The organism is Acinetobacter modestus (assembly GCF_014636095.1).
Lineage (GTDB): Bacteria > Pseudomonadota > Gammaproteobacteria > Pseudomonadales > Moraxellaceae > Acinetobacter > Acinetobacter modestus.
The window spans coordinates 115,343-230,685 of sequence record NZ_BMDV01000005.1 but is presented as its reverse complement, the minus strand read 5'-3'; the positions used below and the strand labels follow the sequence as shown (position 1 = coordinate 230,685).

Annotated in this window: 116 protein-coding genes, 2 tRNA genes and 1 riboswitch (2 of these 119 running past the window's edge); of the genes, 49 read left to right on the top strand and 69 right to left on the bottom strand. The window is 38.5% G+C overall.

All coding sequences use genetic code 11. From position 1 onward, the window contains the following. From acnA to IEV17_RS17240, 7 genes are all read right to left on the bottom strand, one after another. A protein-coding gene (acnA, locus tag IEV17_RS12790; protein WP_004658983.1) for an aconitate hydratase AcnA crosses the window boundary here: on the bottom strand, positions 1-118 show its start. 2,639 nt of this gene lie to the left of the window's left edge; 118 of the gene's 2,757 nt are visible here — the first part of the coding sequence; it begins with the start codon at positions 116-118; its stop codon lies beyond the left edge, outside the window. Positions 119-244: 126 nt separating this feature from the next. Next, positions 245-1,060 carry a TatD family hydrolase gene (locus tag IEV17_RS12785; RefSeq protein WP_004658985.1) on the bottom strand — a complete coding sequence of 272 codons (816 nt, stop codon included), beginning with the start codon at positions 1,058-1,060 and terminating at the stop codon, positions 245-247. Then, complete coding sequence (locus IEV17_RS12780) at positions 1,060-1,974, bottom strand: RsiV family protein (RefSeq protein WP_004658987.1); 915 nt, start codon at positions 1,972-1,974, stop codon at positions 1,060-1,062. The genes IEV17_RS12785 and IEV17_RS12780 overlap by 1 nt, the downstream gene beginning before the upstream one ends. A gap of 108 nt (positions 1,975-2,082) precedes the next feature. Beyond that, positions 2,083-2,910: a hypothetical protein gene (locus tag IEV17_RS12775; protein WP_004658989.1), complete on the bottom strand. Its 828-nt coding sequence runs from the start codon at positions 2,908-2,910 to the stop codon at positions 2,083-2,085. A gap of 67 nt (positions 2,911-2,977) precedes the next feature. Continuing rightward, positions 2,978-4,570: a peptide chain release factor 3 gene (locus IEV17_RS12770; protein ID WP_004658991.1), complete on the bottom strand. Its 1,593-nt coding sequence runs from the start codon at positions 4,568-4,570 to the stop codon at positions 2,978-2,980. 341 nt (positions 4,571-4,911) lie between these two features. Continuing rightward, entirely contained in the window at positions 4,912-5,295 is a 384-nt protein-coding gene (locus tag IEV17_RS17245; RefSeq protein WP_004658993.1) for a helix-turn-helix domain-containing protein, read from the bottom strand. Between the two features lie 17 nt (positions 5,296-5,312). Then, positions 5,313-5,948 carry an AraC family transcriptional regulator ligand-binding domain-containing protein gene (locus tag IEV17_RS17240; RefSeq protein WP_004658995.1) on the bottom strand — a complete coding sequence of 212 codons (636 nt, stop codon included), beginning with the start codon at positions 5,946-5,948 and terminating at the stop codon, positions 5,313-5,315. A gap of 1,111 nt (positions 5,949-7,059) precedes the next feature. On the opposite strand from IEV17_RS17240, the gene IEV17_RS12760 reads away from it, so the two are divergent. The 4 genes from IEV17_RS12760 to IEV17_RS12745 all read left to right on the top strand — a co-directional run bounded on the left by IEV17_RS12760 (position 7,060) and on the right by IEV17_RS12745 (position 9,304). After that, the gene (locus IEV17_RS12760) at positions 7,060-7,419 is read left to right on the top strand and encodes a hypothetical protein (RefSeq protein WP_004658999.1); all 360 of its coding nucleotides are present in this window, start codon (positions 7,060-7,062) and stop codon (positions 7,417-7,419) included. Positions 7,420-7,494: 75 nt separating this feature from the next. Next, positions 7,495-7,854, top strand: a complete 360-nt coding sequence (locus tag IEV17_RS17235; RefSeq protein WP_004659002.1) for a hypothetical protein — start codon at positions 7,495-7,497, stop codon at positions 7,852-7,854. A 597-nt stretch (positions 7,855-8,451) separates the two neighbouring features. Continuing rightward, positions 8,452-8,838, top strand: a complete 387-nt coding sequence (locus IEV17_RS12750) for a hypothetical protein (protein WP_188363586.1) — start codon at positions 8,452-8,454, stop codon at positions 8,836-8,838. 43 nt (positions 8,839-8,881) lie between these two features. Then, a complete protein-coding gene (locus tag IEV17_RS12745; RefSeq protein WP_004659009.1) occupies positions 8,882-9,304 on the top strand; it encodes a roadblock/LC7 domain-containing protein in 423 nt (140 codons plus the stop codon). Positions 9,305-9,415: 111 nt separating this feature from the next. Here the strand turns inward: IEV17_RS12745 and IEV17_RS12740 are convergent, their stop codons facing one another. Continuing rightward, positions 9,416-9,985 (bottom strand): TetR/AcrR family transcriptional regulator, encoded by a 570-nt coding sequence (locus IEV17_RS12740; protein WP_004659010.1) that lies wholly within the window; start codon positions 9,983-9,985, stop codon positions 9,416-9,418. A gap of 614 nt (positions 9,986-10,599) precedes the next feature. Between IEV17_RS12740 and IEV17_RS12735 the strand changes: the two genes are divergently transcribed. Continuing rightward, positions 10,600-12,891, top strand: a complete 2,292-nt coding sequence (locus tag IEV17_RS12735) for a TonB-dependent receptor (RefSeq protein WP_004659012.1) — start codon at positions 10,600-10,602, stop codon at positions 12,889-12,891. 95 nt (positions 12,892-12,986) lie between these two features. Here IEV17_RS12735 and arsH read toward each other — a convergent pair whose 3' ends face one another. The 5 genes from arsH to arsC are packed head-to-tail and all read right to left on the bottom strand — an operon-like array spanning position 12,987 to position 16,038. Beyond that, positions 12,987-13,691: an arsenical resistance protein ArsH gene (gene arsH, locus IEV17_RS12730; RefSeq protein ID WP_004659014.1), complete on the bottom strand. Its 705-nt coding sequence runs from the start codon at positions 13,689-13,691 to the stop codon at positions 12,987-12,989. Between the two features lie 5 nt (positions 13,692-13,696). Further along, positions 13,697-14,737 carry an ACR3 family arsenite efflux transporter gene (gene arsB / locus IEV17_RS12725; RefSeq protein ID WP_004659015.1) on the bottom strand — a complete coding sequence of 347 codons (1,041 nt, stop codon included), beginning with the start codon at positions 14,735-14,737 and terminating at the stop codon, positions 13,697-13,699. A 7-nt stretch (positions 14,738-14,744) separates the two neighbouring features. Continuing rightward, the gene (locus tag IEV17_RS12720) at positions 14,745-15,218 is read right to left on the bottom strand and encodes an arsenate reductase ArsC (RefSeq protein ID WP_004659016.1); all 474 of its coding nucleotides are present in this window, start codon (positions 15,216-15,218) and stop codon (positions 14,745-14,747) included. A gap of 6 nt (positions 15,219-15,224) precedes the next feature. Further along, positions 15,225-15,545 (bottom strand): metalloregulator ArsR/SmtB family transcription factor, encoded by a 321-nt coding sequence (locus IEV17_RS12715; RefSeq protein ID WP_004659017.1) that lies wholly within the window; start codon positions 15,543-15,545, stop codon positions 15,225-15,227. A gap of 58 nt (positions 15,546-15,603) precedes the next feature. Then, entirely contained in the window at positions 15,604-16,038 is a 435-nt protein-coding gene (arsC, locus tag IEV17_RS12710; RefSeq protein ID WP_004659018.1) for an arsenate reductase (glutaredoxin), read from the bottom strand. A gap of 259 nt (positions 16,039-16,297) precedes the next feature. On the opposite strand from arsC, the gene IEV17_RS12705 reads away from it, so the two are divergent. After that, positions 16,298-17,446 carry an alpha/beta fold hydrolase gene (locus IEV17_RS12705; protein ID WP_004659019.1) on the top strand — a complete coding sequence of 383 codons (1,149 nt, stop codon included), beginning with the start codon at positions 16,298-16,300 and terminating at the stop codon, positions 17,444-17,446. A 109-nt stretch (positions 17,447-17,555) separates the two neighbouring features. Here IEV17_RS12705 and IEV17_RS12700 read toward each other — a convergent pair whose 3' ends face one another. From IEV17_RS12700 to IEV17_RS12685, 4 genes are all read right to left on the bottom strand, one after another. Further along, positions 17,556-19,616: a bifunctional diguanylate cyclase/phosphodiesterase gene (locus IEV17_RS12700; protein WP_004659021.1), complete on the bottom strand. Its 2,061-nt coding sequence runs from the start codon at positions 19,614-19,616 to the stop codon at positions 17,556-17,558. Between the two features lie 694 nt (positions 19,617-20,310). Then, positions 20,311-21,327: a ketol-acid reductoisomerase gene (gene ilvC, locus IEV17_RS12695; RefSeq protein ID WP_004659026.1), complete on the bottom strand. Its 1,017-nt coding sequence runs from the start codon at positions 21,325-21,327 to the stop codon at positions 20,311-20,313. Between the two features lie 104 nt (positions 21,328-21,431). After that, positions 21,432-21,923 (bottom strand): acetolactate synthase small subunit, encoded by a 492-nt coding sequence (gene ilvN / locus IEV17_RS12690; RefSeq protein WP_004659027.1) that lies wholly within the window; start codon positions 21,921-21,923, stop codon positions 21,432-21,434. Next, positions 21,923-23,647 carry an acetolactate synthase 3 large subunit gene (locus IEV17_RS12685; RefSeq protein WP_004659029.1) on the bottom strand — a complete coding sequence of 575 codons (1,725 nt, stop codon included), beginning with the start codon at positions 23,645-23,647 and terminating at the stop codon, positions 21,923-21,925. Before IEV17_RS12685 ends, ilvN begins: the two co-directional genes overlap by 1 nt. 506 nt (positions 23,648-24,153) lie before the next feature. Here IEV17_RS12685 and IEV17_RS12680 point away from each other — a divergent pair. The 5 genes from IEV17_RS12680 to holA all read left to right on the top strand — a co-directional run bounded on the left by IEV17_RS12680 (position 24,154) and on the right by holA (position 29,425). After that, positions 24,154-24,525, top strand: a complete 372-nt coding sequence (locus tag IEV17_RS12680; protein ID WP_004659031.1) for a DUF4124 domain-containing protein — start codon at positions 24,154-24,156, stop codon at positions 24,523-24,525. Positions 24,526-24,601: 76 nt separating this feature from the next. Further along, positions 24,602-25,054 (top strand): DUF4124 domain-containing protein, encoded by a 453-nt coding sequence (locus IEV17_RS17335; protein WP_004659032.1) that lies wholly within the window; start codon positions 24,602-24,604, stop codon positions 25,052-25,054. A gap of 134 nt (positions 25,055-25,188) precedes the next feature. Then, on the top strand, positions 25,189-27,828 hold the full coding sequence (leuS, locus tag IEV17_RS12670) for a leucine--tRNA ligase (RefSeq protein WP_004659033.1): 2,640 nt from the start codon (positions 25,189-25,191) through the stop codon (positions 27,826-27,828). 88 nt (positions 27,829-27,916) lie between these two features. Beyond that, positions 27,917-28,426: an LPS-assembly lipoprotein LptE gene (locus IEV17_RS12665; protein WP_004659034.1), complete on the top strand. Its 510-nt coding sequence runs from the start codon at positions 27,917-27,919 to the stop codon at positions 28,424-28,426. A gap of 9 nt (positions 28,427-28,435) precedes the next feature. Continuing rightward, positions 28,436-29,425: a DNA polymerase III subunit delta gene (gene holA, locus IEV17_RS12660; protein WP_004659035.1), complete on the top strand. Its 990-nt coding sequence runs from the start codon at positions 28,436-28,438 to the stop codon at positions 29,423-29,425. Here the strand turns inward: holA and IEV17_RS12655 are convergent. Genes IEV17_RS12655 through IEV17_RS12640 form a run of 4 tightly spaced genes read right to left on the bottom strand, consistent with a single transcriptional unit; the run spans position 29,422 to position 31,541 of the window. Beyond that, positions 29,422-29,826, bottom strand: coding sequence for a hypothetical protein (locus IEV17_RS12655; protein ID WP_004659037.1), 405 nt, complete (start codon positions 29,824-29,826; stop codon positions 29,422-29,424). The genes holA and IEV17_RS12655 overlap by 4 nt on opposite strands. Before the next feature lie 24 nt (positions 29,827-29,850). Beyond that, positions 29,851-30,636: a hypothetical protein gene (locus IEV17_RS12650; RefSeq protein ID WP_004659039.1), complete on the bottom strand. Its 786-nt coding sequence runs from the start codon at positions 30,634-30,636 to the stop codon at positions 29,851-29,853. Between the two features lie 11 nt (positions 30,637-30,647). Further along, complete coding sequence (locus tag IEV17_RS12645; protein ID WP_004659041.1) at positions 30,648-31,103, bottom strand: hypothetical protein; 456 nt, start codon at positions 31,101-31,103, stop codon at positions 30,648-30,650. Positions 31,104-31,154: 51 nt separating this feature from the next. Beyond that, the gene (locus tag IEV17_RS12640; RefSeq protein ID WP_004659044.1) at positions 31,155-31,541 is read right to left on the bottom strand and encodes a hypothetical protein; all 387 of its coding nucleotides are present in this window, start codon (positions 31,539-31,541) and stop codon (positions 31,155-31,157) included. 342 nt (positions 31,542-31,883) lie between these two features. Here IEV17_RS12640 and IEV17_RS12635 point away from each other — a divergent pair, with 342 nt between their 5' ends. Next, on the top strand, positions 31,884-32,435 hold the full coding sequence (locus IEV17_RS12635) for a hypothetical protein (protein WP_004659047.1): 552 nt from the start codon (positions 31,884-31,886) through the stop codon (positions 32,433-32,435). 206 nt (positions 32,436-32,641) lie between these two features. Here the strand turns inward: IEV17_RS12635 and IEV17_RS12630 are convergent, their stop codons facing one another. Beyond that, positions 32,642-33,091 (bottom strand): bacteriohemerythrin, encoded by a 450-nt coding sequence (locus IEV17_RS12630; RefSeq protein WP_004659048.1) that lies wholly within the window; start codon positions 33,089-33,091, stop codon positions 32,642-32,644. 496 nt (positions 33,092-33,587) lie between these two features. On the opposite strand from IEV17_RS12630, the gene IEV17_RS12625 reads away from it, so the two are divergent. From IEV17_RS12625 to IEV17_RS12605, 5 genes are all read left to right on the top strand, one after another. Next, on the top strand, positions 33,588-34,415 hold the full coding sequence (locus IEV17_RS12625; RefSeq protein ID WP_004659050.1) for an SIR2 family NAD-dependent protein deacylase: 828 nt from the start codon (positions 33,588-33,590) through the stop codon (positions 34,413-34,415). A 107-nt stretch (positions 34,416-34,522) separates the two neighbouring features. After that, positions 34,523-35,857 carry a MacA family efflux pump subunit gene (locus IEV17_RS12620; RefSeq protein WP_004659051.1) on the top strand — a complete coding sequence of 445 codons (1,335 nt, stop codon included), beginning with the start codon at positions 34,523-34,525 and terminating at the stop codon, positions 35,855-35,857. A gap of 1 nt (position 35,858) precedes the next feature. Next, entirely contained in the window at positions 35,859-37,850 is a 1,992-nt protein-coding gene (locus IEV17_RS12615; RefSeq protein WP_004659054.1) for a MacB family efflux pump subunit, read from the top strand. A gap of 11 nt (positions 37,851-37,861) precedes the next feature. Continuing rightward, a complete protein-coding gene (locus tag IEV17_RS12610; RefSeq protein WP_004659056.1) occupies positions 37,862-39,262 on the top strand; it encodes an efflux transporter outer membrane subunit in 1,401 nt (466 codons plus the stop codon). A 214-nt stretch (positions 39,263-39,476) separates the two neighbouring features. Continuing rightward, the gene (locus tag IEV17_RS12605; RefSeq protein WP_004659058.1) at positions 39,477-40,280 is read left to right on the top strand and encodes a hypothetical protein; all 804 of its coding nucleotides are present in this window, start codon (positions 39,477-39,479) and stop codon (positions 40,278-40,280) included. Between the two features lie 88 nt (positions 40,281-40,368). On the opposite strand, the gene IEV17_RS12600 is transcribed toward IEV17_RS12605, so the two are convergent. The 13 genes from IEV17_RS12600 to IEV17_RS12540 all read right to left on the bottom strand — a co-directional run bounded on the left by IEV17_RS12600 (position 40,369) and on the right by IEV17_RS12540 (position 52,084). Continuing rightward, positions 40,369-41,172, bottom strand: a complete 804-nt coding sequence (locus IEV17_RS12600) for an enoyl-ACP reductase FabI (RefSeq protein WP_004659060.1) — start codon at positions 41,170-41,172, stop codon at positions 40,369-40,371. A gap of 141 nt (positions 41,173-41,313) precedes the next feature. Next, positions 41,314-42,048 carry a Bax inhibitor-1/YccA family protein gene (locus tag IEV17_RS12595; RefSeq protein ID WP_004659062.1) on the bottom strand — a complete coding sequence of 245 codons (735 nt, stop codon included), beginning with the start codon at positions 42,046-42,048 and terminating at the stop codon, positions 41,314-41,316. A gap of 363 nt (positions 42,049-42,411) precedes the next feature. Next, positions 42,412-42,690, bottom strand: coding sequence for a hypothetical protein (locus tag IEV17_RS12590; RefSeq protein WP_004659064.1), 279 nt, complete (start codon positions 42,688-42,690; stop codon positions 42,412-42,414). A gap of 112 nt (positions 42,691-42,802) precedes the next feature. Next, on the bottom strand, positions 42,803-43,306 hold the full coding sequence (locus IEV17_RS12585) for a DUF6586 family protein (protein ID WP_004659066.1): 504 nt from the start codon (positions 43,304-43,306) through the stop codon (positions 42,803-42,805). A gap of 102 nt (positions 43,307-43,408) precedes the next feature. Then, on the bottom strand, positions 43,409-43,738 hold the full coding sequence (locus IEV17_RS12580; protein ID WP_004659068.1) for an ASCH domain-containing protein: 330 nt from the start codon (positions 43,736-43,738) through the stop codon (positions 43,409-43,411). Positions 43,739-43,744: 6 nt separating this feature from the next. Continuing rightward, positions 43,745-43,990, bottom strand: a complete 246-nt coding sequence (locus IEV17_RS12575) for an RNA recognition motif domain-containing protein (RefSeq protein ID WP_004659070.1) — start codon at positions 43,988-43,990, stop codon at positions 43,745-43,747. Positions 43,991-44,055: 65 nt separating this feature from the next. Continuing rightward, positions 44,056-46,035, bottom strand: coding sequence for an ATP-dependent helicase (locus tag IEV17_RS12570; RefSeq protein ID WP_004659072.1), 1,980 nt, complete (start codon positions 46,033-46,035; stop codon positions 44,056-44,058). Between the two features lie 123 nt (positions 46,036-46,158). Beyond that, the gene (locus tag IEV17_RS12565) at positions 46,159-46,731 is read right to left on the bottom strand and encodes an HdeD family acid-resistance protein (protein ID WP_004659074.1); all 573 of its coding nucleotides are present in this window, start codon (positions 46,729-46,731) and stop codon (positions 46,159-46,161) included. A 168-nt stretch (positions 46,732-46,899) separates the two neighbouring features. Next, positions 46,900-47,658 (bottom strand): hypothetical protein, encoded by a 759-nt coding sequence (locus IEV17_RS12560; protein WP_004659076.1) that lies wholly within the window; start codon positions 47,656-47,658, stop codon positions 46,900-46,902. Between the two features lie 7 nt (positions 47,659-47,665). Beyond that, a complete protein-coding gene (locus IEV17_RS12555; protein WP_004659077.1) occupies positions 47,666-48,511 on the bottom strand; it encodes an NYN domain-containing protein in 846 nt (281 codons plus the stop codon). Next, positions 48,512-51,151 (bottom strand): type I DNA topoisomerase, encoded by a 2,640-nt coding sequence (gene topA / locus IEV17_RS12550; RefSeq protein WP_004659079.1) that lies wholly within the window; start codon positions 51,149-51,151, stop codon positions 48,512-48,514. Between the two features lie 34 nt (positions 51,152-51,185). After that, positions 51,186-51,635: a hypothetical protein gene (locus IEV17_RS12545; protein WP_004659081.1), complete on the bottom strand. Its 450-nt coding sequence runs from the start codon at positions 51,633-51,635 to the stop codon at positions 51,186-51,188. Positions 51,636-51,838: 203 nt separating this feature from the next. Then, entirely contained in the window at positions 51,839-52,084 is a 246-nt protein-coding gene (locus tag IEV17_RS12540; protein ID WP_004659082.1) for a SlyX family protein, read from the bottom strand. Between the two features lie 32 nt (positions 52,085-52,116). Between IEV17_RS12540 and IEV17_RS12535 the strand changes: the two genes are divergently transcribed. Continuing rightward, positions 52,117-54,024, top strand: a complete 1,908-nt coding sequence (locus IEV17_RS12535; RefSeq protein ID WP_004659084.1) for an ATP-binding cassette domain-containing protein — start codon at positions 52,117-52,119, stop codon at positions 54,022-54,024. A gap of 59 nt (positions 54,025-54,083) precedes the next feature. Here IEV17_RS12535 and IEV17_RS12530 read toward each other — a convergent pair whose 3' ends face one another. Beyond that, positions 54,084-54,614, bottom strand: a complete 531-nt coding sequence (locus IEV17_RS12530; RefSeq protein ID WP_004659086.1) for an O-acetyl-ADP-ribose deacetylase — start codon at positions 54,612-54,614, stop codon at positions 54,084-54,086. A 129-nt stretch (positions 54,615-54,743) separates the two neighbouring features. On the opposite strand from IEV17_RS12530, the gene IEV17_RS12525 reads away from it, so the two are divergent. Further along, a complete protein-coding gene (locus tag IEV17_RS12525; RefSeq protein ID WP_004659087.1) occupies positions 54,744-55,679 on the top strand; it encodes an LpxL/LpxP family acyltransferase in 936 nt (311 codons plus the stop codon). Between the two features lie 48 nt (positions 55,680-55,727). On the opposite strand, the gene IEV17_RS12520 is transcribed toward IEV17_RS12525, so the two are convergent. After that, a complete protein-coding gene (locus IEV17_RS12520; protein WP_004659089.1) occupies positions 55,728-57,419 on the bottom strand; it encodes a PT dipeptide repeat lipoprotein in 1,692 nt (563 codons plus the stop codon). 134 nt (positions 57,420-57,553) lie between these two features. Between IEV17_RS12520 and IEV17_RS12515 the strand changes: the two genes are divergently transcribed. The 3 genes from IEV17_RS12515 to IEV17_RS12505 are packed head-to-tail and all read left to right on the top strand — an operon-like array spanning position 57,554 to position 60,433. Further along, positions 57,554-58,798 (top strand): cupin-like domain-containing protein, encoded by a 1,245-nt coding sequence (locus IEV17_RS12515; protein ID WP_004659090.1) that lies wholly within the window; start codon positions 57,554-57,556, stop codon positions 58,796-58,798. Positions 58,799-58,838: 40 nt separating this feature from the next. Continuing rightward, positions 58,839-59,723 carry a DUF6502 family protein gene (locus IEV17_RS12510; protein WP_004659091.1) on the top strand — a complete coding sequence of 295 codons (885 nt, stop codon included), beginning with the start codon at positions 58,839-58,841 and terminating at the stop codon, positions 59,721-59,723. Positions 59,724-59,725: 2 nt separating this feature from the next. Then, positions 59,726-60,433: a hypothetical protein gene (locus IEV17_RS12505; protein ID WP_004659094.1), complete on the top strand. Its 708-nt coding sequence runs from the start codon at positions 59,726-59,728 to the stop codon at positions 60,431-60,433. A gap of 331 nt (positions 60,434-60,764) precedes the next feature. On the opposite strand, the gene IEV17_RS12500 is transcribed toward IEV17_RS12505, so the two are convergent. After that, positions 60,765-61,874: an endonuclease/exonuclease/phosphatase family protein gene (locus tag IEV17_RS12500; RefSeq protein ID WP_004659095.1), complete on the bottom strand. Its 1,110-nt coding sequence runs from the start codon at positions 61,872-61,874 to the stop codon at positions 60,765-60,767. A 190-nt stretch (positions 61,875-62,064) separates the two neighbouring features. On the opposite strand from IEV17_RS12500, the gene asd reads away from it, so the two are divergent. The 5 genes from asd (at position 62,065) to truA (ending at position 67,906) form a co-directional block, all read left to right on the top strand. Further along, the gene (gene asd / locus IEV17_RS12495) at positions 62,065-63,183 is read left to right on the top strand and encodes an aspartate-semialdehyde dehydrogenase (RefSeq protein WP_004659097.1); all 1,119 of its coding nucleotides are present in this window, start codon (positions 62,065-62,067) and stop codon (positions 63,181-63,183) included. Positions 63,184-63,324: 141 nt separating this feature from the next. After that, a complete protein-coding gene (locus tag IEV17_RS12490) occupies positions 63,325-64,827 on the top strand; it encodes a FimV/HubP-related protein (RefSeq protein WP_004659098.1) in 1,503 nt (500 codons plus the stop codon). 61 nt (positions 64,828-64,888) lie between these two features. After that, positions 64,889-66,079, top strand: coding sequence for a T4P machinery localization factor FimV (gene fimV / locus IEV17_RS12485; protein WP_004659100.1), 1,191 nt, complete (start codon positions 64,889-64,891; stop codon positions 66,077-66,079). Positions 66,080-66,123: 44 nt separating this feature from the next. Then, the gene (locus IEV17_RS12480) at positions 66,124-67,092 is read left to right on the top strand and encodes an asparaginase domain-containing protein (protein WP_004659101.1); all 969 of its coding nucleotides are present in this window, start codon (positions 66,124-66,126) and stop codon (positions 67,090-67,092) included. 16 nt (positions 67,093-67,108) lie between these two features. Continuing rightward, entirely contained in the window at positions 67,109-67,906 is a 798-nt protein-coding gene (gene truA / locus IEV17_RS12475) for a tRNA pseudouridine(38-40) synthase TruA (protein ID WP_004659103.1), read from the top strand. A gap of 40 nt (positions 67,907-67,946) precedes the next feature. Here truA and IEV17_RS12470 read toward each other — a convergent pair whose 3' ends face one another. Continuing rightward, the gene (locus IEV17_RS12470) at positions 67,947-68,954 is read right to left on the bottom strand and encodes an AraC family transcriptional regulator (protein ID WP_004659105.1); all 1,008 of its coding nucleotides are present in this window, start codon (positions 68,952-68,954) and stop codon (positions 67,947-67,949) included. A 229-nt stretch (positions 68,955-69,183) separates the two neighbouring features. Here IEV17_RS12470 and infA point away from each other — a divergent pair, with 229 nt between their 5' ends. Then, a complete protein-coding gene (infA, locus tag IEV17_RS12465) occupies positions 69,184-69,405 on the top strand; it encodes a translation initiation factor IF-1 (RefSeq protein ID WP_001284370.1) in 222 nt (73 codons plus the stop codon). Positions 69,406-69,466: 61 nt separating this feature from the next. Here the strand turns inward: infA and IEV17_RS12460 are convergent, their stop codons facing one another. Further along, a complete protein-coding gene (locus IEV17_RS12460) occupies positions 69,467-69,838 on the bottom strand; it encodes a lysozyme inhibitor LprI family protein (RefSeq protein ID WP_004659107.1) in 372 nt (123 codons plus the stop codon). Between the two features lie 194 nt (positions 69,839-70,032). On the opposite strand from IEV17_RS12460, the gene IEV17_RS17230 reads away from it, so the two are divergent. Continuing rightward, a complete protein-coding gene (locus IEV17_RS17230; RefSeq protein ID WP_081399775.1) occupies positions 70,033-70,386 on the top strand; it encodes a hypothetical protein in 354 nt (117 codons plus the stop codon). A gap of 66 nt (positions 70,387-70,452) precedes the next feature. Here IEV17_RS17230 and leuB read toward each other — a convergent pair whose 3' ends face one another. The 4 genes from leuB to leuC form a co-directional block, all read right to left on the bottom strand. After that, entirely contained in the window at positions 70,453-71,532 is a 1,080-nt protein-coding gene (gene leuB / locus IEV17_RS12455; RefSeq protein ID WP_004659109.1) for a 3-isopropylmalate dehydrogenase, read from the bottom strand. A gap of 45 nt (positions 71,533-71,577) precedes the next feature. Then, the gene (locus IEV17_RS12450; RefSeq protein ID WP_004659113.1) at positions 71,578-72,153 is read right to left on the bottom strand and encodes a hypothetical protein; all 576 of its coding nucleotides are present in this window, start codon (positions 72,151-72,153) and stop codon (positions 71,578-71,580) included. A 147-nt stretch (positions 72,154-72,300) separates the two neighbouring features. Continuing rightward, positions 72,301-72,951, bottom strand: coding sequence for a 3-isopropylmalate dehydratase small subunit (gene leuD / locus IEV17_RS12445; protein WP_004659114.1), 651 nt, complete (start codon positions 72,949-72,951; stop codon positions 72,301-72,303). 12 nt (positions 72,952-72,963) lie between these two features. Further along, positions 72,964-74,382, bottom strand: coding sequence for a 3-isopropylmalate dehydratase large subunit (gene leuC, locus IEV17_RS12440; protein WP_004659116.1), 1,419 nt, complete (start codon positions 74,380-74,382; stop codon positions 72,964-72,966). A 270-nt stretch (positions 74,383-74,652) separates the two neighbouring features. Here leuC and IEV17_RS12435 point away from each other — a divergent pair, with 270 nt between their 5' ends. After that, positions 74,653-74,859 (top strand): DUF2061 domain-containing protein, encoded by a 207-nt coding sequence (locus IEV17_RS12435; RefSeq protein WP_004674543.1) that lies wholly within the window; start codon positions 74,653-74,655, stop codon positions 74,857-74,859. 53 nt (positions 74,860-74,912) lie between these two features. Next, positions 74,913-75,770, top strand: coding sequence for a LysR family transcriptional regulator (locus IEV17_RS12430; RefSeq protein WP_004659119.1), 858 nt, complete (start codon positions 74,913-74,915; stop codon positions 75,768-75,770). An 11-nt stretch (positions 75,771-75,781) separates the two neighbouring features. Here IEV17_RS12430 and IEV17_RS12425 read toward each other — a convergent pair whose 3' ends face one another. The 3 genes from IEV17_RS12425 to IEV17_RS12415 all read right to left on the bottom strand — a co-directional run bounded on the left by IEV17_RS12425 (position 75,782) and on the right by IEV17_RS12415 (position 78,845). Next, positions 75,782-76,537: a UCP032817 domain-containing protein gene (locus IEV17_RS12425; RefSeq protein WP_034600680.1), complete on the bottom strand. Its 756-nt coding sequence runs from the start codon at positions 76,535-76,537 to the stop codon at positions 75,782-75,784. A gap of 73 nt (positions 76,538-76,610) precedes the next feature. Continuing rightward, entirely contained in the window at positions 76,611-77,357 is a 747-nt protein-coding gene (locus tag IEV17_RS12420) for a sporulation protein (protein ID WP_004659123.1), read from the bottom strand. Between the two features lie 51 nt (positions 77,358-77,408). Further along, positions 77,409-78,845 (bottom strand): DUF2252 domain-containing protein, encoded by a 1,437-nt coding sequence (locus IEV17_RS12415; protein ID WP_004659126.1) that lies wholly within the window; start codon positions 78,843-78,845, stop codon positions 77,409-77,411. Between the two features lie 131 nt (positions 78,846-78,976). Here IEV17_RS12415 and IEV17_RS12410 point away from each other — a divergent pair, with 131 nt between their 5' ends. Further along, positions 78,977-79,435: a macro domain-containing protein gene (locus tag IEV17_RS12410; protein ID WP_004659127.1), complete on the top strand. Its 459-nt coding sequence runs from the start codon at positions 78,977-78,979 to the stop codon at positions 79,433-79,435. Between the two features lie 2 nt (positions 79,436-79,437). On the opposite strand, the gene IEV17_RS12405 is transcribed toward IEV17_RS12410, so the two are convergent. Then, the gene (locus IEV17_RS12405; protein WP_004659129.1) at positions 79,438-80,088 is read right to left on the bottom strand and encodes an HAD family hydrolase; all 651 of its coding nucleotides are present in this window, start codon (positions 80,086-80,088) and stop codon (positions 79,438-79,440) included. A gap of 183 nt (positions 80,089-80,271) precedes the next feature. Between IEV17_RS12405 and IEV17_RS12400 the strand changes: the two genes are divergently transcribed. Both IEV17_RS12400 and ptsP read left to right on the top strand, forming a co-directional pair. Next, positions 80,272-80,748, top strand: a complete 477-nt coding sequence (locus tag IEV17_RS12400) for an RNA pyrophosphohydrolase (RefSeq protein WP_004659132.1) — start codon at positions 80,272-80,274, stop codon at positions 80,746-80,748. A 92-nt stretch (positions 80,749-80,840) separates the two neighbouring features. Further along, positions 80,841-83,132, top strand: a complete 2,292-nt coding sequence (gene ptsP / locus IEV17_RS12395) for a phosphoenolpyruvate--protein phosphotransferase (RefSeq protein WP_004659134.1) — start codon at positions 80,841-80,843, stop codon at positions 83,130-83,132. Between the two features lie 65 nt (positions 83,133-83,197). On the opposite strand, the gene IEV17_RS12390 is transcribed toward ptsP, so the two are convergent. After that, a complete protein-coding gene (locus IEV17_RS12390; protein WP_004659135.1) occupies positions 83,198-83,656 on the bottom strand; it encodes a hypothetical protein in 459 nt (152 codons plus the stop codon). 617 nt (positions 83,657-84,273) lie between these two features. Here IEV17_RS12390 and IEV17_RS12385 point away from each other — a divergent pair. The 3 genes from IEV17_RS12385 to IEV17_RS12375 all read left to right on the top strand — a co-directional run bounded on the left by IEV17_RS12385 (position 84,274) and on the right by IEV17_RS12375 (position 86,731). Next, entirely contained in the window at positions 84,274-85,794 is a 1,521-nt protein-coding gene (locus tag IEV17_RS12385) for a catalase (RefSeq protein WP_004659136.1), read from the top strand. A 92-nt stretch (positions 85,795-85,886) separates the two neighbouring features. Further along, positions 85,887-86,327 carry a thiol-disulfide oxidoreductase DCC family protein gene (locus IEV17_RS12380; RefSeq protein WP_004659138.1) on the top strand — a complete coding sequence of 147 codons (441 nt, stop codon included), beginning with the start codon at positions 85,887-85,889 and terminating at the stop codon, positions 86,325-86,327. After that, positions 86,324-86,731, top strand: a complete 408-nt coding sequence (locus tag IEV17_RS12375; protein WP_004659140.1) for a DoxX-like family protein — start codon at positions 86,324-86,326, stop codon at positions 86,729-86,731. Before IEV17_RS12380 ends, IEV17_RS12375 begins: the two co-directional genes overlap by 4 nt. On the opposite strand, the gene IEV17_RS12370 is transcribed toward IEV17_RS12375, so the two are convergent. Beyond that, the gene (locus IEV17_RS12370; RefSeq protein WP_004659142.1) at positions 86,718-87,770 is read right to left on the bottom strand and encodes an MBL fold metallo-hydrolase; all 1,053 of its coding nucleotides are present in this window, start codon (positions 87,768-87,770) and stop codon (positions 86,718-86,720) included. The two genes, IEV17_RS12375 and IEV17_RS12370, sit on opposite strands and share 14 nt — an antisense overlap. 383 nt (positions 87,771-88,153) lie before the next feature. On the opposite strand from IEV17_RS12370, the gene IEV17_RS12365 reads away from it, so the two are divergent. Then, on the top strand, positions 88,154-89,062 hold the full coding sequence (locus tag IEV17_RS12365) for a LysR substrate-binding domain-containing protein (RefSeq protein ID WP_004659144.1): 909 nt from the start codon (positions 88,154-88,156) through the stop codon (positions 89,060-89,062). A 38-nt stretch (positions 89,063-89,100) separates the two neighbouring features. On the opposite strand, the gene IEV17_RS12360 is transcribed toward IEV17_RS12365, so the two are convergent. From IEV17_RS12360 to IEV17_RS12340, 5 genes are all read right to left on the bottom strand, one after another. After that, positions 89,101-89,712 carry a glutathione S-transferase family protein gene (locus tag IEV17_RS12360; RefSeq protein ID WP_004659147.1) on the bottom strand — a complete coding sequence of 204 codons (612 nt, stop codon included), beginning with the start codon at positions 89,710-89,712 and terminating at the stop codon, positions 89,101-89,103. Positions 89,713-89,764: 52 nt separating this feature from the next. Then, entirely contained in the window at positions 89,765-90,463 is a 699-nt protein-coding gene (locus tag IEV17_RS12355; protein ID WP_004659149.1) for a helix-turn-helix transcriptional regulator, read from the bottom strand. A 77-nt stretch (positions 90,464-90,540) separates the two neighbouring features. After that, complete coding sequence (locus IEV17_RS12350) at positions 90,541-91,215, bottom strand: HAD-IA family hydrolase (RefSeq protein WP_004659151.1); 675 nt, start codon at positions 91,213-91,215, stop codon at positions 90,541-90,543. Further along, positions 91,212-92,144 (bottom strand): RluA family pseudouridine synthase, encoded by a 933-nt coding sequence (locus IEV17_RS12345; RefSeq protein ID WP_004659152.1) that lies wholly within the window; start codon positions 92,142-92,144, stop codon positions 91,212-91,214. Before IEV17_RS12345 ends, IEV17_RS12350 begins: the two co-directional genes overlap by 4 nt. A gap of 62 nt (positions 92,145-92,206) precedes the next feature. Then, positions 92,207-92,554, bottom strand: a complete 348-nt coding sequence (locus tag IEV17_RS12340) for a hypothetical protein (RefSeq protein WP_004659153.1) — start codon at positions 92,552-92,554, stop codon at positions 92,207-92,209. 380 nt (positions 92,555-92,934) lie between these two features. Here IEV17_RS12340 and IEV17_RS12335 point away from each other — a divergent pair, with 380 nt between their 5' ends. From IEV17_RS12335 to IEV17_RS12320, 4 genes are all read left to right on the top strand, one after another. Continuing rightward, on the top strand, positions 92,935-96,297 hold the full coding sequence (locus IEV17_RS12335; RefSeq protein ID WP_004659154.1) for an Rne/Rng family ribonuclease: 3,363 nt from the start codon (positions 92,935-92,937) through the stop codon (positions 96,295-96,297). Between the two features lie 189 nt (positions 96,298-96,486). Further along, positions 96,487-98,328, top strand: coding sequence for a long-chain-acyl-CoA synthetase (locus IEV17_RS12330; protein ID WP_004659155.1), 1,842 nt, complete (start codon positions 96,487-96,489; stop codon positions 98,326-98,328). Between the two features lie 120 nt (positions 98,329-98,448). Next, positions 98,449-98,524, top strand: a tRNA-Lys gene (locus IEV17_RS12325). A 21-nt stretch (positions 98,525-98,545) separates the two neighbouring features. Continuing rightward, a tRNA-Lys gene (locus IEV17_RS12320) sits at positions 98,546-98,621 on the top strand. Between the two features lie 124 nt (positions 98,622-98,745). Here the strand turns inward: IEV17_RS12320 and hemW are convergent. Continuing rightward, positions 98,746-99,900: a radical SAM family heme chaperone HemW gene (gene hemW / locus IEV17_RS12315; RefSeq protein ID WP_004659156.1), complete on the bottom strand. Its 1,155-nt coding sequence runs from the start codon at positions 99,898-99,900 to the stop codon at positions 98,746-98,748. A 116-nt stretch (positions 99,901-100,016) separates the two neighbouring features. Between hemW and IEV17_RS12310 the strand changes: the two genes are divergently transcribed. Both IEV17_RS12310 and IEV17_RS12305 read left to right on the top strand, forming a co-directional pair. Beyond that, the gene (locus IEV17_RS12310) at positions 100,017-100,478 is read left to right on the top strand and encodes a DMT family transporter (protein ID WP_004659157.1); all 462 of its coding nucleotides are present in this window, start codon (positions 100,017-100,019) and stop codon (positions 100,476-100,478) included. Between the two features lie 30 nt (positions 100,479-100,508). Beyond that, positions 100,509-101,870, top strand: coding sequence for an MATE family efflux transporter (locus tag IEV17_RS12305; RefSeq protein WP_004659158.1), 1,362 nt, complete (start codon positions 100,509-100,511; stop codon positions 101,868-101,870). Positions 101,871-101,966: 96 nt separating this feature from the next. Here the strand turns inward: IEV17_RS12305 and IEV17_RS12300 are convergent, their stop codons facing one another. Then, positions 101,967-102,320 carry a hypothetical protein gene (locus IEV17_RS12300; RefSeq protein ID WP_004659159.1) on the bottom strand — a complete coding sequence of 118 codons (354 nt, stop codon included), beginning with the start codon at positions 102,318-102,320 and terminating at the stop codon, positions 101,967-101,969. Between the two features lie 138 nt (positions 102,321-102,458). Here IEV17_RS12300 and IEV17_RS12295 point away from each other — a divergent pair, with 138 nt between their 5' ends. Then, the gene (locus IEV17_RS12295) at positions 102,459-103,754 is read left to right on the top strand and encodes an ABC1 kinase family protein (protein WP_004659160.1); all 1,296 of its coding nucleotides are present in this window, start codon (positions 102,459-102,461) and stop codon (positions 103,752-103,754) included. A gap of 137 nt (positions 103,755-103,891) precedes the next feature. Then, positions 103,892-104,179: a type B 50S ribosomal protein L31 gene (locus tag IEV17_RS12290; protein ID WP_004659161.1), complete on the top strand. Its 288-nt coding sequence runs from the start codon at positions 103,892-103,894 to the stop codon at positions 104,177-104,179. 67 nt (positions 104,180-104,246) lie between these two features. Here IEV17_RS12290 and IEV17_RS12285 read toward each other — a convergent pair whose 3' ends face one another. The 3 genes from IEV17_RS12285 to IEV17_RS12275 all read right to left on the bottom strand — a co-directional run bounded on the left by IEV17_RS12285 (position 104,247) and on the right by IEV17_RS12275 (position 106,085). Then, positions 104,247-104,573: a DUF190 domain-containing protein gene (locus tag IEV17_RS12285; RefSeq protein WP_004659162.1), complete on the bottom strand. Its 327-nt coding sequence runs from the start codon at positions 104,571-104,573 to the stop codon at positions 104,247-104,249. 15 nt (positions 104,574-104,588) lie between these two features. Further along, complete coding sequence (gene crcB, locus IEV17_RS12280) at positions 104,589-104,969, bottom strand: fluoride efflux transporter CrcB (RefSeq protein ID WP_004659163.1); 381 nt, start codon at positions 104,967-104,969, stop codon at positions 104,589-104,591. 132 nt (positions 104,970-105,101) lie between these two features. Then, positions 105,102-105,168: riboswitch (Fluoride riboswitch) on the bottom strand. A gap of 59 nt (positions 105,169-105,227) precedes the next feature. After that, positions 105,228-106,085 (bottom strand): DUF2071 domain-containing protein, encoded by an 858-nt coding sequence (locus IEV17_RS12275; protein WP_004659165.1) that lies wholly within the window; start codon positions 106,083-106,085, stop codon positions 105,228-105,230. A gap of 127 nt (positions 106,086-106,212) precedes the next feature. Here IEV17_RS12275 and IEV17_RS12270 point away from each other — a divergent pair, with 127 nt between their 5' ends. Beyond that, positions 106,213-106,545 (top strand): HopJ type III effector protein, encoded by a 333-nt coding sequence (locus tag IEV17_RS12270; RefSeq protein WP_004659167.1) that lies wholly within the window; start codon positions 106,213-106,215, stop codon positions 106,543-106,545. Positions 106,546-106,559: 14 nt separating this feature from the next. On the opposite strand, the gene IEV17_RS12265 is transcribed toward IEV17_RS12270, so the two are convergent. From IEV17_RS12265 to IEV17_RS12250, 4 genes are all read right to left on the bottom strand, one after another. After that, on the bottom strand, positions 106,560-107,198 hold the full coding sequence (locus tag IEV17_RS12265) for a flavin reductase family protein (protein WP_004659169.1): 639 nt from the start codon (positions 107,196-107,198) through the stop codon (positions 106,560-106,562). Between the two features lie 18 nt (positions 107,199-107,216). Next, positions 107,217-107,627, bottom strand: coding sequence for a GFA family protein (locus IEV17_RS12260; RefSeq protein ID WP_004659171.1), 411 nt, complete (start codon positions 107,625-107,627; stop codon positions 107,217-107,219). A gap of 78 nt (positions 107,628-107,705) precedes the next feature. After that, complete coding sequence (locus tag IEV17_RS12255) at positions 107,706-108,896, bottom strand: TIGR03862 family flavoprotein (protein ID WP_004659174.1); 1,191 nt, start codon at positions 108,894-108,896, stop codon at positions 107,706-107,708. Then, positions 108,889-109,533, bottom strand: a complete 645-nt coding sequence (locus IEV17_RS12250) for a class I SAM-dependent methyltransferase (RefSeq protein ID WP_004659176.1) — start codon at positions 109,531-109,533, stop codon at positions 108,889-108,891. The genes IEV17_RS12255 and IEV17_RS12250 overlap by 8 nt, the downstream gene beginning before the upstream one ends. Positions 109,534-109,624: 91 nt before the next feature. Here IEV17_RS12250 and IEV17_RS12245 point away from each other — a divergent pair, with 91 nt between their 5' ends. After that, positions 109,625-109,816, top strand: coding sequence for a DNA gyrase inhibitor YacG (locus tag IEV17_RS12245; RefSeq protein ID WP_004659178.1), 192 nt, complete (start codon positions 109,625-109,627; stop codon positions 109,814-109,816). Positions 109,817-109,843: 27 nt separating this feature from the next. Here the strand turns inward: IEV17_RS12245 and IEV17_RS12240 are convergent, their stop codons facing one another. From IEV17_RS12240 to IEV17_RS12220, 5 genes are all read right to left on the bottom strand, one after another. Continuing rightward, positions 109,844-110,488 (bottom strand): MBL fold metallo-hydrolase, encoded by a 645-nt coding sequence (locus IEV17_RS12240; RefSeq protein WP_004659179.1) that lies wholly within the window; start codon positions 110,486-110,488, stop codon positions 109,844-109,846. Between the two features lie 29 nt (positions 110,489-110,517). After that, positions 110,518-111,534: a ferrochelatase gene (gene hemH, locus IEV17_RS12235; protein ID WP_004659181.1), complete on the bottom strand. Its 1,017-nt coding sequence runs from the start codon at positions 111,532-111,534 to the stop codon at positions 110,518-110,520. Positions 111,535-111,603: 69 nt separating this feature from the next. After that, positions 111,604-112,632: a DUF4062 domain-containing protein gene (locus tag IEV17_RS12230; RefSeq protein ID WP_004659183.1), complete on the bottom strand. Its 1,029-nt coding sequence runs from the start codon at positions 112,630-112,632 to the stop codon at positions 111,604-111,606. A 104-nt stretch (positions 112,633-112,736) separates the two neighbouring features. Next, the gene (murI, locus tag IEV17_RS12225) at positions 112,737-113,615 is read right to left on the bottom strand and encodes a glutamate racemase (protein ID WP_004659185.1); all 879 of its coding nucleotides are present in this window, start codon (positions 113,613-113,615) and stop codon (positions 112,737-112,739) included. Positions 113,616-113,658: 43 nt separating this feature from the next. Then, positions 113,659-114,282, bottom strand: a complete 624-nt coding sequence (locus IEV17_RS12220) for a DUF1285 domain-containing protein (RefSeq protein WP_004659187.1) — start codon at positions 114,280-114,282, stop codon at positions 113,659-113,661. A gap of 187 nt (positions 114,283-114,469) precedes the next feature. Here IEV17_RS12220 and IEV17_RS12215 point away from each other — a divergent pair, with 187 nt between their 5' ends. Then, positions 114,470-115,343 carry the 5' portion of an electron transfer flavoprotein-ubiquinone oxidoreductase gene (locus IEV17_RS12215; RefSeq protein ID WP_004659191.1) on the top strand. The gene runs 839 nt beyond the window's last position, so only the first 874 of its 1,713 coding nucleotides appear in the window; its start codon is at positions 114,470-114,472; its stop codon lies off the right edge, out of view.

Sequence of the window (115,343 nt, the reverse complement as noted above, 5' to 3'; positions counted from 1 at the left end):
GATCAATATTACCGAGGGTTTGAGCTGCTCGCGCTAAACTATAGATTTGATAGGATGTTGAACCGACGGTGAGTGTTTGTAATGCATTGAAACTATTGATTTTGCTATATCTGGCCATAAGGTTACCCTCCCAGTATTGGCTGATGTGTTTATTATCAAATTGTTCTTTTAATGTACCCCTGTTTAGAAAAGCATGTGTTCCCTTTTAGTATCTTATTTTTAACGAGATTATTTGCTTATTCTCTTAAAATTTAAGTCGCAACGCAGTCAATGAGTTTTGCCAGAGTTGTGCAGCCAGTTGCAATTCAGGCTGGTCAAGGGTCTGAGCCAAACTCTCCAGAACATAAGGTAGGTTGACTGGGGTATTACGGGTGCGATGCTCGGTCGAAGTTTGGCAGCACAACGGCGTCATATCGGGACAATCGGTTTCGATCACCAAGTTTTCACTGCCTATCGCTTGTACCACTTGATGCAGTTTCTTGGCATTCGGATTGGTGATTTGTCCTGTCACCCCGATTTTAAAGCCCAGTTTAACCAAGGCTTTGGCTTCTTCGACTCCACCACTAAACGCGTGAGCAATGCCACCCAATTTAAATTTTTGTGCTTTTAAAATCGCAATCGTTTCTGCATGTGCTTTACGGATATGTAATAACACGGGCTTTTGATACTGTGTTGCCAATACCAATTGTTCAATAAAATAATGCTGCTGTTTGGCAAACAGTTCGGGCTGTTTATGTTGTTTTAAAAAAGTATCTAAACCAATTTCACCCACCGCCACACAGTCATGCTGCTGTAACACGTGCTCAAGTTGCTGTAAATGTTCAGTTTGATGTTGCTCAATATAAAAAGGATGTAAACCAGGGGCCAGATAAGAAGTCGGCACCTTGTCCCACGCGTGCAATTGTTTATGGGTGTGGATCAGTTCATCGAATCGTGATTCAACAAAACCGATTAATACCAAAGCATCGACCCCAACCTGTTTTGCTTGTTCAGCCAGATGTTGCCGATCATGATCAAAATCGGCAACATCAAAATGGGTATGGGTATCGAACAGTTGCATTAACTTTGACTTGGCGTACTTGCAGCAGGCGTAGATGCTGCGGGCGTATCAATTTTTGGTAAATATTCAGGTTTTAAAACACCCTGCAATTCACTAAATGGAATCACTAACCGCGGTAAACCGACGACATAAGGTCCAATCTCATATTCGCCATATTGTAGAATTAAACCCTGTTCACCCAATAAGAAATTATCGGTGACTTGGAATGGCCAAGCCTGTTCATATTCTTTCGGATCAGTTGCAAGTTTGGCATCAACAATCCACACTTTAAAGGCTTCATGCGCCAATTTGTCTAGAGTTGCTTTTTGCTTCGGTAATAATAGGTCATGCAATTGAATCTGTTTTTGGTTCGCTAAATCAAAGTTATAGTAACGTTGTGAGGTTGAACCATGCGCTCCACCCAAATAACTGCTGCTATTTAACACTACAGTTGCCAGCTTGCCTTTCGGTTGCAAAATTTTAGGCTTAATCATCAGACTGATCTGATGACTACTACTGAGCGCTTTCAACTCTTCATCAATTTTTACAAAAGCATTAGCATAGGCTTGTGCTTGAGTATCTAAACCTGTTTTTTGTTCAGCCGTTTTGGGTGCGGATGCTGCTGCGGTATCAGCATCAACTACATCGAGCATTTTACTCAGTTGATTGAGAATCTGTTGATCCAGTAACTGATCAATAAATGGGAAATTACTTTGTAATCGTTCAACTGTGAAATCTGGACAGGTATTGCCCTTACATTCAGGTAAATTTACCTGCAATTTCACGGTTTCACCACGCAGAATTGGCTCAGCAGTTTGCTGTACCACTGGCGGATCTGTCGGTTTATCCTGTGATTCTTTCGGCTCTGATTTCGGCTGGCAAGCAGCAAGCAAAATCGCACCTGCAAGAATGCTATATTTATAAAATGCTTTCATTTAAAACCTATCAGTATTGTTATTACACAAGATTTTTAAATGCTATCGAAGTTAAAGCAAAACCGCTATAAGCGCATGCAATTTCTATACGAAACTCAAGCAAGTAGATTAAAACATTTGCTGATAAATTTCAGGTTGTAGCATCTGTTTGCTTTGTTCAGTGGTTAAATAAATATCCAACTGTGGTGCATCTTTACTGATTTCATTGGCACGATAATGCAAGCCGATTCCTTCCCCATCGAAGAACCAATCTGCCTGCCCCCAATACAGTTTTTTAGGAACTTGTTTCTTCACTTCTGTACTTTGTTTTTCAATCCATTTTTGATAATGTGCTTGAATAATATTATTTAATTCATTTTGCTGATTTTTCTGTATCACATCGAGTACGGTTAGATTTTTCTGTAACTTACGATCAGCAACGAAAAAGTAAAATCTATCTTTAACCGCAATATCTTCTTGCTGCGTATCAACGCCAATTTGCAACAACACATACTGGTTACGCTGTGAAGCAATACGTGTTGTTAAGCGCAGCTCATACGCTTTATTCTTAGAATATTTATCTTGCCATTCATCTGACTTTTTCACATAAGCATTCACGGCTTGCTGTAAGGTTAAATTCTTGTTCTGCTCAATTTGTTGTTGAATCACATTGGCCTGATTTTTTGCAATCCATGTGTTAAGCCACGCATCTTGGGTTTTGATAGTTTGAATATCGACATCAATACAGTTCTTCTTTTCACAGAACGGCAAGGCATAATCCGCTTTGGCTTCTTGCATATTGAGGTATGGCAGGACTTCAGCTTTTTCAGTATGCGTTGATACTTGATTTTTGTTTTGAGCTGTATCAGTCTCATTTTTTTTAGGATGATCACATGCCGTTAAAGCCATCATTCCAATCATTATACTGACAGCAAAAAGTGGTTTTAAAGTATTCATCTCATCCTCCTTTTTTAGATCCTTCAATTAAAAACAGCCTCTAATTTAGAAGCTGTTTTTGTGCATTTTAGTGTTCTCGCGTGTTACGGAACTGAATATCTGGCCAGCGTTCTTGCATTAACTGCAAGTTTACACGGCTTGGTGCAAGATAAGTCAGATGACCGCCGCCATCTACCGATAACTGATCATGCGCTTTTTTCTTGAACTCATTGAGAATTTTTTCATCATCACAATGGACCCAACGTACCGTATGAACACTGACAGGCTCATAAATACAGTCAACTTTATATTCTTCTTTCAAACGATAAGCGACCACATCAAACTGTAACACACCGACTGCACCGACAATCAAATCATTACTAATTTGAGGCATAAATACCTGTGTTGCACCCTCTTCAGATAACTCTTTCAAACCTTTTTGCAATTGCTTAGATTTAAGAGGATCACGTAAACGAACTCGGCGGAACATTTCAGGTGCAAAGTGTGGGATACCTGTGAAGTGTAATTTTTCACCACTGGTAAATGTATCACCGATCTGAATCGTACCATGGTTATGCAAACCGATAATATCACCAGGCCAAGCTTCTTCAAGATGCTCGCGCTCACCTGCAAGGAAGGTTAATGCATCACTAATACGTACATCTTTACCTATACGCACATGATTCATTTTTAAACCTTTTTCATATTTACCTGAACAAATACGCATAAAGGCAATACGGTCACGATGTTTCGGATCCATATTGGCTTGGATCTTAAATACAAAGCCTGTAAATCCTTCTTCGTTGGCATCTACAGTTCGCTCTTGAGTTGGATGCGCTTTAGGTTCTGGTGCCCAATTGATAAATGCATCAAGCACATGATCAACAGCAAAGTTACCTAATGCCGTACCAAAAAGTACTGGCGTTTGTTTACCTTGTAAGAATAATTCACGATCAAGTGGTTCATTTGCCATTTGAACTAACTCAAGTGATTCTTCAAAAGAAGCCCAAGCTAATTCACCCACTTTTTCACGAATATCGGCATGATCATAACCATCACGTACCTCAATGTCCGTAATCGTCGAGCCAAAACCAGCTTTATAAACATATAACTTGTTTTCAAGTAGGTTATAAACCCCTGCAAAGTCACGTCCCATACCTAAAGGCCATGTAATTGGGACACAGCGAATATTTAAAACGTTTTCAATTTCGTCAAGCAACTCTAGAGGCTCGCGAATTTCACGGTCCATTTTGTTGACGAAGGAAATGATCGGTGTGTCACGCATACGACACACTTCCATCAATTTAATGGTACGTTCTTCAACACCTTTTGCGCCATCAATCACCATTAATGCAGAGTCAACAGCAGTCAAAGTACGATAGGTATCTTCAGAAAAGTCTTCGTGACCTGGTGTATCGAGTAAGTTGATAGTGTGACTTTTAAAAGGGAATTGCATGACAGAAGTGGTAATCGAAATTCCACGCTCTTTTTCCATTTCCATCCAGTCAGATGTCGCAGCACGATCAGACTTACGACTTTTAACCATTCCTGCAACCTGAATAGCTTTGCCCCATAACAGAAGCTTTTCGGTCATCGTGGTTTTACCCGCATCGGGGTGGGAAATGATCGCAAAGGTACGTCGTTGGGCAACTTGTACCGCTAATTCGTCTTTAAAACTCATGAGAAAAATCTTCAATATGTACACAGTTACGTACACATGACTCGATATGTACCATAACTGAAAAGTGAGAATTCGAAATTGGCGCAATTGTAGCAGATTTAGTGAACTTGTTTATTGATTGTTGATAAGTACCAAGTTATCCACAAGAAGCTTTACTTGCTAAAAATCAAATTGAAACGGAGCTAAAAAGATGTTCAAGTTAAGTGTAAGTTTTAGATAAAAGCGAAGACCCTTATTCATATAGATAAACACGAAGACAACTAGCTACACAAGGTAATCGTTGTTTAAAATATTATTACGAAACAGGATGTTGCTATCTAAAGACAGAAATAAAAAATGAACTAACTCTTTTTTAATATATCTTTTCTGAATTGTAATGGTGTTTTTTTAGTCCAGTTTTTAAAAGCACGCTGAAAAACACTTTGCTCCGCATATCCTAATAAATCAGAAATTTCATTCATATTAAAATTTTTATCACTTAAATACTCCTTTGCTAAATTTTCCCTCACTTGATTGACTGCTTTATTAAAATTAATATTTGCCGTAAACAAGTCTTTTTTTAGTTTTTGCCTTGAAACTCCCATATGTTTTGCCACCTCATCAATATTGATATTCTTATTTTTAATACAACACTTAATACCCATATAAAGTCGATGCTCTATATCATCATATACTTCTAATTTATCAATTAAGTTATCGGCTTGCTTCTTTAATATCTTATACAATATAGGGTCAGCTCGATCTAGATAAATAGTCTCAATTTCTGAAAAAGAAAAAACGATTGATGTGATGTGATGTGAGCATCAAAAAAAACTGGGCAATCGAAATAATCTTCATATACTTTTACATTTTTCGGTTGCTGGTAAATAAAGTTAAGTTTTTTTATTGAAAATTTTAGTGGATTTATCGCTTTTATAATAATATTCAAAAATAATGCAATTGCTGTTTCATCAACCAACAAGCCTGGACGCCCTCTTGAATCTCCCCAACTTAATTCAATTGAATCATTTTGACTACAAAAATTTATAAGATTAAAATCATATACTAAACGATTATAAGTCACAAAATCTAAGAATGCTTCGAATAAATTAGCCCCAGAAAATGCCAGATAAGATAAAATTCCAGCATGAGCTAATTGAATATGTTTAGCAATATCCAAACCTAATCCTTCGATTGGATGCTGCAAACTAATTTTATGTAAAATATTATGCCAAATTTGAAATGGTACACGTTCATCAATATCTTTTGGTTGTAATGTATTAACATCCAAATAATAAAGACACTCTTCAGGTAGATTAATTTTATTGAATAAGCAAAAATCAACTATTGTCATTAATAATGGTGTAGCAACAGACCCCAAAAAAACAGACTTATTCATTTAAAAAAGTATTCCATTACTTATAACTTTTTATAAAAAGTCATTTTAAAATCATAACTTCTGCGATCATTCTAATTAATAGAATTTGATAAAAAATTTAATCTCCAACTATAAATTTAAAAAAATCTATCGTTAAATATTAATTTTAAATTTATTTTTTATCCCACTATTTCAAATAGAAATTGGCATAACTATGGCTTATAGAAAAAAATTTTCTTGTTCGCTAAAACGATAAAATTGACATTAACCAACAAGATTGTGACATGTGTCACATTATTAATTTTAGCAAAGATTGTTAAAAATACATTGACAATAAAATAATCAAAAATTGACATTAATGAATTCAGCTCAATAAGCCCTCAAGAAAGCTAAACAAGCAATGGACGATGTGACCGCTTCGATAAGCTCGAATGAAGTGTTTAGTAATATCTAAAAAAGTAATATTATTTAAAAACTTAGGCGATTCATTTATTGAATAGGATAGTTCATGAGTACTGGTTGTAATTTAGATTGAGAAAAACTATATACAATATAGAGGGGAAAAATTTGTTCTATTGCGAAATCCACTGATAGAATTTTTCTACGCTGTTTAGAGTTGTACTTACTGAAGATTTCAACTTTCTGCGACAATTAGCATGTGCCATCAATGACAAAATCATGATGATTTGTTGAAGATCCTCATTACTGATCACATAGAAAGATAAAAAATTGATCCTGCTTAAAAATAATCTGGTGTTGTTTATTTAAATTAATAGATATTTTCAAGATCACGTGAACAAAAGAACAATTATTTTAAAGTAAAAATTCAATTGAAAATAACAACATATAATCAAAAAACAAGCCTGAATTTGCAGAACTTAGTTATTGGCTAAATCCTTTTTTCAATAATTCATACACATAATCCATTTATCAAAAAGCTAAGAGATGTCAATTTTCACTATGATTGGTGTCAATACAATTTTTCAAATTTTCTATAATTTTAACTAGGAATATTAATTACATAAAATTTCTTAATAAAAATATGTGTGAAATATTCTCGTTCTTAAAATTAAGTTATTCAGCAAAGATCTTCTTTATGAATATTAAATCTAAATAAAAAGTTGAGATAAAAATGGCTAAAATTTCTTTAGAAAGTTTGACAGGCATCGATGGTTTTGTGGCAGCAGCATTGGTTGATGCTGAAAGCGGTTTAGCGCTATCAACTCAACAAAAAGGAACTCTTGATTTAGAGTTGGCAGCCGCTGGTAATACAGAAGTAGTTCGCGCAAAACGTCGTGTAGCGAGTTCATTAAAACTAAATGATGATATCGAAGATATTCTTATTACGCTTGGTAAAGCCTACCACTTGATAAGACCATTAGAAAGCAATGGAAACTTATTTTTATATCTTGTATTAGATCGTGCTAAATCTAATTTAGCTATGGCACGACATGAATTAAAAACTTTCGAAAAAGAATTAGACTTTTCTTAAATAAATCAAACCCCTTATACAAATTTATCTTGCATAAGGGGTACTAATAAATAAACTTTAAAATAAAGTGATACCATGAGTGATATTTATATCAATATTATAATTCTAGGTTTAGACATCAAAGCAACTTTAGAGTTAAAAAGTGAATTACGAAGAATAATTCCAAGACAAATACATCTTAATTGGATTTATACATTAGATGAAAATATAGACCTCATCATAGTAGGTGATTCAATTTTCGATACACATACAATCCAACGTTTCATAAAACAGAAAAAAATTAAATATTTAAAAATATCAGAAAAACAAAATATTACTACTATTGAAAATAGTGACATATCTATCTCAATACACCAATCTGCAATATTAAAAAACTGGATACAGTATTATGTTATCAATAATTTATCACACCAAATACCAATAACAGTTCGCTAGAAAAAAATCTATAGATTTAAAATACTTAAATGATATTTTTAAATTTAAGAACACTAAACTTCACCTATCAGATGATAATGGTAGTTTAGCGATTATTGATACTGGCAGAAGATTAGCTTTTTTTGATCCTCAACAATTATCTAGAAAAACAAATCAAAGTTTTAATTATGAAATAGCAACCAATTCAGATTCATTAAAAAACAATTTTACGTCTGAAGCTAATTTAGAAGATTGGATTTGGAATTTATTCTGGAGATCACCTGAATTTAGTAAATTAACATTAAAATAAAATGAATATTATAAGATTTTTTATTGGCCACAATCTAATCAAAATAAGGACCAAAAGATCATATTACAACTTTCAGCATGTTTTATCCAAGGTGCTCAGCTTTCTAAAGTCGCAAATGAACTAAACATTCCAATTGAAACAGTCCAACAGTTTATATCTGCATGTCTAATATCAATGAATGGAAAAAAATATTAGAATTAGAAAGCAATTATAAGAAAAATGAAATACTCAAAGAAAATAGCAACAGAAGCTTCTTAACAAATTTTTTCAATAAAATTAGAAATCACCTAAAAATATAAGGTTTTTTTATGTACAACCACAAAATAATAATTTTTAAAATCAAAAAAAATATTTTCATTAATTTAATTAAGGATTCAATATCTGCACATCATTACACGTTAAAGAACAATCAAATTCTTTCTTTTGAAGAAGAAGAAGAAGAAGAAGAAGAAGAAGAAGAAGAAGAAGAAGAAGAAGAAGAAGAAGAAGAAGAAGAAGAAGAAGAAGAAGAAGAAGAAGAAGAAGAAGAATTAATTTATCAATTCCAAAAAAACGAATTAAAATTTATAACAGACACAATAATTAAAAAGTTAAAACTATTTAATTTTTATTTATTCACCTCCACTAATTTTGGAATATTTATATTTTTCAATCTAAATTTTAAAAATGTATTTCAATATTGGTTGAATCTTTAAATTCAATAAATTTCAGAACTATAATTTACATGAGATTAATTTGATGTTTAAAATTCCAGACACTCAACAGCGTACAGCGCCAAAAGAATTAATTCAATTAGCAAAAAACCATGCTAATGATATTTTAACCAGTATTAGAGGTATTAATTATGTCATGTTATGCTCGACAGATGGCCTTGAACTAGCAGCTGTCCATAAAAAAAGTAATTATAATAGTACCAAACTTGCAGCTGTTAGTAGCTCTATTCTTGCAATGATCAGTGCTTTTTTAAATGAAATTAATCTTACGGGCTGTCAAAGCATCACCTTCGATGCTGAAAATGGAAAAGCTATTTTGACGCCCATCCCCGCACCTCACCACCCAATGATATTGGTTACATTGAGTAATAAAGATGTACTTTTAGGACAATTACTTTATAGCTTGAAGCAAGTCAGTAATGCACTTATTCATGCAGACTCAACTTAAGATTTTATCGTTTTCCAAAAGTAGAAAGCTAAGACAAGCTTTAACAGAAGCCTTGTCTTAGTAGAACTAAAAATAAAGAATATAGGCTATAGGACTGAATATACAGATGTATTAAACATTTAACATTCGGCTCGCTAATATTAATTTTTTGATGTAACTCCAAGATTGTTTACTTTTACACATATCACTATAGTTTCTAACATTAATCATTAGACCATCTATAACATTTAAGAATATATCAGTTAAAATTTTTGGTTGATCGACGTGCAGACCTATCAATAACTCTTCAATTAATTTTCGCAACCAACTTTTATGTTCTGTAATTGTTTTAGCTAAAGCAGGATATTTATTTAATATTTCAATAGTCGCCTTCTGAAATAAGCAACCATTGTAATTATTTGAATATATCCAACGGATATGCCAATCATATATTATTTTTATTTTCCCTAAGTAATCAAATTCGTCTTTTAAGTTTACTTCATACAATATTGCATCTCTTATTTCAGAAACTTTTATAAGCAAGCATGATGCAATTAATTTTTCTTTTGATGGAAAATGCTTATAAAAAGTCATTTTTGCAACACCAGAATCATGAACAATCTGATCCACACCAATAGAACTAAAAGAGTTAGTATTAAATAACTTGATAGCTGTTACAATAATATCTTGTTTCTTGTTCACTTCATTCTCTTTTATTTCAATAAATCAAATAATTTAATAGACATCAATTCTTAAAATAAGACTAAAAATAATTGAAAATTTAATAAAAATTTATTTTTAGTTCTTAAAGCTAATTTTCTCTTTAAAAATACTATAAAAATTAAAAAAAATATTGACACCAATTATTTAAAAATTGACACTCTAATAAAATTTTATAAAGTTATATTTCTAAGTATTCAAATTTATTTATCATTAATCCATTTTTCATTTATGAACCAGCTAGTTTTGAAAATAGAGTAACTCTTGATCGCCTAACTTACTTATATTTTTATCAGTGATTACTAAACACCTATTTGAAATTCAAGAGTTCATCACTATTTGATTAGGTGACAGAATACACTTCAATCTAGTTTCAACTCTTTCAATAATAGAATTCCCTTTTCATCATCTTTCTTAGATAGATATCTGCACAGGAAATTCTCTATGTACGACGACAACTTATTTGTACATAAAGCCTAGACCTAAGTTCACTCTTCTTTTACCGCCTATCCGACAAATAGTTCAGTTATAAATTGAAATTATGATTAAGAATCATTATTATTCTCAAAATTTTTCTCATATCTGTGTGAACGATTATGTCTTTTATCAAATCACGTAAGAAATTAGTATCTTCCGCAATCGCATCTTCACTCTCCGTGATTGCAGTACCAGCCATCGCTCAAGATCAGCCAGTACAATTACCAACAATTCATACCCAAGCAGAACAAGAACAAGGTCTTAAAGTAGACCAATCTTCAAATAGCAAATTTGTCGTTCCTCTTTTAGATACACCAAAATCTGTTTCTGTTATTTCAAAGCAGCTTATTGCAGATACTCAAGTTACAAGCCTTTCTGATGCTTTACGTACAATTCCTGGTATTACTTTAGGTGCTGGTGAAGGTGGTAATCCAAACGGCGACCGCCCTTTCATTCGTGGCTATAACTCAGAAAGCTCAATGTATGTAGACGGCATTCGTAACTCAACATCACAAAACCGTGAGATGTTTGCAGTTGAACAAGTTGAAGTTACAAAGGGTTCTGCCTCTGCTTTAGGTGGTGCAGGTACTTCTGGCGGTAGCATTAACATGATTTCTAAAGTTGCTAAAAAAGGCGATGCTTTAGAGGGTTCTGTTTCAAGTGGTACAGATAATTATGCACGTATTTCCTTAGACGGAAACAAAGATTTTAATAATGGTGTCGCAGCTCGTGTGGTGGTCATGGGCCATCAAAATGAAAAAGCGGGACAACATGATGGTGCTGAATATAAACGTGCAGGTATTGCACCAAGTATTACCTTTGGTTTAGATACAGCAACTCGCGGTACCTTGAGTTATTACTACCTCAAAACTAATGATGAGCCAGATTCTGGCATTCCATATCAATACGATACAATAAAGAAAGTTACTGCTGGTAAGCCAGTAGATGTCAAACAAGGCACTTACTATGGTTGGAAAGATCGTGATTTCCAAAAACAAGAAAACCAGATAGGTACTTTTAAATTAGAACATGATTTAACTGATAACCTAGTGCTAAGTAATACTGCGGTCTACAGTAAGTCTAAAAACGATTATTTATGGACTCAACCTGATGATAGCCAAGGTAATATTGTAAATGGTCAAGTTTGGCGCCGAGTCAATACAAACTTAACTAATACTGATAGCTTTACAGATCAACTCACTTTAACAGGTAAATTTAATACGGGTTCACTAAAACACAGTTTCAATACTGGTGCAGAATACGCTAAACAGGAATCAGATAGAGGAACAAATCTTGTAACGGATCCGAACACCTCAAAAATTGGTGGTAGTGGCACAACCAATGCTTGTTCATTAATAAATTCAAACGGATGGTGTACTAGCTTAGATAATCCTAATTCAGGAGATGCATGGCTAGGAAATATAAAAGCAAATCCTAATGTGACAAAAATCACATCGAAAACCCAATCAGTTTATGTTCTAGATAACATTACGATTACACCACAATGGTTACTTGATCTTGGTGTTCGTTGGGACAAATTTGAAACTGATGTGCAATATAATAAAGATTCAGGATCAGGTGCAACTCTAATCAAGGCGGGAACAAAATACAGCTCTAGCAATGATTTCTTTAATTATCAAGCTGGGCTTACATTTAAACCAGTTGAAAATGGGGCAATTTACATTAGCTATGCAACATCAGCAAACCCTGTAGGCGTTGATGCTGGTGATGGTTCAGAAGGGATTAGTGTACCTGGCCGAAATACGACTGATGAACAATCTCGCGCTATCAACAATTTGAAACCTGAAGAAGTTAAGACATATGAATTAGGAACAAAATGGGATGTTCTTAATGAAAAATTAAACCTCACAGCTGCAATTTTCCGTACTGAAAAAGAAAATACACGTGCATTAGATACCGATGGTTTCACAAGAAATATTGGAAAAACACGTGTTGATGGTATTGAGCTTGGTGTAAACGGCAACATTACTGAAAAATGGGCAGTGTCGGCTGGTTATACCTATTTAGATAGTGAAATCGTAGATGCAGGTTTTGTTAAGGATACAAGCGGTAAATACGTACCAAGTCCAACGAATGGTAACCAAATTCAAAATGTAGCAAAAAATAGTGCTACGCTTTGGACGACATATCAAGTTTTACCTGTTTTGACTTTAGGTGCTGGTGCTGTTGCAATGGATAAGGTCTATGGTGATGCAGCAAATACCAAGTGGGTTCCAGGTTATGTTCGTTATGATGCAATGGCGCGTTATAATGTAAATAAAAATGTTGATTTACAGCTTAATGTAAACAACTTATCTGATAAACGTTATTTCACTAAAGCTTATACATCACACTACGCAACTGAAGCGGAAGGTCGCAGCGCAGTATTATCTGTAAACTTCAAATACTAAAACCTGAAAATCCATCGTTAAACGATGGATTTTCATAAAAAAACAGCCTCGTCAGGAGGCTGTTTTTTTATTATCTTAACGAAAAGCAATAAACATTATAGATTACGTTGATTGACACGCTTTGACAGCTCTTCAGCGGACTCTTTCCGTTCAGAATAACGGTCTGTTAAATACTTGCTCTGCCCTCTCGTCAACAACGTGAATTTATACAACTCCTCCATTACATCTACGATACGATCATAGTAAGACGATGCTTTCATACGACCATCTTCTTCAAATTCTAAAAATGCTTTTGGAATTGAAGACTGATTTGGGATGGTAATCATGCGCATCCAACGTCCTAAAATACGCATTTGATTGACACTATTAAAAGACTGCGAGCCACCACTAACTTGCATCAATGCCAAAGTTTTACCTTGGGTTGCACGAATTGCACCACCTGCCAGTGGAATCCAATCGATTTGCGATTTAAAGATGGAACTCATCGAACCATGACGTTCAGGTGAACACCACACCATGCCCTCTGACCACGCCAACAATTCATGTAGCTCTTTGGCTTTTGGGTGTTCCATATCCGCATCTTCAGGTAGGGGCAAACCTTTAGGATGAAAGATTTTTACTTCAGCACCAAAGTGCTCCAAGATGCGCCCTGCTTCCATCACGGCTAAACGACTATAGGAACGTTCACGATTCGAACCGTACAACAATAAAATACGTGGTGCATGATCCAAGGCTTGCGCTTGCACTTTTTCTAAAGTGGGTTGATCAAGTAAATTCATATCTATATTTGGAAGAGTCATCACATTTACACCGATTTAAAATACTTTTTTCTAAGCCATAAAGACACACTGACTAAAGCAATCAGCACAGGCACTTCAACCAGTGGACCAATCACTGTGGTAAATGCCACGGGTGAAGCTAGACCAAACGTTGCGATCGCAACCGCTAATGCCAATTCAAAGTTATTCCCAGCAGCAGTAAAGGAAATTGCAGTGGTTTTCGGATAGTCATTGCCCATCCACTTGCTCATAAAAAAGCTCATGAAGAACATCACAACAAAGTAAATTGTTAATGGAATCGCTATACGAATCACATCGAAAGGCAAGCTTACGACATCAGCACCTTTTAGGCTAAACATCGCAACGATCGTGAACAGCAATGCAAGCAGGCTTAAAGGACTGATCTTCGGCAAAAAGACATTTTGATACCATGCTAGACCTTTGGCTTTCACTAAAATCATTCGCGTCATGAAACCAAGAAAAAATGGAATCCCTAAGTAAACCAACACCGCATGGGTAATCGTCCAAAAATCTACATGAATGACTTGCCCTGCAATACCAAAATAAGGCGGCAAGAAAGTCAGGAATAACCAAGCATAACTGCTGAAGAATAGAATTTGGAAGATACTATTAAATGCCACCAATGCTGCAACATATTGATTATCACCACAAGCTAAACCATTCCAGACCAAGACCATTGCAATACAGCGTGCTAAACCAATCAAAATTAAGCCCGTCATATATTCTGGATAGCTTTGTAGAAAAATAATGGCTAATCCGAACATCAAGACAGGTGCAATCAACCAGTTTTGTACTAAAGATAAAGTCAGCGTTTTTTTATCTTTAAATACTTCAGGCAATGCTGCGTAATCAACCTTTGCTAAGGGAGGATACATCATCAAAATCAGACCAATCGCAATTGGGATATTGACAGAATCCACACTCATTTTATCTAAAGCAACAGAAGCTTGAGGTAAAAATACACCGATCGCAATTCCTAATCCCATGGCAATAAAAATCCATAGGGTTAAGTTACGATCTAGAAATGACAATCTTTGCTGAGCCATGATGTTCTCATTCAATATCTGAGATGTGATTGATTGCAGCAATCAATTCAGGACGAGACATATTTGCGCTGTCCAATGCAAATAAAGCATCTAAACGGCGGTTGATATGATCTACAGTCACTTGGAATGCCTGTAATTTTTCTGGTTTAGGTAAATCTAAATGTGAAGGGTCAGCCAAGCCCCAATGTGCTTTGATTGCACCGCCTAAATAAAGTGGACAAGCTTCCTGAGCCGCAGAGTCACAAACTGTAATCACCACATCTGCCTGATATTGTTCACAGTCATCAATGGTTTTACTCCACAAACCATCGGTTGAAAGGCTTAAGTTTTCAAGCGTTTCAATCGTCAGTGGATGAACCTGTCCAGAAGGCTTACTACCTGCACTATATGCTTTCCAATTTTCAGGTGCACGACTGTTAAAAAGTACTTCGGACAAAATGCTGCGACAACTATTTCCAGTACATAGGAAAATAAATTTCATGCGGTATTACTCACAATAACTTTTAATTTGGAGAGACTGAGATTGGTTACTTGCGGAAGTTTGTTCACGTACCAAGAGATTGAGTAATTCATGACACCAAGCAGGCAACTCTGCATGAATGCTGTAATACACCCACTGGCTTTGTCGTCTGTCTTGCAATAAACCTGATGAACGTAATAACGCTAAATGTCTAGAGATCTTTGGTTGACTGAGTTGTAATTTTTCAGTCAAGTCACACACACATAATTCTTTATGCTCAGCAACTAAAGTGACAATATTGAGACGTGTTTCATCTGCTAAGCATTTAAAAAAATTCACTTGATCCATCTTCACTTCCTATTTGCTTATATGAATATGTAAATTTCCATATATAAAAGCCAAATTTTTAATTTACTCGTTGCCCATTTTCATCAATCACCTGCTCACCATCTTCTTTAGTAAAAGCGCCCTTCTGTGGTAGTGACAAAATATCTAACACAAGTTCAGATGGACGACACAAACGTGTTCCTCGTTCCGTCACCACAAATGGCCGATTGATCAAAATAGGGTACTCCAGCATAAAACTGATCAGTTGCTCATCAGTCCAATCTTCACGATCTAATGCTAGATCGTGATAAGGATCAACATTCTTACGAATCGCTTCTCTAACCATCAACTTTGCATCTTGAATAAGCTGAATTAACTCGCTACAAGTCGGAGGAGCATTCAAATATTCAATAACATTTGGCTCAATTCCTGTATTACGAATCAAAGCTAATGTGTTACGTGAAGTTCCACATGCTGGATTGTGATATATCGTCACATCTAATGAAATTGCCATCGCATTAAAACCTGATTAATTTTAAGTTCTTTATATATGAATTTTCATATATATGCAAATTCATATATAGCACACCACAATTAAATCAGTTTACCTGCTGTCTCTTTTTCCAAAACTTTAAAACTCAATCGTGCAAATCAAAGAATATTGTCTCAAGTTGATCATTTTGGAATACAAGTTAAGCAAATGAGTCACTGAGCTTAGAGACTTTTTCTTCTAATATGCGGCTACACAGTTGTAACCATAGAGTTCTTACACGATGACTCAATTGCCTAAAGTTAAAGATACCTTTGTTAATGCTAAAACAGCCCAATCAATCTTAAAAACGCGTGCGGGTAAGCAAGCTGCACAAGTATTTTCAAATGCGGCAGATCGTTTCTTGAGGGGACATCAACTGGCATTGTCAGGAAAGACACCTTTTGAAGTCGTTTATGAACGTGAAATTATTAGCTTACGGTTTTACAAGGCAGACGTAGAATCAGGTGAAAATAAACACCGTGTACCACTCGTTATTATTCCCCCATTAGCAGCGAATACCTTAGTGTTCGATTTGTTTCCTGATCGTAGTCTCATTCGTTACTTTCAAAGTCAAGGTTTTGATGTGTATATGATTGACTGGGGCACACCAAGCCGTAAACAAGCTAGATATAATTTCGGTACATATATCAAAATCTTTATGCCCGACTTTATCAGCAAAATTCGTGAACATAGCGGACAACAACAACTATCACTGTATGGCTGGAGTCTCGGTGGAGCTATCTCACTTTGCTACACCTCATTATTTAAAGATAAAAATATTAAGAATTTAATGATTTTGGCATCACCAATTAACACTCATCAATCAGGTTATATTGGCAAGCTTTATCAAAAGTTAAATACACCAGCACAATGGGTGCGGACCAATACTAATTTCCGAATCCGTCAAATTCCGAGCCGCTATTTCCATATTCATGGTTGGCAAAATACGCTCGGATTTAAGCTCACAGATCCAGTGGGTAATTTTAAAAATTATTGGCAATTACTGAAAAATTTGAACGATCGGCAGTTTGTAATTAATCACGCAACATCAAGTTCGTTTGTTGACAATATGCTCGCCTATCCTGGCGGTGTAATGCGCGATATTATTTTACGCTTCTGGATTGATAACGAACTTTCGACAGGTCTCGTTAAATTTGGAGATCAAACTGCTAATTTTAAAGATATTGAATGTTCAGTACTTGCGATTGGTGGGGATACTGACATTATTGTGACTGCAGAAGCTGTACGACCATTAATGGATTTGATCAGTAGCCAAGATAAAACCTTTGAAATCGTTCCTGGTGGTCATATGGGTTTGGTTTCAGGTAGCCAAGCACCAGAAGCAGTTTGGCCTGTAGTTCGCGCATGGTTACAACAGCGCTCAAATTAAGTGCTTATAATTGCTAAAATAATCAAGGCTGTGAATCTCTTTTACTTGAAAAGATATGAGCAGCCTTTTTCATAAATAGATGATATAGATATCGTTAAATCAAAATAAATTAAGCAAAGTTGTGACGATTCAACACTAAATTTTCAACATTTACAGGTATACCCAATAAATAACCTTGTAATTGATTGCATCCTAAATTAGTTAAAATATCAGCTTGTTGCTGTGTTTCTACACCTTCAGCTGTGACGATTAAGCCTAACTTAGCAGCAAGATGAATGATACTTTCTAGAATTGCTTCTTCTTTCGAGTTTGGTTGTAAGTCTATAAGAAAACCGCGATCAATTTTAAGTTCATCAACAGGCAGATCTTTTAAATATAAAAAGCTTGAGTAACCAGTTCCAAAATCATCAATGGCGATCCGAATACCCAACTTACGCAAACGTTCTAAAGTACGAATACTTGAATCAATATGATGCATTGCTGTTGATTCAGTGATTTCTAAAATAAGATTGTGGGGCTGAATTTGATATTGTTCTAAGAGCTGTTCTAATACACTAAAAAGTTTTTTATTTTCAAATTGTAATGCAGATAAGTTGACGGCAATCGGGTAGAACGGACTATTACTTCGTTCCCATTTTTGAATCTGCTGACAGGCTTGCTCCAGTGCCCAATATCCCATCGGAATAATCAAACCTGTTTTTTCTGCTCCCTCAATAAACATTTGAGGAGTCAACAAACCTAGACTTGGATGCTTCCAACGGATGAGCGCTTCAACACCACAAACTTGATAATTCGCAGTAAATTTAGGCTGATAAAATAAAACAAATTGCTGCTCATCTACCGCTTTATATAAATCATTAATTAATTTGGATTGGCTACGGACATCTTGCTGATCTGTTGCGGAGTGGAAAACAGTAAACGTATTTCTACCCTGTTCTTTAGATGCCAACATTGCTACATCTGCATTAATTAATAAATCCTGAACATTCGTACCATGCTCAGGATACATTGCGATTCCCAAACTTGCAGAAATATTAATTTCTTTTGTCGCGATCAGATATGCTTCTTGAATAAAATGCAGAACTTCTTCTGCTAGTAACATCGCTTGATTAACATCAGTATTTTCAGAGATCAATACAAACTCGTCACCACCAATACGAAATAGCTTATGGCTTGAACTTAATTTTTCATGTAACCGATTGGCCATTTGAATTAAAAGTTGATCACCAATATGGTGTCCAAAAGCATCATTTACTGATTTAAAGCGATCTAAATCTACATATAAAAATGCTGCTTTTTCTTCTCGTAAGCGATGATGGCTGAAGATCACTTCCGCATAATCTGTCAAATATAATCGATTCGGCAACTTTGTTAATGAATCATGTAGTGACTGAGTTGCTAATTCTTTGTTTATTCTAACTAATTGTTGATTACGATCTTCTAGTCGGGCTTCTAAAACTGCGACAGCAAAACCAGCGACAAACACCAAACTGGTAATAAAAATAATGGTAAATAATAAAACGGCTTGCTCTGTTTGTGCTGAGCCAAGTGCTTCCGCAAATCCTGTATCAAAATAAGTGGCTGCCATACCCGTGTAATGCATACCTACAATACTAAAAGCCATCAATATTGCAACGACAGCCTTTAATGAAGTTTTATATTTAACTGCGGTTTTATATTTAAAAACGAATAAACAGCTCAAACCAGAACCACATACAGCGATGAGTACTGAACAAATCACCAATAATGGATCATATCTCAATTGATGGTGCTCAACTGAAAGCGCCAACATCCCCGTGTAATGCATCCCAGATATCCCTAGCCCTAAGAATAATGCACCTAAAATCAGACGTGGCATAGGTAAAGTAGGTCTAGTCGTTAGCCAAACAGCAAATACCGAAGCAGTTGCGCCTATCAAATATGAAAGCACAGTCAAACTAATATCAAAATGATAGCCTTCAGGCAAATGGCTCGCGAGCATTCCAATAAAATGCATTGCCCATATTGCCAAGCCTAAAGTCAACCCACTCGTTACTAAAATGCTTTTCTCAAACTTTTTATAAGCAGCTTTAAAAACGAGTTCTTCCATTGAAACTGCAGCATAACAAGTCGCTACTGCAACCAAAATGGAAACGATGACCCATGTGCTATCGTAATCAACGTGAACCATAAAGGACTTCCATGATTATTCAGTACTTTTTTTTATTTGTTGAGCGAATTGCTCGAAATCAGAACGATCCTTAACACTCAAAAAAGATACAAATTGTGTATTCATAAACTTTCCTTAACAATAACATCATCTAGCATAAGGTCAAGTCTTTTTCATTTTATAAATCAATAGAATAAAAACATATAATCATTTCAAACCAATGAAAAGACTTGCTTTTTTTATTGCACTTTTTTACCGAAAGACCAATTTATTTTTGCTAGGTGTTTTTAGTATTTAAGTAGTTACTTCTTATTTGTTTTAAACTGCACTATGAACTTAAGTCTCATTGCAGTTTTGTTGTTTTTCTCATGTATTAAGCACGATATAAAATGCTTATTTGAGATACATATTAAGCCTTTTTTAATTTTTATACTGTTATAACTCTGTTATCAACAGCATTAAAAAAACCTCGTTTATCAACAAGGGGGTTCTTTTAACTCAGAGATAAAACTTAGTTTTCTCCTTGTCTACGATTTTGTTTGCTTGAATCCTGAGTAGGGTCTCCTACGCAACAGGACAATAGAAAAGCATGAGAAGCATCGCTTCATAAGGTCCCTGTGCAAGAGTAGAGCTATGCTTCGCTAATGCGTAACATTAGGATGATCCAATAAAAAGCCCCTGTACAAACAAGGGCTTTTAAAGATTAAACTAAAACTTAGTTCTTCTCTTTGTCTACGATTTTGTTCGCTTGAATCCAAGGCATCATCGCACGTAACTTGTTACCAGTTACTTCGATACCATGCGCAGCATTTTGACGACGACGAGCAGTCATAGATGGGTAGTTTAACGCACCTTCTTGAATGAACATTTTCGCATATTCACCAGATTGGATACGTTTCAATGCATTACGCATTGCTTCACGAGACTGTTCGTTGATTACTTCAGTACCAGTCACATATTCACCGTACTCAGCATTGTTAGAAACTGAGTAGTTCATGTCAGCAATACCGCCTTCGAACATTAAGTCAACGATTAACTTAAGTTCATGTAAGCATTCGAAGTAAGCCATTTCTGGTGCATAACCAGCTTCAACCAAAGTTTCGAAGCCCATTTTAACCAATTCAACAGCACCACCACAAAGAACTGCTTGCTCACCGAATAAGTCAGTTTCAGTTTCTTCACGGAAAGAAGTTTCGATGATACCTGTACGACCACCACCTACACCTGAAGCGTAAGAAAGAGCGACGTTACGTGCATTACCAGAAGCATCTTGGTGAATTGCGATTAAGTCAGGAACACCTGAACCACGTTGATATTCAGAACGTACAGTGTGACCTGGTGCTTTTGGAGCAACCATGATTACGTCTAAATCTTTACGTGGAACAACTTGGTTATAAAGAATAGAGAAACCATGAGCAAATGCTAAAGTCGCGCCTTCTTTGATATTTGGCTCAATCACATCACGATAAAGTTGAGATTGGAACTCATCTGGAGTCAAAATCATCACTAAGTCAGCTTGAGCAACAGCTGCTGGAACTTCAGATACTTTAAGACCTGAATTTTCAGCTTTTTTCCAAGATGCTGAACCAGCACGTAAACCAACAGTTACGTCAACGCCAGAATCTTTCAAGTTAAGTGCATGAGCATGACCTTGTGAACCATAACCAATGATTGCAACTTTTTTGCCTTGGATGATTGATAAGTCACAGTCTTTATCGTAAAAAATTTGCATCTGTTTTCTCCGCTAAAATTTTTGTCATTTCCCTTGTTATACAAGGATAGATCCTTTGAAACTTTCCAATTCTTGCATTTCTATATGAAGAATTAGGGAAGCAATTAAATACTTAAAACTTTTTCACCACGTGCGATGCCTGATACACCTGAACGTACAACTTCTAAAATAGTATTTTCAGCAAGTGCATCAATAAAACCATCAATCTTTTCAGTTGTACCAGCGATTTGAATCGTATAAGTGGTTGGTGTTACATCAACGATTTGGGCACGGAAGATGTCTGCTGTACGTTTAATTTCAGCACGAGCAGCACCGAGCGCTTTAACTTTGATCAACATCAATTCACGCTCAATATGTGAACCTTCAGACAAATCAACTACTTTAACTACTTCAACCAATTTGTTGAGTTGTTTAGTGATTTGCTCAATTTTGTGATCATCACCATAAGTGGTGAGTGTCAAGCGAGATAAAGTCTCATCTTCAGTAGGTGCAACATTGAGTGTCTCGATGTTGTAACCACGTTGGCTAAATAAACCCACAAGACGAGAAAGCGCACCAGCTTCATTTTCAACGAGTACAGAAATAATATGTCTCATTATGTGCGCTCCCCTTTACCTAACCACATATCTTTCATCGACTGACCTGCAATCAACATTGGATAAACATGTTCTGTACGATCAACCATGACATTAATGAATACACATTTATCATTAATTGCCATTGCTTCAGCCAGTTTAGATTCCAATTCATCTGCATGATTGATTTGAATACCTACGTGACCATAAGCTTCCATCAATTTTGCAAAATCAGGTAAAGAATCTACATAAGAGCTTGAATGACGCCCTTCATAGTTCATGTCTTGCCACTGCTTCACCATGCCTAAAGCTTGGTTATTCAAGCAAAGAATTTTCACATTTAAGCCATATTGCTTACATGTTGATAATTCTTGGATACACATCTGAATTGATGCTTCACCTGTAATACACACTACTTGTTGATCTGGGAATGCAAGCTTCGCTGCCATTGCATACGGTAAACCAACACCCATAGTGCCTAGACCACCAGAGTTAATCCATTGGCGTGGACGTTTGTATTTGTAGTAGTTTGCGCCAAACATTTGGTGCTGACCTACGTCAGACGTAATGATCGCTTCACCATTGGTCACACGATCAAGCGCTTCCACCACTTGTTGTGGTTTCATTTCACCATTTTGAGCAGCTTCATAGCGTAAGCCATGAACTTTACGCCACTCATTAATCTGAGACCACCATTCAGCAATTGCTTCAGAATTTGGCTTAGACACATTCATCTGTTTAAGCTGAGCTAACATTTCTTGAAGAACTGGCTCAACCGCACCAACGATAGGAATGTGCGCCATGATCGTTTTAGAAATGGTCGCTGGATCTACATCAATATGAATAACTTTCGCATTCAAACAGAATTTCGCAGGGTTATTGGTTACACGGTCATCGAAACGTGCACCAATGGCCAAAATCACGTCTGCATTGTGCATCGTCATATTGGCTTCATAGGTACCATGCATCCCTAACATACCCACAAACTGTGGATCATTGCCAGGGAACGCACCTAAGCCCATCAAAGTATTGGTTACTGGATAACCCAATAAATGTGCAAGTTCAGTCAATAATGCAGAAGCATTACCTTGAACAACGCCACCGCCCGTATAAATAATTGGGCGTTTAGCAGTAATGAGCTCATCAATCGCTTTGCGGATTTGACCTGAATGTCCACGTGAAGGCGGTTGATACGAACGCATCTTCACTTTTTCAGGATATTCGTAGGCAAATTTTTCTGCTGGATTGGTGGCATCCTTAGGAATATCAACAACAACTGGGCCTGGACGACCAGAAGAGGCAATATAAAATGCTTTCTTAATAATTGCAGGAATTTCGCTGGCGTGACGCACTTGGAAACTGTGTTTTACGATTGGACGAGAAATACCAACCATATCTGTTTCTTGGAATGCATCTTCACCAATTAGGTGACTTGCAACTTGTCCTGACAAAATCACCATTGGGATTGAGTCCATATAGGCAGTTGCAATAGGAGTAACAGTATTTGTTGCGCCTGGACCAGAGGTCACAAGAACAACACCTGTTTTACCAGTTACGCGCGAGTATGCATCTGCCATATGACCAGCAGCTTGCTCATGACGTACAAGGTAATGATTAATTTTGTCTTGTTGAAAAAGCGCATCATAAATATGTAAAACTGCGCCGCCTGGATAACCAAAAACATGCTCTACGCCTTCGTCCGCAAGCGCACGAACGAGCATTTCACCACCAGATAAAAGTTCCAACGTGATTCACCCTAGTGTTAGTACAATTTATGGGAGACATAAATTGTATTTTCATTCATTAACTTATGCACTTTTCTAAGTGTGCGTATTCTACTCGTTTTTGCTGCAATAGGAAAAATTTTCTGACTCATCAGCCGTATAAGCTGTTATTACATCTCGAATCAAAACATGTTGGGATAAACATATTTCAAAAAATCATTCTCTCGGCTAGAAAGAATGTCCATTGCAAACCATGACATTTATTCGAAGGGTGATCAAATAAGCGCATATAAAACTAAGCAAGCATTTTTGTTGCTTTCATACACAAAGTCAAGAATAAAGAAAAGGTTTTTTTAGAATAATTTTTAGCTGTTGTTTTTTTAATCTCTCAGCTCAAGGTAATTTATCGATTCAAATGCCCATTTATCAAAAAACTATTTTCTTTTTATACAAAAATAGGCATTGTGATTGGCTAATTCAAACATTTTGATCGAATATAGACGGAATTCTTTTGGGGAGATCAAATTATGAAACCATCATATTTAAAAACAAGCCTATACGCTGTCGCAACTACGACTCTGCTTCTTTGTTCTAGCCAAAATTACGCTCAGCAATATTACAAATGGATAGATGCTAATGGTTCAACCCATTACACCACGACTCCTCCACCAAAAGGAGCAAAACGATTAGATAAAATTTCCACTTATGGAAGTAGCACTCAAAATACAAACCCGCCGAAAGCACAGCAACCTCAAAACGAAAATAAACCATCTTCTGAAACACAATCACCTCAAAGCTTTGGTCAACCTTCAACGAATGTAGCTTCTCAAACTCCAGCTACTACTGCACCTGTTCAAACTCCAACTACAGCACCAGTTAGAGTAAAACCAAATCTTTAGATTCTTTTAATATAATTGAATAAAATGGTGACTCTAATATCACCACTTTATTCAATTTTTTAAAATACGAATATTTATGACAAAAACCCTTTTCAAACAATATTCTGTAATCACATTAATATTATCTATTTATCCAGCTACAACCTATCCTCAAGATTTTTATAAATGGGTCGACGCGAGTGGCTCAACTCATTATTCAGCAACACCTCCACCCTCAAGTGCGAAAAAGTTAGGCTCAGTATCCACATATAGCAACAGTCTAGAACAAACTAAAAAACAACTTCCAGATAATAAACCAGTTCAAAATCTCAATCAGCCATCACGTCCAGTAGCTCCAAAAGATGAATTTACAACAGCAGAACGAGCTGAAATTGAGAAACAAGTAAAACAGCAACTCCAAGAAATTAAAAAAGATCCGTATGCAGTAATGTTTGGTGCAACAAACGAAAAAGATATTCGTAGATCAATGGAGGTAGCTTATCAACAAAAGAAGGAGAAATTAGCAAATTCAAGAGCATCAAATCGATAAAAATACTTAGATAGAACCACTGATACCCAATAACCAGAAGATAAAATCTTGATCTAAAAACTGACATCCGCCCCTATTTTGCGCTATGCTGTGCGGCAATCTTAACTTTAATTTTTGTTGTATCGCATATCCCTATGACGACTTCTCACATTGACTCCGAATATCAAGCAAGTGCCATTGAGCCTCAAGTTCAACAAGACTGGGACAATCGCAAAGTTTTTAAAGTTGCAGACACTGTAGAGGGCAAACATCGCTATATCCTGTCGATGTTCCCCTACCCAAGTGGCAAACTGCATATGGGGCATGTGCGTAACTACACCATTGGTGACGTGATCAGCCGTTTTTACCGTTTAAAAGGTGAAACCGTATTACAACCAATGGGTTGGGATGCATTTGGTTTGCCTGCTGAAAATGCAGCGATTGCTCATCAAGTTGCACCAGCAAAATGGACTTTTGAAAATATCGCGTACATGCGTGACCAATTAAAAAAATTGGGCTTGTCTGTCGATTGGGATCGTGAATTTGCCACCTGTACACCAGAATACTATCACTGGGAACAATGGTTATTCGTACAACTTTATAAGAAAGGCTTGATCTATCGTAAGCTTTCAACAGTGAACTGGGATCCTGTAGACCAGACAGTGTTGGCCAACGAGCAAGTTGAAAATGGCCGTGGCTGGCGTTCAGGTGCATTGGTTGAAAAACGTGATATTCCAATGTACTACTTCCGCATCACTGACTATGCACAAGAATTATTAGACGATTTAGACACATTAAAAGATGGTTGGCCACAACAGGTCTTGACCATGCAACGTAACTGGATTGGTCGTTCTACAGGGATGGAAATTACCTTCCCTTCTGAGAATACTGAAGTCTATGCAGATGGTTTAACTGTTTATACTACGCGTGCTGATACCTTAATGGGTGTGACTTATGTTGCTGTTGCAGCAGAACACCCTATGGCACTTAAAGCTGCTGCCCTTCAATCAGAAGTAGGCAATCCTGAACTTGCTGCATTTATTGAAGAATGCCGTATGGGTTCAGTTGCAGAAGCCGATCTCGCCACTGCTGAAAAGAAAGGTATGGCAACCGGCTTGTCTGTTAAGCACCCAGTCACAGGTGAAGACTTACCTGTTTGGATTGCGAACTATGTATTGATGTCATACGGTTCAGGCGCTGTGATGGCCGTTCCTGCACATGACGAGCGTGATTTTGAATTTGCTAATAAATTTAGCTTACCAATCAAGCAAGTCATCGATGCTAAAGGCGCTGATGATGCTGAATATTCAGCAACTGAATGGCAAGAATGGTACGGTTCTAAAGATGGCAAATTGGTGAATTCTGGCGAGTTTGATGGTTTAGCATTCCAAGCCGCTTTTGATGCCTTCCTTGCAAAATTAGAACCACAAGCTTTGGCAAATTCTAAGGTTCAATTCCGTTTGCGTGACTGGGGTGTTTCTCGTCAGCGTTACTGGGGTTGTCCAATTCCAATGATCAATTGTAACAGCTGTGGTCAAGTCACCGTTCCAGAAGATCAATTGCCAGTGGTATTACCGACGGATGTGGTTCCAGACGGTTCTGGTAACCCATTGAACAAGATGCCTGAATTCTATGAAACTAAGTGTCCAAGCTGTGGCGGCGACGCACGTCGTGAAACAGACACCTTGGATACCTTTGTAGAATCCTCTTGGTATTATGCACGTTATGCATCTCCAGACTTTACTGGCGGTATGGTGAAACCTGAAGCAGCTCAAAGCTGGCTTCCAGTGAACCAATACATCGGTGGTGTTGAACACGCAATTCTGCACTTACTTTATGCACGTTTCTTCCATAAATTGATGCGTGATGAAGGCGTGGTACAAGGTAACGAGCCATTTACTAACTTGCTCACCCAAGGCATGGTGTTGGCGGATACTTTCTACCGCGAAGCAGAAAGCGGCAAGAAAACTTGGTTTAACCCTGCTGACATCGAATTAGAACGTGACGAAAAAGGTCGTATCCTGTCTGCAAAATATTCAGGTGATGGTCAAGAAGTTGTGATTGGCGGACAAGAAAAAATGTCTAAGTCGAAAAATAACGGTATCGACCCACAAGCCATTATTGATCAGTACGGTGCAGATACGGCACGTGTCTTCATGATGTTTGCTGCACCACCTGATCAATCATTAGAATGGTCAGATGCAGGTGTTGAAGGTGCAAACCGTTTCTTGAAACGTGTATGGCGTTTGGCGACTGGTTTCTTAGAAAAAGGCAATCTAGCTACTGCAATTGATACAGTAAACCTATCGAAAGATGCGCAAGATTTACGTCGTAAAACCCATGAAACCATCCAAAAAGTGGGTGATGACATCGAACGTCGTCATGCATTCAATACCTCTATTGCTGCATTGATGGAATTATTGAATGCGACCAACAAATTTGAAGCAAAAGATGACAATGATGTAGCCGTTGCACGTGAAGCAATTACAACTTTATTGACTTTACTTGCCCCATTTGCACCACATTTAAGTCAAACACTTTTAGCACAGTTTAATATTGATATTAATACGACACTGTTCCCACAAGTGGATGAATCAGCGTTAACCCGTAATACGCAAACGATTGTTGTACAAGTGAATGGTAAACTTCGTGGTAAGTTAGACGTCGCAGTCGATATCTCAAAAGATGAGTTATTGGCTTTGGCAAAAGCACTGCCAGAAGTTCAACAATTCTTAACTGGTCCAACCAAGAAAGAAATTGTAGTACCAAATAAACTTGTTAATTTAGTTGTTTAATAATTCTTTCTAACCTCTCTTAAATATAAGAGAGGTTTTAATCCTCTACCAAAGAGGAATTAGAATAGATTTGATTAGAGGAATAAATATGCACTTAGCACAACGTTTAGCTGCTATTGTTTTAACTTTAGGTCTAAGTGCAGGCTTAGTTGGCTGTGGCTTTCATTTAAAGGGAAGCTATCCAACGGCAACACCATTGGTTTATAACAAACTAACTTTGGTTTTACCTGACAATACCGATGAACTCGAGAATCGTCTCAGCATCTATCTCAGTGCTACGGGTGTACAACTCAGTAATGCCAATGATGCCTATGTACTTCGTATCTTAGATTATACTCCTCGTCGCCAGTTATTGAATGGTAAATTGACTGAAGTACTATTGCGTTTAACCGTGACTTTCCAAGTTGAAGATCGTCAAGGCAATAAAATCACAGAACCACGTACACTCACTGCATCTCGCACCTACCAATATGATGTGGCAACTGTAAATACAGATAATCAACAAGAAGCGTATCTGAACCGTATCATTATTGATGATATTGCCCAGCAAATTACGCGTCAAATTGCAGCGAATCGTTTACCCAAAGCTCAACCATAATTACTTTTTATGAAGTTAGATTATGTTCAAGCATTAAAACGCATTACAGAAGCCCGTGGTGCATGGATCATTCATGGGCAAGAACCTTTGCTTGAGCAAAACTTACTTGATGGATTTCGTAAAAGTTGGCAACAGCATGAGATTGAACGTCAGCGTTATGATATCAGTAGCGTCAATGATTGGAAAAATGTTTTTAATGCGCTGAATAGCTTATCGCTATTTTCCCAGCAACTTGCCATTGAAGTACATGGCAATATCAAGCCCGATGCCAACGGCTTAAAACTGCTTAAACACTATATTCAACATAATGAACACAACTTATTGCTCATCGTTTTACCTAAACAAGACAGCAGCAGTTTAAAGTCTGCCTTTTTCCAAGTCGTGGAGGCCAATGGTGTTGTGGTTTCTTTGACCGCAACCTATCCACAAGACCGACAAAAAATCTTAAATTTAGAAGCAGAAAAACTAGGCATTCAACTGGATCATGATGCTTGGCAATGGCTGATGCAGCATCATGAACATAACCTACTGGCAGCCAAAAACAGTTTGATGCGTGTTGCAGATACCTTTCCCGATATCAAACAAATCCAAATTGAACAACTCTATGCTTGTTTACAAGATCAATCACGCTATACCACCTATGATTTAAGTGATGCATTATTAACAGGAAATTTAGCTCAATCCGTTAAAATCTATCAGTATCTTCTTGCTGCTGGCGAACCAGATAGCTTGATCTTATGGACACTCAGCAAAGAAATGCGTCTACTCATGCAACTTTTTGAGCAGCCACAGAATGCATTGCAATTAGGGATTTGGAAAACTAAAGTTTCGCTTTATCAGCAAGCATTACGCCGCTTAAACCCTCGTCAGTTTTTAAAATGGCCTGAACTTTTATTAGCAATTGATGCTGCAATTAAAGGAATGTCTCAAGAGAATCCCGAACAACTCATGTTACAGGCAGTTGGGGAATTATGTGGGAAACAATTATTCTTAATTTAGAAGTTCTCTGCCCATCTCTCCCAAAACCCCTCGTCATCATGATGTTTATTTTTCATAGCTTGTTCTAAAGATACATAGTAAAAAAGTAAACCTTTAATTTTCATACGACCATCTGCATATTCTAAATGTTCACTTAGTTTTTGATATTCAGCTAACGATTCATCATAAGCAATATCAATATAAAGCTGCCCCTGATAAGATTCCATTGAATTTTCACTTGCAAAACATCCACATTTTTCATAGGCAATACGATTTTGCTGAAGCCAATGAATAAATCTAGTTCTTGCTTTCCATTTTTCATAATTATCACTGGAGTAAAATTTACTATCAAACTGCACATATAAAACATCTCTTTGTTTTTCTCTTGCAATTTTATCTATATGTTTAATCAAGTGTGGCATAAACTAATTCCAGAATCTTTAAAATTATAAATAAATCAAACGTAACTGAAAAACTCTATCTTTTACATCATCACATAAATAAGGATTATCTGCCAAAAAAGAGATAATTAATTTATCATCCTGATCAAGTAATGCATATTGTATTTCTTCTTGCAAATTAGGCTGTCTTGCTAATTTAATATGAGAACTCAAAGTCTGAGATAGAAAGAGCTGCCATTGTTCTTCCTCGCTCAATAGAACATCGGAATCAAATAGAGTAGCTGATTCAACGCCACACTCTTCTTCCTCGATATTATCTATTGTTGTTCTGTGCCGCAGAAAATTACGCGGTAAATAATTTTCTATTTCGCTAAAAATATCTGATGAGGTACTTGGATTTTTAGCTAACATTTTATACAAATACGTTTCATCAAATGTATCTTGAATTGGGTATGTTAATAACTTCCGTTGTACGATTTCTGAGATACTAGGATTTTTAACTAATGCCCAAATCACCATAATTTCTATACCACCGTATTCGATAGCATAATCAATTAATTGCAGTTGGATATTTTCAATAACACCTAAATTCTCCGCTAAATTTCGACGTACAACCATATTTTGCTTTAATAACAATTGTTGAACTTGTTCATCTAAATTTGGATTTTTTGCCAAAATCATAGCGATACTTGGTTCACGCACCGCCCGATTTTGCCAACTATCTTGATAAGTTGCTAATTGAAATTGCTCCACTATGGTTAAGTTTGGATTTTGAGCTAAAGCCAACAATTCTGTTCGAGTTTTTTCAATTAGCATTACTTTTCCATGCATACAATTACCTCTTACGTTGAAGAATAGGTATTAACTCGTGTGGCTATGCGCTTCCATGTAGTCTCACCAATTTTTCCATCAGGTATCAACTCATACAAACCTAAAAATCTATAAATGGATTTATTACTAATGCTTTTATCTTCCATAGATGCAAAAATAATTCTTTTTTGTGGTCCATTTCTAGTTTTTTCTAAATGATCTTCAATCTTAGATATATCAAGACATCGTTCTTTTATAACTTTATAATCTAACATCTGATAATTTGCCCACTCTTCATTTTTAAAGAATTTTGGGAACCAAATCAATATATTATCATCATAAGCATGTTTTGCAGCACCTGATTGTATCCATGTAGTATATGAGTTACCAAAACAATTTGCCGCTTCATAGTTATATTCAAATACCACATCATCATCTAAATCAAGATAACCAAGCTCGATATATTTTTGAGTAGATTGATTGTTCATGTATAAATCTCCAAAATTTAATAAATTAAAAGAATTAGTAACCGCAACCCTCTATAAATGTGGAGGATTTTTTGCAGTTTGACAATTCATTACTGCTGCTCTATTCCATGACTTATATCCTTGCTCGTGCCCCTCGTTCAGAAACATTTCACTGATCATTGATGATTGCAAACATAAATCCACCAGAGATGCACCATTATTTCGCATAATGTTATATTTCTTGATTTCATTATTCACAGCACGGCTTGCACCCTGCACATCACCGCCACTTTGAGTAAAAGCTTTGCTTCTTTCAACTCTCACATTTTCCAAACCTTCGAATAATGCTTTACTATTACGCATCATTCTTTCTTCAGCAGTTTCAGCATAAGCACAAGTAATCAATAAACTACTACCAACCACATACACAAAACTCATTTTTATTAATTGATTTAACATAGTTTTTCCTCAGACAACTCATTAAGAATCCGACTAAAATAATTTAACTCTTAGGAATACATAATCATTAGACAACACTACCTTTTTAATTTTTTACATAAATGAAAAAGGGTATACCTAACCACTGCAAGCGCTTTTTTGTGCTGTATCGATATGTTCTTTAATTCATTTGATGTAGTTATATTAAGACATTTAAATTAATAAAGTGTTATACTTATACGATAGTTGTGTTATTTTTATGTAACAATATTAAAGATTACCACTTAAATAAACAACAACAGAAGACCGTTTTAGATATAGAATAATTACCGCATCATACAGTTACATCCTAGAGCAAATACAATGCCAAATAGTCTTTCATCCGCTCCTCTCAATGTTGTTATCGTATTTTCAGGTGAAAGTTTAGAAACACTTAGACAACAAGGTGGCACTGGTGATTGGGTTCTAAAAACCAATAATTTTATAAACGTTGAATATGTATTGATCATCCGTAATTTAAAAAAAGATCTTGCTGATAAATCAGATGGATACGATCATGCTCAAGCATTTATTCTCGGTAAGTTTCAAGCAATTAAACCTAAAGAAGCATCAGATCGAAAAATTATTCAAATTTCAGAGTTTGTCCAACTTCCACATCAAGAATCATTTAAGAATGCTTGGGCGAAATTAACATCAGGACAACGCAATCCTATTACCTATAAAAACTCTAGCGAAGTTCTAGAGAAAATTAAGCTGAATCTAGATAACCCTGAATTTAAATGGCAAAAAATGCAACAGCTTCAAGAAGAGGAAGTCAACCTTTCACTTGCTGATATTATTAATGAAGCTCGTCAAAAAATTGCACAAGCTGCCAATGTTGATAAAAGTAAAGTCAATATTCAAATTTCTTTTTAGTTCTAAAGCTATACGTTGTTTATTCTGCTTACTTCTATTGAGAAAAATAAAATTTTGATTCTTAAAATTAAATAAAATAATGATTTTCATAAGTATTTTATAATTTTATAAAAAAATGGGGGAGTAGAATTTCTCCCCCCATTTTTTGATATCGACTTTAAATATTCATAAGCAATTAAGGATAACTAACTTTAAGCATCAATGAGTTAGCTAAATATACGAGAGAACCAGCTCTTTCCTTTGGTTTGTTCTTGGGTGCGTAAATATCGAATCATATTGTCACGCACAGCATCGACATAATCCTGATCATCATGCTGTATATGATTAATCAACCATTTTGAGAGTAATCGATATAAATCATTTTCAACTGCTTCCCCTTTTTCAAAGCGTTGACGATAATCATTCAGTCTTTTGACAAATAAATCATGTATACCTTTATGCGAAGGTAAATATTGATAATTAACCTGCATTAATAAATTTTCTTCAAAGCTAAAATGTGATTGCGTGTAATCAATTAGATCTTCCAATACTTCTTGAATCTTAGAGCGATGACCACTCACCCGAATTTCTTCTAGTCTATTGATATAATCTAATATTTGGCGATGCTGATGATCAATTACATCGATACCGATATTAAAGCTTTCTTGCCATTCCATTTTATTTCCCCTGTGAATTTTCCTATCAAATCACTTGTACTTATTTGCATATTTTTTATGACTTTATTGCTTAGATTAAAACCATAAAAAAAATATGGAATTAGATCTTACAATTTTTACACCCTTAAATCCATAAAAAAATTAAGGTTTTATTAAATTTATTTACCTTATATTAAAAATAAATGTAAGAAATTGAAATTTATAATTATTATTTTTAAAATAACTATTTTAATGAAAATCTGGAAAGGCTGATAAGGCTAAATTAGAGACCTAACTCATTTTGAATGAATGATGTAATTCAATCTACTTTAAATACATAAATGTGATCTTTTCTGAATCAAGATCGTCTCATCAATAGGATTCAATAAGCTATCAATCGCCGTTAGCTCAATCATCACCAGAAAGTTATAATTAACTCAATATTTCTCAATTTTAGGATAAATTATGCTGAGATCATCTCAATAAAATACGATGACAGAGGATAAGAATACCGATCATGCAGCAACTCAGCCCCATCGAAATTGAAAGAGTTAAAAGTTTATTCTCAAAAGCCGATAGCCTGATTATCAGTGCGGGTGCAGGTATGGGCGTTGACTCAGGTCTGCCCGACTTTCGAGGCAATCAAGGCATGTGGCGAGCTTATCCAGAACTCTGTAAACAACGTATCGACTTTACTGAAATAGCCAATCCAGCAGCATTTAAATTTCAGCCAAATTTAGCATGGGGTTTTTATGGACATCGTTTGGCACTATATCGTCAAACCATGCCGCATCAAGGTTTTAATTTACTCAAACAACTCGCTGAAAAATTAGCACTACCCTACTTTGTATTTACTTCGAATGTTGATGGGCAGTTTCAAAAAGCAGGTTTTGATCCAAACCAAATTTATGAATGTCATGGCTCGATCCACCATCTTCAATGCTCAGAACCTTGCCAACTCACAACATGGTCAGCAAATGAATTAACGCCTGAGATTGATCATCAAAATTGTCAATGGCTAGGACAACTCCCACTATGCCCACATTGTGGCAAGTTATCCCGTCCAAATATTTTGATGTTTAATGATTATGCTTGGGTTAGCCAAAGACACACGCAACAAGCGAGACGCTTAGAAAATTTTTTAGAAGCCCACAATCAATCTATTGTCATTGAAATAGGTGCAGGCACAGCCATTCCAACCGTTCGTTATTTCAGTGAGCGTTTCGCACCACAACTCATCCGAATCAATCCTCGTGAAGCAATGCTTCCATCCAAGGGAGGAGTCTCAATCGCAGAAAATGCAGTCATTGGTATTCAAAATATTTATCAGATTCTAGTCGAATAATTTCAATAAAATTTGATAATAATTATCATTCTAGATTAAAAATATCCACGTTTTATCCTTATTTCGCTTTTATACTGGTTTGAGTTTCCAAATTTCGATCTGTTGCCATGCCAAAAACAAGTTCTAAAAAAATACCATTAAGTAAAATAATAATAATCGCTATCGGTGTGGCGATTATTGCAGCCGTTGCATGGTTTTTCTTTAAACCTAAAGATCAAGCACCACAATATATTAGTGCTGAAGTTTCCAAAGGTGATATTGAAGATTCAGTACTCGCAACGGGTGTACTTGAAGCAACCAAGATGGTCAGTGTGGGTGCTCAGGTTTCAGGTCAAGTGAAAAAAATGTATGTTCAGTTAGGCGATCAAGTCAAACAAGGTCAACTGATTGCACAAATTGACTCGATTCGTCAAGAAAATGAATTAAAAACAGCCAAAGCGAATATTCAAAATCAACAGGCTCAATTGGCAGTACAACAAGCCAATTTAGCAAAAGTTGAAGCTGAATATAAACGCCAGCAGGCAATGTTTAGCCAAGATGCAACTTCACGTGCAGAACTTGAAACAGCACTAGCAAACTTTAAAACAGCACAAGCTCAAATTGCAGCAATCAATGCGCAAATTGAACAATCTCGTTTAACACTCGCAACTGCACAAGAGAATTTAGGTTATACCAGTATTGTTGCACCAATGGATGGGACAGTAGTTGCCATTGTGACCGAAGAAGGTCAAACGGTGAATGCCAACCAAACCGCGCCAACAATTGTGAAATTGGCGAAATTAGATACGATGACAATTAAGGCTCAAATTTCTGAAGCCGATGTTATGAAAGTTGAAAAAGGTCAAACCGTTTACTTCACTACATTAGGCAATAGTGACAAAAAACATTACGCACAACTACGTCAAGTTGAGCCAGCACCAAACTCTATCAATACGGAAACAACCAATACCAGTTCATCGTCATCAAGCACGGCAGTGTATTACAACGCTTTGTTTGATGTTCCAAATGAAGACGGTAAGTTACGTATTGATATGACTGCACAGGTCTATATTGTTTTAGCTGAAGCAAAAAATGTACTAACAATTCCTGCCGCTGCCATCCAAACTAGACGTTCAAACAAAAAAGAAAATGGCAATAATTCGGTTGCAACAGATAAAGCAAAAAATACAGATACTCAGAAAGCGCAACATCCTAAACGCCTAGATTTGACTGAAGCTGAAAAAGCCTTAGTTGCTCAAAGTAAAGCATCCACAGGTATGGTTCGTGTGTTACAAGCGGATGGGACTGCTCAACCTCAACCTGTGTTAATCGGCCTTAACAATCGTGTCACTGCACAAGTGCTTAGAGGTTTAAAACAAGGTGATCAAGTGGTGATTGCAGATGCAACTGATAGCTCAAACGAATCAGCAAAACGTAGCAATCAACGTGCAATGAGAATGTAATATGACTCAAGATCAAACGCATTCTTCACAGCCATTACTTGAGGTTAGTGACCTCACCCGTGAGTTCCCTGCGGGTGAAGGTACAGTACAAATTCTCAAAGGCATTGATTTAAAAATTTATGCAGGTGAGTTGGTTGCAATCGTCGGACAATCAGGCTCAGGTAAATCGACCCTGATGAACATCTTAGGTTGTCTGGATAAGCCCAGCGCAGGGAGTTACAAGGTCAATGGTCGAGAAACACGCCAACTGGAACCAGATGAACTGGCACAACTACGCCGTGAATATTTTGGTTTTATTTTCCAGCGTTATCACTTACTCGGTGATTTGAGTGCTTCTGGTAATGTTGAGGTCCCAGCAATTTATGCAGGCGTCGACAGCCAACTTCGCCAACAGCGTTCGGCTGAGCTACTCTCAGAACTCGGACTCGAAGAACGTTTACACCATCGCCCAAGCCAACTCTCTGGTGGCCAGCAACAACGTGTTTCGATTGCCCGCGCCTTGATGAATGGCGGTGATGTGATTCTTGCCGATGAGCCAACAGGTGCATTGGATAAGAATAGTGGTATTGAAGTGATGCGCATTTTGCGTGAGCTGAATGCCAAAGGTCATACCATTATTCTGGTCACACATGATCTTAATGTTGCAAAAAATGCGACCCGTATTATCGAGATCAGTGATGGTAATATTATTTCAGACCGTGCCAACGTGCCTGAAAATGCAGATTCCGATTTAGAACATCAAACCCTACAACGCACACCACAAAAGAAAACCTCAGCTTGGCGTTCTTTCTTTGATCGTCTCGGTGAAGCATTCCGCATGGCACTGCTTGCCATGAATGCACACCGCATGCGGACTTTCTTGACCATGCTTGGGATTATTATCGGGATCGCATCCGTGGTCTCGGTGGTTGCGTTGGGGAATGGCTCGCAAAAGCAAATTTTAGAAAATATCAGTAGCCTCGGTACCAATACCATTACCGTGTATCAGGGTCGTGGTTTTGGTGATAACTCACGTGCTTCACAAGTCAAAACCCTAGTGCCTGCTGATGCAGAAGCATTGGCAGAACAGCCATACGTCGATGGAGTAAGTCCATCCGCCAATACCAGTGTGACACTACGCTACAAAGATACTGAAGCATCGGCAACAGTAAATGGTGTCAGTGCTGATTTCTTCTATGTCCGTGGCATGACCTTTAAATCAGGACAGCCTTTTGACAAAAACAGCGTTACCCAGCGTGCCCAAGATGTAGTAATTGATACCAATACGGAAAAAACCTTCTTTGCAGATGGGACCAATCCTGTCGGTCAAGTACTGCTATTAGGTAGTGTACCCAGCCGTATTATTGGTGTGATTGATGCTCAACAAGGCTTTATGGGCAATTCTGACAGCTTGAATGTTTACTTACCTTATTCGACAGTCATGAGCCGTATGTTAGGTCAGTCTAATGTACGCAGCATTATTGTTCGTATTAAAGATGAATATCCAAGTAGTGCCGCTGAGAATGCCATATTGACTCTACTTGAACAACGTCACGGCGCACAGGACGTATTTACCCAAAACTCCGACAGTATTCGTGAAACCATCCAACAGACGACGGCAACCATGACCCTGTTAATTTCTGCAATCGCAGTGATCTCTTTGGTCGTTGGTGGTATTGGGGTCATGAACATTATGCTGGTTTCTGTGACCGAACGAACCCAAGAGATTGGCGTACGTATGGCCGTTGGCGCTCGACAAAGTGACATTTTGCAGCAATTCCTGATTGAAGCAATTTTAGTCTGCTTATTGGGCGGTGTACTTGGTGTGCTGCTTTCTTTAGGGATTGGGCAAATTATTGGGCACTTTGCCAAAGGCATCATTGAAATGAGTTATTCAACCACCTCAATTGTGGCGGCCTTTGTGTGTTCAAGCATGATTGGTATTGTATTTGGCTTTTTGCCAGCACGAAATGCGGCACAACTCGATCCAGTTGCTGCTTTAGCGAGAGAATAAGGAATTTGAGTATGTCTTTTCAATTCACAAAATTAGGACTCGCACTGGTACTCACTGGCTCCTTGGCTGGCTGTTCTGCTGTGGTGAAAACCCCCTATAACGCCCCAACAGTACAAGTGCCGCAACAGTTTCAGTATGATGCGCAAAAAAATAAGAATGTGAATCTAACTGATCAATGGTGGACACTGTTTAATGATGCCCAACTGAATCAATTGGTCGATCAGGTTCTCGCTAAAAATAGTGATTTAACTGTTGCGGGGATTACCCTTAAACAAGCTCGTTTACAGGCAGGTTTGGCTGAAAATAAACAAGGTATTCGAACCAGTTCTAGTGTTTCCGCAGGTCATAATTATGATCTGCGTTCTGGTGATGGTTCTGATCGTGGTTTATCGACCAGTGTCGGTGTCAGTTATGAACTTGACTTATTTGGCAAACTTGCTAGCCAAACGGAAGCAAGTCGATGGGAAGCCTTAGCCACTGAGCAAGATTTACAAGCCACAGCACAAAGTCTAGTTGGAACCACAGCGAAACTGTATTGGCAACTGTGCTATCTGAACGAACGCTATCAAACCATTCAGCAGAACTTGGCTTCGACGCAAAAAATCTATTCTTTGGTGCAATCACAGTATAAAGCGGGTGCGGTTTCAGGCTTAGATTTAACGCAAGCGGAACAATCGGTGCAAAGCCAAAAAGCCAGTTTAAGCCAAATTGGGCAGCTTCGTGTTGAAGCGCGTACTGCGATTGCTGTATTGCTACATGAACCTGTTCAACAACTGAATATTCAAGAGCCTACACAACTACCTCGCAATGCTCTTCCGAATATCGCGGTCGGACTCCCTGCGGATATTTTATCGCGTCGTCCAGACTTACAAGCTTCTGAATTACGCCTACGCAAAACCTTAGCCAATAAAGATGCAACCAAAGCCAGCTATTATCCTTCAATCAATTTGACTGGGAATGTTGGTTCTTCAAGCACGTCTTTGACTCAATTATTAAAGAATCCTGCTTTAACTTTGGGTGCGAGCCTTAGCCTGCCTTTCCTTCAATATAATGATATGAAGAAAGACATTGAGATCAGTGATCTTGAATATGAAAAAGCCATTACCCAGTATCGTCAAACCTTATACCAAGCTTTTGCTGATGTAGAAAATGCCTTGTCGAATCGAACTCAACTGAATCAACAAGTACAACTGCAACAACGCAATGTCGAGTTAGCTAATAAAACTGAGCGACTTACCGAAGTTCGTTATCGTAATGGTGCGATTGCATTAAAGAACTTGCTGGATGCACAGGAAACCACACGTAATGCACGACTTAGCTTGGTCGAAACCAAGCAGAGTCAATACAATGCCTATGTAACCTTAATGCAAGCACTAGGTGGAAGTCCTGTGAAAGAACGACCTGAACAATAACACACGAGTTGCTGCTATTTACTCACTTACAGTTTTGGCTCATTTTTAATGAGCTGAGAACTTTTGATTTTACTCATCAAATTTATGCATTGACGTAAATCTTGCTGTTTTATATGCTGATCAAAATATAATTACATTTAATAGGTATAAAATTGGTTATTTTTCATTTTTGTTATGCGGCAAATTTGCCATATAACTATAGTTAGCTCTCTCTATGCAATATTCCAGTCCACACCACTGTATTGAACGTGCAAAGAAGCTGATCGAAGTCGGGGACAAGGTTAGCTTGCGATATGCGGCACTCGAACTCCGAATGGCGATGGAATTCTTAACGTATGAAAAGTTAGATGCTACAGGCAACCATATTCCAAAATATATCGTTGATGCTTGGCAACCACCTCAAGCGGTTAAGGCACTTCTAGAGTACGATCAACTCGGAGACAAAAGTTTCAAGATCTTCGCTGGTATCGAAGAGGAATACGGAAAGCCTGCAAAGGATATGAAGCTTGTTGGAGAGCACAAATCACTCGGGTTCAAGTGGCTTAGGAAGCACTACAACAAAGTTGGAAAATATCTGCACGGCCATCGAACTACTGAAGAGCTCATGCCTGAGAAAGAGCTAAAGAACTATCTACAAGAAGTTGCTGCCGCTGTTGAAGAAGCCAACTCTGGCAATATTCGAGGTGCAGCTTTCATTCAGCCATTTGACGTAACGTGCGAGAAATGTGGTCAGCCATTCGTTGTTGCAAAATGCTCACTGGAAAATACAAAAAAGTTTTATTGCTTCAACGCCAACTGTCGTGCTGAGTACTACGGTGAGCTAACTGGCGAAAATTCAGCAAAATTTTGTCTCTTAGCTACCACATTTGACTGTGCCACATGTGATGCCAAAATCTCAGTTGAAAACCGTCATCTAAAGCTTGGGTTCAAGTTCAAGTGTGGAGAGTGCAAAACTGAACACGAGTTGTGTTCTAGACAATGGGGTTATGTAGCAAATGTTCCGAACGGTGAGAGCTAACGCGGGCGTTATAATTTGAAGATTCCACAATTTTGAAAAAACAAAGCCGCTATAAAAGCGGCTTTATTAAATAATTAGATTAATCTAATTATTCATCATCCATCATTGACTGGCTCATACCTACAGTATTGAAACCACCATCAACATAAAGGATTTCACCGGTAATACCTGAAGCCCACGGCGAGCAAAGGAATAATGCTGCATTACCCACTTCTTCAATCGTTACATTACGTTGTAATGGAGCGATTTTTTCATTAGCATCTAACATTTTACGGAAAGACTTGATACCAGATGCAGCCAACGTACGGATTGGACCGGCAGAGATCGCATTCACACGAATCCCCTCTTTACCCAAACTTAATGCCAAATAACGTACACCCGCTTCTAATGATGCTTTTGCCATTCCCATCACGTTATAGTTTGGCATCACACGCTCAGAACCTTGATAAGTCAAAGTCAATAAACAACCTTTACGTGCTTGTAATAATGGTTTTGCCGCACGAGCCATCGCGACAAAACTATAGGCACTAATGTCATGTGCAATTTTAAAACCGTCGCGATCAGTCACGTCGGTAAAGTCACCATCCAACGTATGTGCAGGTGCAAAACCAATCGAATGCACAACACCGTCTAAACCATCCCAGTGTTTTGCCAACTCAACAAAAGTATTGTCAATTTCCGCATCAATCGCTACATCACAAGGGAAAACCAGTGTTGAACCAAACTGCGCTGCAAAGTCATCAACACGCTTTTTTAGCTTTTCATTTGGATAAGTAAATGCTAACTCTGCGCCTTCACGGTGTAATGCTGCCGCAATACCGAAAGCAATTGATAATTTACTTGCAATACCAGCAATTAAAAAACGCTTACCAGCTAAAAGTCCTTGTGACATCTTATTCTCACTCGAAAAATTTTCACCACATCATGCCAACATTCCTGATTTTTCGGAATTGCATAATCCACCTTTTTTACAATCTTGCATAAAAAAATCGCCTTCATCTGAAGACGATTTATGTTTTATATTAATTTAAATTTAATCATCACCTTGAATTAGGCTTAATAAGCGCATGAATGAATAGTACATCCACACTAAAGTCGCAAGTAAAGCAATCGCACATACCCATTCAAATGCTTTAGGAGCGCGTTGTGCTGCTGCATTTTCAATAAGATCAAAATCTAAAATCAGATTAAGTGATGCAATTACTGCAACAAATGCAGCAAAACCGATACCTAACCAATTGCTTTCAAAAATATAAGGAATACTTGAGCCAAAGATCAACCGTAAAACGATCTGCACAACAAAAACTAAAGCAATCGCAATAGAAGCTGAAATTACAATTGCCTTAAATTTTTCAGTAGCACGAATAATTTGGAATTTATATAACGCAAATAAAACCAAGGTTGTAACAAAGGTCGCAAGCAAAGCTTGTAAAGGAACACCTGGAAACTTCAGTTGAAAAATAAAAGAGATACCACCTAAAAATGCACCTTCAAATAATGCATAAGGAATTGCTAAAGCTGGTGCAGTATTTGATTTAAAAGTGGTAATCAAAGCTAAAATTAAGCTCCCAATAATTCCAACAATTGTTGCAGCATACGCAATTGAAAGATTAGCAGTGATTGCACAATAGAAAAATAGCGCCATTCCCAATACAGCTGCAATCACTGTCAATAATACTGACTTCTGAATAGCACCTTGAATGGTCATTGGCTCAGTTATATCAGTATAGGTTTCCACCCGAGTTAAAATTGGATTATTACTTTGCATGTAAGCTCTCTTTTTATAGTAAGCAAATAAAAATTGAGTTTATGATATTTTTTATTCAATCCCAATATTTTTTACATTTAATAAAGCTTTAATTTTTTTGCAATTTATTGATAGCTAATCAATTAAAAATATATGAAACAAAGTACTTGATTGCAAAATTAAAGCACATTTTATAACTATAACTTTCATTCCGTAGCGAGAACCATAAGCTTATATTTACAGTCGAGATATCTTTATACCAAGTGAATTAATTTTAATAAAATCTGTATTCATCTAAGTAACATAAGCAATAAAAAAAGGAGTCGCATTTTAGGACTCCTTTTTAAATCATTTCTTAGATTAGAGTGAAATATTACAGCTCTTTTAGCTAAAGTGCTGCGGTTGCTCATCAACAACTTCTGCTTGTAACTGATTCATCTGTTTTTCCAACAAACCAAATAAAGCGGCTTGGATCATATGCTGTGCAACGGTTGGTGTCTGATCACCCAAAATCTTTTTAACATCTTCACTAAATTGAATTTTAACCAAAGGCTCTGCTTCCGAACCAGCATTACGCAAGGCAAGCTCTCCACCTTCAAGTTGAACTAACTCGAGAACGGCTTCTTGGCTACCAAATAACTCTTTTAACTGTTGCATTGACATACAATTACTCCATGTTTCTACATGGTGGCAAAGCGCTACTGCACTTTGCAATCTCACGTCTTATTTATATAAGTGCTATTCACTCATATTTCAAGTCTATGTTGTACTCGAATTAAAACTCAACCATTTCATTACGAAAACCGTCAATCAAATGGCTTAACTCTCTGTGCCATTCTCGTAATATTTTCGCATCAGGTAACCATGCTTGAGGACTTTGAGTCACCTTAATAATCAAATTCGATGAGGTCTCATTTTCAGGCTCTGGTGCTGTTGGCTCTGGTGCGTACTGACATAAACGATACGCACGTTTGAGTTCTGCAATAAAACCATCTTTAGCAAGTTGCTGTAATACTGAAACTTCTGGTGAGACTTGTCCTTTAACTGCCATCTGTTCTTCAATCGATTTAAACGTTGGTTGTAAATCATTTAAACGATAATAACGCACTAATTCTTGTAAAAACGCTAAAATTGCCCCGTGTAAATGAAATACTGCTGCCTCACGATATGCCTGCGCTTGTTGAATATGTTCAGTTTGCTCAGCTTGTTGACATGCAAGTCGGGCAAAATACAATTTTTGATTGGTACGATCAGCATGGTAGCGAGCAACACGAGACATAATAAATCCCTTTTTCAGTTCATTTAAATCAAGACTGATTGTAAAGCGAATTGATGCTGAAACAAATAGCACTCACAACATCAATTCAATACGATAAAGTTTTCACTTGGCAATGACTTGAATCGGTGGATCAATCGGACGAATATTGCGAATAACCCAAGCCAAATATCCTTGAGCCCAATACGTTGCACAAGCAGCATCAACTTCATCAGATTGCCACGGATTCACTGATTCAATATCTACAAGTGCAACTGCGAAACCAGTTTCTTCATCGCCATCATTCAAAAGAAAATTTTGATTCTCTACAATCATCAAATCTTTCAGTGGCAACATTTCAGGTTGCCATGAGCGAACTTCAAGTGTTTTAATTTTCTTGGCTATTCGCTCAGCATTTGGCGCAACCATTGATAAAGCAGTATATTGCTTTAACATCGATAATTAAGCTTTGTCATCCGCAGCTTTAACACGAATGCCTTGGCTTTTTACTTTCAAGGTGTTTAAACCTTTAATTGCTTTAATCGCTTCACGAGGGTTTGGCATTTCAACAAAACCGAAACCTTTCGATTTTCCTGTTCCTTCATCTTTGACCACGACACAAGACTCAACTTTTCCATATGCTTTGAATAAGTCGAGAATTTCCGCATCAGTCACATTACGGTCTAAATTACGAACTAAAATTTTCATGCTAAAACCTAAAAGATGATTCATCTGTTTAATCAATGAATCAAAAGAAATTGAATCTGCCTAGTTTAATCGAAATCAATCCCAAAACCTAAATTGATTGCAGTAGTGCGAGAGCGATTACTTTGACCATAGGCACGTGGAATATCTCGATGAATCTGAACATCGACTAAATGTTGAGGTAAATCATTGAGGAAGTAGCTTTCTATTTTTCTTCCTAACTCATCATATTGATCTTGTGACCATAAATTTAAATTTTGTTTGGTTAAAATCAACTCATTTTCTGCACGCGTCAATGCGACATACAAAACACGCCTCTCCTCTTCGACATCATCAAAATCCCCCTGCGCCCGTGCATGTGGATATTGATTTGGAGATACATGTGGAACATAACAAACCTTTTGTTCAGCTCCTTTTGCAGAGTGAATCGTAATCAAAGTCACTAAGTCTTGATCGGGTGTCTTATCAATTTCTGATATCGAAATTGGGTCAAGTACATATTCTTCTAAAAATTCACCAAGTGAATGATGCTTACGTGCTAATTGTTTCACCAAATCAAAATCTTTGACTCTGCGTGACCAATCTTTGGTTTTGTAGTTATTTTCTAATTGCTCATTTAAAGCATCCAAAGCTAAGCCGATACAAGCTTCTACATGCTGCTGTAATACATCTAATTGCATCAAGATCAAAATCGCTTTTTGTGGCACTTTGCCATGTCGTTCTAATCGCTGACAACGTGCTTCGATATCAGGCAACTGAATGAGCTCTTGCGCTAATTTACTTGCCCCAACATCACCTACACCATCCCAAAGCGTCAAAAAGCGCATCCAAGCTAAATCATCCTGTGGATTGACACTGACGCGAAGCAAACTTAAAACATCTTTGACATGAGCGGATTCAAGCAACTTTACGCCACCGATAAATCGATAAGGAATATTCGCCGCAATCAAAGCCCCTTCCAAATACCGCCCGCTAAAACCTGAACGTAATAGAATCATATGCTCTGCCCAAGCAGCACCCTGCGAATGCCGTTGATTTAGATCTTGAACAATCCAATTGGCTTCTTCAAACTCATTACTCAGGATATGCAATTGTGGTTTTAAACCCTTTCCTCGATAGGCTTGTAAATGCTTGTCATAATCAATTTGGCTTTGCTCAAGTAACCAATTGGATAAATCTAAAATACCTTGGGTCGAACGATAATTCATTTCTAAAGTCAACACTTCAGCATCTGGTACACGCTCTTTAAAGTGATGAATATTTTCAAAATCTGCACCACGAAAACCATAAATAGATTGAGCATCATCACCAACACAGAATAATTTCACCTTACCTACCAAAGGCTGCAATAAAGCCCATTGCAGTGGATTAGTATCCTGCATTTCATCGACTAACAATGCTGAACAGAAACCCGTCACCCACTTCACCAACTCAGGTGAGTTTTGTAAATGCACCGCCACAATCGAAAGAATGTCGTCATAATCGAGGAAATTACGCTCTTGCTTGCGCTGCTCATAGGCTTTCATCAACTCGGCGATTTGCGACTTATACTCTACAGCTTGCGGTAATTGCTCGAATAAAGCATCAGATAATTTGGTTTTCGTGTTCCGTGCATAAGAATATAAATCACATAATTCAGCAGCTTTTGGCAACACATTACCTTTATCCTTACCACGCAATAAGCGGAACATCAGCAATTGATCATCTCGATCAATGATACTGAATTGTGTCAAACCAAAAGCGCGTGGATTACGGCGCAAAAGATACATACAAAAGGTATGAAATGTTGAGGCACGTAAACCTTTGGATTGTGCCCCCATATGTTGTTCAACTCGCGTAACAATCTCACTGGCAGCTCGCCGAGTAAACGTTAAAATTTGGATCTGCTGTGCAGGTAAACCTTGATCAATTAAATATGCTGCTCTAGCTACAATCGTTTTGGTTTTTCCACAACCCGCCCCTGCTAAAACTAAACAGTTATGCGCAATCGTAGTGGCTGCTTGTTTTTGTTGAGGGTTGAGTTCATCAATTAGCTTGGCGAGCGTCATAAAATTGGTCAATCAGAAATGAAGTGCTATTTTAGCAGACTAAAACTGCATCGCGGTTTTCTACTACCAAAACAAAAAGAGCATGTATCAACATGCTCTCAATATTTCAATAATTGTCGAATGTTAAATCACAGTTGAACTGTGTGGGAGCTGTTTGATTGCACTTGCAAAAGTTAAATAATTAATCCCTTGAAAAAGGATATCAATCGCGAGAAACATACCAAGTACCCAAAATGGTGAATCAGGTGACGATAGAATGAGAATACCTGTTAAAAGTGTTAATACACCAGAAAACAACACCCATCCCCAACCTGAGATCGGTCTTAAAATAAAGGCATTAACACTACGTATAATTCCAGCAATAATCAATGCGATTGCCAATAAATTGGTCAAAACCACTGCTGTAATCACGGGCGTAGTAAAAGCGAAATAACCAGCTGCAATATACAAAACGCCGAATAATGCCCACAACCACCGTGTCCCACCCTGAAAGACCATAAATGCAGCGATAAAATGTAAAATACCGCCGAGCATCATAAGGACACCAAAAAGAAGGACCGCTGATAATGTTGCAAAAGGCAGTGCAGCTAAAAGAACTAAACCAAAAATAACCAATAAGACACCTAATAACAGATACCATTTACGATCAGCGTGTAGCTGATTGCGAATCAGATCGTTACCCACCGTTTTCATCATTATTTACTCTTTTATCATCAATGTTATAGCTCTATTTTGAGCGTGTTCCATACACGATATTGTATAAAGCATGTTGAGAAATAATGACCGAATGTCAGGAAATCACGCTTTTTATTACATTGATCTTTTTATTTGATTGGTATGGATAAGTCAGAACTTATCCACAGATTATTGAACCCATCCTATCTCTTTTGCTGTGAGCAGACTAATAACTGTTTGTTCTAAATCATCAGGCATTTTACTTTTTTGCTCTGATAAAGGGATTCTCCCCCCCATAATTTCGGCTTCAGTTTGAGGATATAGGGGTCTTTTCTCGTATTGAGCATAGCCAATTGGAAAAAGTGGTTCGCCATTGGCTAAATTATATTTATCCGTAGCACCAAAACCATGAAGCAACTCATGTACGAGCACAACATTATTCTGTCTTTCTTGCTTATGAGCTGCGAATAAATTGACTGAACCAATACGACCTCGCTCAAGCGCAGTAGAGTGTTTTAACTCTTTTGTATTTTTTGGATCATAATAATTCAAATACAAAGTTAAACTTGGAGAACCATCTATTGATTCATGTTGTTTCCAAGCATAGAAACGAAACTTTAAACTCCACAATATATTATTGATAACACTTAGTTGTTCAGGTGTCTTAGGTGGTATTTGTTGTAATTCACGTCCTATCTGAACCATAAAATAACTGCTTTTCCCACGATATTGTTGACTATTTTTTTCTAAATACTGTTTGACCTCATAGAAATCATCTAGCTGTAATTCTTGGATATATTTTTGAGTAGAGGGTAAGCCATCAGCATTGATGGGATGTAGCAGAATATTGATCGGTTGGTTCCAGTCTTGGTTTTGATCACGATACGCATTAATTGCTACAATCAATAAAACAACTAAAAGACATGCAACCCTAATATTTTTCCACATTGAAGCTCTATTTCTGTTCGCCTGTTGTCGTGCCATTTTTTTTCTTCTTTTTTAAATACATTTGACTATCTTCTATCTTAGTTTCAAATAAATTTAACATTTTTATTAAACCAGATAATTTTGCACGACCATAATTTCTAGAGTCAAAATCAGGTTTAACTGCTGTAATATATTGTCCAACTATTGATAAATTAGCCCATCCATTATCTTCTGTATTATCTTTCACAGCTTTATAAATTAAATTTAGTGTTGCTCTATCAATAACAGAAGTATCTCGCTTATCATCAGAGTTGATTGTTGTCTCACTAAGAACAGTCTCATCTTTTTGAACAGCATTTTGTTTATTATTTTGTTTAACAGTTAGATCATTAGGTTCGAAATTAGGTTCAATATTACTAACAACTCGTTCTTGCTCTTCAATTAAATTTTCTACATAAATAAATTTATCGCAGGCGCGAATAAATGCTTCAGGTGTTTTACTACGTCCAAAACCATAAACAATTAAACCACTTTCTCGAATTCTTGAAGCTAATGGAGTAAAATCACTATCACTGGATACAATGCAAAAACCATCTAGTGCACCACTATAAAGTAAATCCATCGCATCAATAATTAGAATCATATCAGTAGCATCTTTACCTTTTGTATAAGCAAATTGCTGTACTGGCGTTATAGCGTGAGGTAATAACACATCACGCCATTTTTTCAAAGTGTCACTACTCCAATCACCGTATACTCGTTTTACGCTAGCAATACCATATTTAGCAATTTCTTCTAAAATGGATTCAACTGAATTGACCGAAGAGTTATCAGCATCAATCAATACCGCAAGCTTCTTCGGTTTTAACTCCATTTAAGCTTCAACCCATTTTCCATTCTGGAATACTAGACTCCACTTGGTTTGTTTACCTTCCGCAGTTTCTGAACCAACATACTGCTCTTGATTCTTACGGCTAAATTTAACAACTGTCGGATTACCTTCAGGATCAGTATCAGGAGCTTGCAGCAAGAATTGATATTTTGGATCAAGTTGTTCAGCTACGCTACGTAATTCAGATACTTTTGGTGCACGCGTTTCACGAATTTTCGGGAATTTACTTGCAGCCAAGAATAAACCAGCAGCGCCATCACGCAAGACAAAGAAGTCATCATGCTTCGTTGAACGTAGATGCTCCATTTTGATTGGGTCTACGCGTGGTGGAGCAGGTTGACCACTCTTGAGTACCTTACGAGTATTGTCACAGCTAGTACATGCGAAATATGGACCAAAACGACCCGTTTTAAGCTGCATCTCACCATCACATTTATCGCATGGGATAGTCGGGCCATCATAACCCTTGATCTTGAATTCGCCTTCTTCGACTTCATAACCATCGCAATCAGGGTTGTTACCACAAACATGTAATTTGCGACCACCATCCACGACATAGCTGTCCATCGCAGTACCACATTTTGGACAACGGTGTTTTGACATCAAATCAGCAGTTTCAGCACCATCATCATCTGATAACGCAGCTAAAGATTCGACTGGCGTAAGGTTTAAAGTACCTTTACAGCGTTCTTTCGGTGGCAGGTTGTAACCTGAACAACCCAAGAATACCCCTGTCGTCCCTGTACGAATTTGCATTGGACGAGAACATTCAGGACAAGCAACATCAGCTACTTCAATAGGCTGATTGCGACGCATACCGTCTTCGCCTTGAGCATTGGTCAGGCGCTTTTTGAAGTCACCGTAGAATGTATCTAATAGCTCTTTCCAGTTACGCTCACCCATTGCAACACGGTCTAATTGACCTTCTAAATCAGCGGTAAAAGCATAATTCATCAGGTTATTAAAACTTTCATCTAGGCGGTCGGTAACAATCTCACCCATCTTCTCGGCAAAAAGACGACGGTTTTCGAGCTTCACATAACCACGTTCCTGAATGGTGGAAATAATTGCAGCATATGTCGATGGACGACCAATGCCTTTTTTCTCTAATTCTTTCACCAAAGACGCTTCAGTAAAGCGTGCAGGCGGTTTGGTAAAATGCTGACTCGGATCAAGTTTTTCTAACTTAAGGACTTCACCAACTTTCACCGCAGGCAATAAAATATCATCATCAGATTTATTGGCACCACGAACACGGGTAAAACCATCAAATACCAGTGTGCGGCCTTTCGCCTTTAACTCAACATTTGACGCTTCAACAGTCAACGTTGAAGATAAATATTCAGCTGGTGTCATTTGACAGGCAACAAATTGACGCCAAATCAAATCATATAACCGTTGTGCATCACGCTCTACGCCCGCAAGTTTATCACCAGTCAAAGCAACATCTGAAGGACGAATGGCTTCATGGGCCTCTTGTGCACCCGCTTTATTGCCATAGCGATTTGGCTTGGCAGGGACGTATTTTTCACCAAAATTTTGTTGAATATGATTACGCACCATATTCACAGCGTCATCACTCAAAAAGGTTGAGTCTGTACGCATATAGGTAATAAAACCACCTTCATACAAACGCTGCGCCAGCATCATGGTTTTCTTCACAGAGAAACCTAAACGCGTACTCGCCGCTTGTTGTAAGGTTGAAGTGATATACGGAGCGCTCGGATTAACTTTAGTTGGTTTATCTTCGCGTAGTGCAACTTTATATTCAGCATCTTTCAATACACTGAGTAAGGCATCAGTTTCAGCTTTATTTTTAAGCTTAAGTGTTTTACCTGCTTGCTTAACCGCTTCTAAGCGAATGTCTTCTTTCTTGGAAATGGTATCTGCAAAAACTTGCCAGTATTCTTCTGGAATAAATGCACGGATTTCACGTTCACGTTCAACCACTAGTTTTACAGCAACGGACTGCACGCGTCCTGCCGATAGACCACGGGCAATCTTTTCCCAGAGTAATGGTGACACCATAAAGCCCACCACACGGTCGAGGAAACGGCGCGCCTGTTGAGCATTCACACGGTTTAAATCAAGTCGTGTTGGCTGTTTAAATGCTTCTTGAATGGCATTTTTGGTAATTTCGTTAAAGACCACACGATGGTAGCGACTATCATCCCCACCAATCACTTCTCTTAAGTGCCAAGCAATCGCTTCTCCTTCTCTATCCAAGTCCGTTGCGAGATAGATTGCATCGGCATCTTTGGCGAGTTTTTTCAGTTCGGCAACCACATGTTCTTTGCCTGGAAGCACTTCGTAATGTGCAATCCAATCATGCTCTGGATCCACACCCATACGATTAATCAGTGCGGACTGGGCTTTTTCGGCTTTCTGTTCATCCGTCAGTTTAGTACGAGTTGCGGGCTTCTTTTCAGTGGATTTCGCCCCGCCTCCTGTCGGTAAATCACGCACATGACCCACCGATGACTTCACCACATATTGTGAACCTAAATATTTATTAATTGTTTTCGCTTTTGCAGGCGACTCCACAATCACTAAGGCACGTTTCTTTGCAGCAGGTGTAGGAGCTGCTGTGCTTTCTGAAGCAGAGCGTGGAGTATTCGCCATAATAAATCGTTTTTCCTATAATCTAATCAAATAATTAGCGCTGAGCTAATTCATGTAAATATGCTTTCATTGCTTCAAGCTGAGTGGCTCTTAAATCAGTTTCTTCATCCCAATATAGCCCGACACAGTTTGCCTGCATATCAATAGCATAAACTCCTGTTAATGCAATGGGTGAATCATTAAATTTCTGATCCCCTTGCACCACCTGAAGCTTGCCATCCACGACTCTTGCACGCATCAAAGCTAAACGACCTTCTGGAATCAGTACACTATAATAAGCCACCATACTGGCACGCTTTTCAGAAGCCATTGGAATTTTTGTCCAGTCAGGTGCAACGATTAAACGGGGATGTAAGCCCATTTTTCTAGCTTGATCACGCATCATACCTAACGCTTTTTCTCGAGGACTCACACGCAGACCAAAAATCGAGCCCAAGACAAATAGAACTATCGCAACTGTAATCCAAATTCCAACATTACTCATAAACTTGCCCAAAACTTCCTTTTATTAGCGTTACATAAGTTTGAGTTAAAAGGCAAGTTTTCCTTACAATTGTATTCGGAATAAGAGTTAAACTCGGAAATATAATTATAATTGAAGCTTATTAATTTAAAGTTTTAAAATATTATTCATTCAATGAATGACGAACTTTAAAACTACACCTTTATTATTCAATATTATCACCATCAATAATGTGGTGGTTTATTACTCATCGGATCAAAAGGAGCAATCCCTTCCGATAAATCAGAAGATTCAACTCGACGATATAAAAGTTGCATTTGTTTTTTTAAAATTGCAATTTCTTGAGTCTGAATTGCGAGCTGTTGATTTAATTGTTCAACTAAATCGTCTAAAAATGCAATTCGGACTTGCAAATCTTCAATGGGTGCGGACAATGACGCGTGATCATCAAATTTTTGTGGTTTAGTCATTTCAGACCTCATCTGAACTCTTAGGAAACATTATGGCCTACATTACTTTAAGGGATGTCCATCTCGCATTTGGCGGACCTGCCCTACTCGACGGCGCGAACTTTAACCTAGAACGTGGCGAACGAGTCTGTTTAATTGGTCGTAATGGCGAAGGCAAGTCTACTTTATTAAAACTGATTGAGGGAAGTTTATTACCTGATACAGGTGAAGTTTCGATTCAAAATGGTTTAACTGTTTCAATGTTAGCCCAAGACGTGCCGATGGATTCAGGCAAAGTGGCCGATATTGTTGCTGATGGTGCAGGAGAAGCAGCAACCGTACTCAAAGACTACCATGAAGCAAGTGATGCCTGTGTATTAGGTGATATGGAAGCTTGCGATCGTATGGGCATGTTGCAGCATAAACTTGATCAGCTCGATGGTTGGGCACTTGAAAACAAAGTAAATACCATTTTAGGTAAAATGGGGCTAGATCCAAATGCAGATTTAGCAGACCTATCAGGTGGACGTAAGCGTCGTGTGCTCTTGGCACGTGCCCTACTTACCCAACCTGATGTGTTATTACTGGACGAACCGACAAACCATTTAGATGTAGAAAGTATCGAATGGTTAGAAAAGTTCTTACTTGATCAAAATAATCTAACTCTTTTATTTATTTCACATGACCGTTCATTTGTAGATAGCATTGCAACACGTATTGTTGAACTCGATCGTGGTGTTTTACGTGGCTATGAAGGCAATTATTCACGCTATTTAGAGCTCAAAGCTCAGCAAATGGAAGCTGAAGAAAAACAAAATGCTTTATTCGATAAAAAATTAGCAGAAGAAGAAGCTTGGATTCGTCAAGGCATCAAAGCACGCCGTACCCGTAACGAAGGCCGTGTCCGTGCCTTAAAAGACTTACGTGAACAATCTAAAGCGCGTCGTTCACAGCAGGGCAAAGTCAGCATGGCGACACAAGAAGCTCATCGTTCTGGTAAGTTAGTGTTTGAGATTGAAAATCTAAGAGTCAGTTATGGTGAGCAACCGTTAATCAAAGACTTCTCAGCGATCGTATTACGTGGTGATCGTATCGGTTTAGTCGGCGATAATGGTGTGGGTAAAACCACCCTGATCAAAGCGATTTTAGGTGAAATCGAACATAGCGGTGCGGTAAAAACAGGTACTCAACTGGAAGTGGCTTATTTTGACCAACTGCGTAATGCACTTGATCTTGAAAAAACCGTGATGGCCAACGTGTCTGAAGGTTCTGATTTTGTCGATGTGAACGGTAACCGCCGTCATATCTATAGCTATTTACAAGATTTTTTATTCTCACCAGAACGCGCTCGTACGCCAGTCAAAGCACTGTCTGGCGGTGAGAGAAACCGTATCCTATTAGCAAAACTGTTACTCAAACCATCGAACTTGATCGTGATGGATGAGCCAACCAATGACTTGGATATGGTGACACTTGAGTTGCTTGAAGAAATGCTGTCTGACTACAAAGGCACTTTGTTACTGATCTCGCATGACCGTGCTTTCATGGACAATGTCGTCACTTCGACTTGGGTATTCGATGGTAAGGGCAATATTGATGAATACATTGGTGGCTATCAAGATTACTTGGAACAACGCCCTGACCAAAAAGTGGTTGATCAGAAAAGTGATGTGAAAAAAGCACAAGCTAAAGCCGAAGCAGCGGTTGCCGCAGCATCAGCATCAAAGAAGGTCAAGCTGAGTTATAAAGATCAGCGTGAGTTAGAACAACTCCCTGCTGAGATGGAAAAGCTAGAAAAAGAACAAGCCGAACTTTCAGCAAAACTTGCAGATGGTTCTTGGTTCGTCTCTGACGCTAATGCTGCAACTTTAGCGAGTCAACGTTTAGCAGAAATTGAAGAATCTTTGCTTGAGAAATTAGAACGTTGGGACATCTTAGAAAATATGTCGAAAGGCAATTAATCAGATGATGAGCATCTATCCATAAAATGATAGATGCTCTATTAAAACCCAATGAATGCTTAGATTTCAAAATCATCTTTTAATGACTGATAAATATTAAAATTTTCATCATCAAAACAAACAAAAATTACTTCTTGGACTGACTGACTTTGTTTTAACTCGTCATTAATCACTTTAAACGCGATTTGAGCAGCAAGCTGTTTAGGAAACCGATAAATTCCTGTTGAAATATTTGGAAAGGCAATTGTTTTTAAACCCAGAAGATCAGCGAGTTTAAAACTATTACGATAAGCATTTTCTAATAAAATTGGTTCGTTCTTCTCACCATTTAACCATGTTGGTCCAACAGTATGAATCACATATTTTGCTGGTAAATTTCCTGCGGTGGTTATCACCGCTTCACCTACTGCACAACCACCCTGTTTGGCACGGATTTTTTGACACTCTGCCAAAATCGCGACACCTCCACGACGATGAATTGCTCCATCCACCCCACCTCCACCTAAAAGCGAGGTATTTGCTGCATTGATGATAGCATCCACTGCAATTTGGGTAATATCTCCCTTAAGTATGCCTATCTGTTTCAACATGGTCTCCTGATCAAAATATTTATTTATCTATACACAAAAAGGCTGTGCTTTATCTTTTAGATTTAAAGTCGTAAAACCGACTTCATGTTACACTGCTTCAAAATTCAATATCATTCATATTTCTAGTTTATGAGCCAACAATCGTCTTATATTCCTGGTGAGTTTCAATGGGAATTTTTACTCCCTAAGTATTGGAAAATCTGGATCGCCATCACTTTTCTCATGCTCTTAGCAATCTTACCTTGGGCAATTCAATGGCGCTTGGCACATGGCTTAGCCTCATTATGCTGGCACTTGCTCAAATCACGTCGAAAAACCACAATCAGAAATCTGGAAGTTTGCTTCCCTGAATGGTCTCCTGTTGAGGTTGAAGCACAAGCAAAACAAGTGTTTGTCGACATGATGTTGGGGGTATTTGAAACATTAAATGCTTGGTATTGTCCAAATTGGTTTAAAGGACGCCATAGTATTGAAGGTCTAGAGCACATCAACTCAGCCAAAGCTCAAGGCAAAGGTATCTTATTGCTAGGTACACACAGTACTTTATTGGATGCAGGTGGTTATATTTGTGCTCAATATTTTGAGCCTGATGTGGTCTATCGTCCTCAGAATAATCCGATGTTGGATATGCTGATTTATCGTTGTCGCGCAACCATTTATCAACAGCAAATTGATCATGATGATATGCGTGGTTTGGTTCGTCGCTTAAAAGATGGCGGTGCGATTTGGTATAGTCCAGACCAAGATTTTGGCTTAAAACAAGGTGTCATGGCGCCTTTTTTTGGTGTTCCTGCTGCAACTGTTACTGCACATCGTCGTCTATTAAAAATCTCCAAATCTGTTGCAATCCCGCTTTATTTTTATCGTTATGGCGATGTTCGTAATCCACAATACAAAGTTCTGATTGAGCCTATTGTTGAAAATATGCCGAGTGAAAATGAACTCGATGATGCAATTCGGGTGAATAGAATCATTGAAGCTCAATTGCGCATTGCACCAACTCAATGGATGTGGTTTCACCGTAGATTCAAAACCCGAGCAGAAGGTTACGAGAAAATTTATTAAATATAAAAAAAATCTGTGCCTATAGGCACAGATTTTTTTGCTTATTTATTAAGGTAATGGTCGATTTACAAAGATTGTTTTAATATTTGAAGATGATGTGATTCCACCCTCAGCCAATACCGAACGACCATCTAAGAGATGCCATCCAAGTAAACCCTGATGTGTCATACGCTCATCCATCAAACTAGTTGAATCACCACTATCAAGTACACTATCTTCAAACACTTTATATTCTAACGATGTTGCTAAATTCGGCTCTGTACTGTCTTTTTCAAAGACAAACCCCACTTGCCCATTTGGCAATTCAAGTTCAAAACGGTATACAAAACCTTCTGCTTTTTGCGCATTTAAAATCGCTTGAACTTCACTTGCTTTGGCATTCGATGTCGATGCAATCCAGCGATATTGATAAGTTCCGTTATGTGTATTGCTATTACTACACGCAAAAGCAAACTGCGATCCATAAATATATTCCGCAAAGAAAATTCGACAACCCTGACTACCCAATTGGTTTGCCGTTGCCTCCCAAAGAGACTTATCTTTTACTGCCGATTGAGCTACTTCTTTATGAGTTATGGTAAAGATTGCAGTATCACCCATGCGTTTTTCAAAAATATTGTTATAAAGTGATGGATTACCATCTGCAAGTTTCACAACGGCCTGTTGTTTATAAATAAAACCCAAACTCGCTTGTTGAGCAAGCTGTGTTTTCCATAATGTATAACGTGCAGTTGCCGTTGCACCAGCGCCATCCAATACATGGTATTGGTATTTATTAACATTCGTTGCTTCATCTTTGGTATATAAATTGCGGTCATCTCTCGCATCCAGATTTAATTCAAAAGAAGCTGTTGGAGAATCTGTCCGCGTATCAAAATTAGCTAGATTAAGACGATAACCTGCATTTGCTTGCGTATCTAATTGGTTTTGAAGCTTCTGTAAACTTGGTTGCACATCTGCTAGTAGAGTTTTAGAGGTCGATACTATTGCTGCTGGTGCTTTTCTTTGGAAACGTTGAACAGATGATTTTCTCCAACATATTTGAGTTGCATCTAAATTAATGGATTGAACAGTACGGTCAATTTCGCTCCCCACAGGATTAGTAATATTTTCCAACAAACAGAAAGTATTCGCATCTCGAAATGCCACAACCCCCTGCGCACCAGTGGCTGAACTACGAGATCGAATCATCGCTGTATAATATCTAGTTTGATTTACAGTGAATTGATTACCCATATTTTCAACCACAATTCCAGTCGTAGGCCCTCCATCTAGTTCCTGATTTCCCTTCACCATTCCAGCACATTGTGGTTCGGTATATTGTTGGCTATCCACAACCATATCAAAAGAATTCGATCTCGTTTGATAGTTTTCAACTAGCAATCGAAATGCACCCGCACTGAGATTATTACAATATGTAGACTCCCATGTTCCTGCTAAAGCCTGAGCTGGTGTCGGCGTTGGCGTCGGTGTCGGCGTCGGCGTTGGTGTTGGCGTTGGTGTCGGTGTTGGCGTTGGTGTCGGTGTCGGTGTCGGTGTCGGTGTCGGTGTCGGTGTCGGCGTTGGTGTCGGCGTCGGCGTTGGTGTTGGTGTTGGTGTTGGTGTTGGTGTTGGTGTTGGTGTTGGTGTTGGTGTTGGTGTTGGTGTTGGTGTTGGTGAATTATTAGAAGAACTTCCTCCACAACCAACTAAGGCTACACAAGTTACGCTTAACGCAAGTTGAGTCCAAATATTTTTCATGATTTTCACCCTCTGTGTGAATTTTTCACATATTGTACATGTGAAAATTTAACACTTTTCTGCTTGAGTGCAAATATTTTTATGATTAAATTAATAACGGAAGGTCAATTTTTAAAATTAGCGGGCTGCAATATATGGATATTGAAATCAATTTAATAAACCAATTCAAGGCACTACCAGAAAATTGGAATGCTTGGTTATTGGAAAATTTAGAACGTGGCTGTCATCCAGAAGATTTAGCTAAAATTTTGCTACAGGAAGGCCTGATTGAACTTAATCCAGTAAAATTGGATGGCAATATTGAAAATGAGCAAAATTATAATTGGCTAGAACAACTTGTTGCACAAAAGCAAAGTTTTACTCCTAGCAACTTAAATTCCCGACAAAAGAAATGGATTGCTGAAGCAGTACTCGAAGAAAAACCTAAAAATATGATCTACCAAACCCTTAAAGCCCAAGGTTTAAATGAAATTGATATTGCTATTGAGTTAGTCGAGTTAAAACAAAATCCATATTTTCAGATTGCTCAACAACAGCACTTTTTAGTCAAAAAACGAAACTGGTTATTGGATACCTTAGACCGATTTGCGCGCCTCAACCCTAGCTATAAGGAAGTGAAGCGAATTTCTACACCGTATTTTGAGCATTTTGTTGAACATTATTACAGTCGAAATCTGCCTGTACTGCTGACTAATGCTATCGATCATTGGAATGCATTAAAGAAATGGTCGCCTCAATATTTCAAGCAAACAGTAGGACATCAAGAGATTGAAGTTCAGTTTAATCGAGAGCAAGACCCATTATTTGAAAGGAATTCCATTCAACACAAAACGAAAATGAGTATGAACCAATTTGTAGAGTTAGTTGAACAAAATATGCATACTAATAATTTTTATATGACTGCGAATAATGCGAAAGCAAGTCAATCTAGCCTTTCAGAACTGTTCAAAGATATTGGCGATTTCCACAATTATACAAATCACCACCAAGTTCTTGATCGAAGTTTTATTTGGTTTGGACCTAAAGGGGCATTTACTCCTTTGCATCATGATTTAACAAATAATTTTTTGGTTCAGATTTATGGGAGAAAAAAAGTCACATTGATTCCATCGATGCAAGTACCTCATTTATACAACGATGTTGCTGTATTTAGTCAAATTGCAAATCCACACCAACCCAATATTACCGAACAATTCCCAGAGCTAAATGATTGCCTAAAAATTGAATGCATCTTAAATCAAGGAGAATCGCTATTTATCCCAATGGGTTGGTGGCATTGTGTAGAAAGTCTTGATACGTCTATAAGTGTATCTTTTACTCATTTTAATCTTGATAATGGCGGCGCTGAGACATTTCCGCAGCCAACTCACATTGACTGAATTTTAGAAAAACTGACGGTAATTGATTTTAGGTATCTTTATGGCAAAACTAACGAATGAAATGATTCTCCCTACCGAATCATCGCATCAAGATCTTCAAGGCATAATTCCTCAAGATGCGGAGACGACCTTGGAAAGTATTTTCCCGATGATGCAACATATTGCTCGTTGGCTGATTCACTCAGGTGTTGGTTATACTGACTTTGTTGCTGCCTTAAAACCAATCTTTTATGAGCAAGCTATCGCTGAATTAGAACGTATTCAGCAAAATAAAACAGATTCAGCTGTAAGCTTACTCTCAGGATTACATCGAAAAGATGTCAGCGCATTTAGACAACAAGCAGAACAACTCATTACTGATGTTCAACCTACTTTTGCAATTAGTGTTCCTGCCCGTGTTATTGCAAGGTGGATTGCTCTAGATCTACCCCATCAAATTCCTGTTTCTGGTGATGAACACAGCTTTGAGGGATTGGTAAGATATATCTCTACAGAGAAACACCCGCGTTCGATTTTATTTGAATTACAAAGATTAGGCGTCGTTGAGCAAAAAGGCTCTGATGTTATTTTACAACAACATAGTTTTACTCCTGATAATCAAATGCAAGAAAGTAAAGCATTATTTTCTGCAAACTTGACTGATCATCTTGCAGCAGGCGTCGACAACTTTATTAGTGAAAAAACCTTTACTCATCTTGAACAAGCTGTCCACGCAGAGAAATTAACGCTTAAATCAATTGAAAGCTTACGACAACTCAGTATTGAGCTTTGGCAAAACATGGCCAAGCAACTTCTTAATGCAGCGATTATGTGCTGTGAACAAGACCAAAATCAGAATGATGCTACATATCAGTTCCGTTTAGGTATTTATCAATACGATAAGCAAATTAGACTCCAGATACCTTATCAATATAAAGGTAAATAACAATGAAAAAATTCTCGTTATCTGTATTCCTTTGTAGCCTCACAATTTCCTTAGTCGCTTGTGGTGAAAACTTTCTCGCTTCAAATGTCAGCTTAGGTGGAAGTGGTTCGGGTGCACAAAAACCCGTACCAGGCAGTAACGACAATTCTTCAAACCCATCGACAGGTGATGGTGATGAAACATATGAGTATGTTGCAAAAATCCCTGCTGACATTCAAAGCATATGTTCAGGTGTAGAGCGTCATATGCGGTTTGTTGAAGCAGAAAGTAAATTGCCTATTCCTGCAGATACACTTCGTTCGCTATCAATTTCACCATTACAAATTGAAATCCATAATACAACGCCCAACTATATTTATGAGATGATCCCTAATTGTCGTCCTGTTGACTTCAAAATTGGCAGCATGAATATAGAAGCGAGCCAATCGTTCAAATGTGTTAGCGAGCAAAATAGTATTCAAGTCCTTAAGCCATTTGAAACACGTACTTATGAAATTGATCTAAAATTCGCTATTACACAAGAACCTATTACTATAAGTTACTATGCATTTTATAGTACTGAACTACCATCGTCTGACACCATTTGGGACAAATGTGGTACAACTCAAACAACGGTATTGATGTATAAACGGCGTGTGCCAAAAACTGAAGACAATGATACATCCCTTCCCCCTATTGAACTTCCAAGCGAAGCAGAGCCACCTCAATAAGTGAGATAGTGGGTTTGAAAATCAAACGAAATGGGATTAAATGATAGAAAAAAATAGTCAAATTAAAACCCGAGTTTCGCATCCTGCAAAACTCGGGCAAATGAGGTTGTGCTTTCACGTCATTTTTATTATCTTGCTTCCATCGCATGCATCATATCCTTGATGCGTTTTCCATCTCAGCGTCGCTATCCTTAATCGGAAATCCTTTCCTGCGTCCTTGTGCTGATGTATTTAGAATAAACCTTTTGATCAAACTCGACTATTCGCCGTAGACTTAAATCAATGTACGATATTGCTTACATCACGATATTTGCCATTTCATTCTATTGAGTCACTTATAAGGCTGAGCCAATTCATCTACAACTTGTTTGTGCTCTTGTTCTGCTTTTTCTATACCATCCCGAATCGCCTCTTCAGCCTCTTGTTCATCTTCAGCGCTTTGTTCTAGTTCTTCCTGCTGTTGCTCAAAAATACGACCCGTCTGTAAAACGACATAAATTGGAAAATGATCAGAACCTATATGAGATAAACGTTTCATTTCCACTAAGCCAAAGTCAGTACTATGAAAGATATGGTCTAAAGACCAACGTAAAAGCCGATAATCTGCGTGGAAAGTATTCATGAAATAGCGACCTACCCGTGGATCTAGCAAACCACTGATTCGTTGAAATAATCGCGTGGTGCGTGACCATGCCACATCATTAAGATCCCCCATGACAATACAACTTTCATCCAAATCTTTTATTCGATCGCCAATAATTAAAAGCTCAGCATCTCTTAAAGTTGAATCTTTGGCTTCAGTTGGGCTCGGTGGTTTAGGGTGCAAACAATATAACTGTACTTGGATACCTGAACGTAATGTTACCGAGGCGTGTATAGATGGAATTTCATCGCTTAAAATAAATTTAATTTCAGAATCATCTAAACGTAAACGGCTATACAAATGCATGCCATATAAATTATCTAATGGCACTGCAACACGATAAGGATATTGTTTTTCTATAGGGTGTAATGCATCTTGCCAATTCTGATCCGACTCTAATGTCAGTACTAGATCTGGTTGTAAATCATCAATATGTTTCAACAATAAATCATATTGATGATTAGGTGTAAGCACATTAGCAACTAACAAAGAAATTTGCTGTTCTGGATTTAATTGCTCTTGTTTCACTTGCTGAACTTGTTTACGCCATATTGGCGTGTAAGGCAAAACCATTTTTAATTGGAATGCGACCGCTGCGATAAGCCCCAAAAGCAGTACTTCTCGCGTTAAAGTCCATTCTGTTTGCATAAATAGCAAACCCAATAAGGCGATTATTCCTATTGCCAATATTTGCAAACGAGGAAAATCTGCACCGCGAAACCACCATTCATCACGAGGAATCAAGGACCATAGGCTCAGCCAAATAACCAGTACCGCACAAAATTCGATCCATATCATGTTAATTGTACTCTTAGGGTTATCTTGGATTTTTTAAAGAAGTTATAGCTTTATCAATTTTTTATCTAATACAAACAAGTTATTCCACTCAATAAAATTATCGTTTTATTTACGTAAAGCTTGCAGTTGTGGTCGCTTTTGATACACTCAAACCCCCTTTAAAGTTTTTTAGATACCGAGGCACAATGACATGAAAGTAGGTCTGGTCGGTTGGCGTGGGATGGTTGGTTCTGTCCTCATGCAACGTATGGTTGAAGAGAATGATTTTGCTCACATTGAGCCATTCTATTTTTCTACCAGTAATGCAGGTGGCGAAGCACCTTCATTTGGTGGTAAGACTGCACCAGCACTTATGGATGCGTCAGACATTAACAGTCTGAAGCAAATGGATGTCATTTTAACCTGTCAAGGTGGTGATTATACATCTGAAATTTTCCCTAAGCTAAAAGCTGAAGGTTGGGATGGTTACTGGATTGATGCTGCCTCTACACTACGTATGGCAGATGATGCGATCATCGTACTTGATCCAGTCAATTTAAACGTGATTAAAGATGGTTTAGTCAACGGCACTAAAACTTTCGTTGGCGGTAACTGTACAGTTTCTTTAATGTTGATGGGTTTAGGCTCTCTGTTCCAAAATAATTTAGTGGAATGGGCAACTTCGATGACTTATCAAGCAGCTTCTGGTGCGGGCGCGCAAAACATGCGTGAATTGATCACTGGAATGGGCTATTTATATAACAATACTAAAACGTTATTGGATGATCCAAAATCTGCAATTCTTGATATTGACCGTCAAATTGCCGAGTTGCAACGTGGTGAAGGTTTTCCAAAGTCTAACTTTGGTGTGCCATTAGCAGGTTCATTGATCCCATATATCGATAAACAGCTTGAAAGTGGTCAATCAAAAGAGGAATGGAAAGGTCAAGTTGAAACTAACAAGATCTTAGGCAATCAACAGATTGTTCCAATTGATGGTCATTGTGTTCGTATTGGTGCAATGCGTTGTCACTCTCAAGCCATTACTTTGAAGTTGAAAAAAGATGTAGCGCTTGATGAAATCGAAGATATGATTCGTCAATCAAGCCAATGGGCGAAAGTGGTTCCAAATACCCGTGAAGCCTCTATGACTGACCTTACTCCTGTTGCTGTGACTGGTACTTTAACAGTTCCAGTTGGTCGTTTACGTAAGCTCAATATGGGTAAAGAGTATTTAGGCGCATTCACTGTGGGTGACCAATTACTTTGGGGTGCTGCTGAACCTTTACGTCGTATGCTTCGTATTTTGGTTGAATACAAGAACGCTTAAGCAAAAATATTTAAAAAACAAAAGCCGATCACATTTGATCGGCTTTTGTTTTTTATCAAACATGAATATTTTACAATTCATTTACATCACGGTAATGTATACTTTTGAATTGACTAAAACATCACTTTTTCATGGATCGAGATGACTGTTTATAACAAATTAAAAGTTGCCATTTTAGCCATCATTTCTTCGCAACACCTTTATGCGATTACACTCGATCCATTGCAAATCCAATCTGCACCTGGTGAATTACTCTACGCAGAAATGAGTTTTCATCAAGCCGATCCTACCGCAAAATTAGATGTAGGCTTAGCAACACCTGAAGATCTTTTAATGATGGGTGCTGCTCATCAGCCTCCGAGTGGCCTAAATTTTTATACACGTCGCAATTCACAAGGTGAAGGGGTGATTGTTATTACCTCGACACGTCCAATGACAGACAGTGAACTTAATATTATTCTTAAAATACAAGAAAGTGGTGCAGCACATTTAAAGCATATTAAGCAGCCTATAGGACAAAGTTCGAGAGCGATATCCGCTAAAGCAGCTGCAAATGAAAAAACGCTTTCACCTAAATATATTGTCAGTGAAAAAGATATTGCACTCAATTTGCCCGAAAGCACTCGCTTCAGTTCACCAATTGCAACAAATGCAAAAGAGCTTAATTTAAAGCAAGAAAATTTATTAAATGTCTCCTCAGCTTTACCACCAATATTAAATAGCTCACAATCAAAGCAAAGCTCTCCAGTAGCAATATCCGTTGTTACAACGCCGATGTCGAACCAGAATCAGGACACTGTAACTGCAAAAATTAGCCCTAAAATCGAAACAAATAATATAAATACGACTGCACCAGTAAAAATTGAATCAAATCCAACTCCAACCATGACTAAACAGCCTATTGTTCAAGTCGCAGCTCAGCCAGTTCAAACTGCGAGTCAACCACCAACACCAATCGAAAAAGAATCAAAACCACTTGACACAAAACCAGTTGAACCAAAAGAAAAAATTAAAAAACAACAATCTACGCAAAATACACAACAGGTTAAAAAGAAAGTACCAGCCACAAATAGTAACTCCATGACTGCATCTAATAACTCAGCTCAACAGCATGTCGTGCAGCGTAACGAATCTTTGTGGAGTATTGCGCAACAAATCGCATCACAAACACAACAGCCTGTTGCTAAAGTTATGAATCAGATCAAAGCACAGAATGAGCATGCTTTTATTGGTGGTAATGCAAATCGTTTAAGACAAGGGTCTCGTTTAAATTTCAATCTAAATACAACACCATCTCGTCAAAATACAGCAATAAACCAAATAGCAGCACAGACAACACATCCTCGATCAGGTCAAGCCAAATATCGCCTGCAGCAAGCGGAAATGTCACTGGTCGCTGAAAGTAACCAAGATTCAAGCAATGGAAGTGCGAAAAAAGACACATTACAGCAAAAAACCAGTGCAGATTTATCATTAAAAGTTATGACAGCACGAGAAAAAACCGTTACATTACAAAGAAACGTAACACAGTTAGAATTGGCATTACGTAACAAGGAACAACGTATTCAGCTATTAAATGCTCGGCTTGCAGAGTTACAAGACCAGTTGAAAGTGCAGCAGGAAACTAAAAAGCCAACACGCTAGGTTACGAGAAGATTCTCATAAATTTGCAACAAAGCGGCTCTATCTTTAAGGGGTATAGATCATGTCAACTATAATAATTGTACTGCTAATCGTCGTATTAGTTGTTGCAATCGTTTTAAAAAAACGCAGTGACAACCAAACTACTGCAACATCTAAAAAAGGTGCTACAGCAAAATCAGCGAAGAAAGCAGCTACAACTAAAACTTCACGTACGACATTAGCACGTGAAGAACAAGAATCTGTTCCAGCCGCCGCAACCGCGATTCCAGAGTCTTTACGCCAGAAAATTGAACAGCAAATTCAAAGCGGCAATTATCAAAGCGCAGAAGCACAAATCAATCAGATTTTAAAACAAGATAACTCCCAACATGAGTTATATTTATTTCTCCTTGATATTCACTTAGCTCAAAAAGATGATTTTGCAATTGATCAATTGATCAAACATATTCATGCTTTGAAACTTGATGATATTGCTCAAGCTGCTGAAGCAAAACAACGTGAATATGAAAAAAATAAACAACCTGATGCAATTGAGTTCAGTTCAAGCTCAAGTCATTTCCAGCAAACCAGTACACCAGATACTTTAGCAAAAGAGCAAAACAACGCAGATTTTGACGCATTAGCAGCATCAAAAACGTCACAATCATTTGATGACTTACAATCTGGATATGTTGCACCAGCAGAAGAAGCTAAACCAGTTGAACCAGTCCCAGAAGTTCAGCCATTAGATTTTAATTTTTCCTTCGAGAAAAAAGAAACAACTGAAGTTGCGCCAACAATCGAGCAACAAGAGAATAAAGAGCCTGCTCCTTTAGAATTCTCATTCAATTTAGATGCTGCACCTGCAACTCCTCCTGTAGTTGAAGAAGCAAAGCCTGAATTAGATTTCAATTTTTCAAACTTAGAAGTTACAGAACAAAAAACTGAAGCAGCACCAACATTAGATTTTAGTTTTGAACCAACAGAAAACAAGCAAGTTGAAGTTACAGAAGCAGTTACGGAATCAGTTGTTGAACTTGAACCTGTTCAAACCTCGCCTCAAACTACATCTGTTGCAATCAATGACCCTCTTGTACAATCATTTCCTGATTTACAACAACTTGATGAAGCACAGCTCAATCTAGAACTTGCTGAGCAATATATTGAATTAGGCGCTTATGATTCTGCACGTGAATTATTAAAAAATAGCCCATCATTTAATGCAGAGCAACAACAACATTCACAAAGTTTACTGAATAAAATAGCTTCCTGAATTTGATCGGTCTAATATAAGCAGTCTCTCAGACTGCTTTTTTTATGATGAAAAAAATCGCTTTAATTTATATGGGTGGGACGTTTGGTTGCGTTGGCGAACCATTGATGCCGATGCCAGAACAGGATTTTTTACCTTTACTTGCTAAGATCATTCCACCTCATTTACAGGTCGAATGCTTCGCTGCGCCTAGTATCAAAGACAGTAGTGCCTGCACCGCAACGGATTGGCTAAAGTTGGTACAACAAATCCAGCAATTGCAACTCAATAGTTTTCAACATTTTGTCATTATTCATGGGACAGACACATTAAGTTACGCTGCAGCAACACTTGCTCGTTTCTTGGGACATTCTTGTCATGCCATCATTACAGGTAGCCAATACCCATTATTGAATGTTGAAGGCAATGATACCCGTGAATTTACAGATGCCACAGGCAACCTATATTTAGCATTAGAGCAAGTCCTTACTTTGCCAACTGGTGTTTATCTGGCGTTCCATGAACAAGTTTTTCACGCACAAACGACCTTAAAAGCGCATACCACTGAATTGGATGCTTTTGTTGGTGTTAAAGCAAATCAAAGTTGTCAAACCACAGCAGATTCTCTTGTTATTCAAAATGAATATATTCTGAAAGCAACTGAACTCTGCATCTTAAATTTGATGTTGCAGCCGATTGCAAAAGAACAACTCATTCTACAATTAAAAAATATTCTGCTTAACCCACCAAATTTCTTGATTCTACAAGGATTTGGCACAGGCAATATTGCAGTAAATGACGAAATTCTGATGCTGTTTGAGCAACTGTATCAAAAAAAATGTCTGCCTATTATCAGCACCCAAGTGACCTTTGGGCAACTAGATCAACGTTATGCCGTCAGTTCATGGATTCAATCTGCCAAAGTTTTAATCAATGATTGCCATAGCCATGCTGATTTATATGCAAAAGTCTTGCAAATCTATTTAAAATATCCGAGCCACGAACAATGGTTCGCGAATTGGCATCAGCATTAATATTTGAGGTTAAAACATGCAACGTTATGCAATCGGTATTGAATTTTGTGGCACACAATACCGTGGTTGGCAAACCCAGCAGGCTGGCGTTGTAACTGTTCAAGAAACCATCGAGAAAGTGCTGAGCCGTATTGCTAATGAGCCTATTATTTTGCATGGTGCTGGACGAACTGATGCTGGTGTACATGCAACCAATATGGTAGCTCATTTCGACACCGAAGCCATTCGCCCAGAACAAGGTTGGATTCGTGGTGCCAACAGCCAACTTCCAAAAGATATTTCAATTCAATGGATTAAATGCATGGATGAGAACTTCCATGCACGGTTCAAAGCCACTGCACGACGTTATCGTTATGTCGTCTATAACGCACCCACCCGTCCTGCACTATTGTTTAAACAAGTCACTCATCTTTATCAAAAATTAGATGTACCGAAGATGATTGTCGCTGCATCCAAATTTGAGGGAACGCATAATTTTGAGACTTTCCGAGCTGCTGCATGTCAATCCAACCAACCCATACGTCATGTAAAACACTGCCGTCTATTTGAGCATGGACGCTATTTAGTATTAGATATTCAAGCCGATGGATTTTTACATCATATGGTACGGAATATCATGGGATGTTTACTAGAAATCGGACAAGGTATGTATGAGATTAATCATATCGATACCATGTTTGCCGCAGAAGACCGTACAGCTGCAGGCATCACCGCCCCACCTGATGGTTTATATTTTATTCAGTCCTATTATCCTGATGAGTTTGATTTACCACAGCTGCCTTTAGGTCCCCAATGGTTAAATCTGCCTGAATAAAAAAAGCCTTATCGAGAGATAAGGCTTTTTTCTTAAAAAATTAACGCTGTTTACGCTTACGATATTCGACAGGGGTTTCATTCGTCCAACGCTTAAATGCACGATAGAACGTACTTGGTTCAGAAAAACCCGTTAAATACACAATTCTTTCTACACTTTCATTGGTATTCGCCAATAATTTCTTCGCTAGACGGCAACGATAATCTGAAAGGATTTGCTGGAAGCTCGTATTCGCCTCGCTGAGCTGTGTTCTTAAGCGGCGTGGAGTGATGCTTAATTGCGCTGCAACCGTTTCCAAAGTAGTTTCACCACTTTCTAAAGTTGAACCAATGGCACGGCGAACTTCACCAACCAAATCATACCGCGCAAGCTCTTGTAATTTCTCAATCGCTAGTTGTTCATGTAATTGTAGTAGTTCTGGTTCAGCTTGCCACAATGGGTAATCAAGTACTGCAACATCAAAATAAAGACGTGTCGCTTTTTGTCCTAAGCTAACAGGGCAACCATACACTCGGAAATATTCATCATCATCAGCACCATCACTAAAATTAAAGTCGATGTAAATTGGCTGAAACTGACCTTCAGTAATAAATTTAAAGAAACGTAATATGCCTGACATAGCACATTCTGAGAAATGGCGATTGACTAAATTATCTGACCAAAACTGTTCACCGTTGGTAAGATAACAACGACCATCTTCAACTACGAGTTTTGCATCAAAAGCATCACTGATCAGACGCTGATAAGCTAAAGCTCGTTTTAGACCCTCACCAAATGTTTCACTACTAATAAATAGATGCTCAATCACCTGGCCACGATAGAGTGGTAAATGCTCACCTAAATGCAATCCAATATCAGGATCATTGCTGACTTCCTGTGCAGCAATCCAAAATGCATTTTGCGCACTTAATGGCGTTCGGGCATTGGTATCAATTTGATTTAGCGCTACCCCTGCTTTTGTTAGAATCTCTTCAGTTGGCAATCCTGCTTTACGAATTGCCTGATAACCAAAGCGCAATACAACTGATGCATCTGTTAACTGACCCACGCAGTGCCCTTCCCTGTAGATACGTTCTTGTAACAATAACAACAATTTTAGATTAACGTTGATTGACCAAACTGACAACAATATTCTGCTTCTTTTGTTAAAAAAAATTGTCAATTGTCCGACAGTTTTTATTAATAAAGATCTAAAAGGTTTACATAAGCTCCACCTTGTAAAATTCAAATAAATTGACTATAATTTGCCCCTTTCCAATTTGATCATCAGGTAGGCTATGGCCAATAAAGAGGAACTCATTGAGTTCGAAGGCGTTGTCACCGAAACGCTTCCTAATACGATGTTCCGTGTACGTTTAGAAAACGGTCACGAAGTTATTGCTCACATTTCTGGTAAAATGCGCAAACACTATATCCGTATTTTGACGGGTGACAGTGTAAAAGTAGAAATGACACCTTATGACTTAACAAAGGGTCGTATCACTTATCGCGCGCGCTAAGAGATTCGTGAATGCAAAAAAGCCACATTTTGTTTGTGGCTTTTTTTATGCTTGATTCTTATTACTCACTCAAACGTGTTGTTTTACATCCTACCGTTTGACACTCACGCAATCTTTCCTCTAACCAATGATTACGCTCTTGTGTCGTCGTAAGTCTACATTGCACGCTTACGCTATTTTTTTGATCATCAGTACATTCTGCATCTCGATGATGAATCCATGCGAGCTGGGACTTTTTAAGAATCTTTTGTTGTGTCTCATTGAGTTGGTGACGTAATTGCTGGTAATTTTTATTTAAATCAGCATCAGCACTCGCATAAATTTTATTCGTGCAATAAATATCATCATACGTATTGCGTGCCTTATCACAATTATCTGCATGACTGAATGTTGCTAAAGCGCCACACATCAGTCCAAATATAAATTTGTGCATCAAGTTTTCTCAATCGCTTAATTTGCTATCTATCTAAGCATATTTGAACTAAATTGAATATTGCCTAAAAATAGACTAGTTTGTATATTTTTGTCTTTACTTTGTACTAATATTCGAATATATCAATTCAAACCAAAGAATACATCCCAGGAAAATCTTCTATATGAATTATAAATATCTAATCATCTTTTTTTATTTTACAAGCTTGTACAACGCCGGGATGGCAATCAGTTAAACTTCAAGACTACTTAGAGCCTTATATTGGTCAGTCCGCAGATCATATTCAGCAAAACCTTAATCTTAGAAGCTTAGGATTTCAAACCTTAAAGCAAGCTCAAAAAACCAACCAAGATTTAACATTTACTGTTCTTCGTCCAATAAGCATCCCCATTCCTCAAGATATGGGAACCTCAATTAATGGTTCTCGAATATCATCAGGTGTTACTTATAGTCAATCCTATGACGTTAAGTTTTATTGTCACATCATTTTTGAGCTAGACCAACAACAAATTGCTCGCTCTATTCGCTATGAAGGCAAGGCTTGTTAGTTCGCCTATATACATTAAGTTATAAAAAAACGCAGCCCAAGCTGCGTTTTTAATTGGCTATAACACTTAGTTTAGTGCTGAAACTACAGCTTCACCCATAGCATCTGTACCAACTTTTGTCATGCCTTCAGACATAATATCTGCTGTACGCAAACCTTGATCTAATACTTGACCTACAGCATCTTCAATTGCTTTTGCTGCAGCTTCTTCACGGAAGGTATAACGTAACATCATCGCAACTGAAAGAATAGTTGCCAATGGATTAGCAACATTTTGACCAGCAATATCTGGTGCAGAACCATGACATGGCTCATACATGCCTTTGCCATTTTCATCTAAAGATGCAGAAGGCAACATGCCGATCGAACCTGTCAACATTGCTGCTTCATCAGATAAGATATCACCAAATAAATTACCTGTGACGATCACATCAAACTGCTTTGGTGCACGCACTAACTGCATCGCAGCATTGTCAACATACATATGTGAGAGTTGAATGTTTGAATATTGTGCTTGCTGTAAATCAGTAACCGTTTGCTTCCACAATTCAGTCACTTCCAATACATTGGCTTTATCAACCGAGCATACTTTGCCACCGCGCAAGCCTGCTAGCTCAAATGCAACTTTGGCAATACGCTTGATTTCACTTTCTGAATAAACATCAGTGTTATAACCTTGTTTTTCGCCATTTTCTAATTCGCGAATACCACGTGGTTGACCAAAGTAGATCCCCCCCGTTAATTCACGAACAATTAGGATATCCAAACCAGCAACGATTTCTGGCTTTAAACTAGAAGCATCAGCCAATTGTGGGTAAAGAAGCGCTGGACGTAAATTTGCAAATAAATTCAATTCGCTACGAATTTTAAGCAAACCACGTTCTGGACGAATCGAACGTTCAATGGTATCCCACTTAGGACCACCAACCGCACCTAATAAAATGGCATCAGCATTTTTAGCTTGTTCGCTTGTTACAGCTGGATATGGTTCACCGTGAGCATCAATTGCTGCACCACCCAGTAAACCTTGTTCCCATGTCAAACCTAAATTAAATTTTTGATTCACCTTAGTTAGTACTTGCTCAGCTGCACCAACAATCTCAGGACCGATACCATCGCCTGCTAAAATTAAAATATGTTTAGACATTTATTCTTCCAGTTTCATATATGCAGCTTTCATACTGCAAGCCGATTAAATCTTTTTCTCAACAAATTCACCCAAACCTGTGCTCACATCATATGGGCGACAGAATCGACGAATCGTATGCTGTTCTTGTTGCAAATCCACACATAAAGGTTCAGGTATAGAAACATTTAATAAACTACCCGAACGATATGCACGGTCTCGGTACATTTTAAAGGTATAGCTTTGATGCGGCTTGAACGCATGAATCACATGGAAGGTTTCAGCTCGGTCTGGTGAAATAGGATAAAAGCGAATGACTACTTCATATTGTTTGGCTGGTACATTTAAGTAGACTTGTTGTTTTCTACTAAAAACCGAACCATGCAATCGTACAATCCCTCGCTCCATCGCCTGTTGGCTAATACGGTGCGATTTGGCATCGATCACAGCAATGTCATTGATTCGTTCAAACTCACAATTTTCGACGCCTGAACAATACAAAGTTGCATTTTCCGCTTTATTACCTACTGTATTTTGGGCAATACGAACCTGATCAACCATATTCGTAGAATTCTGACATGCGGTTAATGTCATACCAACACCTAAACACAGCAAAATACTGCGAGCGAGTCTTCTTTTCATTATTCAAGCCCAGTCCTATATCATGCAAACATGCAAGCGAATATATCTACTCGCATGTTAACAAGAGTTCCATGTCTGCGCTATGGCTATATTTAAAATGTACTAAAACATTAAGCTATGTTTATATTGATGAAATATAAATAAAACTTAAGCTTCTATCTCTTGAAACACCCAAGGACGTACTTGTTTTGCCTTGGCTTCAAAAGCGCGAATATCATCTGCCACTTGTAAAGTTAAGCCAATATCATCCAAACCATTTAATAAGCAGTGCTTACGGAATGGATCAATTTCAAATTTAAATGCTTCACCTGTTGGCGTGCGCACTTCCTGAACTTCTAAATCGATGGTCAATTGATAACCCTCGGTTTCAGCACATTCCTTGAATAACTGATCAACAATCTCTTCAGATAAAATCACAGGCAACATGCCATTTTTAAAGCAGTTATTAAAGAAAATATCTGCAAAGCTTGGAGCAATCACCGTACGGAAACCATACTCATTCAAAGCCCAAGGCGCGTGTTCACGACTAGAGCCACAACCAAAGTTAGTACGTGCCAATAAAATCGTTGAACCTTGATAACGCGGTTTATTCAACACAAATTCAGGGTTAATTGGACGTTTGCTAATATCTTGCCCTAAATAGCCTTCATCTAAATAACGCAATTCATCAAATAAGTTATCGCCAAAACCTGTGCGTTTAATTGACTTCAAAAACTGTTTTGGAATGATTAAATCAGTATCAACATTTGCACGATCTAAAGGTGCAACAATACCTTGTTCTACAGTGTATTTTTTCATGATTTTGCTCCTTTAGAATGAACGTACATCAACAAAATGACCTGCAATTGCAGCTGCTGCAGCCATTGCTGGGCTCACTAAATGTGTACGACCACCGTTACCCTGACGACCTTCAAAATTACGATTCGAAGTAGATGCACAATGTTCGCCTGGTTGTAATTTATCAGCGTTCATTGCTAAGCACATTGAACAACCTGGCTCACGCCATTCAAAACCAGCGTCTAAGAAAATTTGATCCAAGCCTTCTTGTTCTGCTTGTTGCTTCACCAAACCTGAACCCGGAACGATCATCGCCTGTTTAATACTAGATGCAACTTTACGCCCTTTCACGACATCTGCCGCAGCCCGAATATCTTCAATACGAGAATTGGTACATGAACCAATAAAGACACGATCTAATTGAATATCAGACAACGCTTGACCAGCAGTTAAACCCATATATTGATAAGCACGAGTCCAATCATTACGCTGAACATCATCTTTTGCTTGTTCTAAAGTCGGTACTGCTTGCGAAACAGGGATCACCATTTCTGGAGAAGTTCCCCAAGAAACTTGTGGCTCAATCTCAGCACCATTCAATACGACTACTGCATCAAATACAGCATCTTCGTCTGAATGTAAGGTATTCCAATATTCTACGGCTTGATCCCACTGCTCGCCTTTAGGCGCATAGTTACGATCTTTCACATAAGCAATGGTTTTATCATCAACAGCAACCATACCTACGCGCGCACCCGCTTCGATTGCCATGTTACATACGGTCATACGCCCTTCGATCGACATATCACGGAACACTTGACCACCAAATTCAATGGCATAGCCTGTACCACCAGCCGTTCCAATTTTGCCGATAATCGCTAAAACAACATCTTTCGACGTCACGCCTTTGCCTAATACACCATCAACACGAACAAGCATGTTTTTCGATTTTTTCTGTACTAAACATTGAGTTGCTAACACATGCTCAACTTCTGACGTGCCAATACCGTGCGCTAAACAACCAAATGCGCCATGTGTAGCTGTGTGTGAGTCACCACAGACCACTGTCATACCCGGCAAAGTTAAACCTTGCTCTGGTCCTACCACGTGGGCGATACCTTGACGAATATCATTAATACCAAATTCAACGATATTAAACGTCTTACAGTTATCATCTAAAGTTTGGACTTGGATACGAGACGTATCATCTTCGATTCCAGCAATTCCTTGCTCACGCTCTTTTTTAGAAGTTGGAACGTTATGGTCAGGTGTTGCGACATTGGCACTTAAACGCCATGGCTGACGATCAGCAAGTTGTAAGCCTTCAAATGCTTGAGGGCTAGTCACTTCATGTAATAAATGACGATCAATATAAATCAAGCTTGAACCATCATCACGTTGCTTAACTAAATGGTCATCCCATAATTTGTCATATAATGTCTTGCCTGCCATGTCGTCGCTCTCCAACGTGCTTGTCATAGGACTGGGTAACTAAATCTTAAATTTATTATAGCAATGCTTTCACATAAATCTAATTTATCATTTTTATTAGTTATCAAACTTTTTGGAATAAATAATTCATTTGCGCATCAATTTTTTCAATAAAAGAGATAAATCCTTTTCTATCTAAAAGTTCGATCATCAGCAATCGAAATTTCTTTTTTACTTTATAAATGATAATAATTATTATTTAATTAAATAGGATTTGAAACGGTGAGCGATATGGCAAACATTCAGCAATTCGTGATTAACAATCAACGGACTTTAAAAAAAACCTTGAGTTACTACATCATGCATATTAGTGTTGCGATGATAGTTGCCTATATGATTACGGGGAATTTAATCATGGCTGCAACCTTAAGTTTAATTGAACCAACCGTACAAGCTTTTGCCTTTTTCTTCCATGAAAAAGTTTGGAATTATTTCTAATTTTCAACATCAATATTTGAGCACCTATTTTAAAGTTATTTGAGTAAGCCTGTATGAATCTTGCTGCATTTGAAGCATTTTTAAAAGTGATGGAAACGGGTTCAATTTCTATCGCGGCGGAACAATTATTTATTACTCAACCTGCGGTGACCAAACGCATTCATACGCTTGAAGAATATTTTGGAGTAAAACTGTTTGAATCCGCAGGACGCGGTATTCAACCGACCCATGCTGCCCATTCTTTATTACCGAAAGTGAGAACATGGCTCAATGAATTAGGTGAAATTCACCATACACTGAGTCATGAGCAGAATCAGGTACAAGGTCGTTTAAAAATTGGGACGAGTCATCATATCGGATTGCATCATCTCGCAGACCCACTGAAAGCTTTTGTGCAATCTTTTCCACAAGTCACTTTAGATGTGCATTTTGTAGACTCAGAACAGGCGCATGAACAAGTTTTAGCAGGTGAACTCGAACTGGCCTTTTTAACTCTCCCTCCAATTGGAGATGAACGCCTAAGTTACTTGACTATTTGGAATGATCCTTTGGTTTTTGTCACCTCACCTTTTCATCCTTTAGCGCAACAATCACAACTTAAATTAGAAGATTTGATTGCTTATCCTAGTCTTTTACCCGCAGCACACACCTATACCAGTCAAATCACATTAGCAGAGTTTGAAAAAAAGAGCTTAAAACCAAAAATTAGTATGAGTAACAATCCCTTAGAGTCGATTAGAATGTTAGTTTCTATTGGCTTAGGTTGGTCAGTATTACCCAAAACTTTGGTGAATCAAGATTTAAAACAACTCGATCTCAATCTTGATATGCAACGCCAATTGGGTATGGTGTGGCATCCTGCACGAATCCAATCAAAAGCAGCGGAAGAATTAATTCATATGATGCAGTGAAGCTGAGTCAGTTAATCGCCACCGCAACTGCTACAACTACTACCGCAACTGGATGAAGATGATGATTGATCTTGCATGTATTTTGCAAAATCTTTGGTCATTTGTTCAAGTTCAAATAATTGTCCATTTTCCCAAGCCAAAGCCTGATCAATGGCAAACAATCGTGGCAATTGCATCGTATTCCTTGGATTATATCCATGTAACATACAACTATACTTCCAAGCTTCAAATAATTGCCGTGCCTGTTCTTCTGGTTTAATGCCTGCATCATAAGGGCTATGATGCAAAGTTCGGCCAATAGTTTGCTTACATAAATATTGATATTGGATTGGATATTGCAACATCACATGCCATAAAGCATCTACAGCATGTGAAGGCATGGTATAGGCTTGTTTTTGCATCACGTGTAATGCCAAATAATCCTTAAAGCCTAGTTCAATCAGTCGACGTTGTTTTAAGCTCAGTTCGGGATACTGTTGTTTTAATTTATTCCAAAATATTGGATCAATGTTGAGTTGCTCAATCTTCTCTAATTTATTCCTTCGAGTCTTGGCGATCAAAACATGGTTTAAAACAATAATTGTCCATATTAATGAGAGTAAAACCCAAGCGGTAAATATCTGCTGTTGCCAACTATACATGAGCAGTAAGACTAAAATCGGCAGGATAATCCAGCGTGTTTTTATCATCGGTTGCTGGCGTTCTAATTTGAGTAATGCATTAAGCATGCTGGAAGTATGTTCTTCCTGATTTGTTTTTATTTTCATACTGTCATCTTATAAAGAGAAGATGACAGTGAGATGACAAAAAAACCTCCCGAACAAGGAAGTTTAATATTCACTACGCGATTTGTAATAGTCGACGAATTTGCTGAACGATCTGATTTACATCTAATAAATGATGCGGAATAGTCATCGTCAATAATTGATCAGATCGAAAATGACGATCTACTTCAAGCATGACATGCGTTTGATGTGGTTCAGCAACGAATGAAACTTCTACCTCATTAAAACCGCTGAACAGATGTGAAGATACAAACTCAAGCTCTTGGTAACAACCAATCGTCGACCTAAAGTTACGCGCAGTGAGTTGCCCTTTTTCTACATCTACAGTCGATAAAACAAAACCACATTGTTGCATCGCCTGTAAAAACATTTGCATCGCTGGCGTTGGTAATATACTTAAATAATCACGATCTGTTGCATCTATACCCCAATCTACATCTAGACGGGTATTGATCCAAACCCTTATACCATTACGGCGACAAGAAACTTCAGTGATAGGCGTTTCATGCGGAATTTCCATAGTAAAAGGAATATTGTGTGATTGATTTGCAGCCAGCAAAAAATTAGAACTAATTAACCACTGTTCCAAAATCAAAGGTTGATTAAACTCGTGATCACCTGATTCGACTTCAGCCATCGTCATCAATTGTAAGTACAAAGCATTGATTTCTTTATCTGATGAACCACCTTTAAAACTAATTTCTCCGTGAAGCGTTTCACCCGCCTGTAAAGTAGGATTATGCAAATGCGTTTCTACAGTTACCCCTTGAATACCCAAACTTGACATAATTTTATTAAACATGTTTCAACCCTTTTGAATTATTTCGTTAAATCTATAACTGGCTACTTATTTTTAAAGTGCTTCATCCCCAGCGATTTCAAGCTTGCCATCTGCTATTTCGTTCATAAATTGCTGATAATCATTCAAATTTCGCTCAGCATATCGCATGGCATACTCTTGCAAAACATCTACAATCTTGTTGCCTTCACCTAAATAGCCTATCAAAACATCGGCATTACCAGATTTTGCATGTGCATGCGCCAATGCTAAGCCACAACTTTCAGCATATTCATAAAAATATTCGTCATCCATATCTGTTAAATCCACAGAAATCTTCATATCTCGAAGCTGACGGATGTGGAAATGTTTATCTAATGTAGAAAATCCTAAGAAAATATCACTAGCAGCCTGCATTAATTGTTGACCATGAATGACTCGCTCACCTTCATGTTCTACTTTATCTTTGAAAAGTGGGCTAAGTATTGAAGGATTCGCTTCTTTCATTTGTAATATCAATGGCTCTCGATCTGCATCTTGGAACAGCGCAACAGCAGAGCGTGTGCCAACACTTCCAACCCCAACTACTTTGAGTGCAACGTCTGTACGTTGATAACGATCAAATAAAACTTGTCGATCAAATTTCAATGAATCTCGATAACACGAAAAGAATTGATCAAGATTGTGGGCAAAAGGTTCATTTGTTTGGGGGTGCCATAAAAGTGGTTTGTCATCAATAAAATGCCTAAAACCCGTATCCTCATTTTTTTCAGTTAACTTTGGCAAAACCGAATGTGCATTTCTCTTTTGTGCTGAATCAAGATGTTTCTCTCTTTTCTTTCTGAGCTTTCGGCATTCCGTATTCTCTAGCAATGTCGTGGCATCGACCTTGTCATACCAAACCTGTAGTGGCGACAAGTCCGAGTTTTCTAATAAATGCTGACGATAACTATGCAACATGGTTTTAATTGCTTTTAAACCCACTTTATCGGCGAGATCAATATCACGAGCGGCAATCACAAAACTCGTTGCTAACCGTTTTAAATCCCATTCAAATGGAGCAACCAATGTCTCATCAAAATCATTAATACCGAATAATAAATTACGTTCAGGACTAGCAAAACCGCCAAAATTACTTAAATGACAATCACCACAAATTTGCTGGAATAAGCCTGAGTTAAACTGCTCCCATGCTTGATCAAACAACATTAAAGAAGGCATACCGCGATAATAGGTAAATGGAGAAACACTCATACGTTTTGCACGAATCGGCTTAAGCTGCTCTAAACGTCCTTGGTTACTCCAATCATAGATATTTAAAGCCGTTAGACCTTTAGGTCGTTGCGATAGTTGTGACAACTGTTCACGTGAAACTTTTTGACGTTGCGCTTTTCCTAATTTAAAACCTTCGGTTTTTGTCAGTAACTTACCTTGATAACTATGCCGAGTAAGATCAATGCAGTCTTCTGTCCAAAGTTGTTTGGGTAATTTAATTTGTGGTGTTTTAGGCATTATTTACTCATTATTCTAAAGGATAATTATTTGTTATTCTTATAATATTGACAGAGATATAATTCAATATTTTTATTGGGGTTAATAATATATCCCTCAAATATTATATTTTTAAATTAGAGAATCTTAAAATGAATAAAATTACTGGAGACTTAATTGCTCTTGCTCAAGCTGGAGAATTTGATGTCATCATTCATGGTTGCAATTGCTTCTGTACAATGGGGGCTGGAATTGCAAAAATCATCAAAAAAGAGTTTCCAGAAGCCTACCATGCTGACTTAAATACCATTTCTGGCGATAAGGAAAAGCTAGGAACATACAGCACAGCGAATATTATTCGTGATGATTGTAATTTTATTATTCTTAATGCTTATACGCAGTTTAATTGGCGCGGACAAGGTATTAAAGCTGATTATCATGCTATTCGAAACGTCTTTAAACAAGTTAAACAAAACTTCTCTACAGCAAAAATAGCTTATCCAATGATTGGTGTTGGACTTGCCAAAGGTTATTGGAACTTGATTGCAACAATTACTGATGAGGAGTTGGGAGACCTCGATCATAGACTCGTTGTTCTTCCAACTCCATAATTTTAGATCGACCAGTCTTGGATGTCCCAATTTTTTTCTTCAGCTAATTTCTCTAAACGGTCATCTGGATTTACAGCAATCGCATGGGTTGCATATTCAAGCAAAAAACGATCATTAATCGAATCTGAATACGCCCAAGACTCATCAACTACTCTTCCCTGTAACCATTGATCTAAACGAGCAAGCTTACCTTTCTGATAACAAGGTAAACCTGTCACCTTACCCGTATACTTCCCATCAAGAACTTCGGCATTCGTCGCAATAATTTCAGTAATACCAAATTCACGAAAAATCGGAGCCGTAATAAAATCACTCGTTGCAGTAATACCTACAATCGCATGACCTAAATCTTGATGCTTTTTTATTGCATCAAAACCTTTCGGACGCATTTGGGGACGAATCACTTTTTGCATAAACAACTGATGTAGTTCAGTTAAATAGTCATTGTCGTGTTTAGTTAAAAATTCAAATACAAATTCGTTATAGGCAATCGGATCAAGTTGTCCTGCCTTATAGTCCTCATAGAATTTATCATTCATTTGGCGATGATGAACTGGATCAACCAAACCTTCATTAACTAAAAATTCACCCCATGAATGGTCAGAATCGGTATTTAACAGGGTGTGATCTAAATCAAACAAAGCCAATTTCATATAAATGCTCATTTAAATGCAAATTAAAGAAAAAAAACGTAAATCTATTTCCGTAAGTGACTAAAAATTCGTTAAGATCATAGCAATTTTAAACATTTTACTTTGACCTTTTTCGAGTTGGACGTGAAGAGTGACTGTCCCCGAGATCAAAGTCAACGATATAGAGAAAATTTAGGTAGCCAAATGATCGATTCAGAAGGTTTCCGACCCAACGTCGGGATCATTTTGGCAAACGATGACGGACAAGTTTTATGGGCAAAACGCATTGGTCACAATGCTTGGCAATTTCCACAAGGAGGGATCCAGTTTGGAGAAACCCCTGAACAGGCACTTTATCGTGAACTGAGAGAAGAAGTCGGTTTATTGCCCGAACACGTCCAAATTATAGCGCAAACTAAAAGTTGGCTGCGTTATCGTTTGCCACATCGGTACATTCGGTCAGATTCTGATCCGGTATGTATTGGACAAAAGCAAAAGTGGTTTTTACTGAAATTAACGGCATCGCCGCATCATATTCAGTTAAATCTATCAGACCCACCCGAGTTCGATGAATGGCAATGGGTGAGTTACTGGTATCCGTTAGGTCAAGTAGTGAACTTCAAAAGAGATGTTTACCGCAGAGCCATGATGGAGTTGTGTTTACAATTACCGCAGCGTTAATCGTCAACAAATCATCACTTTAAGCAATGATTTTTGATCATAGAGCTGTTATAACTAGACCGATAACGATTTATAAATTGGAGTAAACATCCATGTCAAACATGCAACTCGACACGCTTAGACGCATTGTGCAAGAAATTAATGCGTCCGTCAGTTTGCATGATTCTTTGGACATTATGGTCAATCATGTGGCTGAAGCGATGCATGTAGATGTATGCTCCATTTATTTATTGGATGAACGAAACAAACGCTATGTGCTCATGGCTTCAAAGGGTTTAAAACCTGAAGCTGTTGGACACGTTTCTTTGAGTGTTGGTGAAGGCTTAGTCGGTCTAGTCGGTAAACGTGAAGAAATTGTAAACCTAGATAACGCACCTAAGCATGAACGCTTTGCTTATTTGCCCGAAACAGGTGAAGAGCTATTTAACTCATTTCTTGGCGTACCCGTGATGTATCGCCGTAAAGTGATGGGCGTTTTAGTTGTTCAAAATAAAGAGTCTCAAGACTTTAGTGAAGCAGCTGAATCATTTCTGGTCACCTTATGTGCGCAACTCTCAGGGGTAATTGCACATGCTCATGCGGTCGGAAATATTGATGTTTTCCGCAAACCGACCAGTGGTTCATCTTACAAAACATTCCAAGGGGTTTCAGGTGCTGGAGGGATTGCATTAGGTCGTGCCATCGTGCTCTATCCCCCAGCCGATCTTGCTGCAATTCCCGATCGTGAAGCTGAAGATATTAGTGATGAACTTGACCTATTAGATCAAGCGATTGCTGCAGTACGTTTAGAAATCCAATCTTTAGATGAGAAAATGCAAGACTCATTGATGTCAGAAGAACGCGCATTATTTAGCGTGTTTTTACGAATGTTAGATGAAAATGCATTGCCAAGTGAAATCAAAGACCATATTCGTGCAGGTAGTTGGGCACAAGGTGCGGTGCGTAAAGTCATCGACAAACATATCGCGCTATTTGCTCAAATGGAGGACGATTACTTACGCGAACGTGTTTCTGACCTAAAAGATCTTGGTCGACGAATTTTAGCTTGTTTACAAGAAAATGATTCCAGTCACCGTGAACTTAGCCCAGACAGTATTTTAATTGGTGAGGAAATTAGCACGGCGGCTTTAGTTGAACTTCCTGTTGATAAAATCGCTGCGATTGTGACTTCTGAAGGTGCAGCGAATTCACATATGGTGATCGTTGCACGTGCGTTAGGTATTCCAACTGTTGTCGGTGTGACTGAATTACCAATCACGACTCTTGATGATATTGAAATGATTGTCGATGCCTATCAAGGTCGTGTTTTTGTTAACCCACCACGTCGATTACGTCAACGATATAAAGAAGTCCAGAAAGAAGAAGAACAAATCGCCAAAGATTTGAAGCAATATGAAACCAAAGATGCGATTACACCTGATGGTGTCTCTATTCCTTTATTCGTAAATACAGGTTTGATGATTGACGTTGTTCGTGGCGTGCAACGTGGTGCAAAAGGTGTCGGTTTATATCGCAGCGAAATTCCGTTCATGCTACGCGAACGCTTCCCAGGTGAAGAAGAACAACGTGCCATCTATCGTCAGCAGTTGAGCCATTTTGCCAATAAGCCCGTAATTATGCGAACTCTCGATATCGGTGCGGATAAAGATTTGCCTTATTTTAGTATTGAAGAAGAAAACTCAGCATTAGGTTGGCGTGGTCTACGCTTTACTCTGGATCATCCTGAAATTTTCTCAGCGCAAATCCGTGCCATGCTAAAAGCTAGTATTGGTTTGAATAATTTGCATATTTTATTGCCGATGGTGACAAGTGTCAGTGAAGTTGAGGAAGTCTTGTATCTATTGGAACGAGACTGGTTAGCTGTACAAGAAGAAGAACAAGTCAAAATCACTAAGCCTAAAATTGGGATCATGGTTGAAGTACCGAGTGTACTTTTACAAATTGGGGAGTTTGCGGAGCTAGTCGACTTCTTTTCAGTTGGCTCAAATGACTTAACCCAATATTTATTGGCTGTTGATCGTAATAATCCTCATGTTGCTAACGTATATTCGCACTTTCATCCATCTGTCTTACGCGCTTTAAACCGTTTAGTAGAAGATTGTCATATCTATCAAAAACCAGTCAGTGTCTGTGGTGAAATGGCAGGAGACCCATTATCTGCCATTCTACTGATGGCGATGGGCTTCAATACGCTTTCCATGAGTTCTAGCAATATATTAAGAGTTCGTAAAGCGATTTGTCATGTCCCAATGAGTGATGCAAAACAACTCTTAGACGATGTTTTACACATGAATAACCCTCTGGTCATTAAAAGTTGGCTTGAACACTACTTTAAAACTCATGGCCTTGCAGATATGGTCAAATCAAATCGTTTAGTCAGTTAAAATGATTTTAGAAAATAAAAAAGCGATCATCATTTAGTTGATCGCTTTTTTATTTTCAGTATTTATTAATTCTGTCGTAAATAGATCTGTTGTTTGGTTTTATTCAGGCTAACCGCTGGGAATTTACGATCATAATCAATTGCAATCAAATCTTTACCAGTTAAATTTTTAACATCAGGTTCCCATGTAATATAGTAATTCAATTCTGCATTATCTCGAACTGATGGCTGAATATTTTGACGATGATTTGCAGGAATATTCAAATCAACTGTAAAAGGCACCTGAGATACTTGTATTTTCTTTTGTGTGATCAAGGTCGCCGGAACATCTGCCATACGGTTTTCAACCGCATATAAACGAACTGTACCTTGTTGTTGTACAACGTTATAAGTGCCTTGTCCCACAAATTCAACACTGAGTGATTGAGCTGCATCTGCTTTAGTTTGATCTGAATGTGGCATAATAGATGTACATCCTGCTAAAACGGTTAAAGATAGTCCTAAACCGAGCACTAATTTCTTCATTTGTTTTAATCTCTGCAAAATTAAGCTCAAAATAACATAGCAAATTTTAATATCATGGGGTTTTACATATCTCCAACCGAGTTTATGTTTTTAGATACCAAAATTGAATATAAAAACAGGTACTAAATCCACTCATTCACGTCAAAAAAAATTAAACGACCGCATTTTCAAATGGCTATTTTTAGGTGATTTTACATAACTCCAACATGGCAAAGATGTCCCTGAATGAAACAAATTAATCAAAGCTTGCTTCTGAATGTCAGCTTTTTTCCTACTTCTAGTTAAAACCTAGCAATACAGTAAGTCTTTATTTTTCCATTATCTTTTATCTTTTTTTAACAAATTTCATATCTACAAAAGCTAAGTTCATGTTTAAGCTTTAAACAGCTTCAATCGGATAAAGCATTTATGACATCAACTTTAATCCATTGGAAAAAAAACTTTCATCAACCTAGAGTAAAAATACAAAGGATGTAAACCCCATCATTACAAATCAATTTAGGCATCTTCATTTTTTGATACCCATTTTGTAGCTGATACGGTTAAACATTCATATCTTTGAACGGTCAAACAGTTCGGATGACCCAGCTCACAGGTCATCTTGATGGAGATAGAACATGAGCCAAGACGATAAAAAATGTCCTTATAGCCACTTAACCACTGATTTTGGTGCACCCGTGGTGGATAATCAAAATAGTATGACAGCAGGTGCTCGGGGTCCTTTATTAGCCCAAGATTTATGGCTAAATGAAAAACTTGCCAACTTTGTCCGTGAAGTGATTCCTGAGCGCCGTATGCACGCTAAAGGTTCTGGTGCATTCGGTACATTTACAGTTACCCATGATATTACTCAATATACCCGCGCTAAAATTTTTAGCGAAATCGGAAAAAAAACAGAAATGTTTGCTCGTTTTACCACGGTTGCAGGCGAACGTGGCGCAGCAGATGCTGAACGAGATATTCGTGGTTTTGCCTTAAAATTTTATACTGAAGAAGGTAACTGGGATATGGTAGGTAATAATACCCCTGTATTCTTCTTACGTGATCCACGCAAATTCCCAGATCTCAACAAAGCAGTAAAACGCGACCCAAAAACCAATCTCCGTAGTGCCACCAATAACTGGGATTTCTGGACGTTATTGCCAGAAGCCCTGCATCAAGTCACGATTGTGATGTCAGATCGCGGTATCCCTGCTAGCTACCGACATATGCATGGTTTTAGTAGTCATACCTATAGCTTCATTAATGCAGCCAATGAACGTTTCTGGGTGAAATTCCACTTTAGAACGCAACAAGGAATTAAAAACCTAACCGATGCAGAAGCAGGTGAATTAGTGGGTCAAGACCGTGAAAGCCATCAACGCGATTTATTCGATGCCATCGAACGTCAAGACTATCCAAAATGGACGCTTTTCGTACAAATCATGCCAGAACAAGATGCTGAGAAAGTTCCATATCATCCATTCGATTTAACTAAAGTTTGGCCTCATGGCGACTATCCACTGATTGAAGTCGGTGAGTTTGAACTGAATCGCAACTCTGAAAACTTCTTCCTAGATGTTGAACAATCTGCTTTTGCACCAAGTAACTTAGTGCCAGGTATTAGCGTTTCACCTGACCGTATGTTACAGGCACGCCTATTTAACTATGCGGATGCACAACGTTACCGTTTAGGTGTGAACTATCAACAAATTCCAGTGAATGCTGCTCGCTGCCCTGTTCACAGTAATCACCGTGATGGTCAAGGTCGCATTGATGCCAACTATGGTGGTTTACCACATTATGAACCCAACAGCTTCGGCCAATGGCAAGAACAGCCGCAGTACAAAGAACCACCATTGAAAATCAATGGTGATGCAGACTTCTGGGATTATCGTGAAGATGATAATGACTACTTCAGTCAACCGCGTGCCTTGTTCGAGTTAATGACACCTGAACAGCAAGATGCCTTATTTGGCAATACAGCACGCGCGATGGGCGATGCTTTGGACTTTATCAAGTATCGTCATATCCGAAACTGCTATGCTTGCCACCCTGCTTATGGTGAAGGTGTTGCAAAAGCACTTGGTATGACTGTTGCTGATGCGCAAGCTGCCCGTGAGACTGACCCTGCTCGTCATTTACCAAGCTTTCTTTAAACCCTAAAACATCCAAATAAAAAGCCATCTGCGGATGGCTTTTTTTATGAACTTAGGTAACAATTTAGTCAATCTCTTATAGAAAAATAATCATGTCAAAACAATTAGATCAACTAATCCAAAGTTATAACCTGATCTTATTCGATGCGAAATGTGTTCTTTGCTCAGCATGGGCAAATTTTATGATCAAGCATGATCCACGTTATCAATTCAAACTCGTTTCTGTGCAATCAGATTTGGGGCAACAAATCTTAAAAAAGTATCATTTCCCAACTGACCATTTTGAAACCATGCTTTTACTTGAGAAGGGACAATTATTCACTGAATCAACAGCTTTCTTACGTGTGATGGAATCCCTTGATTTTCCTTACAACATATTACGATATGGCAAGTTTGTTCCAAAATTTGTACGTGACTTTACTTATCGACGTATTGCCCTTAATCGTTATCAACTTTTTGGTAAGACTGAAGATTGTTATGTGATTCAAGCGAGTGATAAACAGCATTTCTTATTGGATGATGTTTTAAGATGAGAAATGCTGAACTTACAATTGCACAGATTTTAAAATTCTGTCAACTGATTATTGCCTTTCTTTGGATTTATCAAGGTTTAATTCCTAAATTAATTTTTCAGGTAGAGGGTGAACAATACGTTTGGCAACAATTACATATTCCTGATGTGTATATACCATGGTTAGTCTCGCTTTCAGGGATTGGCGAGGTCATTTTTGGTATTCTCTTTCTGTTTATAAAACATCAATATTTGCACTGGCTCAGCATTTTGAGTTTAGTTGGGTTATTTATTTTTATTCTATTCATTTACCCAAATCAAATTTACCAAGCATTTAATCCCGTCGTGATGAATATTGCTTTAGGGAGTCTTTCGCTGATTTCAATCTGGTGTCTCAACGCAAAGACTTACACTAAGCCCGAATGAAATGTCCTTCACGAATACAATAAAATGGATTGACTAATTTAGATGAAGATTTCATTGCTTGTTGTAACTCATGTTCAGGAGCATTGCGGTCTTCATCGGTAAGCTGGAAAGTACGAAAATGAATGGCCAATGAACGATGCGCATGTAAATCTAAATGAGCGTGAAAAGCATCTTGTGGATTCATATGCACATATCGCATTAACTTTCGTGGCTCATAAGCACCTATGGGTAATAATGCAATACGTGCATCACCATATCGCTCATGTATTTGTTTGAAGTGCCCTGCGTAACCTGTATCGCCCGCAAAGAAACAATGTCCTGTCTTTGATAGAAGTGAAAAACCACCCCACAAGGCTCTATTTTGATCCCGTGCTCCACGTCCAGAAGCATGTTGTGCTGGTGTATAGGCAATCTTGATTTCGTCATGAAAAGGAATTTCTTGCCACCAATCCATTTCAATCACATGTAAATGTTTTGCTAAGTAGTAACCATTACCTAAACCCGTATAAATCGGCATTTTAAATTTCTGATGCAGCCACTCCAACGTTGCCAAGTCCATATGGTCATAATGATTATGGCTTAATAGTACTGCATGAATCGTTGGAAGCTTTTCTAAAGCAATCCCTGCTGGACAAACTCGTTGCGGGCCTTGTCCTTGCTTTGGGCTAACATAGTCACACCAGACAGGATCGGTTAAGAAGTTATAAGGGCCTATTTGGATGAGAACGGTTGCATGTCCTACAAACCAAATCTGCCAATTATTTAAATCTGCGTGTGGTCTATTTTGTGGTAACTCAAGCATTTGATTACGCAAATTAGCTTCATGCGCGCGATCAACATTCCAAGTATAAGATTTTCGTGTCGCTAGCCATTTAAATAAACCTTTACGGTCAAACGGTGTAAGCGGTTTTTCTAAATTATAAAAACGATCAATACCACAATGATCAGAAGGCTCATGTGGAAATGGAGGTTTCCCCCAAGTATGGCTCAAGCAAGATTGGGTCGGCAATTGATAGGTTAATGTCGGCTTATCTTTCATGTACTTCTTCTTTGCTGGAATTGAATCGCACAAAATTCCGATAGAATTGGGATAATGAGCAGTCCTTTACTCTAACTTTTAAAATCAATCTAATTGTATGATTTTTTTAGAGGGTTTAACTGCCTCTTAACAATCGAACTTGATCCTAACATAAGCTTGTTAGTTATGCTGATTTTATCCAGTCGAGTCAATACAATTTTAGGGGACATATCAAACTTTTCCACTATTTAGCTTATATAGTTTTTTTATTTCTCTAATACATTTTTTATATTTTAAGAGAAAGTATATTGTTTATAAAAACAGCTATTATATAATGGACATCGAGAAGTACTTTCTAACACTCATACTTTACAATAATAGTAAGACATATTTGGATCAGTCTAATGGAATTACGCCATTTACGTTACTTTATTACTGTTGCCGAGGAATTAAGCTTCAGTAAGGCTGCGATAAAACTGCATACAGCCCAACCCTCTTTAAGCCAACAAATCAAAGATTTAGAGGATGATATTGGTGTTCAATTATTTTATCGCACCAAACGTAAAGTTGAATTGACTGAGGAAGGTCTGGTTTTTTTAGAGCAAGCACGCTTAACCTTAACCCAAGCGGACAAAGCCATTACCATGGCGCGACAAGTTGCGGCAGCAAAAGTACAATGTCTAAGAATCGGATTTGTACCTTCTGCTGAAATTAGAATTTTTCCCTATATTTTCCCTAGGTTACGTGTCAAAACACCTAAACTGCAAATCAACACATTAAACTTAAAAGAAAGTGATCAAATCGCAGAATTAAAAAAAGGCGATTTAGACATTATTTTTATTAATCAAGACTTTCAAAATGAATATTTTGCCAGTCAATTGGTTTTGAAAGAACCTTTAATTTTTATCTTGCCCAAACAGCATCCTTTAGTGGAGTTTAATGAGTTAAATATTGAACGACTGAATGGATTGGAACTGACCATCCTATCACATAAACTTTCTCAACCATTGGCTCAAACGATTCTGAAATACAGAGATCAGCATCAAATTAAATTTAAATCGGTCCACGAAACCAACACGATCGCTGAATGTATTCAAGCAGTACATAGTGGTTTGAGTTGCGCGATTTTACCTTCTTATATGCAAGCACTTGCGACGGATCAAATCGTTGTTCGCCCATTAAACTACCCTCTGCCGAGTCTCGATGTATTTATGAGTTTCCATCGCACTTCACCAAGCCAAGCAGCGGAACAATTTTTGGAAGAAATTAGACAAGTTTTCGAACTAGAACAGTTAGCACTTTATGCAAGCTAAGAAAAAAGCCGATTTAAATCGGCTTTTAGTTTGTCTACTTAGGCTGGTTCACTAAAAAATGCTACAAATTTTTGATAACTTTCACGCTGTTTTACATTTTCTAAATATTGTTCTATTACGGGATGAGTCTGTATTTGACCAATTTTCAACTGCCAAAATAACATTGCTGCAACCATCACATCTGCTGTGGTAAATTGTTGCCCGCATAAATATGGATCAGCCTCATTTAAGCCCTGAATAAAGGCATGATAAGCTTCTTGATAATCACCATAGCCAACAAACATTTTCTGATCAGATTTTATCTCTACACCCAACATTTTGTTGGTCGATGCTGCTTCCCAAGGTCCAGAAATAAACATAAGCCAACGATAGTACAACCCTCGCTTAGGATCATTGAGTGCTGGTACTAAGCCCTTATCCGCGAACTTATCTGTCAAATATGCACACACTGCTCCAAGCTCATAAATCACGATATCTCCATCGACTAGAACAGGAACTTTTCCAAAAGGGTTTATTTTTAAATATTCTGGTGACTTCATTTCTGTCTGATAAGCCACTTCTATTCGCTCACAGGCAACCCCCAGTTCAATGAGCAACCAATCAACAACCATACCGCGAGACTGAGTATTTGTATAAAATTTAAGTGCCATTTTTCATATTTCCTTGTTTATTGGTGTTATTAAAATTTAATCGTTCTCATTGTCAGTTTTTGTCAGTAGTCGAACGGCATACTTCCTGAGTCCACCATTGTTGAAAAAGTTGTTGTTTGAATTGTGGATAGAGTTCTTGGCTTAAACTTAGATTTTGCATACGATCAAGTCGAAAATTTCGAAAATCATTGCGTAATTCACACCAAGCAGCGAGCACAATCTTGTCATTAAAATAACCAAGTGCAAACGGCCAAACTGTTCTCGCACTGGTACGTTGCTGTTCATCAACATAATCAAAGAAAATTTTAATTTGAGATCGAATCGATACTCTGACTTGCTCAACCAATATTTGATTGACAGGTAACCACACGTTAAATGCTCTTAATGTGGTTTGCTCTAATAAACTTTGCCGATGTTCAGGTAATACCGCATTTAATTTTGCTAACACTGAAATTGATGCTTCATTCAAAGCTTGGTCAGGAATACTTTTGAGCCAATATAAGGCTAAAAACATGGCTTCAATTTCATTTTCATTCAAGGTCATTGGAGGAAGCAAAAAATCTTCTTTGAGCTGAAACCCCAATCCTGCCGCTGCATCAATTTGAACGCCTTGTTCACGCAAAGTGTCTATATCACGATAAATGCTACGCTGACTAATCTGCAAACGCTCAGCCAAAACTTGTGCGGTGACTGGATAACGATATTGTCGAAGTAGTTGTAATAAATTCAGTAATCGAATAGAACGACTCATGCTATCCCTATTGTTATTATTGATGATGAGAAAATCAGCTTTCTCACCATCTTATCTTTGCAAATAATGTGAATCGCTTAACTTTCAGTAATCGCTGCGCGTTCTAATATACTTTGCAAATAAACATGTAAATCCTGCACATTATGAGCAATCGTTAAAGGCTGGTATTGTTGCAAAGTTTCAATACTATGCACCCCATAGCTTACGCCAATACGTGGCATATTCAGATTTTCTGCCATTTCTAAATCGTAACTGGTATCCCCTACCATAATTGCGCATTCAACTGCTACACCCAACTCAGCAAGAATCTCCTGCAACATCAATGGATCAGGTTTAGACTTGGTTTCACTGGCTGCACGGGTAATATCAAAAATCTGATGACTATTAGTTTGACTTAATACACGATCTAAACCTTTACGACTTTTACCCGTCGCAACTGCAAGCTTGATCCCTTGTTGTTTTAAGTCAGCCAACAACTCTGCCACACCACTAAACCATGCATCGCCTTTTGAATTTGCAACATAATGATCTGCATAGCATTGCAAAATATCTTGCTGCAAATCTGGAACCTGCGGAAATAAGATTTGCATGACTTCAGGCAAACCTAAGCCAATGATACTTTTTGCAGCGTCATCCGTTAAAGGTTGTTCAAATTGCTGTGCTGCATATTGCAGACTTGCTACGATTTGCCCAACCGAATCGAATAAAGTGCCATCCCAGTCAAAAATCACAAGTTCGATATTTTGACTCATTTCTGCTTTCTCAATTCATTGATCACTTGTTGCATATCTTCTGGCATTGGCGCTTCAATGCTTGGATAGTTTGGAATGTCTAAACGCATGGCATGTAGGCATAAACGACGTGCTTCGGGGCCTTTATAGTCTGTGTTATGTCCATATTTATCATCCCCAACTAAAGGATGGCCAATACTTAAACCATGTACACGGATTTGATGGGTACGTCCCGAAAGCGGTGATGCATGCACCAAAGTCGCTGTCTTAAAACGTTCAACCACTTTCCAGTCAGTCTTACTCGGCTTACCGTCTTTAGTCACACGAACACGACGTTCGCCATTCGCCAGTTCATAACGCAATAAGGGTGCATCAATCAATTGCCGATCCAAACTGACTTGTCCTTTGACAATCGCCGCATACGTTTTTTGAATTTTATGCTCGCGTAGTAAATCCTGAAGCAGTTTTAAGGTACTACGTTTCTTACTGATCATGACCAAGCCCGAAGTGTCGCGGTCAATACGATGGATCAGTTCCAAGTATTTTTTACCTGTCGCGGCACGCAAGGCTTCGATTAAACCATACGCCACACCACTGCCGCCATGGACGGCAATCCCAGACGGTTTATTCACCACTAATAAGCCTTCATCTTCGTAAACCACACGACTAAGCAGGCTTTGCGCCACGCCATCACTCACTGGTGCCGCGCTTTCATCCTTTTGTTCATAACGAATTGGTGCGACACGAATCTGATCGCCAATATTCAAACGTGTTTCTGCTTTTATTCTTTTTTTGTTTACACGTACTTGTCCTTCACGAATCAAACGGTAGATTCGACTTTTCGGTACACCTTTTAATCGGGTAAATAAAAAATTATCTATTCGCTGCCCGTCTTGATGCTCATCCACGTCAAACCAAGTGACACTTTGCCATTGTTGTGTAGAATTCATACGCTCGATTAATCCAAGATTTGCTAAATATGATTAAAAATTGATCATTTAGCTAAGTTATTTCACAAGAAACCTAAACTTAGCCCATAGGCAGATGCCGCAAGGTTTGATATATTCAGCGCACGGATACCACCGTAAGTGAGCATCAGATCAGAAATTTTATTTAGATAAAATTTTAAATCGACGAGATATTCACCAATAACTCGGATAGGTCCTAAAGAATTATGCCGACGCCGAAGGCTTATTATATCGGCAAAATGGCAAACTGTTGCGTTTAATTGTGCATCAGCACATACAGTTTGTTCAGAAAAAATATGTTGCCAACAAATTTGTTGGTTATTAAACGTAAACTGATCCACATCAGACAATTTGCTCCCTGATGTCGCATTCAGGCTAAAGCGTTGATGCATTGGAACTGCTAAGCAGAGATACGATGATCATTCCGTATCACGAGACTTCCAGATGGATCGACTTCAATGCTTAATGACAGTGAAAGTCACCATCCAATGCACCGCTCACCCGCCAGTGAAGCGTCTAGGAACTTTGATTATGCTGGGTCTAACGATATTTCACAGATGCAAAACATGGATGAAATATCATTAGACTGAAGATTAAGGCACTATTGCTGACATCGAAATAAACGTATCAAAGCACAAACTGAATATTTACAGTCAGTGGTTTCAGAGCATCATGTACAAAGCTGCTTCTGAATCTTGATCGCGCCAATTTGATGTTTGCTCAAAAGTATCGGGCTGGTTGTTTGTGTGCATCACTATTAGGTGTCACACCCATGAAACGTATGTTGATTAATGCAACCCACGCCGAAGAAGTTCGCGTTGCACTGATTACTGGTAATCGTCTTTACGATTTCGATTTAGAAAATCGTACTCGTGAACAAAAAAAATCAAATATTTATAAAGGTCATGTCACTCGCGTTGAACCTTCTTTAGAAGCAGTTTTCGTTGAGTACGGCGCACAGCGTCAAGGCTTTTTATCTATGCGAGAAATTGCAAACTCGTATTTCAAAGCGGATCCTCGTCAAACTTCAAATATTCGTGAACTCATCACTGAAGGCACAGAATTATTGGTTCAAGTTGAAAAAGAAGAGCGTGGCAACAAAGGTGCTGCGCTTTCTACTTTTATTTCTCTTGCAGGCCGTTATTTAGTACTTATGCCAAACAACCCGAAAGGTGGCGGTATTAGCCGCCAGATTTCAGGTTCTGTGCGCGAAGAACTCAAAGAAATTCTATCTTCTTTAAATGTACCTCGTGGCATGAGCGTCATTGTTCGTACTGCGGGTATTGGTCGTACACAAGAAGAATTACAACTTGATTTGCAACATTTACTTGACCTTTGGGCTCAAATCCAAGGTTCAGCAGGTTCTGGCCCATCACCAATGTTAGTTCACCAAGAAGCAGGTGTAGTGACACGCGCGATCCGTGATTACTTACGTGATGATGTTGCAGAAATCCTGATTGATAGTGAACAAGCCTATAACGAAGCCTATAACTTCGTAAAAGCAGTCATGCCACGCCAACTTGATAAGTTAAAAACTTATACCTTGAATGAGCCTTTATTTGCTCATTTCGGTATTGAAAGCCAAATCCAAACCGCTTATGAACGTGAAGTTAAACTTCCGTCTGGTGGTTCAATCGTGATTGACCAAACTGAAGCTTTAGTTTCAATCGATATTAACTCGGCGAAATCAACACGTGGTCATGATGTTGAAGAAACTGCGTTAAACACCAACTTGGAAGCAGCTGAAGAAATCGCACGTCAACTTCGTTTACGTGATATTGGTGGTTTAGTCGTGATCGATTTTATCGACATGACCAAAGACCGTAACCAACGTATGGTCGAAGCGAAATTACGTGAAGCAACGCAGAGCGATCGTGCGCGTATTCAATTCGGTCAACTGTCACGTTTTGGCCTCATGGAAATGAGCCGTCAACGTTTACGCCCTTCTTTAGAAGAAGCGACTGGCTACGTTTGCCCACGCTGTCATGGCACAGGTATGGTACGTGACTTACGTTCACTCTCACTTTCGATTATGCGCAAGGTCGAAGAAATTGCTTTACGCGAGCGTCAAGGTGAAGTTCAAGTTGAAGTTCCAGTTGAAATCGCAGCATTCTTATTAAATGAAAAGCGTCACAGTCTGGTATATCTTGAGCAAACATCAAATGTTCGTGTGACCATATTGCCTCACCCACACTTAGAAACCCCACATTATCAAATCCAGTACAATCCTGATGGCTTTGCTCCATCGAGTTATGAACGTACTGAAGCAACCCGTTCAAGTGAAAAAGAATTGGGGTATGAATCTTCTGAATGGCATTTAGAAGAAGCAGAGCATCACCATGCAGCACCTGCACAAAATAATGCAGCTGCACAGCAAAAGAAAGCAACTCAACAACAAGCTGCTCAACCTAAGCAAGCACAACAAGCTGTTGCACAAAAGTCAGCAAGCCCTTGCGCATGGTTAGAGAACTTATTCGTTCAAAAGCAAGCACAAACGACTGATCAATCACGTTCTGCACAAAATGCTGCCGCAGCAATTGAACAAATGATTAATAACGGTGCAGTCAGCCGTGGTCAGTTTGGTCAAATGAATACACCTGCTGCTATCACTGAAACTGCAGCACCAGCCGTAAATAATGCTTATATTTCACAATCACCAGTGAAACAAGAAGCACGCGAAACCTTTGAGAAAGATGAAAAAGCTCATCGCCCAAATCAATCGCAAAATCCGAAGAAACGTAAACATAAAGAACAACGTGAACATCATTCACATGCACATGAACAACAAAATCAAGTGCAGGAAGAAAATGTTCAAGTTTCTTCTCGTCAAGAGCAACCATCACGTCAAGAACAACGTGAGTTAAAGCGTCAGCAAAAACGTCAGCAACCACAAGAACATCAAAACCAACAGCAGCATCAAGATGCTGGACATGGTAATGATACAAACGCGTTGCCACGTCGTGATCGCAATAACCAACAGCGTCCAAATCGACCAAACCGTCATCGTGACCAAAGTGTTTTAAATGAAACGGCTGCTGCTACACCTGAAACTGTAGCGAATCCTCAACAAATTAAAGTTGATGTGATTGATGCACCTCGTGCAGAACCAATGAACACAGCATTGATCGTAAATATTGATCAAGGTCAGAGTGAAATTGTTGCATTAAATCAACAACAGGCTAATCCAGTTACAAAAACTGAAACAGTACCTGTTGCTGTAGAGCAAACTGAAGTCCTTGAACCTGTTCAAACAGAACAAGTGGCTACAGAAGTTGAAGAAGTGACATCAACTGAAGCTGCCCCAGCACCTGTAAAACGTGCTAGCAATGATCCACGTTCACGTCGTCGTCATCGTGATTCGCAATCATCGCCTAAAGCCATTGTGCCTAAAGTTGTACCGTCACAAATTCCAACGTTAGCTCAGTACACGATGAGTAGTCTGATTCGTCATGTATATGGTGAAGACTGTACTATTTTGATTGAGCAATTCGGCTTAGTGACAACATTTAATCGTGCATTACAAAAGTTTGCTGAGCAATATGCAAATACTTTAGTGGTTGAAACTGTTGCTGAAGAAAAACGTCCCGTAACACGTGATGCTGAACTTCCAACTCAAAAGCAAACTGACGAAGTTGAACCTGCACCTGTACTGGCACTAACTCCACCAGAAGCACCTGCTACTCGTGTTGCAAATGATCCACGCGAACGTCGTCGCTTGGCTAAACTTGCCGCTGAACAAGCTAAGGAAGCTCATATCGCTGCAAATACGACTGCTGCGCCTATTGAAAGCACTGAATCTAAAGAAGAAGTGCCAGAAACAGTCGTTAATATTGTTGCAGATGAAACAGTAGCCACAGCCTCCACTCCAGCGCAACAACCACTAGAACTAGACAGCACTGATGTTACGCCAGCAGAAGCTGCACCAGTTGAAGCTTCTGAGCCAGTAACATCGACTGAAACAGCTGAAGCTGAAATGGTTTCTGAAACGACTGAAACTGTTCAAGCTGTTGAAAAAGCTGAGCCAACTGAAGCAGAACTAGAGGATGAAGCAGCGAAGGCAGAAAAGGAAAAATCTAGCCGCCCTCGTCGCCCTCGTGGAAGACCACCTAAAAAGAGCACAACTGGCAATGAATAATTTGCTAAATTGCACTCAATAAGGCAAAGCCTAGTCATTTCGATGACTAGGCTTTTTTGTTATTTTGTCAGATTAGGTTGATTGCTCTAGGAACTTACCAGTAAAAACAGCATCAACAACAATGATGTTAATGGTTGTGTTCTAACAGATAGCCATTTTTGGACTGATCGAAAAATAAACAGGATTGATATGAGCCAAACTACGCAGACCGATATTATTACCCTTAGTGATGTTGCTACTAGACTTCCAAACTTCATCACCAAAGTACCTCATATCCTCAATGGACTTAAACAAGCATATATACGAACGCCAACTTCACCTGCTGGTTTAGGCATTGCCTTTGAAAAAGCAGTCAAGCGTAACCCTCAAGGCATCGCACTGTTATTTGAAGATCAAAGTTACAGCTACCAAGCACTAAATGAATGGGCTAACCAAATTGCGCATTACTATTTATCGCTTGGTGCTAAAAAAGGTGATGTAATTGCAGTGATGGTTGAAAACCGTCCTGAACTGATTGCTACGATTGTTGCTTTAGCTAAAATTGGTGTCACGATCGCACTCGTAAACACATCACAAGTCGGTAAGGTCCTTGCTCATAGCATTAATTTGGTTAATCCAATTGCAGTGATTGCAGGTGAAGAAGTCCGTGCTGCGATTGATGAAGCTCGCCCAGAATTAAAAGTGCCACAAGATCGTTTCCACTGGTTTGCTGATCTAGAAACACGAAAAAATGCAGGCATTGCACCTAAGGGTTATGTCAATCTGGCACAACAAATTGATCAATTTCCAAAATTTAATCCATCTACAACGCGTACAGTAACGGGTAAAGATGGTTTATTTTATATCTATACCTCTGGTACAACTGGCCTACCAAAAGCTGTTATTTTCACACACAGCCGTTGGACTCTAGCTTACGGTACGTATGGACATATCCTTAACCTCGGTAAAGATGATGTGATGTACGTTACCTTACCGCTTTACCATGCAACGGGAGTTGTGGTGTGCTGGTGTGGTGTAATTGCAGGTAGCGCAACGCTTGCAGTACGTCGTAAATATTCAACTAGCGCATTCTGGAAAGATGTTCAGAAGTTTAATGCTTCAGCGATTGGTTATGTCGGCGAGCTTTGCCGTTACCTCATCGATGCGCCTGCAACTGAACAGGATCGTGCTCATCGTGTTACCAAAATGATTGGTAACGGTATGCGTCCGAACATTTGGGGTAAGTTCAAAGAACGTTTTGGCGTGCAAGAAGTACTTGAACTTTATGCATCAAGTGAAGGCAATGTTGGTTTTAGTAATATCTTTAACTTTGACAATACAGTTGGCTTCTCTCCTACCCCATATGCAATCGTTGAATTCGACAAAGAAAAGAATGAGTTAGTTCGCGATAAGAAAGGCAACTGTAAAAAAGTCAAAACAGGTGAAGTCGGCTTACTCGTTGGTAAGATCACTAGCCGATCACCCTTCGATGGCTATACAGACCCAGAGAAGAACAAATCTGTGATTTTAAAAGATGTGTTTAACAAGGGTGACTCATACTTCAATACTGGAGACTTGGTTCGTGACATCGGCTTCCGTCATGCGCAGTTTGTAGACCGTTTAGGCGATACTTTCCGTTGGAAAGGTGAAAACGTTTCTACAACTGAAGTTGAAAATATGGTCTGCGAATATGAAAAGATCGCGGAAGCTGTGGTATACGGGGTAGAGATTCCAAATACCAATGGTCGTGCAGGTATGGCAGCAATAACGTTGGTTGATGGTGCAGAGCTTAACGAAGCTGATCTAAGCGCTATGGTGAATGTATTTAAAAAATGCTTACCATCATATGCAATTCCAGTATTTTTACGCATTCAAGCCAAAGTAGAAACCACTGGAACATTTAAATACCAAAAAAATAAACTGAAAGAAGACTCATTTAATCCGAGCAAAACATCTGAACGTTTATTGGTTTTATTACCAGGTACAAACAGCTATAGTGATGTAAATACTGAAATCTTTGATAACATTCAAAGCTATCAGTACCGTTTCTAGTTTATTTTTTAGCTAAACAAGAGGAAATCGTGCTTTTTATAAACAATCATGCAGATGTTTTTAAATTTCCTCTTGTGTTAGCTGAATAAGTTGCTAGAATACGCAACATCAAAACGAGATGGGTCGTTAGCTCAGTTGGTAGAGCAGCGGACTTTTAATCCGTTGGTCCCGCGTTCGAGTCGCGGACGACCCACCATCTAATGTTTTGAACCCTTATGGGTCGTTAGCTCAGTTGGTAGAGCAGCGGACTTTTAATCCGTTGGTCCCGCGTTCGAGTCGCGGACGACCCACCAGATTCTAAAAAACCTCATCGTAAATGATGAGGTTTTTTATTTTGTGCGAATTATCTTTCTAAAAGATGACAACAACCATTAGATTGCTTTAAGCATCCTTGCTCAAAGCAATCTTTCACCTAAATTATAAAAAACTTTCCAACACCGAATTTAAAAAGATATGCCCCCGCTCTGTGCAAGCAATTCGATTTACATCATCGACCAAAAGTTTTTTGTCACGTAATTGATTCAGCGTCTCATTGATATCTTGCAAATCAAGCCCTGTGCGTTGAGTATAAAATTTCGCATCCACCCCATCATTTAAACGCAAGGCATTCATCATAAATTCAAATGGCAATTCATCTGCTTCGATACGTTTCATTTGCACATGTTCAGCAGGTACTTTAGCCAAATAATCTTTTGGCAGCCGCGTCTTTTGAAAACGATAAATACCCTCTGAGCGAGTCACTTTGCCATGTGCACCTGCACCGATCGCTAAATAATCACCAAACCTCCAATAATTCAAATTATGTGCTGAGGGTTTTTCTTTACGCCATGCTGAGACTTCGTAATTGATATAACCATTCGCTTTTAAATAAGCCTCACCTAATTCTTGGATATGTTCTAAAACTTCATCTTGTGGCAATACGGGTTGGGTTCTAAAGAACACCGTATTTGGCTCAATGGTCAGTTGATACCAACTAATATGTGTTGCACCATGTTCTACAGCTAATCTAAGGTCTTCTAAAGCCTGTTCTTGCGTTTGCTGTGATAAACCATGCATGAGGTCAACATTAACGCGCTCAAAGCCTGCTTGACGCGCTTGTTGGATTGCATCTAAAGCATTATTCGCTGTATGAATACGACCCAATCTCTGTAAATGCTCAGGATCAAAACTTTGTACACCTAATGATAAACGGTTGATGCCAACAGCAAGATAATCCGCAAATGGATCATGTTCAACCGTTCCAGGATTAGCTTCCAATGTGATTTCACAATCTACTTCAAAGTCTAATCGCGCCTTTAATTGACTAAATAACCACTGATAGCCTTGTGCTGAAATTAAAGACGGCGTTCCACCACCAATAAATACGCTATGAATTGACCGACCTTGCGCCATTTCAATTTGAGTCTCAAAATCAGCCACCAGTGCCTCAAGATATTGTTGCTCTAAATCTACAGACAATTCCCCATCAGGAACAGCATGTGAATTGAAGTCACAATAAGGGCACTTACGCACACACCAAGGCATATGGATATAAAGTGAAAGTGGAATATTTTCTGGATTTAAATGACTCAAAATGGAAGCTCAACAACAGATCTCTTTTATTTTAACATGACTCTATCAATCCGCTTATTATCATCACTTCGCTATTCGGTTAGACTGAGACAATGAAGAACAATTAGATTGATAAAATGATCAAAATTACCAGCCAATTGCTATTTATTCTTCCTCTTGCATTAGGTGTCGGTATTGCAATGGCATTTCAAACTGCAATTAATTCACAACTTAGAGAACATTTACACTCACCTCTTCAAGCTGCCTTATTATCTTTTTTGGTAGGGACAATTGTGCTTGCATGTATGGTTTATTTTCAAAGCACAGCAAAACCTAGTCTTGGAGAACTATCCCAAATTCCATGGTTTCTGTGGGTGGGTGGATGCCTTGGGGTTTATGCCATCAGCATGAGCATTTATACTGCACCCAAACTAGGTTTTTTAACTTTTTCAGGCTTAGTTATTTTCGGTCAATTGACCATTTCAATGTTACTTGACCATTTCGGCTGGTTAGGTACAGAAAAAACACCTATTAATTGGCAACGTCTTGTCGGCAGTATTGTCATTTTTATTGGTGTCATATTCACTCTACAACGCTAATTCTCCCTCAATTCAATAAGAGTATTTTTTGTGTCTCACGCGACAACCAAGCGGTTTGAACTTAAGCAATTATTTCATTTAATGTTTCCGATCTTGATCACCCAATTTGCTCAGGCTGGGCTTGGTCTTATTGATACCATCATGGCAGGTCATCTTTCTGCTGCTGATTTGGCAGCCATTGCTGTCGGTGTTGGTTTATGGATTCCAATTATGTTGTTATTTGCAGGGATTATGATCGCAACAACACCTTTAGTCGCTGAAGCACGCGGTGCAAGAACACCAGAGAAAATTCCGACTATTGCACGTCAATCCTTATGGGTTGCGGTCATCCTCGGCATCGTTGCTATGTTGATTTTGCAATGTATGCCGATGTTTTTACCTCTCTTTGGAGTACCTGAAAGTTTATTACCCAAAGCAAGCTTGTTTTTACATGCGATTGGCTTTGGTATGCCTGCGGTGATGATGTACGCAGCTTTACGTAGTTATTCTGAAGCCTTAGGGCACCCACGACCTGTGACTGCGATTAGCTTAATTGCATTGTTGGTCCTGATTCCACTGAATTTTATTTTTATGTACGGTTTTGGACCTATTCCTGCTTTAGGGAGTGCGGGTTGTGGCTTTGCAACAGCAATCTTACAGTGGCTGATGTTTATTACACTGGCGATTTATATTTCAAAAGCTAAGGCTTATAAACAAGCGCCCATTTTCACAAAATGGGAAAAAATTGATCCTGTATGGGTAAAACGCATCTTAAAGCTGGGTCTGCCGATTGGTCTAGCTGTATTTTTTGAGGTAAGTATTTTCAGTACAGGCGCGATTGTCCTGAGTCCACTCGGTGAAAATGCGATTGCGGCGCATCAGATTGCAATTTCTGTGACTTCACAATTGTTTATGATCCCATTATCTCTTGCCATTGCACTCACAATTCGTGTGGGCACTTATTATGGAGAGAAAAATTGGTATGCGATGCGCCAAGTTCAAAAAGTAGGGTTAATTAGCGCAACCATTTTTGCTGCTTTGACCATGACCTTGATTGCTGTCGCACGCCCTTATATCGTGGCAATCTATACCAATGATATTAATGTCATTCCTGTCGCGATGTATCTCTTGTGGTTCGCGATGGCGTATCAACTAATGGATGCATGGCAAGTAAGCGCTGCAGGCTGCCTACGTGGCATGCAAGACACGCAAGCACCAATGTGGATTACCTTAATGGCATACTGGGTCATTGCTTTCCCAATAGGCTTATATCTGGCGCGTTATACGATTTGGGGTGTTGCAGGTGTTTGGTTAGGATTGATTATCGGTTTAAGTATTGCCTGTGTATTCTTGATTGGTCGTTTATATTTAAACAATAAACGATTAGCGCAAATGATCAGTGCTAAGTTATAAGTGAATTAAGAAAATTTACGAGGGGGAACATCGTTCACCCTTACCATCCTAATGAATAGACTAACGAAATGACATTCTTTAGATGATTGATCGCATTTAAAATTGATCTTTGAGTAATAACCACTCTGCCCATTCAACTCCACTCACTCGGATATGATGACCAACACTTCTGCTTAAAACTGCACTTGGGTCATCATAAACATTTCCATAGATACTCCACCCACTACCCAAACTTTGACCTAATGCGATGATTTCTAAAACAAGTTCTGACCAAGAATAGTTTTCACTATGTGCAAGTTCTAAAGTTGCCATACAACCGCCTTTGTTATATTTCTCAATCTTTAAGCTTATTGGTACTCTTTCAAATACATCTATACATTGCTGTATGATCTTTTGAGCAGAACGTTCTGAAGTCGCATTGACATGTAATTTCCAGATCGATTTTGGCATTTATATATTAAAACTTATATTTATAGAGCATCTAAATATCTTATTACACGACTTAACATTTTGTTATAGGCAATTTAAGTTTTGTCGCCTATGATCAGGATATCACTTTGAAACTGAATCGAATGAGGTCAAGCGAATATGGCAAAACATGCAAGCTCTCCCAGTAGACGTTTTTTAAAACTGGCTGGTATGACCGCAAGTATTGCCAGTAAAAGCGTTGCCAACTCCATTCGTAATCTCACCGCAGATGAAGAACAAAAAAACGCAGCACGCAGCCAACTATTTCAAGATATTGGCTTACAGATTGCCGATACATTGGGTGAAATGAAAGGTGCGGTAATGAAAGTCGGGCAAATTGCCTCACAGTATAAAGATATCTTTCCACCCGAAGTGGCGAAAGCAATTGCTAAATTACAACGCCAAGCCCCTGCCATGCCTTTTGCTGCGATCCAGCAGCAAGTCGAAAAAGAGTTAGGCAAACCCTTAAACCAAATTTTTAGCTCTTTTGAAACCGAACCATTTGCAGCAGCTTCGATTGGTCAAGTACATCGTGCGGTACTTCCAAATGGGCAAGCAGTTGTGGTGAAAGTACAATATCCAGGAGTTGACCAAGCCTGTGAAAGTGACTTAAAGCAAGTCCGCCTCGCATTACGCTTAATGGGCGTACTTAAGATTGATAAAAAGCTACAAGATCAACTCTTTCAAGAAATTCAGGACAGCCTTTCTGCTGAATTGAACTACGAAATCGAAGCACAAAACCTCGAGGTTTTTAAAATTTTTCATGAGAAGTTGGATGATCAAATCATCATACCAACCGTCTATAAGGATTATTCGTCTCGCCGCGTACTGACGCTGAGCCTTGAACAAGGTGATTCCATTGAAACCGCAAGTACATGGTCAGTTGAAACCCGTAATCAAATCGGTCGTCGTTTGATTCGCGCTTTAGGACAAGAAATGTTTTTCTTGAAGCGTTTTCATTGTGATCCTCATCCAGGCAACTTCGCTTTTCGTGAAGATGGCAGTGTGATTATTTATGATTACGGTAGCGTCAAAACACTATCCCCTGAAATCATTCAACACTTTAAAGCATTGGTCAATGCAGCTCGCCAAGAGGATATTGCTCAGGTTGAAGATTTATTGGTTGAACTGCATTCAATTGCTGAAAAGCAGAAATTTCCAACTGAACTGTATACGCAATGGATTGAAATTCTATTACGCCCCTTAAGTACACATTATGACTTTGCCGAAAATTCATCGCATCACGATGGAATGCGACTTGTTAAAAAATCGCTGAAATATTGGGATGTATTTAAACCTTCTCCAGATACGCTCATGGTCAATCGTACGATTTCAGGACATTATTGGAACTTGATTCACCTTAAAGTTCACGACAACTTAAATGATTTATTTGAAGAGCTTGTTCCAAATTACTAAAAAACCACCCCCTTTATTTTGAATAAAGGGGGTGAAATATTTTACCTACAATTTATAGATCACTCACTTGAAAGCATTAGAATTGACTCCATATGTTGTTATGTTATAACATACCCTAAAAATAGGAGTCATTTAAAATGCGTAAAGATATCCATCCTGCTTATCAACAAGTCTTGTTTCATGATACCAATGCTGATGCCTACTTTTTAATTGGTAGCACACTACAGACCAAACAAAGCAAAGAATATCAGGGGAAAGTCTATCCATACGTTACCCTAGATATTTCAAGTGCATCGCATCCGTTTTATACAGGTGAAGTACGCCAAGCAAGTAATGAAGGTCGTGTTGCCAGCTTTAACAAACGCTTTGCACGTTTTAATCGCAAAGGTAAATCTTGTTTTAAGTTTCATTCATTAAGCTATTAATATTGGAAGTCTAAGGTTATATCTCCTCCGCTTAGACTTCTTTTTTTATGTCTAGATTCTATAGATCCTAGCGATCAGTTGATTTACCCACCATGCCAAATTCAATCGGTGTTTTCACATAAAATAAAGAAATCTCTTTACTATTCAGATAACTCAATAATTCGATTGCCTGTTCAGAGCTTACTGCAAATTGAATTTGTATAGGTCGATCCGCTAATTCAAAGAAACGAGCAGAATGAAATAAACCCTGATGATCAACACCTTCCAAACCCGCTAATACTGTCGCCCCACGCAAATTCATTTGACTTGCGACTGCCAACAACCATTTGCTAATTGGTTGACCCTGAACATTATGGTTTTGTGTTGTATAAAAAGTAATTAAAAATCCATTCATTTGATCACTCCTTGGCTATGTAGCACTAAGCCATTGATGCAGGCTCATACCTAAGATGGTAAACAGCAATGATCCAAGCACATGAATCAAAATCGCAGCACAGGCATAACCCAATTTACCACTTTGCAATAAGGTAATAATCTCAGCCGAAAATGTTGAGAACGTGGTCAATGCACCACAAAAGCCCGTGATCACGAACAGTTTGTAATTGGGACTCAATGAACTTTGAGAAAAATAGGAAATTGCAAAACCAATAATAAAGCCACCAACAAAGTTGACGGTGACCGTTCCTAAAGGAATATTGGGGAAAATAGGATTCAGCTTTAAACCCAAAAACCAACGTAACCATGCACCTAATACCGAGCCAAGTGCGATTGAGAGTAAAGGATAGTACATGATTTACTCCACACACTGCGCTGGAGCTAAAATGATATTCAGCATGAGTTTATAGCTAATTTTCTGAAGATTTTTCATTTGCGAACTCCAAAATGGGAACAGAGCACGCACAAACCTACGCCCCCTGTTCAGGGTAACGTAGGCATCATTAGCCAAAACGGCGGTTTGTAATAGGAGGAATGCCATCTCCTTTGCTCTAAAATAACATAATTTTTAGACAACTCAACTGCTGTGTATAAACACAAAGTTATCCACAATTTATTGAGATTCTGGCAATACTTTTTCTCCCACCACATAAAAATCCAGTTTAGGAACCACAAAAGTAAAAGCTGCGGCTGCGGCATCATCATCTAAACCAAATTGTTGCAATAATTGAGGAGTCTGTAATTTATCGATCTCAGCAGCCTGAATTTGTTGAAATTGCACAGGCATGTTGATATCCCCTTGCGACATCCGAGTCGGTTGGTCAACCCATTCAGCCCACGCATGATCTTGATCCACCAAAAATTGAACAGCCTCCTCCCATGAGGAAAATAAGCTTTGCCAAGCCTCAGGTAAACGTTTCTGCATAGTGATGTGTATATCACTGCTAAAAGAATAATCTTCATCCATGCGAATATGAGTATGAATCGCATTTTCATCTCGTTGATGCTGAAAATTTGGTGCATATTGTGCAGGCATCACATCACTGGCGAGGCGACCACCGATCACATACAGAGCTTGATCAACGATCACTTGTTCAAATATTACAGTCTTGGGCTTTGATTCATCTAAATAAAAGCGCCAATTACTTTGCCGAGGTGAAGGCATTAACTGGCGTAGTTTTCCAAGGAAAGTAAAGCCAAAGTGCTGGTGCTGATAAGTTAAAATAGTAAAAATGGTTTTGCCCTGCTTTTCCCATAACACAACAGGATCTGGATAACGCTGGCGAACTTGCTCAACATCCACCAACCAAGATAAATAAACCACATTGCTAACCTGACTTTGTAAACGCATAAAAGGAAGTATGCGCATCACCATACGACGGAGTTGCAAGACAAAACGACAACTTAATATCAGCACTAAAAATCGTAACACAGACCTTGATGAGGGCCACTTTAAACGGTGTCTATTCATTATTATTCAAAAGATTGATGCTCGTTTTGAGCATAAACTGCCAAGATTACAACGTCCAGTTCAAATGCGATGCTGTATTTTAAATGTTATGATGCGGGCATTACTTCATCAAACATGGAATTTTGAAATGGCTCAAAGCTTATTGGCACAACTTAAAGATGGTTCAGCAAAGTTTGCAGACGTATTAGCATTTATTGAAGCGCGTTATCAACATACACCAACAGCCTTTCAAAATGGCGCACAATCAAATGCTGAAACCGAAAACCAAGGCAGCGCAAAAGTACTCAGCTTTGCTCAAATCGAAGGCTTAAATCAAGCGGATACGCTCAGTTTATTTGCGGAACATTATGCATCTGTATTGGCGACACCCGAAGCAACGGATCATCAAAATATTCGTCAGTTTATGCAAAATGGTTGGGATGGCGTGAAGTTTGAAGGTAAAGCACTGACTGCAAAATAAGATAAAGGAGGTACTTAGCCTCCTTTTTTATCATCATTTTCTATTGTAATGTTGGGTCTAACCAATTTAGATAAATCTGTCGTTAAACTATAAAAATCGCCACCCATTTTCCCAACACTATCGAGTTGCTGTTGATCAATCATCTGCCCATCCCATAACCGATCATCAACATAAATCGATTTGACATCCAGCAATACGACTGTACCTCCGGATGCTAAGCTACTGAGTTGAATCACTTCTCTTAATTGGCATTCATAACGCACTGGTGCATATTTTACTGCCAAGGCTGCGACCGCATGGCTCGGTTCAGACTCAATCTCAGCAAAATCAAACTCACTTTGCTCTGGGGGCAATAAAGCACAAGATAAATTCATCTGTTCAAGTAGTTGTGAATTTACAATATGAATCGCACATTGTTGAGTCTCGATTAAATTTCTCAAAGTATCTTTATCTTGCCCATTTCTTGGATTGACTTGCGAATACCAAAGGATGGGAGGATTACAACTCGCAACGTTAAAGAATGAATAAGGGGCTATATTGGCTACGCCACCCGCAGAAATTGTACTGATCCATGCGATGGGTCTAGGCGTAATTCCCCCAACCAACAAACGATAGATCTGATTGGCATCTAATTCAGAAGTTTCAAAAATCATGATAGTTGCACTACCTACTTATGGGCGTTCGGTATATTGTGGTAAATCATCTGTAATGCAGTCCCATTCTGCTTTTGACGCCGCGAAAATATGCATGCTTGGTTTTTGCTGTAAAGGTGTATCTAATGTACCAATTCTTAAACGATACAATTCTGGCTGCGCATCACGTGAGCTAATGAGTGGTGAACCACATTCTCCACAAAACCAGCGATAAACACCTGCAACAGCAAATTTTTTAACGAGGTGCTCACCTTGTACAATTTTAAAATCTCTACTACTAATCTGTGCATTGGTGGCATAAGCCGTCCCGTTAGCTTTACGGCAACGCTGACAATGGCATTGGACTATCTCACCAATTTCACCCTGAATTTCGTAGCGGATGCCCTGACATAAACAACTCCCTTGATATACTGGCGATTGTTCAGACATACCATCATGCATCCTATATTTATTGACTACTCAAAACTAACACTATTCACATATCAAACAAAGTACAAAACAGCATGTTTATCTGCTTAAAAAATGTTGTACACCTTGCCCTGCTGCTCGCCCTGTGGCAAAACAAGCCGTCAGCAAATATCCGCCTGTTGGTGCATCCCAGTCCAGCATTTCGCCACAGCAAAACAGATAAGGATTAGATTTCAATTGCAGTTGTGAAGATAAAACATCTTGCTTGACCCCGCCCGCACAGCTAATTGCCTCTTCGATTGGACGGAAGCCATCTAAAGAAATACTGAGATACTTGATCTGCTGCACCATTTGCTTGGCATCTGACCATAAGCTTTTATCAACGATTTCCCGAAGCAGATTAATTTTGACCTGATCCAACCCTGCTTTACGCCAAAGATTGGTAAGAGACTGCTTTTTATTGCCCTGTAATTTCTTTTCTAATTGTTCGATGCTGAGATCTGGTAACAAATCCAGATGCAATTGTAGAACTTGCTGTTGGGCAAGCTGTGCTCTGAGATCACGACCCAATTTATAAATCACTCCACTTTCAAAACCATAATGCGTAATGATGATATCACCATGTGTCTTTCGCTCAGATGTAACCCACGCATCAACTCGTTTGAGTGGCTGACCGAAACAATCTTGCATAAACGGCGACCATTGTTTCAGCACCCCAGCATTGCTAGCCTGAAATGGTTCAATTTCATTGATGGAAAGCCATTGCTGCCACGCCCCATCACTGCCGAGTTGTGACCATGACACTGCTCCGCAGGCCAACACAATCGCATCATAAGTTGCACTAAATTGCTGAGTCTGATTCTCTATCGTGAGTTGATTGTTGGATAAATCCACACAACGATGACGATAATGAAATTTTACGCCATCATTCATCAATCGCTTTAACCAAGCACGAAGTAACGGTGCTGCTTTCATTTCTACTGGAAACACACGCCCTGAACTGCCGACATAGGAATCGATCCCAAGACCTTGCATCCAATTTTGAATCCACTGAGCATCCCATTGTTTCACCCAAGGATTCAACCAATCCGTACGATCATAGCGTTGTATAAATACGTCTACAGGCTCAGCATGTGAGATATTTAAACCGGTTTTGCCCGCCATTAAAAACTTGCGCGCTGCAGAAGGCTTTTGTTCAAACACATCAATTTGATAGTTGTATTGGCTCAGCACTTCAGCAGCCATCAAGCCTGCTGGACCTGCACCAATAATCGCAATGCGTTTAGACATCAAGGTTCTCTTGAATATTCTGCCCTTGCAATGGTGCAAAATCATCAAAACGGGTTGTATAGCCTTCTGGTTTTCGAATGATCAATTGTTGGCACAATTCACCACGTTCTAAGTACTTAATTTCAAAATGAGTACGTGCAGAATCTACTGCAATTTTCTGCTTTTCATATGGCAGTTTCCATAGCTCAATCAACTGCTGTTCAGCTTCATCAATATATTCAGGAATATTGCTTGCGAGCGTAATCGAGCCATTGGGCTGAAGACGAGAAAGTAGGAACTCAAAGAATGGCATATTCAGCCAACGTTGTGCAGGATTATGCGGTTCTGGATTTGGATAGAGAATAAAAAATTGTTCGACCTGTGCAGGATATAAGGCATGCACAATCCAAGGTAAAGCATCGGCATGAATCGGATTGAGATATTCACGCGGTTCTAGTTGATGCTGTTTTTGCATAGCCAGAAATTTTTCTTTGGTTCGTTCAATCGCATACAACGTGGTTTGCGGATTTTGCCCCGTAAACAACAAGGCATGTTTGCCTTTTCCAGCACCAATTTCGACACAAATCGGTGTACTAGGAATAGCAATAAAATCACGAGGGGCTTGCATACGTTGTGCTTGAAATTGACGAATCGACATAATCTCATCAAACTATCTAGAAATCGGCATAAGTCTAACAACTCACTTTACTTTTGCCTAATCTATTTGTTTTATGTTTTAGGAATTTTCTATGCCACGTACATTTCCCTGTCCTCGTTGTGGTGAAGCCAGCACTTGGGAAGGTAATGAATTTCGTCCATTCTGCTCTGAGCGTTGCAAACTAATCGATCTCGGAGCTTGGGCGAGCGATGAATACAAATTACCTACTCAAGATACCCCTCAATCAGGCTTGCAACGCCAAGAAGACGATTATGAAGATTAATCATCTTCTTGGTTAGTCGTGCCGAAATTAACCAGCTTTACTTGCCACAAAAGGATTGAACTGCTTTTCATAGCCGATGGTACTCATCGGTCCATGCCCTGAGATAAATTGCGTTTCATCTGGCAGGCTAAAGCATTCATGTTGAATTGAATCAAGTAATTGCTGATGATTACCTTTTGGAAAATCAGTACGCCCAATCGAACCTTTGAACAATACATCACCTGTCCATAGCAAACCATGTTTAGCATTATAGAACATCACATGACCTGGAGTATGCCCTGGCGCAAAACGCACTTCAAACTCATCCTCACCCAGTTTCAACGTTTCCCCCCCCTCTAACCACTGATCAACTTTGACAGGTTGTGGGATCGGGAAACCATAACGTGCTGAGACTTCTTGGATCATATCAAGCCAAAATTGATCTTCTTTATGCGGCCCAATCACTGGAATATTCCATGTCTCAGCAAGTTCACCCACCGCACCTGCATGATCAAGATGCCCATGCGTTAACCAAAGTGCTTTAACATTTAAACCGAGTGCTTCTACTTGTTGTTTGAGTACCGCGGCATCACCACCTGCGTCAATCAAAACAGCCTCTTTACTTTCACTATCCCAAAGAATAGAACAATTTTGGGCAAATGCAGTAACGGGTACAATTTTGACTTGCAGCATAAAAACCTCTGGCGAAATAAAACGTCAATTTAACGATGGGCTAAGGTATGAGTAAGGGCATCAAGATTAGCCTGAACTAGACTTGCAAGCAAATCAATATGCGCTTGATCGCTGTTCAAAGCAGGAATATAAGCATATCCCCCTCCACCCGCATGTTGGAACAGTTCTTTATTCTGGATGGCTAACTCTTCCAATGTTTCTAAACAATCCGCCGAAAATGCAGGGCTCAACACTTGCACTGATTTAACTTTTTGCTCACCCCATTGCTGTAAAATCACATCCGTATATGGCTTAACCCATTCCTGCTTACCAAAGCGAGATTGAAAACTGATTGCCCATTCATGCTCATTTAAGTGTAATGCTTCAGCGACGAGTTTCGCTGTCATACGACAACGATCAGCATAAGGATCACCTTTATCCGCATAAGGCTGCGGAATACCATGAAAAGACATCAATAATTTTTCAGGTTTACCATATTGGGCTTGATAAGCGACGACACTATCCGCCAATGCCTGAATAAACATGGGATGTTGATAATAATCTTTGATTAAAGTAAGACCGGGTAAATGGCGTTGTTTAGGAATCCATTTTGCAAAAGCATCATACAGGGGGGCTGTTGATGTTGCGGAATACTGCGGAAATAAAGGTAAAAGGATAACATGCTCTTGTGGATGTTTTTCAAGCTGCTCAAAAACACCATATATGCTGGGTTGCCCATAGGTCATAGCAGGAACAACCGTCAAATCAAAATGCTGATTTTCCGATTGTAAGCGTTGCTTCACCAATTCAGTTTGCTCAAGCACAATTTCTCGCATTGGTGAATCTTTTGACCATACGGAAGCATAAGCTTCAGCCACTCTTTTAGGGCGGAATGTCAATACAAATAAATGTAAAATAATCCACCAAATCGGTTTCGGGATTTCAATTACACGTGTATCGGATAAAAATTGTTTTAAAAATCGACGTACTGCTGGGACAGTTGCTTCGTCTGGCGTACCTAAATTTGCTAAAACCACAGTCACTTTTGGTTTTGGTGTAGCTGACATAGATCGCTTCCGCTATAGCTGAATTTCTTCAATTACTTTAGCAGTTTTATGATTATTTTTTAAATTGAATTAATGCATGGTCTTAAATTGAAAAACCCGATTACTATCCAAAATGTTACTTTCTAATAACTTTTGCCCTTTTGAGGTCAATTGCCATAGCATCCGTTGGCGATCATCACGACCAGTTGGCATGATCCATTCATTTTGACGCATTTGTGTTTTAATTTCATGGAGTGCACGAATATTGATTTGCGCGCGAGAAACAGCATGCGCTCGTGGCATTTCTACACGTGCATCATCGAGACCTGTTTCATTTAAAAATTCATTCATACGTTTAGAAAAATATTCTTCAGGCGTAGGAATTACAAATGAGGCACCTAAGACATTCAGTAATTGTGCCCATGTCATTTTACGAAATGGTTTAACTTCTTTGAAATTACCATCTTGATAAGCATGCATACGATATTCAAATGAATAAATCTCATGCATTGATACCTTTGGAACAGTTGCAATCGGATCTACTTCTCGACTTCCAACTTCAGTTTCAAGTTGTTTTACTTTTGCACGCAAACTATCAATTTCATCTTGTAAAACTTGCGTATTTTGCGGACGCACCCAACCGACCACAGGATAACGCTCTAACATTTGTGGCATATTTGAACGTACCGCAAGTTCTAAATCACGCAAAGTACGATAAGTAAAAACTTGATCAACTTCATGTTGAAGCTGTTTTCTAAACTCTTTGAATTTTTCTCTTAATTCTAATTTATGATCATGTAATACAGCATCACGTGATTCAGGATCTTCATGCATGAATACAATCACGGGTTTCTGCTTCGTCATGGCGTAAATATATTCCAGATGCATGTAACCGACACCTGAAACGGATTGTTCGCCATACTGGCTACCTAATAAGATTACGACGTAATCACAGTCATCTATTTGACGACGAGCAATAGAGGTACTTAATGGTGTGCGCTGTTCTAAGCCCCACGAAAAGAAACCCATCCCAACCAAAGTTTGAGTCAAGACTGCTCGCTCTGGTTGCATTTCATTGCCAGACGTAGAAATAAACACTTGATAACGGGTATCTTGCATAGGCTAAGCCTCAATTCACTGATCAATAATTTTAAGCTATTTTGCTTAAATTTTATTAATAGATAACCTAGATAAAACCACAAATATGATTAGATTTTACGCACTTAAGCAGTAATTTCATCCAAATTGCGAATCGTCCATGTTATTTGTTCTGGTACTAGATGTTTGAGCACTAATGATAACTCAATCGCATTATTACCGCTGACATAACATTCAATACGTGTAATATTATGACTTATTTTGTCACATAATAACCTATTTTTTATCAAAATATATGCTGTTTGTCGTGCAACCGCTTGCCCAGAGTCAATTAACTTTAACTTTTCACCAAAAACCTGACGAATCGCATCTTTTAGGAAGGGATAATGGGTACAACCCAACACTAAAAAGTCCGCACCTTGAGCAACAACAGGCTGTAAAATCTCTTGCAATACATTCAAACAATCTTGACTCATTTGCTGACCTGACTCTACAAAAGGTACCAGTTTTAAACTGGTTACAGCGAGAACTTTCACCCCAGCAGGTTCAGCAAATTTGAGCATGACATCTTTAATCAATTGACCACGAAAAGTTGCTGGTGTTGCTAACACTGCTACAACTTTAGATTGGGTTTGGATCACAGCAGGCTTCAACGCAGGAACTAAACCTACGATTGGAAAACGCTCACCATAATAATCTCGCAAATAATCCAAACTAAAAGCTGAAGCAGTGTTACAAGCGACAACTGCAATTTTGCAACCTTGTCGATACAACCACTCAATTGCTTGAGCAGTAAGCTTGCGAATCTCTTGATCTGAACGCGCACCATAGGGAACATGTGCTGTATCTGCATAATAAAGAATGCGTTCATTCGGTAAATGTTGTGCAATTTCTTGTGCAATCGATAATCCACCAATACCCGAATCAAAAACCCCAATTGGCGCATCAGCAGATGCGTGTGGCATAGGATCCAATAAGAGGGGCATAGGTTGAACAGCTGTCATACACACGTGAGCACTAATTTATCTAATCTTTTAAGCTTAAACCTCAGGTGCTCAAATGCAAGATCAAATCACCACTTTTTAACGTTAAAACAGCCTCACCTTGAGCATTTTCAGACAAAGAACCATAGTTCACGAGATGATAAAAACTTTGTCTCTGGATTAAAGCATTGATACCGAAACGTATATGTACATATGGGCGTAATTCACCTGCATATTCACGCATAAAAATAGGATGTGTTTCATCCACAATCACCACGTCCTGATTGGTTGTAGAGACTTGCAAATAATATTTTCCATCGATTTCAATTTGATCCACATGATTGATTAATAAAGGCTCATCTTCTACCTCAATTTCAATCTGCTCCACAGGTGTTTTAAGATAAAATTTACCCTCTTCTTTCCAAAGCACTTTAGTAAACAAATCCAATAGTGCCTGCCGCTTGATCAATTGACCTTCGTGCCACCATTCACCATTGGCTTTTACTTTCAAATCCATTTTGCCACAATGCTTTGGATGCCATTGGTCTAAAGGTGGAATTGACCTTTTGTGACTTTGCTGTACATCTTTTAAGTATTGTGAAATGTTCATTAAGTTTTTATCATCAGAAAACATGATTTTTCCCTGATTTTCTAAAGGGTTTTGTGAAGAATCATTTTCATTTATCATAGTTTATGCCTTGCTGACGAGAAAATATGACCGCTCAGCCAATTGGCGAGCCCAAGGTTTAAAACTATACTATCCCAAACGTTTGCAAGCACAATAATAGCATTTGTGTTTGGCAATTCAGAACACTCATGGCAGCACCGAATCGCAATATTACGGTTGCCACCCTTAAAAATATGAGGAGTCCTACATGGAACACATCGAACGTGAAGCGATGGAGTTTGACGTAGTGATCGTAGGCGCAGGGCCTGCGGGTTTATCTGCTGCGATTAAAATTCGTCAATTAGCGATTGAAAACAACCTACCTGATCTTTCAGTGTGTGTTGTTGAAAAAGGCTCTGAAGTAGGTGCGCATATCCTTTCTGGTGCTGTACTTGAACCACGTGCCATGAATGAATTGTTCCCGAACTGGAAAGAAGAAGGTGCGCCACTCAATGTACCTGTAACGGGCGACGAAACCTATTTCTTACTTTCTGATACGAAAGCACAAAAAATGCCGTATTGGATGGTACCAAAATCAATGCACAACGAAGGGAACTATGTTATTTCCCTCGGTAATGTTGTGCGTTGGTTAGGTCAAAAAGCTGAAGAGCTTGAAGTTTCTATTTTCCCTGGTTTTGCTGCTTCTGAAGTGCTTTACCATGAAGATGGTACTGTGAAAGGGATTCAAACAGGTGATATGGGGATTGGCAAAAATGGTGAGCCAACACATAACTTCACGCCTGGTTATGAACTCCATGCAAAATATACGCTATTTGCTGAAGGTTGCCGTGGTCATCTTGGTAAGCGCCTAATTGCTAAATATAACCTAGATAAAGATGCTGATCCGCAACATTACGGTATTGGTATTAAAGAACTTTGGGAAATTGACCCAGCTAAGCATAAGTCTGGTCTAGTAATGCATGGTGCAGGTTGGCCATTATCTGAAACTGGTTCTGCTGGTGGTTGGTGGCTATACCACGCTGAGAACAACCAAGTAACTTTGGGTATGATCGTAGACTTATCTTACGAAAATCCAAATATGTATCCATTTATGGAAATGCAACGTTGGAAAACGCACCCAA

Excerpts from the sequence above, each read along its gene's own strand:
- IEV17_RS12760 (WP_004658999.1), top strand. The coding sequence starts at position 7,060 with ATGGCTAAAATTTCTTTAGAAAGTTTGACAGGCATCGATGGTTTTGTG.
- IEV17_RS12230 (WP_004659183.1), bottom strand. The coding sequence starts at position 112,632 with ATGCAAGATACCCGTTATCAAGTGTTTATTTCTACGTCTGGCAATGAA.
- ilvC (WP_004659026.1), bottom strand. The coding sequence starts at position 21,327 with ATGCAAATTTTTTACGATAAAGACTGTGACTTATCAATCATCCAAGGC.
- holA (WP_004659035.1), top strand. The coding sequence starts at position 28,436 with ATGAAGTTAGATTATGTTCAAGCATTAAAACGCATTACAGAAGCCCGT.
- leuS (WP_004659033.1), top strand. The coding sequence starts at position 25,189 with ATGACGACTTCTCACATTGACTCCGAATATCAAGCAAGTGCCATTGAG.
- IEV17_RS12570 (WP_004659072.1), bottom strand. The coding sequence starts at position 46,035 with ATGACGCTCGCCAAGCTAATTGATGAACTCAACCCTCAACAAAAACAA.
- leuB (WP_004659109.1), bottom strand. The coding sequence starts at position 71,532 with ATGTCTAAACATATTTTAATTTTAGCAGGCGATGGTATCGGTCCTGAG.
- IEV17_RS12785 (WP_004658985.1), bottom strand. The coding sequence starts at position 1,060 with ATGCAACTGTTCGATACCCATACCCATTTTGATGTTGCCGATTTTGAT.
- IEV17_RS12525 (WP_004659087.1), top strand. The coding sequence starts at position 54,744 with ATGAGCCAACAATCGTCTTATATTCCTGGTGAGTTTCAATGGGAATTT.
- IEV17_RS12435 (WP_004674543.1), top strand. The coding sequence starts at position 74,653 with ATGGCAAACATTCAGCAATTCGTGATTAACAATCAACGGACTTTAAAA.
- IEV17_RS12375 (WP_004659140.1), top strand. The coding sequence starts at position 86,324 with ATGAGAAATGCTGAACTTACAATTGCACAGATTTTAAAATTCTGTCAA.
- IEV17_RS12735 (WP_004659012.1), top strand. The coding sequence starts at position 10,600 with ATGTCTTTTATCAAATCACGTAAGAAATTAGTATCTTCCGCAATCGCA.
- IEV17_RS17240 (WP_004658995.1), bottom strand. The coding sequence starts at position 5,948 with ATGAATAAGTCTGTTTTTTTGGGGTCTGTTGCTACACCATTATTAATG.
- IEV17_RS12750 (WP_188363586.1), top strand. The coding sequence starts at position 8,452 with ATGTACAACCACAAAATAATAATTTTTAAAATCAAAAAAAATATTTTC.
- IEV17_RS12285 (WP_004659162.1), bottom strand. The coding sequence starts at position 104,573 with ATGAATGGATTTTTAATTACTTTTTATACAACACAAAACCATAATGTT.
- IEV17_RS12505 (WP_004659094.1), top strand. The coding sequence starts at position 59,726 with ATGAAAAAATTCTCGTTATCTGTATTCCTTTGTAGCCTCACAATTTCC.
- leuD (WP_004659114.1), bottom strand. The coding sequence starts at position 72,951 with ATGAAAAAATACACTGTAGAACAAGGTATTGTTGCACCTTTAGATCGT.
- IEV17_RS12355 (WP_004659149.1), bottom strand. The coding sequence starts at position 90,463 with ATGAGTCGTTCTATTCGATTACTGAATTTATTACAACTACTTCGACAA.
- IEV17_RS12700 (WP_004659021.1), bottom strand. The coding sequence starts at position 19,616 with ATGGTTCACGTTGATTACGATAGCACATGGGTCATCGTTTCCATTTTG.
- arsC (WP_004659018.1), bottom strand. The coding sequence starts at position 16,038 with ATGGCAATTTCATTAGATGTGACGATATATCACAATCCAGCATGTGGA.
- IEV17_RS12275 (WP_004659165.1), bottom strand. The coding sequence starts at position 106,085 with ATGAATAGACACCGTTTAAAGTGGCCCTCATCAAGGTCTGTGTTACGA.
- leuC (WP_004659116.1), bottom strand. The coding sequence starts at position 74,382 with ATGGCAGGCAAGACATTATATGACAAATTATGGGATGACCATTTAGTT.
- IEV17_RS12575 (WP_004659070.1), bottom strand. The coding sequence starts at position 43,990 with ATGAAAATTTTAGTTCGTAATTTAGACCGTAATGTGACTGATGCGGAA.
- IEV17_RS12565 (WP_004659074.1), bottom strand. The coding sequence starts at position 46,731 with ATGATGAAAACGGTGGGTAACGATCTGATTCGCAATCAGCTACACGCT.
- IEV17_RS12705 (WP_004659019.1), top strand. The coding sequence starts at position 16,298 with ATGACTCAATTGCCTAAAGTTAAAGATACCTTTGTTAATGCTAAAACA.
- IEV17_RS12390 (WP_004659135.1), bottom strand. The coding sequence starts at position 83,656 with ATGAAGAAATTAGTGCTCGGTTTAGGACTATCTTTAACCGTTTTAGCA.
- asd (WP_004659097.1), top strand. The coding sequence starts at position 62,065 with ATGAAAGTAGGTCTGGTCGGTTGGCGTGGGATGGTTGGTTCTGTCCTC.
- IEV17_RS12535 (WP_004659084.1), top strand. The coding sequence starts at position 52,117 with ATGGCCTACATTACTTTAAGGGATGTCCATCTCGCATTTGGCGGACCT.
- IEV17_RS12360 (WP_004659147.1), bottom strand. The coding sequence starts at position 89,712 with ATGGCACTTAAATTTTATACAAATACTCAGTCTCGCGGTATGGTTGTT.
- IEV17_RS12510 (WP_004659091.1), top strand. The coding sequence starts at position 58,839 with ATGGCAAAACTAACGAATGAAATGATTCTCCCTACCGAATCATCGCAT.
- IEV17_RS12415 (WP_004659126.1), bottom strand. The coding sequence starts at position 78,845 with ATGCCTAAAACACCACAAATTAAATTACCCAAACAACTTTGGACAGAA.
- IEV17_RS12460 (WP_004659107.1), bottom strand. The coding sequence starts at position 69,838 with ATGCACAAATTTATATTTGGACTGATGTGTGGCGCTTTAGCAACATTC.
- IEV17_RS12630 (WP_004659048.1), bottom strand. The coding sequence starts at position 33,091 with ATGGAATGGCAAGAAAGCTTTAATATCGGTATCGATGTAATTGATCAT.
- IEV17_RS12425 (WP_034600680.1), bottom strand. The coding sequence starts at position 76,537 with ATGAAAATAAAAACAAATCAGGAAGAACATACTTCCAGCATGCTTAAT.
- IEV17_RS12290 (WP_004659161.1), top strand. The coding sequence starts at position 103,892 with ATGCGTAAAGATATCCATCCTGCTTATCAACAAGTCTTGTTTCATGAT.
- ptsP (WP_004659134.1), top strand. The coding sequence starts at position 80,841 with ATGTCAAACATGCAACTCGACACGCTTAGACGCATTGTGCAAGAAATT.
- arsH (WP_004659014.1), bottom strand. The coding sequence starts at position 13,691 with ATGACTCTTCCAAATATAGATATGAATTTACTTGATCAACCCACTTTA.
- IEV17_RS12220 (WP_004659187.1), bottom strand. The coding sequence starts at position 114,282 with ATGATAAATGAAAATGATTCTTCACAAAACCCTTTAGAAAATCAGGGA.
- IEV17_RS12365 (WP_004659144.1), top strand. The coding sequence starts at position 88,154 with ATGGAATTACGCCATTTACGTTACTTTATTACTGTTGCCGAGGAATTA.
- IEV17_RS12615 (WP_004659054.1), top strand. The coding sequence starts at position 35,859 with ATGACTCAAGATCAAACGCATTCTTCACAGCCATTACTTGAGGTTAGT.
- IEV17_RS12620 (WP_004659051.1), top strand. The coding sequence starts at position 34,523 with ATGCCAAAAACAAGTTCTAAAAAAATACCATTAAGTAAAATAATAATA.
- ilvN (WP_004659027.1), bottom strand. The coding sequence starts at position 21,923 with ATGAGACATATTATTTCTGTACTCGTTGAAAATGAAGCTGGTGCGCTT.
- IEV17_RS12650 (WP_004659039.1), bottom strand. The coding sequence starts at position 30,636 with ATGCATGGAAAAGTAATGCTAATTGAAAAAACTCGAACAGAATTGTTG.
- arsB (WP_004659015.1), bottom strand. The coding sequence starts at position 14,737 with ATGGCTCAGCAAAGATTGTCATTTCTAGATCGTAACTTAACCCTATGG.
- IEV17_RS12345 (WP_004659152.1), bottom strand. The coding sequence starts at position 92,144 with ATGAATTCTACACAACAATGGCAAAGTGTCACTTGGTTTGACGTGGAT.
- IEV17_RS12430 (WP_004659119.1), top strand. The coding sequence starts at position 74,913 with ATGAATCTTGCTGCATTTGAAGCATTTTTAAAAGTGATGGAAACGGGT.
- IEV17_RS12780 (WP_004658987.1), bottom strand. The coding sequence starts at position 1,974 with ATGAAAGCATTTTATAAATATAGCATTCTTGCAGGTGCGATTTTGCTT.
- IEV17_RS12770 (WP_004658991.1), bottom strand. The coding sequence starts at position 4,570 with ATGAGTTTTAAAGACGAATTAGCGGTACAAGTTGCCCAACGACGTACC.
- IEV17_RS12370 (WP_004659142.1), bottom strand. The coding sequence starts at position 87,770 with ATGAAAGATAAGCCGACATTAACCTATCAATTGCCGACCCAATCTTGC.
- IEV17_RS12540 (WP_004659082.1), bottom strand. The coding sequence starts at position 52,084 with ATGACTAAACCACAAAAATTTGATGATCACGCGTCATTGTCCGCACCC.
- IEV17_RS12610 (WP_004659056.1), top strand. The coding sequence starts at position 37,862 with ATGTCTTTTCAATTCACAAAATTAGGACTCGCACTGGTACTCACTGGC.
- IEV17_RS12515 (WP_004659090.1), top strand. The coding sequence starts at position 57,554 with ATGGATATTGAAATCAATTTAATAAACCAATTCAAGGCACTACCAGAA.
- IEV17_RS12545 (WP_004659081.1), bottom strand. The coding sequence starts at position 51,635 with ATGAGTAATGTTGGAATTTGGATTACAGTTGCGATAGTTCTATTTGTC.
- IEV17_RS12380 (WP_004659138.1), top strand. The coding sequence starts at position 85,887 with ATGTCAAAACAATTAGATCAACTAATCCAAAGTTATAACCTGATCTTA.
- topA (WP_004659079.1), bottom strand. The coding sequence starts at position 51,151 with ATGGCGAATACTCCACGCTCTGCTTCAGAAAGCACAGCAGCTCCTACA.
- IEV17_RS12400 (WP_004659132.1), top strand. The coding sequence starts at position 80,272 with ATGATCGATTCAGAAGGTTTCCGACCCAACGTCGGGATCATTTTGGCA.
- IEV17_RS12420 (WP_004659123.1), bottom strand. The coding sequence starts at position 77,357 with ATGTTTAATAAAATTATGTCAAGTTTGGGTATTCAAGGGGTAACTGTA.
- IEV17_RS12625 (WP_004659050.1), top strand. The coding sequence starts at position 33,588 with ATGCAGCAACTCAGCCCCATCGAAATTGAAAGAGTTAAAAGTTTATTC.
- hemH (WP_004659181.1), bottom strand. The coding sequence starts at position 111,534 with ATGTCAGCTACACCAAAACCAAAAGTGACTGTGGTTTTAGCAAATTTA.
- IEV17_RS12520 (WP_004659089.1), bottom strand. The coding sequence starts at position 57,419 with ATGAAAAATATTTGGACTCAACTTGCGTTAAGCGTAACTTGTGTAGCC.
- IEV17_RS12350 (WP_004659151.1), bottom strand. The coding sequence starts at position 91,215 with ATGAGTCAAAATATCGAACTTGTGATTTTTGACTGGGATGGCACTTTA.
- IEV17_RS12300 (WP_004659159.1), bottom strand. The coding sequence starts at position 102,320 with ATGCCAAAATCGATCTGGAAATTACATGTCAATGCGACTTCAGAACGT.
- IEV17_RS12605 (WP_004659058.1), top strand. The coding sequence starts at position 39,477 with ATGCAATATTCCAGTCCACACCACTGTATTGAACGTGCAAAGAAGCTG.
- IEV17_RS12255 (WP_004659174.1), bottom strand. The coding sequence starts at position 108,896 with ATGTCTAAACGCATTGCGATTATTGGTGCAGGTCCAGCAGGCTTGATG.
- IEV17_RS12480 (WP_004659101.1), top strand. The coding sequence starts at position 66,124 with ATGATGAAAAAAATCGCTTTAATTTATATGGGTGGGACGTTTGGTTGC.
- truA (WP_004659103.1), top strand. The coding sequence starts at position 67,109 with ATGCAACGTTATGCAATCGGTATTGAATTTTGTGGCACACAATACCGT.
- IEV17_RS12555 (WP_004659077.1), bottom strand. The coding sequence starts at position 48,511 with ATGGAGTTAAAACCGAAGAAGCTTGCGGTATTGATTGATGCTGATAAC.
- IEV17_RS12645 (WP_004659041.1), bottom strand. The coding sequence starts at position 31,103 with ATGAACAATCAATCTACTCAAAAATATATCGAGCTTGGTTATCTTGAT.
- IEV17_RS12500 (WP_004659095.1), bottom strand. The coding sequence starts at position 61,874 with ATGATATGGATCGAATTTTGTGCGGTACTGGTTATTTGGCTGAGCCTA.
- IEV17_RS12270 (WP_004659167.1), top strand. The coding sequence starts at position 106,213 with ATGGCTCAAAGCTTATTGGCACAACTTAAAGATGGTTCAGCAAAGTTT.
- IEV17_RS12330 (WP_004659155.1), top strand. The coding sequence starts at position 96,487 with ATGAGCCAAACTACGCAGACCGATATTATTACCCTTAGTGATGTTGCT.
- IEV17_RS12775 (WP_004658989.1), bottom strand. The coding sequence starts at position 2,910 with ATGAATACTTTAAAACCACTTTTTGCTGTCAGTATAATGATTGGAATG.
- IEV17_RS12745 (WP_004659009.1), top strand. The coding sequence starts at position 8,882 with ATGTTTAAAATTCCAGACACTCAACAGCGTACAGCGCCAAAAGAATTA.
- IEV17_RS17335 (WP_004659032.1), top strand. The coding sequence starts at position 24,602 with ATGACAAAAACCCTTTTCAAACAATATTCTGTAATCACATTAATATTA.
- IEV17_RS12335 (WP_004659154.1), top strand. The coding sequence starts at position 92,935 with ATGAAACGTATGTTGATTAATGCAACCCACGCCGAAGAAGTTCGCGTT.
- IEV17_RS12260 (WP_004659171.1), bottom strand. The coding sequence starts at position 107,627 with ATGTCTGAACAATCGCCAGTATATCAAGGGAGTTGTTTATGTCAGGGC.
- IEV17_RS12245 (WP_004659178.1), top strand. The coding sequence starts at position 109,625 with ATGCCACGTACATTTCCCTGTCCTCGTTGTGGTGAAGCCAGCACTTGG.
- IEV17_RS12580 (WP_004659068.1), bottom strand. The coding sequence starts at position 43,738 with ATGTTAAAGCAATATACTGCTTTATCAATGGTTGCGCCAAATGCTGAG.
- fimV (WP_004659100.1), top strand. The coding sequence starts at position 64,889 with ATGTCAACTATAATAATTGTACTGCTAATCGTCGTATTAGTTGTTGCA.
- IEV17_RS12600 (WP_004659060.1), bottom strand. The coding sequence starts at position 41,172 with ATGTCACAAGGACTTTTAGCTGGTAAGCGTTTTTTAATTGCTGGTATT.
- crcB (WP_004659163.1), bottom strand. The coding sequence starts at position 104,969 with ATGTACTATCCTTTACTCTCAATCGCACTTGGCTCGGTATTAGGTGCA.
- infA (WP_001284370.1), top strand. The coding sequence starts at position 69,184 with ATGGCCAATAAAGAGGAACTCATTGAGTTCGAAGGCGTTGTCACCGAA.
- IEV17_RS12340 (WP_004659153.1), bottom strand. The coding sequence starts at position 92,554 with ATGCATCAACGCTTTAGCCTGAATGCGACATCAGGGAGCAAATTGTCT.
- IEV17_RS12410 (WP_004659127.1), top strand. The coding sequence starts at position 78,977 with ATGAATAAAATTACTGGAGACTTAATTGCTCTTGCTCAAGCTGGAGAA.
- IEV17_RS12680 (WP_004659031.1), top strand. The coding sequence starts at position 24,154 with ATGAAACCATCATATTTAAAAACAAGCCTATACGCTGTCGCAACTACG.
- IEV17_RS12635 (WP_004659047.1), top strand. The coding sequence starts at position 31,884 with ATGCCAAATAGTCTTTCATCCGCTCCTCTCAATGTTGTTATCGTATTT.
- IEV17_RS12240 (WP_004659179.1), bottom strand. The coding sequence starts at position 110,488 with ATGCTGCAAGTCAAAATTGTACCCGTTACTGCATTTGCCCAAAATTGT.
- IEV17_RS12590 (WP_004659064.1), bottom strand. The coding sequence starts at position 42,690 with ATGTCAATGCAACAGTTAAAAGAGTTATTTGGTAGCCAAGAAGCCGTT.
- IEV17_RS12655 (WP_004659037.1), bottom strand. The coding sequence starts at position 29,826 with ATGCCACACTTGATTAAACATATAGATAAAATTGCAAGAGAAAAACAA.
- IEV17_RS12450 (WP_004659113.1), bottom strand. The coding sequence starts at position 72,153 with ATGAAAAGAAGACTCGCTCGCAGTATTTTGCTGTGTTTAGGTGTTGGT.
- murI (WP_004659185.1), bottom strand. The coding sequence starts at position 113,615 with ATGACAGCTGTTCAACCTATGCCCCTCTTATTGGATCCTATGCCACAC.
- IEV17_RS12490 (WP_004659098.1), top strand. The coding sequence starts at position 63,325 with ATGACTGTTTATAACAAATTAAAAGTTGCCATTTTAGCCATCATTTCT.
- IEV17_RS12265 (WP_004659169.1), bottom strand. The coding sequence starts at position 107,198 with ATGATTTTTGAAACTTCTGAATTAGATGCCAATCAGATCTATCGTTTG.
- IEV17_RS12250 (WP_004659176.1), bottom strand. The coding sequence starts at position 109,533 with ATGTCGATTCGTCAATTTCAAGCACAACGTATGCAAGCCCCTCGTGAT.
- IEV17_RS12595 (WP_004659062.1), bottom strand. The coding sequence starts at position 42,048 with ATGCAAAGTAATAATCCAATTTTAACTCGGGTGGAAACCTATACTGAT.
- IEV17_RS12640 (WP_004659044.1), bottom strand. The coding sequence starts at position 31,541 with ATGTTAAATCAATTAATAAAAATGAGTTTTGTGTATGTGGTTGGTAGT.
- IEV17_RS17235 (WP_004659002.1), top strand. The coding sequence starts at position 7,495 with ATGAGTGATATTTATATCAATATTATAATTCTAGGTTTAGACATCAAA.
- IEV17_RS12530 (WP_004659086.1), bottom strand. The coding sequence starts at position 54,614 with ATGTTGAAACAGATAGGCATACTTAAGGGAGATATTACCCAAATTGCA.
- IEV17_RS12585 (WP_004659066.1), bottom strand. The coding sequence starts at position 43,306 with ATGTCTCGTGTTGCTCGCTACCATGCTGATCGTACCAATCAAAAATTG.
- IEV17_RS12405 (WP_004659129.1), bottom strand. The coding sequence starts at position 80,088 with ATGAAATTGGCTTTGTTTGATTTAGATCACACCCTGTTAAATACCGAT.
- IEV17_RS12715 (WP_004659017.1), bottom strand. The coding sequence starts at position 15,545 with ATGGATCAAGTGAATTTTTTTAAATGCTTAGCAGATGAAACACGTCTC.
- IEV17_RS12310 (WP_004659157.1), top strand. The coding sequence starts at position 100,017 with ATGATCAAAATTACCAGCCAATTGCTATTTATTCTTCCTCTTGCATTA.
- IEV17_RS12560 (WP_004659076.1), bottom strand. The coding sequence starts at position 47,658 with ATGTGGAAAAATATTAGGGTTGCATGTCTTTTAGTTGTTTTATTGATT.
- IEV17_RS12720 (WP_004659016.1), bottom strand. The coding sequence starts at position 15,218 with ATGAAATTTATTTTCCTATGTACTGGAAATAGTTGTCGCAGCATTTTG.
- IEV17_RS12385 (WP_004659136.1), top strand. The coding sequence starts at position 84,274 with ATGAGCCAAGACGATAAAAAATGTCCTTATAGCCACTTAACCACTGAT.
- IEV17_RS12295 (WP_004659160.1), top strand. The coding sequence starts at position 102,459 with ATGGCAAAACATGCAAGCTCTCCCAGTAGACGTTTTTTAAAACTGGCT.
- IEV17_RS12665 (WP_004659034.1), top strand. The coding sequence starts at position 27,917 with ATGCACTTAGCACAACGTTTAGCTGCTATTGTTTTAACTTTAGGTCTA.